The following is a 113,075-nucleotide window of genomic DNA, read 5'->3' as shown; positions in this document are numbered from 1 at the left end:
CTGGCTGGCGTGAGCGGCGGCGTGGTGGATGGCGTCTGCTTCTGTTCTTCCATGTCGATCCGTATAAAACAAAGGCGCGGCCTGCCTGGCGCAGGCCGCCGGGTGGTCAATCGGCAAATATAGCCTGCAGTTGGTGGCAGGCCCCCGGATTTTCAAGAGCGCACCGCGACAGTGCACTGAAACACAAGGTTACAAAGCGGGGTCTACGGAAATAGGGGTCATATTGCTTTGCTGCAGCGCACCCCCTAAGATGAAACCGTATAAAAATGACAAAAATAACGGGGTCGACGATGCAACTCAAGTGGGGCCACTCTCGAAAGGTTAGCCATGCATAAGCTGCCTGTTCTGACGGTCTTCCTTCTCGCCGCATTATCGGTGATGACAGTCTTCATCTGCCTCTCCGGCGCGCTCACGCCGCGAGACACCGAATACGGCAGTGGCAAGGCGGTATTCAAACACTACATCATTCCCTACGTTCGCTGACCCAGCCGGGTGAGTCCGTACTGCTTGGGCAGCCTTGCGCCTCACCCCCTGACGCCGTCGATCTGGCGGCGATCGCGCTTGGTCGGGCGTCCCTGCAGCTGCGATGCAGGTTCCACGTTAAGCCGCCGGTTCTCGGCATCCTGCCGCCGGCGCGCCTCGCTGGCCTCGGTTTCCGCATAAAGCGTCTGGGCTACCGCGGCCGGGCCGCGCAAGCCCGCAATCCCTTTCACCACGACTTCCCAGCGTTGCTGGTGCGCCTCCAGGACGACGGTGTCGCCCGGCTTGACCTCGCGCGAATTCTTGCACGCCTGGCCGTTGACCTGCACCTTGCCACGGTCCACCGCCTCGGCAGCCAGCGAGCGCGTCTTGAAGAAGCGCGCGCACCACAGCCATTTGTCGATGCGCAGGCGGGCATCGGCCTCGAAAGATACGCTCATGTCGTCACCTCCATCCGTTGGGCAGCGCCGCGCTCATGCTGCGGCGCCGCGCGTCTGCGCGTGCGTGCGGCGGGCCTCCAGCTCATGCGGATGCGGCAGCCGCAGCGGCCAGCCCTGCAAGTGCTGCAAGCCGATCTCCGCCAGCCCGGCAATCCAGCTTTCCGAATCGTTGAGGCAAGGAATGTAGTGGAACACCTTGCCGCCAGCCACGTGGAACTCGGAGCGCCCTTCCATGGCGATCTCTTCCAGCGTCTCCAGGCAATCAGCCGGAAAGCCCGGGCAGAACACGTCTACCCGGCCGGTGCCGACCTTGCCGAGCTCCCGCAGGGTGGGCGCGGTATAGGGCTGCAGCCATTCCGCCTTGCCAAAGCGCGACTGAAAGGTGACCTGGTACTGTCCGGGCTGCAAGCCCAGCGCCTCGCCCAGCAGGCGCCCGGTCTTGAGGCACTCGCAATGGTAGGGATCGCCGAGCTCCAGCGTGCGGCGCGGCACGCCATGAAACGACAGGATCAGCTTGTCGCCCCGCGCGAAATCCGGCGTGCCATGCTGCGCCCAGTATGCCCCCACCTGCTGGTGCAAGGCGGCAATATAGGCCGGATGGTCGTGGAAATGCTTGACCAGCCGCAGCTCCGGCTGGTTTCGCCACTGCTTGAGCACCCGGAACACCTCGTCGAAGCCCGTCGCCGTGGTGGTGCCGGAGTATTGCGGATACAGCGGCAGCAGCAGGATGCGTTCGGTCCCTTGGCGGCGCAGCGCTTCCAGCACCGAGCCGATCGACGGATTGCCGTACCGCATGGCGCACGCCACTGTCACCTCATGGCCTTGCTGGTTCAGCAGCAGCTGCAAGGCGTGAGCCTGGCGCTCGGTGTGCACCAGCAGCGGGGAACCCGTCATATGCGCCTCCCGCAGCCAGATCGACTCATACTTCATCGCCGAGGCGCGCGAGCGCAGTGGCACGATGATGCCGTACAGCAGCGGCAGCCACGCCGCGCGTGGAATCTCCACGACGCGCGGGTCGGACAGGAACTGCTTGAGGTAGCTGCCGACCGCCTTCGGCGTTGGCGCATCCGGGGTGCCAAGGTTGATCAGCAGGATGGCCGTGCGCGGCGCCTGGCCATGCTGGTAGGCCGGTTCAGGGGTGAACGTCATGTAATTTCCGGTGTGGCGGGGCGGTGCGGGCACAGGGCGTGCGCACCGCCAAGTCTCGCCGAGCTTACAGGATGAGGGGGAGGGACAGGCAGTTTGTGAGACCGGGCCGGGCCAACACTAGTTCTGGCTGAGCGCGCTGGACAACAGGCGCGCGGTGATGTCGACGATCGGGATCACCCGCTCGTAGGCCATGCGGGTCGGCCCGATCACCCCGAGCGTGCCGACGATCTGGCCGTCGACTTCGTAGGGCGCGGTGATGACCGCCATGTCTTCGAGCGGCACCAGCTTGCTCTCGCCGCCGATGAAGATCTGCACGCCCTGGGCGTGGCTGGAGACATCGAGCAGCTTGAGCAGGCCGGTCTTGTGCTCGAACACGTCGAACAGGCGGCGCAGCTTTTCCATGCTGGAGGACAGGTCTTCCACCTCCAGCAGCTTGCGCTCGCCCGAGATGAAGACGTGGTCGTCTTCCCCCTCGGCCATGGCATTGCTCCCCGCCTCCACTGCGGCCTGCATCAGCTGCGACATATCCATGCGCAGCGCCTGCAGCTCGCCGCGCAGGTGGTCGCGCACATTGTCAAAGCTCATGCCGGCAAAGTGCGAGTTGATGAAATTGGCGGCTTCGACCAGTTGCGACGGGGAATACGGCAGCTCGGTCTGGATGATGCGGTTCTGCACGTCGCCCTCGGGGGTAACGATAATCAGCAGGATGCGCTTGTCCGAAAGCCGCATGAATTCGACCTGGCGGAACGCCTGGGCGCGCCTGGGGGTCATCACCACGCCGGCGAACTGCGACAGGTTGGACAAGGTGTGCGCCGCCGACGTGATCATCCGCTGCGGCCCGAGCTGCTGGCCGTGCAGCTGGCCCCGGATCTTGCCGGTCAGCTCGGCCAGGTTGAGCGCGCCATCCAGGGGCTGGGCGGTCAGCATGGTGTCCACGAACAGCCGGTAGCCGCGCGGCGTGGGGATACGCCCGGCCGAGGTATGCGGGCTGGCAATGAACCCCATTTCCTCCAGGTCGGACATCACATTGCGGATGGTGGCCGGAGACAGGTCGAGACCCGAGTACTTCGACAAGGTCCGCGAGCCCACGGGCTGCCCCTCGGCGATGTAGCGCTCGATGAGGGTTTTGAGAAGCGTTTTCGCACGTTCATCCATGATGCTCCTGATTTTACGCAAGTTTTCACTATTCGGGCGGCTCATCGCCGATCCGGCCCGGCGCCGAGCGCCCTCCTGCTGACAATGGTCACGGCGGTATGGTCTAATCCCGGCATGTCTTCGCTCCCCAAGCCCGGCGCCGCGCGCGCCCCATTTCGCACCGTCGCCCTGATCGGCAGGTACGCCACAGCCGGCATCGAGGGCCCGCTGGAAGAGCTGGCCGCCTGTATCCTCAGGAACGGCCAGGATGTGGTGTTCGAGCGAGACACTGCCCTGGCCACCGGGCTGACCGACTATCCGGCGCTGGCGCCCGACGAGATCGGCAAGCATGCCGATGTGGCGGTGGTGCTCGGCGGCGACGGCACCCTGCTGGGCCTGGCGCGCCAGCTGGCCGGCTACCCGGTGCCGCTGATCGGCGTGAACCACGGGCGCCTTGGCTTCATGACCGATATCCCGTTGCAGGACGTGCATTCGGTGCTGCCCGACATGCTGGCGGGCCGCTACGAGTCCGAGACCCGCATGCTGCTGGAGTCCAAGGTGGTGCGCGACGATGGTGTGATCTTCTCCGCGCTGGCCTTTAACGACGTCGTGGTCAACCGTTCCGGCATTTCAGGCATGGTCGAGCTGGCGGTGTCGGTGGACGGCCACTTCATGTACAACCAGCGCTCCGATGGCCTGATCGTCTCCACGCCGACCGGCTCGACCGCCTATGCGCTGTCGGCAGGCGGCCCGATCCTGCACCCGACCCTGTCGGGCCTGGTGCTGGTGCCGATTGCCCCGCATGCGCTGTCCAACCGCCCGATCGTGCTGCCGCACGACGCCGAAGTGTCGATCGAGGTCGCCACGGCGCGTGACGCCAGCGTGAACTTCGACATGCAGTCGCTGACCTCGCTCCTGCCCGGCGACCGCATCGTGGTGCGGCGCTCGGCCAAGACCGTCAACCTGCTGCACCCGATCGGCTACAACTATTACGCCACGCTGCGCAAGAAGCTGCACTGGCATGAGTACCCGAGCGAAGACAACCGGCTCTGATCCGCCCCGGCCCGCACCGATCCGGACCAGATCCGTCCCCTGACATCACCCAGCCCCGACCCGTCGACCACGATGCTGCGCAGCCTGTCCATCCGCGATTTCGTCATTGTCGATACCCTCGACCTCGACTTCTCCCCGGGCTTCACCGTCTTCACCGGCGAGACCGGCGCCGGCAAGTCGATCCTGATCGATGCGCTGGCGCTGGTGCTGGGTGAGCGCGCCGACGCCGGCGTGGTCCGCGAAGGCGCCTCCCGGGCCAGCATCAGCGCCACCTTTTCCACCCCGGCCGGGCTCGACGCCTGGCTGGCCGAACACGATCTCACTGGCGACGAAGGCACGGTGCTGCTGCGCCGCACGGTCGACGCCAGCGGGCGCGGCAAGGCCTTTATCAATGGCGCCGCCGCCACGCTGGGCCAGTTGCGCGACATCGGCGACCGCCTGGTCGATATCCACGGCCAGCATGCCCATCAGCTACTGCTGCGCCCGGATGCCCAGCGCTTGCTGCTCGATGCCCATGCCGGCCTCACCGCGCAGGCCGGCGCGGTGGCCGAAGCCTGGCGCTCGTGGCGTGCGTGCGTGCGCCAGCGCGAAACCGTCGAGCACCGCTCGCGCGAGATGCAGCTGGAACGCGAGCGGCTCGAATGGCAGGTCGGCGAGCTCGAGAAGCTGGCGCCGCAACCTGGCGAATGGGAAGACATCCAGGCCGAATACAACCGGCTGTCGCATGCCGCCGGGCTGATCGAGGGCAGCCGCGCCGCGCTCGAGGCGCTGTCCGAGGCCGATGGCTCGGTGCTGTCCGGGCTGAACAGCGTGGTGCAGCGCCTGCGGCAGATGGCTGACGTCGACCCCGCGCTGGGCGACGTACTGGCGGCGCTGGACCCGGCGCTGGTCCAAGTCGAGGAGGCCGCGCACTCGCTCAACCGCTACGTCGACCGGATCGACCTGGACCCCGAACGCTTGCAGGTGGTGGAGGCGCGCATGCAGGCGCTGCACACCACCGCGCGCAAGTACCGGATGCCGCCGGAGCAGTTGCCGGACGAACTGATGGCGCGCCGCCAGCAACTGGACGATCTCCAGTCCGCCCAGGACCTGAACAAGGCGATGGCGCGCGAGGCCGCGGCCCGCGCCGCCTACCTCACCATCGCCCAGCATCTCGGCGCTGCCCGCAAGGTGGCGGCCGAGAGCCTGTCGGCCGCCGTGACGGATGCCATGCAGGGCCTGTCCATGGCGGGCGGCAGTTTCGCGGTGGCGCTGCACCCGCTGGACGAAGGGCAGAGCCACGGTCTGGAACAAGTCGAGTTCCTGGTGGCAGGCCATGCCGGCGTCAGCGCGCGCCCCTTGGCCAAAGTGGCGTCGGGCGGCGAGCTGGCCCGGATCAGCCTGGCGATTTCCGTCATTACCAGCGAGGCCGCGCCCACCCCCACCCTGATCTTCGACGAAGTCGACACCGGCATCGGCGGCGCGGTGGCCGAGGTGGTGGGCCGCCGCCTGCAGGAACTCGGCCGCGCCCGCCAGGTGTTGTGCGTGACCCACCTGCCGCAGGTGGCGGCCCAGGCCGGCGCCCACCTGCTGGTCAGCAAGGAGACCAGCCAGCGCGACGGCACAGGCTCGGTCACCCGCTCGCGCATCCGCGGCCTCGACGCCGCCGGCCGCGTGGTCGAAACCGCACGCATGCTGGGCGGGACCACCGTGACGGCGACCACGGTGCAACACGCCGAGGAGATGCTCGCGCAAGGCCTGCGCGGCACCACCGGCACGGCCCGGGAGGCGCGCCGCTCGCGGCGCAGCGCAGGCTGACAGCCTGCGCCCTCTGCCTCTGGCCCGTAACCTTTCAGGAGTTTCCCCATGTCACTCGGCAAACAGCCGCACTCCCGCTCACTGGCCCGCCCACTGCGGATTACCGCCGCCTGCGGCCTGCTGGCCTTGCTGGCGCTGACCGCCTGCCAGGCGCAACAGCGCCCGTCTGCGCCACCGCTCAACAGCATCAGCGCCGATCGCACCGTAGGCGATATCATGGTGCGGTTCTCCGCGCCGCCCGTCACCGTGTCCGAAGACGCCGATCGCTTGCTGGCGTCGATTGCCGGGCCGATCCGCTTCGTCGTCAAGCGGCCCATGTCGGGCGGCGTGTGGCTGGTCACCGCGATCTCCGCGTCGGCCGATGCCACGATCGACCAGGCGCTTGCCACGCTGCGCGGCACCCCTCGCATCGAGCTGGCCGAACCTGATCGCGTGCTCAAGCCGAACCGCACCCAGCCCGTCGGCCGCGACATGCCGGCGAGCTGAGTCCGGCGGCGGCCCGGTTCCTGTCGTCGGAATGCATGGCTTGGACGTTGAAGGTTGAAGACTGAAGATTGAATGCTGTAACCGCGGTCGGTCCGAAGCGGGCTCAACGGGAGAACGTAGACATGCAGGAACAGCTTCGATTTCGATCTGGCGAAACGCGGCGCGTGGCATCCCATGCCGCCCTGCTGCTGGCGCTTGGCGCCGCCCTCTGGCTGGGCGTGCCGGCCGCGGCCAGCGCAGCCCCCGACCCCGCCGCGCGCCCCGCGCCGCGCTACACCGGCAACTTCATCGTGCGCTGGCGCGACGGCAGCACAAGCACAATCGCCGGCACGAACGCCACCAGCGCGAGCGACAGCGCCGCTGCCAGCGGCCTGCCCGAGCGTATGCTGAGCGTGCGCCAGAGCACCGGCGTGGCGCTCTCGGTCAAGCGCCAGATGGGCGGCAGCTTGCAACTGCTGAGCGTCTCCGGCAGCGATGCCGCCGACCCGGAAGGCACCGCCGCCCGGCTGCGCCAGGATCCGCGGATCGCGGAAGTGGTGCCGGACCGCTGGCTGCGGCTGCACGACACCATCCCCAACGATCCCGAGTTCGCGCTCAACCAGCCCTACCTCGGTACCCCCGCACAGGTGGTGGGCGGCGTGAACCTGCCACCCGCATGGGACCGCACGCGCGGCAGCAGCAGCCTGGTGATCGCCGTGCTCGATACCGGCTACCTGCCGCACCCCGATCTCGCCGGCCGCATTGTGCCCGGCTATGACTTCATTACCGATCCGTCCATCGCCAACGACGGCGATGGACGGGATGCGGATGCCACCGACGCCGGCGACGGCGTGCCGGCGGGCTTCACCTGCCCGGGCACCACCACGCCGACCACGACCGCAACCAACAATAGCTGGCACGGCACCCGCGTGGCAGGCACGCTTGGCGCGCTCACCAATAACGGGGTGAACATCGCCGGTGTGGACTGGAACGCCCGCATCCAGCCGGTGCGCGTCTCCGGCCGCTGCGGCGCGCTGCTCTCGGACACCGTGGATGGCATGCGCTGGGCTGGCGGCCTCTCCGTACCCAACGCGCCGGCCAACCCCACCCCGGCGCGCGTGATCAACGTGAGCCTGGGCGGCGGGACCTGCTCCAGCATCGAGCAGCAAGCCGTGACCGACCTCGCCGCGAATGGCGTGGTGGTGGTCGCCGCCACGGGCAACAGCGCCGGCGCGGTCGAGGCGCCTGCCGACTGCGCCGGCGTGGTCGCCGTAACGGCACATGCCAACGACGGCGAGAACGCCAGCTATGCCAACGTGGGGCCACAGGTTGCGCTAAGCGCGCCGGGCGGCGGCTGCGGCAACTCCAAGGTATCGGGCGGCAAATGCTCGGTGGCGGAATCGTTCATCCGGACCCTGTCCAATGACGGCACCACCTCGCTTGGCAACTACAACGTCATCAATTCGCAAGGCACCAGCTTTGCCGCGCCGCTGGTGTCGGGCGTGGTGTCGTTGATGCTCGCCGCCAACCCGGCGCTCACGCCCGCCCAGGTGCTTGCCACCTTGAAGAGTTCGGCGCGGCCCCACCCGGCCGGCACCTATTGCACGGCCGCAGCCAATGCCGGCATCTGCGGCGCGGGCCTGCTCGATGCCAATGCTGCCGTGGCGGCCGGCACGCAGGTGGTCCAGCCGGCGCCCGCGCCCGCTGCGCCAGCCACCTCCTCGGGCGGCGGCGGCGCGATTTCCTGGCCGCTCGCGCTCGGGCTGGGCGCGCTTGGCTTGCTGCTGAACTGGGCCGGGCGCCGCCGGCGCCCGGCGCGGTCGCGCTGAAACCGCGCTGAATTCGCGGCGAACGCGGGGCACCGTCCGGCCTGCGCCGGCGGCGCCCCTTGCCAGCGCGCCTATGCCGGTGGCCCGCCCCGCCGGCGCTGCCACCACTCCTGCACCAGCCATAGCCCCAGGCCGGCCAACGCGCCGGCCGCGTGCGAGATGCGCACGACCCCGAACCCCCACTGCGCGTCGAACACCACGGGCGCGAGCCATGACTGCTCAAGCCAGGTCTTGACCAACACGCCAAGGCAGAGCGCCACGCCGAGCACGCGCGACACGCCGCCGCCATAGAGCAGCCGCAGCCCGCCCCACAGGGCCAACCCGTGCAACGCACCGGACAATCCGCCGTACCAGCCCACCGACGGCACCCGGCATAACGCCAGTTGCACCGCAACGCCGCAGGCGAACAGGACCGCCAACATCGCGCCGGCGCGCGCCTCGCGGCCAATCAGCAGGAACAGGCCCGCAGCGGCCAGCAGGTCCGCCAGCCAGTGCTGCCAGCCAAGGTGGACCCACATTGCGGTCAGCAGGCGCCACCACTGGCCCGCCACGCCGTGGCCCATGACCGCATCGCGCAGATAGAGCCCGTGCGCGCGCAGCCACGGAATGAAGGTAAAAGCGGCACCCAGGGCGGCCGTGAGCGCCAGTACGGCCAGCACGCCCGGCCATCCCGGCCGGCGCGCCGCGCCAGCCGCCTGCACGTTCATTTGCCGCCGGCGGCAACCGGCTCGCCGAACACTGCTTGCCAGAGGGTGCGCACGTGTTCCGCCTGCTGCGCCACCACGGCCGGCGCAACCCGTGCGTGGACCTGCCCGTCCAGGCGCAGCTGGTGCTGGCGGGCACGGAACAGGCGATAGGCGTCGCCCACTTCGCGCGCCAGCGTGGCATCGATCAGGCCGATTTCACCGGCCGTGCGCAGCAGCGCGATATTGCCGGCATTGCGCGTGAGCGCGGGATGATCGTGGCTGTGCAGCAGCACAAGGTATTGCACCGTGAACTCGATGTCGACCATGCCGCCGCGATCATGCTTGAGGTCGAACAACCCGCTTGGGTTGGGATGGCCCTCGGCCACCTTGTGGCGCATGACGACGATCTCGCCGCGCAGCGTGGCGGCGTCGCGTGGCTGGCGCAGGATCTCGTCGCGCAGGCTCTCGAAATGCGCGCCGATCCCGGGGTCGCCCGCGCAAAAACGCGCGCGGGTAAGGGCCTGGTGCTCCCACACCCACGCGGTGTTGTCACCCTCGCGCTGCTGGTAGCGGCGAAAGCCCTCGAAGCTGGTCACCAGCAGCCCGGCCTCGCCGTTGGGGCGCAGGCGCGTGTCGACATCGAACAGCGTGCCGGCGGCGGTATGGCTGGTCAGCCAGGTGATCAGGCGGCGCGCGTAGGCGGCATAGACATCAGGCGCGCGCTCGTGCTCGTCCTCGTAGAGGAAGATGATGTCGAGGTCGGAGGCATAGCCCAGCTCCTTGCCGCCCAGCTTGCCGTAAGCGATCACGGCAAAGCGCGGCTGCTCGGCATGCCGGGTCGCCAGCTGGCGCCAGACGGCCTGCAGGGTCACCTCGAGCATGGCGTCGGCCAGGTCCGACAGCCGGTCGGCGATCTGCTCCACGGTCAGCATGCCTTGCAGGTCCTGCAACAGGATGCGGAACGTCTCGGCGTGGTGCTCGCGGCGCAGGATGTCCATCTGCGCTTCGATCTGCCCGTCGGCCGCGTCGAGGCGCGTGGCCAGGCGGCTGCGAAAGCCGGCCCAGTCGGGCGCGCCCGCCAGGGCATCGCTATCGAGCAGTTCGTCAAGCAGTTGCGGGTGGCGGGTCAGATAGGCGGCGGCCCAGCTTGACGCGTGCAGCGTGTCGGCCACGCGCGCCATCGCCTGCGGGTACTCGGAAAGCAGCGAAAGGTAGGACGCACGGCGGCTGATGGCATCCAGGAAATCGACAAAGCGGGCGATGGTGCGGTCGGCATCTTCCTGGCGCGAGGCCAGGTCAAGCGCGCGGTTGACCAGCAGGTCAAAGCGCACCCGGCTGGGCTCGGACAGCGCGCGGTAACGCAGCGAGCCACCAATGGCGCGCAGGCGGTCGAGCAGCCCGGCGCAATCACTGAAGCCGGCTGAGGCCAAGCGTTCGCACGGCGGCTCATCCTGTTCTTCCTGGATCAACGCCGGCCACAACGCCTCGCACGGCGCGTGCGCTTCATCGGGGTCCGAGAAGGTGGCCTCGAACTGTTGCGCCACCGGATCCTGCAGCGATGCCAGCCGCTCGAGCAGGGCCGGCCAGTCGGCGCAGCCCATCATCTTCGCCACCGCCAGCTGCTCCTCTTCCGAGGTTGGCAGGTGGTGCGTCTGGGCATCGTCGCGATACTGCAGGCGATGCTCGAGCTGGCGCAGGAAGCGGTAGGCGTGCGCCAGTTGCTCGGCCTGGCCCGCGGGCAACAGCCCATGCTCCACTGCCACCGCCAACACCTCCAGGGTGGGCCGGATGCGCAGCGCCGGGTCCTGGCCGCCGCGGATCAGCTGGAAGACCTGGGCCATGAACTCGATCTCGCGGATGCCGCCGCGGCCGAGCTTGATATTGAAGGCACGCTGGTTGACGCGCTGGCCGCCGCCTGGCGCCGCCAGCCCGCCGCTGCGCTTGGCCGCCTCGGCGCGGATCTGCGCATGCAGCGAGCGGATCGCCGCAATCACGCCGTAGTCGAGGTAGCGGCGAAAGACGAAGGGCGTGGTCAGGCTGGCCAGTTGCGCGGCGGTACGCTGCGCGTGCGGGGTATCCAGCGCCGATACCACCCTGCCCTTGATCCAGGCGTAGCGCTCCCACTCGCGCCCCTGCACCATCAGGTATTGCTCCAGCATGCCGAAGCTGCAGGCCAGCGGCCCGGCGTCGCCATTGGGGCGCAGGCGCATGTCGACGCGGAACACGTAGCCGTCTGCGGTCACGTCGGCCAGCAGGTTGATCAGGCGCCGTCCCAGGCGGATGAAGTACTCGTGATTGGACAGGCTGCGTTGCCCGCCACGCGTGTCGCCGTCTTCGTCGTACAGGAAGATCAGGTCGATGTCGGACGACACATTGAGCTCGCGGCCACCCAGCTTGCCCATGCCAACCACCACCAGCTCCTGGACTTCCCCGCTGCTCTCCCCGACCGGACGGCCGTAGGTCGGGGCAAGGTCCGCTTCCAGCATGGCCAGGCCATACTGGATGCCGAGCTCGGCCAGATCCGTCATCGCGCCGGTGACTTCGCCCAGCGTCGACTGCCCGCGCAGATCGCGCTCGATCACCACGCACATCACTTCTGCGCGCAAGCGGCGCAGCGCGCGCTTGATGGCGTCGTCCACATCGGCCGACGGCTCATGCAGGACCTTGAGCCGTGCCGCCATCCAGGCGCGCGTGAGCGGCTGGTCGCGTGCTTGCGCGACGATTTCGGCCAGCTCGGGACGGGCCTGCACCATGCGGCGGGTGTAATGGGAATAGGCGGGCGAGTACAATGCCATGCCGGCGCAATCGACCGGCACGAGTTCAACGGCGGCCACCACCGCGAACGGGCCGGTGGCCATGTCGGCCACGGCCTGCCTGGCCGCGCCGGAAGTGTTGCCGGGCGCACGTTCGCCGGCAGCGCCATCGGTTGCAGCGGTCTCGGGCGCGGCTGCGGAACTCGTCGGATCAGTGGAAGTCATTCCTGTTACTTGGTAGCGCGTGAGCCGGCCCTTGGCCGGCGCGCGCGTTATGCACGGCCGGTCAGGCACCGAATTGGAGAGCGCCTAGTATTGTCGGATAATCTGCGCATGTCCAGCCGCGCCACCCCACCTGCCGATCCCTCCGCCGCCGCCGCCGGCGGCACGCCGGCACTCGAAGGGGCCGCCGGTGCAGGCTCCCCCCCATCGCTGCAAGGCAGCCTGCGCGCGCTTGCGTTTGCGCGTGCTTGCGGCCGCGCCCTGCTCGCAGGCTTGCGCCATCCCGTCTGGCGCGGCCTGGGACGGGTGCTGGTGCGCCTGGCCCTGGCGCTGGTGCTGCTGGCGCTGCTCGCCGGGCTCCTGATCCGCTTCGTGCTCTGGCCGCAGGCCTCCGCCGCGCGCACCTGGCTCGAGCAGCGCGGCTCGGTGGCGCTCGCGGCCCAACTGAGCATCGGCCAGCTGGATACCTACTGGGATGGCTGGCACCCCGCTTTCCATGCCCGTGACGTCAAGGCCGTCGATGCCGAGCAGCGCGTGCTGCTGGCCGCGGGCGAGCTTGACGGCAAGCTGTCATGGCGCTCGCTGTTCAGCATGGACGTGCTGTTCCAGCGCATCTCCGCCAGCCGGACCGACCTGCTGATCCGCCGCTCCGCCGACGGCAAGCTCAAGGTGGCCGGCATGGCCGTGGATACCACCGGCGCCCAGCCGCAGGACAACCGGCTGTTCGACTGGCTGCTGGCCCAGGGCAAGGTCGAGCTCACCGACGGCAAGCTGCGCTGGCTCGACGACAAGAACAAACTGCCGCAACTGGACGTGGGCGATATCCAGCTCAGCGTGCAGCGCCACGGCTCGCGCCACACGTTCAAGCTCGAAGCGCAGTCGGCCACGCTTGCGCCACGCCCGCTGGTGGTACAGGCGGACTTCCGCCATGAATACCTGCACCGCACCGGCGACTGGCACAACTGGTACGGGCAGGCCAGCTGGGACCTTGGCCGGCTGGAACTCCCGGTGCTGCAGCGCTATCTCGCGGTCTTCGACCGGGTCACGCGCGGCACCTTCAGCACCGACGGCACCATCGAGTTTCGCGGCGGCCAGATCACCCGCAGCCAGGCCCGGCTGCGCGCCAGCAGCGTGGACCTGAAGCTCTCCGGCGCGCCCGAAGCGCTCAAGCTCGCCAGTGCCCAGGCCTTTGTCCTGCACCGCGCGGGGCGCGACCGCGACCACATCCTCACCATCGACACCCTGCTGTGGCAGCCCGAGCCGGCCGAAGGGCCGGCCGTGCCACCGGCACGGCAAGCGCAGGCGGCTTCCGCCGCCGCGGCCTCCCCCGGCGCCGCCAGCGCGGCCGCCGGCCTGGCCAGCGGCGAAGGCGCCTGGCGCGAAGGCATGCGCAAGGTAGTGGTCGGCTGGGCCACCGACAACAAGGGCGCATTGCGCAAGTTCACGCTCAAGGCACCCACCTTCGACCTGAACACCGTGCGCGCGCTGGCCACCTCGCTGCCGCTCGACACCGCCTTGTCGCGCCAGTTGCGTGCGCTCCAGCCCTCCGGCCATGTCGACAACCTGGACGTAAACTGGACCCGGGATCGCCAGGGCATTCTGAGCCGCCGCGATGGCCAGCGCCACTTCAACGTGCAGGGCACGCTGCGCAGCGTCTCGGTGCTTGGCCAGCCCGCCAACCCGCCCGTCGGCGCGAATGGCAAGCCCCACCTGGGTGTGCCGGGCTTTTCGCGGATCTCCGGCAGCTTCAGTTTCGACGAGCGCCAGGGCAGCGCCCGTTTTGAAGGCAACAATGCCGCGCTGATGCTGCCGGGCATGTTCGAGGATCCGCGCCTGTCGTTCGACCAGATCAACGGCGAAGTGCGCTGGACCAACGACAACGGCAAGCTGGCGGTGCGCACCGACGGCGTGCAGTTCGCCAACGCGGATACCGCCGGCAGCGTACGCGGCACATGGCATGCCGGTGGCGACGGGCACGGCGGCATTGCCGACCTGACCGGCGAGCTGACCCGCGCCCAGGTCAGCCGTGTGCCGCGCTACCTGCCCATGGGCATACCCGCCTCCACGCGCCAGTACCTGGCTGGCGCCCTGGTAGGCGGCGAAGCCAGCGACGTCAGGTTCCTGCTCAAGGGCGACCTGGAGCACTTTCCCTTCCACAGCCCGTTCGAGGGCGCCGGCGATTTTCGGGTCGAAGTGCCGATCCAGCATGTCAGCTACCAGATCGCGCCCCATGTGAGCGCGCCGGCGGGCAGCGTCGCCAGCGCCAGCAATGACGGCAAGGCCTGGCCGAACTTCACCGACATCAGCGGCCACTTGCTGTTCGAGCGCGGCGGCCTGTCGTTCCTCGCGCAGCGTGCTGGCGTGCAAGGCGCCGCCGGCGTCACGCTGCAGGACGTCAATGGCCGCATCGCAGACCTCGGCGAGCATGGCCGCCTGGTGCTGGACGGCAGCGCCAACGGGTCGATGGCAGGCTTCCTGCGCTTCGTCGCCGCCAGCCCGGTGCGCGACTGGACCGGCCAGGTGCTGACGGATATGCGCGCCCAGGGCAACGGCGAGCTTAGGCTCAAGCTTGACCTGCCCCTGACCGAGGCGCATGCGACCAAGGTCGACGGCCAGTTCCGGCTGCCCGGCAACGACGTGGTGCTGATCCCGCAATTGCCCGTGCTGGCCGGCACCACCGGCGTCGTCGCATTCAATGAGCACGGCTTCCAGCTCAACGACCTGCGCGCCCGCTTCCTGGGCGGCGAGATTCGCGCCGGCGGGGGCAGCCAGCCCGACGGCACGATCCGGGTCAATGCCGGTGGCAACCTCACCGCCCAGGGCATCCGCGAGGCGCTTGGCGCCTCGCCGGCGGCCTGGCTGGTACAGAAGCTGGAAGGCAGCACCGCCTACAGCGCCGTGATCGGCGTGCGCGATCACCAGCCCCAGATCACGGTCGCATCGGAACTGGCCGGGCTGGCGGTGAACCTGCCCGCACCCATGGCCAAGAGCGCGGCGCAAGCCGTACCAATGCGCTTTGAGCTGCGCCCGGCCGCCGCCCGCGCCGGCAGCGAGGAGATGCTGGTGCAATATGGCAACGTGCTCAATGCACGCTACCTGCTGCGCCGCAATGGCGACGCGGTGGAGGTGCAGGCCGGCGGGATCGGCATCGAGCAGCCAGCGCCGCAGCCCGCCAGCGGCGTCACCGCGGCGCTCACGGCAAGCCGCTTCGACCTGGACGCGTGGCGCGCCCTGCTGGTAGAAGCCGGCAAGGCCAGTGCAGGCCATGCCGAACCGGTGTCAGCCTACCTGCCGGAACACATTGCAGCGCGCACGCGCACGCTGCACGCCTTTGGCCGCGAGTTTGACGATGTCGTGCTCGAGGCCACCCGCGAAAGCGCTGGCTGGGGCATGCAGATCGAGTCCCGCCAGGTGGCGGGGAACCTGCGCTGGCGCAGCGAGGCCGCCACCCCCGCAGGCGCGCTCACGCTGCGCCTGTCGCACCTGAGCATTCCCGACACGGGCGACGCCGCCAGCGCCGGCGATCCGCTCGACGGCAGCACCAGCGACCTGCCCGCGCTGGACCTGGTCGCCGATCGGTTCGAACTGCATGGCCGTGACTTCGGCAAGCTGGAGGTCAAGGCGCGCTCCAGCGAAGACGGCGGCGAGCCCGTATGGACGCTGGACCGCCTGGTCATCGAGCAACCGGGCGCGACATTTACCGGCAGCGGCAGCTGGCGCTTGCCGCGCCGGGTGCGCGAAGGCGCTGCCGCCGAGCGCCGCACGCTGCTCGACTTCAAGCTCGACGTGCGCAACGGCGGCCAGGTGCTCGAACGTATGGGCCTGCCCCACATGCTGGCTGATGGCCACGGCACCTTCGAAGGGCGAGTCGGATGGCGCGGCTCGCCGCTGTCGATCGACTACCCTACCTTGTCGGGCCGGATGAAGCTGCAACTGGAGAATGGCCAGATCCTCAGCGTGGACCCGGGCGCGGCCAAGCTGCTGGGCGTGCTCAGCCTGCAAGGCCTGATGCGGCTGGCCACCTTCGACTTCCGCGGCGTGGCGGGCCAGGGCATGGTGTTCGACGAGATCACCGGCATCGGCACGATCGAGAACGGCGTGGCCAGCACCAAGGACTTCGCGCTCAAGGGCGGACAGCTGCGCGCCTCGATGACTGGCAGCGCGAACATCCCGCGCGAAACGCAGGACCTGGACGTGACGGTAGTGCCCCGCATCAACGCCACTTCCGCCTCGGTGGCGGCGGCGTTCATCAATCCCGCGCTCGGCATCGGCACACTGGCGGCGCAGCTGCTGTTCGCTGACGAATTCTCCAAGGCCTTCAGCAGCCGCTTCCATATCAGCGGTGGCTGGGCGAACCCGCAGATCATCAAAGTGGGGGAGAATAAGACCGATGCGCCGCCCGTGCAGGGTTTGTTCAATCGTGTCTACCCGGCGCCATCACCGTAGCGACTGGCCCAGCCGTGCGAGCCCCGCCGCGCAGCCGCCGCAAGCCAAGGAAACCGCTTCATGACCGCAAACGCCTCCGCGTCAACACCCAGCGCGGCCCACGGCGCGCCCCCTTTTCGCGTCGCTGCCATCCAGACCGTCAGCGGTGTTTCGCCCGAGGCCAACGTGGCCCGCGCCGACGCGCTGATCGCGCAGGCCGCCAAGGGCGGCGCCGAGCTGGTGCTGCTGCCGGAGTACTTCTGCATGATGGGCCTGCGCGAAGGCGACAAGGTCGCCATCCGCGAGCGCGACGGCGACGGGCCGATCCAGTCATTCCTGGCCGATGCCGCGCGGCGCCACCGGATCTGGCTGGTCGGCGGCACCCTGCCCTTGTGGTGCGAGGACGAGGCCCGCGTCTACAACACGTCGCTCGCCTACGACCCGCGCGGCGAACGGGTGGCGCGCTACGACAAGATCCACCTGTTCGGCTTCACCCGCGGCAGCGAAAGCTACGACGAATCGCGTACCATCCTGGCCGGCCAGACTCCGGTCAGCTTCGAAGCACCCTGTGGGCGGGTCGCCATGTCGGTCTGCTACGACCTGCGCTTTCCGGAACTCTACCGACAGCTCGCGGCGGGCGGCAGCACCAGCTTGATTCTGATGCCGGCCGCCTTCACCTACACCACCGGCCAGGCGCACTGGGAGATCCTGCTGCGCGCCCGCGCCATCGAAAACCAGTGCTATGTGCTGGCCGCCGCACAGGGCGGGAAGCACGAGAACGGACGGCGCACCTGGGGCCACTCGATGCTGATCGACCCCTGGGGCGAGGTGATGGCGGTGCTGCCGGAAGGCGAAGGCGTGGTGAGCGGGCTGATCGACCCCGCGCGCCTGGACGAGGTGCGTCAGAACCTGCCTGCGCTGCGCCATCGGGTGCTGTAGCATGTACAAGCAATGACCTGGCCGATTCCCCGGAATCGCCAGCATCCCAGATTTTTACGCGGCGGCGCCATTTCGCCACCGCGGCACGACGATAAAGGACAACCATGAACGCCGGCGACCTCGGAATCCGCAACCTCGCCACCGCCCAGCAACTGCTGCTGGCGCCCTACGGCCTGGACGAAACCAACCTGCAGCGCGTGCTCGCGGACATCTTCACGCATAAGGTCGATTACGCCGACCTCTACTTCCAATACACCCGCAACGAGGCGTGGAGCCTGGAAGAAGGCATCGTCAAGTCGGGCAGCTTCAGCATCGACCAGGGCGTTGGCGTGCGCGCCGTGTCCGGCGACAAGACCGCCTTTGCCTACTCTGACGACATCAGCCTGGACGCCTTGCTCAAGGCCGGCGCCGCGACCCGCACCATCGGCCGCGCCGGCAGCGGCCGCGTCAAGGTGGCGAGCAAGATGGCCTCACAAGGCGGGCGCAACCTGTACTCGCCCAATGACCCGCTGGACTCGATGGACGCCGCCGAAAAGGTGGCGCTGCTCGAGCGCGTGGAACGCATGGCCCGCGCCAAGGACCCGCGCGTGGTGCAGGTGATGGCTGGCCTGGCCGGTGAATACGACGTGGTGCTGGTGGCGCGCAGCGACGGCGTCATCGCCGCCGACGTGCGCCCGCTGGTGCGGGTCTCCGTCACGGTGATCGCCGAGCAGAACGGGCGCCGCGAGATCGGCTCCTCCGGCGGCGGCGGGCGCTATGCCTACGGCTATTTCACCGATGAGCTGCTGCGCCAGTACGTGGACGAGGCCGTGGCCTCGGCGCTCGTCAACCTGGAGGCGCGTCCGGCCCCGGCCGGTGCCATGACCGTCGTGCTCGGCCCGGGCTGGCCCGGCGTGCTACTGCACGAGGCCATCGGCCATGGCCTGGAGGGCGACTTCAACCGCAAAGGCTCGTCGGCCTTCGCCGGCCGCATGGGCGAGCGCGTGGCGGCCAAAGGCGTGACGGTGGTGGACGACGGCACGCTGGCCAACCGCCGCGGCTCGCTCAACCTTGACGACGAGGGCAACCCGACCCAGTGCACCACACTGATCGAGGACGGCATCCTCAAGGGCTATATCCAGGACACGCTCAACGCGCGCCTGATGAAGATGCCGGTAACCGGCAACGCGCGCCGCGAGAGCTACGCCGCGCTGCCGATGCCGCGCATGACCAACACCTACATGCTCAACGGCAACCGCGACCCGCAGGAGATCATCGCCAGCGTCAAGCGCGGCCTCTACGCGGTCAACTTCGGCGGCGGCCAGGTTGACATCACCAACGGCAAGTTCGTGTTCTCCGCCAGCGAGGCCTACCTGATCGAGGACGGCAAGATCACCGCCCCGGTCAAGGGCGCCACGCTGGTCGGCAACGGGCCGGAATCGCTCAAGGACGTCACCATGATCGGCAACGACATGCGCCTGGACTCGGGCGTGGGCGTGTGCGGCAAGGAAGGCCAGAGCGTGCCGGTGGGCGTGGGCCAGCCGACCCTGCGCATCGAGAACATGACGGTGGGCGGCACGGCCTGATTGCCGTCCCGCTGGCCGGGCAGGCCGGGCGCGGTCCCTTGCCGTTCAGGGCCGCGCCTCGTAGATCAGGTTGAACGGTGTTTGCGCCGCCCGGCGAAAACGCGAAAAACCGCCTTGCTGCACCACCGAGCGCATGCGTGCCTCGCCCGACTGGGCGCCCAGGCACAGCCCCACCTCCTGCGAGCGCGACGCTGGCGTGCAGATGAAGGTCGAGGCCGAGTAAAACACCCGCCCGACCGGGTTCAGGTTGTCTTCGAGCCGGTCGTTGGCGAAAGGCTCGACGATCATCCAGGTGCCGTCCGGGCGCAAGGTCTCGCGCACATGCGCGGCGGCGCCGGCCGGATCGCCCATATCGTGCAGGCAGTCGAACACGGCCACCAGGTCGTAATCCTTGCCGCCATACTCCTTGGCTTTTGCCACCTCGAAATGCACGCGGCCCTGCACGCCGGCGCGCGCCGCCGCCTCGGTGGCAAGGCGGATCGACGGCTCGTGGTAGTCAAAGCCGTAGAACTCCGATGCCGGATACGCCTGCGCCATGATGATGGTGGAGGCGCCATGCCCGCAGCCCACGTCGGCCACGCGAGCGCCAGCCTGCAACTTGGCCTGCACATCCTCCAGCGCGGGAATCCATTCCGCCGTCAGGTGCGCCGCATAGCCCGGGCGGAAAAACCGCTCGGTGCCGTGAAACAGCGACGGATCGTGTTCATGCCAGCCCAGCCCGCGTCCGTTGCGAAAGGCATCCACGATCTTGGGAATCGCCTTGAACTGCGCGACCGCGATCTGGAAGGCGCCTGGAATAAAGGCGGGGCTGCCCTCCTGGGCCAGCGCGAAGGCCTGCTCCTCGGTCAGGCTGAACAGACCGGTGGCCGGGTCATACGCGACATAACCGCTGGCCGCCTGCGCGGACAGCCACTCGAGCAGATAGCGCTCATCGGTATGGGTTTTCTCGGCCAGCACCTGCACTGTCATCGGTTTCTCGGCCAAGGCTTTGTAAAGGCCAAGCGTATCGCCGACCACGATGGTGGCAGCATGCATCACCGCGCCCAGATCCTGGACGAACTGCCCCATGAAGGCGTTTAGCCTCCCCTCATCGATCGCCATGATGTTTCCCTCCCCCTCAGCCCCGCGTGCCTGAGCTGCCCGGCACGCCGCGTTCGCCTGTCTTCCCCCGGGCAAACCGGTGCAGGTGCCGCCGCCGCACTGCGGTACGCGCTGGCGACGCCTATACTGGCCTCATTCATGTTGGTTCACGCACGGGAAGGCGCCAATACGCAGCATTGCGTACCGGCGCGCAGCCCAAAGCCGCCGCAATGCTCACATCCAGCCGCTGCCAGGATGACCAGGCGCTCTCCATGCTCGCCAGGCTGACCGCGCGCGAGCAGCAGGTGCTGCGCTGGCTGGCGCACGGCAAGACGGACCGTGAAATCGCGGGCATGCTCGGCATCAGCGCCCGCACGGTGCAAAAACACCTCCAGCATGTGTACGTGAAGCTGGGCGTGGAGAACCGCACCGCCGCCGTGATGCGTGGCCTGGAACTGGATCCGGGACCCGCCATGGGACGGACGGAAATTGTGGCCGGGCCAATGTCGGACGCTTGCCAAGCCCCTTAAAACGCGCTATAAAGATGCTTCGTTACCCGATGGTCAACAGCCTCCGCCGGCAGAATCGGCAAGGCCAGCGCAATTTTCTGCCATCTCGTGACGCGTTGCCGCAAGTAACCGACGCCATTTGAGCCGCACCCCATCCATGTCCGCTAAGTTTTATTTTTACTTTTTTAGCGATCTCGCACCGCTGGCGGATGGAGAGGGACGATCGTAAGTGCCTCCAGAATTCAAAAAAAGCCGCCAGCGAACCTGGCGGCTTTTTTTATACCGGCCCGCACCCAGCTCTAGCCCAGACACCCCAAACACACGACCCTACAAAATCCGGAGCCATCATGCTGAAGAACACCGACGACCTGCGTATTCGCGAACTCAAGGAATTGTTGCCCCCGGCGCACCTGATCCGCGAGTTCGGCTGCTCCGAAAAGGCGTCCGACGTGATCTACGGCGCGCGCCAGTCCATGCACCGGATCCTGCACGGCATGGATGACCGCCTGATCGTGATCATCGGCCCCTGCTCCATCCACGACACCCGCGCCGCGCTCGAGTACGCCAAGCTGCTCAAGGTCCAGCGCGACCGTTTCGCCGGGGAACTGGAAGTCGTGATGCGGGTGTATTTCGAAAAGCCGCGCACCACCGTGGGCTGGAAGGGGCTGATCAACGACCCGCACATGGACGGCAGCTTCAAGATCAACGACGGCTTGCGCACCGCGCGTGAACTGCTGCTGAACATCAGCGAGCTGGGCGTGCCGACCGGCACCGAGTACCTCGACATGATCAGCCCGCAATACATCGCCGACCTGGTCAGCTGGGGCGCCATCGGCGCGCGCACCACGGAAAGCCAGGTGCACCGGGAACTCGCCTCCGGACTGTCGTGCCCGGTCGGATTCAAGAACGGCACCGATGGCAACGTCAAGATCGCTGTCGATGCGATCAAGGCCGCCTCGCAGCCTCACCATTTCCTGTCGGTGACCAAGGGCGGGCACTCCGCCATCGTGTCGACCTCGGGCAATGAGGATTGCCACATCATCCTGCGCGGCGGCAAGACGCCCAACTACGATGCCGCCAGCGTGCAGGAAGCCTGCGAAGCGATCTCCAAGGCCGGCCTGGCCGCGCGCCTGATGATCGATGCCTCCCACGCCAACAGCAGCAAGAAGCACGAGAACCAGATCCCGGTCTGCGAGGACATCGGCCGCCAGATGGCCGCGGGCGACGAGCGCATCGTCGGCGTGATGGTGGAATCCCACCTGGTGGGCGGCCGCCAGGACCACGCCCAGGGCACGCCGGTGGAAGACCTCACCTACGGCCAGTCGGTGACCGATGCCTGCATCGGATGGGACGATTCGGTAAAGGTGCTCGAAACCCTGGCCAGCGCCGTCAAGGCACGCCGCCTGGCCAAGGGCACCGGCAACTGAGCCGCCTGACGCGGCCCGTGGCGCTTGCGCACCGGGCGCGCGGGCAAAGAAAAAGCCGCTGGAACCAGCGGCTTTTTCTTGCTCCGGACCCGCACGGCGTGGGCGCCGGCGCCAGTTGGCTTACTTCTTCAGCACCAGGCCGCCCGGCAGCGACTCAATGTAGGCGGCGATATCCTTCAGCTCATCCCGGGTGAAGGGACGCGGCTTGCCATCCTTGCCCGTCACGCCGGGGTTGGCGTTGACCTGGCCAGCCATGATGGCGTTGGAGCGGCCCACCTGCGGGTTGGTGGTGATCTGGTAGGCAGCCAGCGCGTGGTACAGGTAGTCGGCATGCTGGCCGGCCAGCTTCGGGTAATCCGGGGTGATCGGGGCATTCAAGCCGGCGCCGTGGCAGGCCGCGCAGTTGCCCTTCTCCACCAGCGCCTTGCCGTGCGCGAGGTCGGCAGCCGAGGCGGTGATGGCCGAGGCGCCCAGCACGAGTGCGCCGATCGCGAGCGAAAGCGTCTTAAGCGTATTCATGGGTGGGTCCTCTTACTTCTGGGTGTTGTTTTGCGTGCTGGAAGACTGCTGCGCGTAGTAGGCAGCCACGTCGGCGATGTCCTGGTCGGTCAGGGTCGCGGCAATGCCACGCATGGTCGGGTGCTTGCGGTCGCCCTTCTGGTATTCCTTGAGCGCATTCTCGATGTACTTGGCGTTCTGGCCGCCGAGCAGGGGCACCTGGTACACCTCGGGGAAGGAGGCGCGATAGCCGGGAATCCCATGGCAACCAATACACATCGCGACCTTGTTTTTGGCGGCGTCCACATTGCCCTTGACTTCCTGGGCTTGCGCAGCCGTTGCGGCCGCGCCCAGCACCACCATCGTGAGGAGCTTTTTCATTGTCGTAGCTGATTGGAAGTGTTAAACCCTGCGTGACCTGCCCAACCGGTCGGAAATGGCTTCAGAATGCGTCCGGCCGGACCGCATCTGCCCGCGGGTAGATGCGGTGCTGCCAGCGTAGGCCGGATACCCGGGCGCCATGGTAAGCGCTGCCAGTGCATCCCGGCGTTGTCTCCGCCTCATTCTGTAACCATCTCTTGTCATCGCCGCCTCCCGGCAAGGACCGCGGGATTGACAAGGCGGACGAAGCGAGGGGGGTGGAGTCTTGGACGTGGGGGGCGCGTCAAACCGCCGCATTGTACAGCACGCTGCACGTGGCAGTCCAGCATGGCACGGCGAGCCGCACGCGAACCGAAAAGCTCTTTTATACTGGCCAATTCCGACACGCACAAACCCCTTCAGGTTGCCCCATGTCCAACACCACCAACGCCAGCCAGAACCAGCAAAACCGTTTCGAAGGCACGCAGCAATACGTCGCCACCGATGACCTCAAGCTGGCCGTCAATGCCGCCCGCGCCCTGCAGCGCCCGCTCCTGATCAAGGGCGAGCCCGGCACCGGCAAGACCATGCTGGCCGAGGAGGTGGCCGCGGCGCTCGGCATGCCCCTGCTGCAGTGGCACATCAAGTCCACCACCAAGGCGCAGCAGGGCCTGTATGAATACGACGCGGTGTCGCGCCTGCGCGATTCGCAGCTCGGCGACGACCGCGTCCACGACATCCGCAACTACATCATCAAGGGCGTGCTTTGGCAGGCCTTCGAGGCCGACCAGCAAGTGGTGCTGCTGATCGACGAGATCGACAAGGCCGACATCGAATTCCCGAACGACCTGCTGCGTGAAATCGACCGCATGGAGTTCTATGTGTACGAGACGCGCGAGCTGGTCAAGGCGCGCCACCGCCCGCTGGTGATCATCACCTCGAACAACGAGAAGGAGCTGCCCGACGCCTTCCTGCGCCGCTGCTTCTTCCACTACATCAAGTTCCCCGACGCCGAGACCATGCAGCGCATCGTCGACGTGCACTATCCCGGCATCAAGCGCGAACTGGTAGCCGCTGCGCTCGAATCGTTCTACGAGATGCGCAACCTGCCGGGCCTGAAGAAGAAGCCCTCGACGTCGGAACTGATCGACTGGCTCAAGCTGCTGATGGCCGAGGACATCCCGCCCGAAGCGCTCAAGAGCCCGGACAAGAAGGCCGCGATCCCGCCGCTGCACGGCGCGCTGCTGAAGAACGAGCAGGACGTGCACCTGTTCGAGCGCCTCGTCTTCATGAACCGCGCCAACCGCTGAGCGCCGCGCCATGGCACGCTTCATCGAACCCGTCACCCTGCGCGGCCAGCACGCCCTGCTTGAGCCGCTGCGCCCGGAGCATGAGGCCGAGGTGCAGGCCGCCGTCGCCGACGGTGAGCTGTGGAAGCTCTGGTACACCTCGGTGCCGGCGCCGGACCAGGTGCGCGCGTGGACCGACACCGCGCTGCAGATGCGCGAGCAGCAGGGCGCGATGCCGTTCGTGATCCGCGAGGTCCGCGACGGCGTGCCGGGCGCGGTGGTGGGCGCGACGCGTTACTTCAATGTCGACAGTGCCAACCGGCGCCTGGAGATCGGCCATACCTGGCATGCGCAGCGCGTGCAGCGCAGCGCCGTGAACACCGAATGCAAGCTGATGCTGCTCTCGCACGCGTTCGAGCAGCTGGCATGCATCGCCGTGGAGTTCCGCACGCACTGGATGAACCACCAGAGCCGCACCGCCATCGCCCGGCTTGGCGCCAAGCAGGACGGCGTGCTGCGCAACCACCAGCGCATGCCCGACGGTTCGCTGCGCGACACCGTGGTGTTCTCCATCATCGCCAGCGAATGGCCGACGGTGAAACGCCACTTGCAATACCGCCTGGACCTGCCGGGGCGCGCCTCGTGAACCGGCACGCAAACCGCCGCACCCGCTGCGGGAAACTCTAAGCGAGCCCACCATGCTGATCGATTTCTTCTTCTCGCTGCGCCACGCCAAGCTGCCCGTCTCGGTCAAGGAATACCTGACCATGCTGGAAGCGCTCAAGGCCGAGGTGATCACGCCGTCGATCGACGAGTTCTACTACTTGTCGCGCATGACGCTGGTCAAGGACGAGAAGCACTTCGACAAGTTCGACCAGACCTTTGCCGCCTACTTCAAGGGCATCGAAAGCCTGGTCGACTGGAAATCCGACATCCCCCTGGACTGGCTGCAAAAGACGCTGGAGCGCGAGCTCTCGGCCGAGGAAAAAGCCAAGATCGAAGCCATGGGAGGACTCGACAAGCTGATGGAGCGGCTCAAGCAGCTGCTCGACGAGCAAAAGGAAAAACACGAGGGCGGCAACAAGTGGATCGGCACCGGCGGCACCTCGCCGTTCGGGCACGGCGGCTATAACCCGGAAGGCATCCGCATCGGCGGCCCGTCCAAGGGCAACCGCACCGCCATCAAGGTGTGGGAAACCCGCGCCTACAAGGACTACGACGACCAGGTCGAGCTCGGCACGCGCAATATCAAGGTGGCGCTGCGCCGCCTGCGCCGTTTCGCGCGCGAAGGCGCGGAAACCGAGCTGGACCTGGACGACACCATCCACTCCACCGCCGCCAATGCCGGCTTGCTCGACATCAAGCTGCGCCCGGAGCGCCACAACAAGGTCAAGGTGCTGATGCTGATGGACGTCGGCGGCTCGATGGACGACCACATCAAGCGCGTGGAGGAATTGTTCTCGGCCACCAAGACCGAGTTCAAGCACCTGGAGTACTACTACTTCCATAACTGCGTGTACGACTACGTGTGGAAGAACAATCGCCGCCGCCATGCGGAGAAGATCGCCACGTGGGATCTGATCCACAAGTACACGCCGGACTACAAAGTGATCTTTGTCGGCGATGCCACCATGAGCCCGTACGAGATCCTGCAGCCCGGGGGCTCGGTGGAGTACAACAACCCGGAAGCCGGGGCGGTATGGCTCAACCGCCTGATCGAGCAGTTCCCGCGCTTCGTCTGGCTCAACCCCGAGCCCGAAGGCCTGTGGCAGTACCGGCAGTCGGTCACGGTGATCAACCAGATCATGAAGTCGCGCATGTTTCCGGTCACGCTCGGCGGACTGGAGCAGGCGATGCGCCTGCTCTCCAAGTAACGCCACCGGGCCTGGACTGCTGCCCCTGTGCTTCAGGCGCGCAGCAGTCCGCCCAGCATTCCCCCCTGCTCGCCCCCACTCCCCCGCCCGCCCCCCCGCCCGCGCCCGAACAGCGTGCGCGCCACGCGCTCGCTATCCAGCCCGAAGCTCTGTGCCGCCGCCGCGGCGATCAACCCATCCAGTTCCGTGGTCGGCGCCAGGTCGCGCCCCTGGTAAAGCGATCCCTGCGCCAGCCCCGGCCAGTCGGCCAGCACGCGCCCGCCTTTGACCCCGCCGCCCAGCAACATCGCCGCCGCGCCGGTGCCGTGATCGGTGCCGCCGGTGCCGTTGGCAGCGGCGGTGCGCCCGAACTCCGTGGCCACCAGCACGGTGGTGCGCTCCCATGACGGGCCCAGCCCGTCGCGCAGTGCTGCCAGCATGGTGTCCAGGGCCTTGAGGCGAGCCGCCAGGCGTGGCGCTTGCGCACTGTGCGTATCCCAGCCGCCGGTCTCGATCATGGCAATGCGCGGCCCGTCCGCGCGCGCCAGGAAGCCCGCGGCGAGACGGCCAAGGCTGGCCGGGTCCTGGCGCGCACCGGCGTCGCCTGCCAGCCCGCGTGCCTGCATGGCCGCGCTCCAGAGCGGATGCAACTGCGGATCCATCTCGTAGAGCTGCCCGACGCGCGCGAGCAGGTCATCAGGCGCTGACGGCAATGCCGATGGCGCATAGGAGCCGACCTCCACCGGCCCGCGCAGCGCCGCCGGCACCGTGGGCGCGAAGGCGATGGCATTCTCGGGCCGCTTGGGCAGCAGGCTCACCAGCCGGTTCATCCAGCCATCCTTCACCTGGTAAGGCGCGGCGCCGCCGGTCTCCAGCACATTCTGGCCGTCGAAGTGCGAACGCTCGCGGTAGGGCGATGCCACTGCCTGCACGAACAGCGCCTGCCCGGCGGTGTACATCCGCGCCGTTTCCGTCAGCGCGGGATGCAGCGCGAACGTGCCATCGAGCTTGGTGGCTTGCGCTATGTCGATGGCCAGCGCGCCACGCAGGCGGGCGTAACCAGGATCGGCGTAGGGAATGAGCGTGTTCAGGCCATCGGCGGCGCCGCGCTGGATGACAAAGACGAAGCGGCGATCGGAATCGACGCTGGCGAGCGTGAGGCGCGGCAACGCAAGCATGGCGGCAGCGCCGCCCGTCACGCGGAGGAAATCTCGGCGGGAAAACATGGCAATCACCTCCGTTGGAAATCGGGCGACACCAGCAGCAAGGCCAGTGCGGTCTGCGCGCTTTCGGCACGCGCGATGGCGGCAGCGGTTGGTGCCGACAACGTGCCCGCAAGCAGCTTGGGGCCGAGCTCGCGCGCGTCGATCCGGTCGCCGACGCGCGCCGCCAGCCGCTGCGCCAGCTCAACCCGGCGCACCAGCGCATCGGGCGCGGCCCAGCTTGCGGCAATGTCGTCGTAGCCCGCCGGCGAGCCCGGCCGCCAGACCGGCTGTCCGAGCTGGGTCAGCATGGGCGCGAAGTGCTGTGCGCCGGCCTCGCGCAGACCCAACCCGCGCAAGGACGAAAGGGTCCACTCCCACGGCGTCTTGAATTTTGCCGGCGCGCTGGCCCAGGCCTCGGGCGACTGCACCAGCGCGCGGTACATCTCGGGCAGCATGCCACCGCTACGCAGGTACGCCTGCGACAAGCGCGCCACCAGCGCGGGCGGCGGCGCATCGGCAACGAAGTGGCGCACCAGCTTGGTGGCCAGGTGATTGGCCGTGGCCTCGCTCTGCGCAAGATCATGCAGCACGGCCAGCGCCTGCGCCTCGCCCTGCTGCGGGTAGCTGCGGCCGAGGATAGTGCGGGTGCCAGGCTCATGCACGCGCGCGCGGAACTGGAAGCGCCCGGGCTCGCCGTCTTCGCGTGCACCCAGGCCGCCGATGCTCCAGCCGGTCAGCGCACGCGCGAACTCGGTCACGTCGGCCTGCTGGTAGCCGCTGCGCACGCCGAGCGTATGCAGTTCCATGATTTCGCGCGCGAGGTTTTCGTTCAATCCGAGCTGGCGCTCGGGTGCGCGCTGCGCGGCCACCCGCGCGGCCATGCTGTCGGGGCCGATCGAGCGGACCTGGTCCAGAAAGACCTGCATGGCGGGATGGCGCTCCACCGCGACCAGCATGTCCTCGAAGCGTCCGAGCACGTGGGGACGGATCGCCTCGGCCTCGAAGGCGCCGGCCAGCGCAGCGACGGCCGGCTTCTCCACCGACACCGCAAAGTGGTTGGACCAAAAATGCACCAGCCGCTCGACGAACGGCGCTTGCGTCACCAGCGCACTGGTCACGCGCGCGTCGACGGCATCGCGATAGGCCTCGCGCGTCTCGCGCTGCAATTGCTGGCGCGCCGCGGTCTTTGCATCGGCCTGCGCCTGGCGCACCTCGCGCTGCTGGGCGCCAAACTCGCCGGCCAGCGCGGCCGTGCCCGGCTGCGCGCTCCAGGCCGCGGGCCTGGCCTCGTAGTGCTCGAACTGGCCCAGCAGCCAGCCACGCGGATCGGCTGGCAGCGGCTCGTCCGGGCGCGCGCCCAGCCCGAACCGGTTGACCGCGACAGCCGCGGCCGTCATGGCGGTGTTTGTCATGCGTTGCTCCCCTGGGAAGTGCCTGTTGGCTTTGTCGCCATTGCCACGATAATGGCCATCGCTGTCGTGGTCGATCGCCGCATCATGGCGCCGCCTTCGCAGGCCGCGCCTGGCCGGTGCGCAGCGGGCCGCGCTGGACCAGTGCATCGGCCAGCGTCTGTCTCTGCTCGGGCGACAGCGTGGCGGCGAAATCCACCACGCTGCTTTCCAGGCGGGCACGCACCGCGGCATCGGCCTCGCGCGTGCGGGCCAATGCCGCCGCCAGCGCGTCGCGTTCGAACTGCGGCTGCCGCAGCAATTGCTCCACCTGGTGGCGCCCGTCGCGCGCAGCGTCCACGTCCGACGCTGCGGCACGGCGTGCGGCGCGCAATCCTTGCAGGAATTGCCTGCGCTGCTCGGCCTCCAGCCCATCGGCGGCGAAACGCAGGCCGCGCGGCTGCGCGGCCGCCTGGCGCTCCACGGCGTACCAGCGATAGCCGCCGCCGCCAATCGCGCCCAGCAGGAACACGTTGACCAGCACGGAAACCGCCAGCGCCACCTTGAGCCGCTTCGGCGTACGCTCGTTCATTCCTCGCTCCCGTTATGCGCCATGCCACCGAAGCCGGTCGAGGCGTAGGGCAGATCGACAGCGGCCGGCGCCGGCACCGTGGCCAGCACGGCCGAGACCAGCAACGCGCCCGCCAAGGTGCCGGCCAGGCCGACGCCGGCCAGGCCCAGCCCGGACCACCACCACGGCGCGCGCGGCGCGGGTGCGCTCGCCGCAATGCGGCGCTGCAACGCCGCGTCCGGCGCGGCCACCTGATGCGCGGCCAGCAAGCGGTCGAGCGCAGCAGCTTCGGCCAGCGCGCCAAGATGCCCGGACGCGGCAGCCATGGCCTGGCCCGCGGCGCGCTCCCCTTCCGGCCAGCGTGCCGGATCGGCACCATAGCTCTCGGTCAGTGCGCGAAATCTCTCGGGTGTCATCGCAAATCCTCATGATGGCCGTCTTGCATGAGCAAATCGCGCAGGTTGCGGCGTGCGCGAGCGAGCAAGCTTTCCAGCGCCTCGATACTGATGCCCATCAACGCGGCGGCCTCGCCATTTGGCAACTCCTGGTAATACTGCAGCACCAACGCCTCACGCTGGCGCGCGGGCAACTTCGCCAGCGCCGCGCCTACGCGCGCGCCCTGCGCCGCCGCATCCAGCGCTTCCTCGGGCCCGGCCCCGGGCGCCGCCTGCTCGGGCACCGGCTCCATGGCCTGCTCGCGCGCGCCGCGCAAGCGGTCGTAGCAAAGGTTCAGCGCCACACGATGCAGCCAGGTGTCAAAGCGCGCCCGGCCGGGTTGCCAGCGCGCGGCGTGCTTCCACAACCGCATGAAGACTTCCTGTGCCACGTCTTGCGCTTCGCCGCTGTCGCCCAGCATGCGCGTAGCCAGCGCCAGCACGCGCGGCAGCTTGCGCGCGACCATCTCGCGTACCGCGGCTGCATCATGCCTGCCGATCCGCGCCAGCAGCGCATCGTCCGGATCTGTGTCACTCAATGGGTATGGTTCCGCGTTGCCGGTTCGTCCTTCTCGCAAGCCGCGCCCCCCCTTGGAGCGGGCGCGGCTTGCCTCGTCAGTACACAAAGACCGGCGCGCGATAGTGGTAATAAGCGGGTCGGGCCGGTACGATCACACAGCCAGACAACGTGGCGGCGACAAGCGCCGCGACCAGAAGGCTTTTCATCGGTTACCCCTTGCTGTAGTGACTGCCATCGCGCTTGACGAATGCCATGCCGCTCATGGTGCCCAATGCCCTTCGACCCAGCGCCATTGCGGGCCGTGCGCCACCCAGTGCCCCGGCACCCAGCGGTAGCCCGTCCTGACCGGGCGCCAATGGCGCCGCCGTCACGGCGACGCCCAGGCGGGCAAGGCTAGATGAGAGGGGCATTGATCTGCGCATGAGAAGCTCCAGTCCACAATCCACAGCCTGACGCGGTTTGCGCGCAGGCTCGTCATGTCTGTCATGTCTCTTAAACGCAGGCGGGCGGAAAAAACCGTCGCGGAAAAGCGTAAGTTTTGATTACAGCGTCGGCGCGCGGCTCACGCCACCACATCGACGCCTTCCATCACCCACTGGCGGAAGGTCTGCAGCGCCGGCAGATGCTGTTTCTGCTCGGGATAGCAAAGGTAGTAGCCCTTCTTGCTCAGCACCCGCGCCGGATGCGCCACCACCAGCACGCCGGTGGCGAGTTCCTCCTCGATCAGGCAGCGCGGGATCAGCGCGATGCCAAGCCCCGACATCGCAGCCTGCGTCAGCAGCGAGAACTGGTCGAAGCGCGCACCGCTCCAAGCCTTGCGGTTCGCCACGCCAAGCTCGGCGAACCAGTCAGGCCAGGCTTCGGGTACGGTGGTGTGATGCAGCAGGGGAAAACGCAGCAGCGCCGAGGGCGCGCGCGCCATGCCTTCCGGCTCGCCGGCCAGCAGGGCCGGGCGGCACACGGGCAGCACTTCGCGGCCAGTCATGTAGTCGGCCAGGCTGCCAGGCCACATACCGTCGCCGAAGCGGATGGCGGCATCAAGGTCGGGCTGGGAAAAATCGTAGCCCTGCGCGTGCGGCACGAATTCAAGGCTGACGTCGGGATGCTTCTCGAAGAATTGCGGCAAGCGCGGAATCAGCCATTTGGCGCCCAGCGTGGGCATGCTGGCGATATGCAGGGTGCCGCCGCGGCCCTGCTTGGCGATCAGTTCCACCGTGGCAGCCTCGATCTCGGTCAGGCTCGGGCGGATGCGGTCCAGGTAGCGCTGGCCGGCATCGGTCAGCATCAGGCGCTGGCGCACGCGCTCGAACAGTTCCACGCCAAGGAAGGCCTCCAGGCTGCGCACCTGCTTGCTCACGGCACCCTGGGTGACGTGAAGCTCCCGCGCCGCGGTGGTGAAGCTGTTGTAGCGTGCGGCGGCCTCGAAGGCCTGCAATTCAGTCAGCGACGGACATAAGCGTCGCATAGATAACCCCTTACTTCACTACCAAACGGAATGATCGCACGATTTTATTTCGTTTGCGGTGTGCCTGCACGAACAAGCAGAATCAGGGAAGCCTTTCTTTTCCCCGCTTTCACCGCTTTCACCGCTTTCCTTCTCTCCTTCTCCCCTCCCTCCATTCAGGAACCGAACCATGCAACGCCGTAACATGCTCCGCCTCCTTGCCGCCGCCACTGGCGCCGCCGCCGCCGGCCTGTCGCTGTCGGCCGCTGCCCAGGGCACGTACCCGACCAAGCCGATCTCGCTGGTTGTGCCGTTCCCGGCAGGTGGCACCACCGACATCGTGGCGCGCATCGTGGCCGACAAGCTCGGCCAGCAACTGGGCCAGACCGTGGTGGTGGACAACCGCGGAGGCGCCGGCGGCAGCATCGGTACCGGTTACCTGGCCAAGGCCGCGCCGGACGGCTACACCCTGGGCATCGCCACCGCTTCCACGCACGGCATCAACCCGGCCGTGTACCCGCGCCTGTCGTACGACGCCACCAAGGACTTCACCACCATCACCAACCTGGCTTCGGTGCCTAACGTGATGAGCATCAACCCGGCGGTGAAGGCCAACGACATGAAGGCCTTCATCGCGCTGGCCAAGGCCCAGCCGAACAAGATGGCCTACGGCTCGGCCGGCAACGGCAGCGTCTCGCACATGATGGGCGAGCTGTTCAAGATGAGCAGCAAGACCGAGCTGCTGCACGTGCCGTACAAGGGCGTGGGCCCGGCGCTCAACGATGCGCTGGCCAACCAGGTGCAGGTGCTGTTCGACAACCTGCCGTCGTCGCTGCCGTTCATCGAAGGCGGCAAGCTGCGCGCCCTGGCTGTGGCCTCGCCCAAGCGCGTGCCGGCCCTGCCCAACGTGCCGACGTTTGCCGAACTCGGCCTGCCTGAAGTCAACGACGCCGCCTGGTTTGGCCTGATCGCGCCAGCCAACCTGCCCGCCGACGTGCAAGCCAAGCTGCACGACGCCGCCGTCAAGGTACTGGCGCTGCCCGAAGTAAAGGCTAAGCTGGAGAAGCTGGGCGCGGTGCCGGTTGGCAACACGCCGGCGCAGTTCGCCGCGCAGATCAAGTCCGAAGTGGCGAAGAACAAGCGCATCGCCGCAGCAGCCAAGATCACCCTGGATTAAACGACGCACATCATGACGGAAGCAGACCGAAAGACCGGGCTCAGCCCTTACCTCCTGCAACTGCCGCAAGGCGAGAGCAGCCCGCTCTTTCTCGATTCGCCGCATAGCGCCACCAGCTACCCGGCTGATTTCCGGCCGGCGGCCGGCTTGCCCTTGCCGCTGCTGCGCCAGGCCGAAGACACCTTCGTCGACGAGCTGTACGCCGACGCTCCCGCACGCGGCATTGCGCTGCTGTGCGCGGGCTTTCCGCGCAGCTACCTCGATGCCAACCGCGGCATCGAGGAAATCGACGAAGCCGTGCTCGACGCGCCCTGGCCCGGCCCGCGCCAGGAAACCTCCAAGACCCGTCTTGGCAAGGGCCTGGTGTGGCGCGTGCTGGATACCGGCGAGGCCATCTACGACCGCAAGCTGAGCGTGGCCGAGGTGCAGGCGCGCATTACGCAGTACTACCTGCCCTACTACGCGCAACTGCAAAAGCTGGCCGACCAGGCCATCGCCACGCACGGCAGCGCCTGGCACATCAACTGCCACTCGATGCCCAGCCAGGCGGCGCAGTACGCCACCGAGCATCCCGGGCTGCAGCATCCGGACTTCGTGGTGGGCGACCGCGACGGCACCACCTGCGACACGCGCTTCACGGACCGCGTGGAAGGCGTGCTCAAGGAGATGGGCTACGACGTCTGGCGCAACCACCCCTACAAGGGCGTGGAAATCGTGCGCGTGGTGGGCCAGCCGGCGCAAAAGCGCCACAGCCTGCAGCTTGAGATCAACCGCAAGCTGTACATGGACGAAGTCGGCCTGGTGCACAACGCGGGCTTCGGCAAGCTGAAGGCAGACCTCAACGCGCTGCTGGACGACCTCAAGACCTTCGTCAAGACAATCTGAGCGGGTTCGGCGTTTTCGCATTTGAGGGCATTGAACACCGGGAGGCCCGCCGCGCATTGCGTGGCGGGCCCAACCGGCACCCGCTCTTGCCTCACACGTATCTCACTCGTGCATCACGCTTCGCGCCGCCATCCCCGGGCGGCCCGTGCCGCCGGGCAAAACACTGCCCTGCGCTGCACTCTGCTGCACATCCCGCATGCGTTCCCTTCGGGTAGAACCCTTAAGTCAGGAGATTTCGGAACTTTGCCGCATGGGTTTCCTCTATCATGGCAGACCTTTGCCAACCCCTTACGCTCCAAAGCAAGACGATCCCGTGATCCGACGAATCTCTGACCTCCTCAGCAGCCGGCTGTGTGCGCTCGCTGCTGCAGTGGCAGGTGCGATCGCCCTGGTGGGCTGCGCCGATACCCCGCTCAATGATCGCGACGCCGTGATGTCCCCCGGCATCGCCACGCCGGCAGCCGCTGCCAGCTCCGCGCCCACCCGCCCCGCGCCGCCCCCGCCCGCCACCGCCGCGCCGCCCACCAAGACCGTGACCCTGCCCGCGCAAGGCCGCGTGAGCCTGGCCGAGTACCGTGCGCAAATGCGCGAGCAACTGATGCGGACCGAGAACGCCAGCGCGGATGTGGCCGATTGCGCCGCGCACGCCAGCTGGGTCGTGCCCCGCTCGGCCACCTACGACGCCCTGAAGATCCCCACCGGCGCGCTCGGCGCCGGCCAGGCGACCGTCGAGCCATGGGACGGCCGCTTCTCACAGGGCAAGCAAGCGGTACCGGTCAGCTCGGTGGTGACATTTTCCGCGACCGCCCACAAGCGCCACGCCGAAGCCCTGTGGGAACCGGTCAAGGTGCGCTGCGGCTATGCCGACGGCATGATGCTGGCCTATGAATTGCTCGATGGCAGCGGCACCGTCATCAGCGAGCCGGCGGCAGCGCCCGCGGTGCGCAGCAGCGGCGCCAGCAATACGCGCCAGGCCACCAGCAGCAAGGGCCACAAGGGCAGCAAGGCAAGCAAGTCCGGCTCCGGCAAGGCCACCAAGTCGACCTCCTCGTCCAAGTCGAGCAGCAGCAAATCGACGGCCAAGAGCAGCAGCGCCAAGACCAGCAAGGCCACCACCGGCAAGTCGACCACCAAGAAGCCGCACTGAGGCCCGCCCGGGCGCTTCGGCCCCGCATGGGGCCGCCCTGCACCTGGCCAGTCCAAGCGGCGGCCAGGTGCCCGGGACATCCTCAGCCCAGTTGCGCCAGCACCGCCTGCAGCATCGCAGCGCCCAGCAAGGCGCTACGCGCGCCATTCCAGCCCACCGCCGGATCGGGCTGGTCGGCATTGTCCTTGAACGGCATCTCCAGCGTCAGCGACAGGCAGCCAAAGGTATGGCCGATGTACTTCGAGGCCAGTTTGAGCGCATCCTGGTTGTACTTGCTGGCGGCGTAGCCGTGCACATCCTGGAAGTCCGGCGTGGCGCGCTTGAACGCGTCGATGAAACGCAATTGCTCAGCCTTCTGGACCTCGGTAAAGCCGGGCAGCATCTCGCTGCCCGCGACGAAGTTATAGGGCAGGCCTTCGTCGCCATGGATATCGAAGAACATGTCGCAGCCGGTGGCTTCGATGGCACGGCGCACGTAATACACCTCCGGGCTGGTCTGCTCGCTGGGGGCCATCCATTCGCGGTTGAGGTTGGCGCCAGCCGCATTGGTGCGCAGGTTGCCGCGCGCCGAGCCGTCGGGGTTCATGTTCGGCACGATATGGAACACGGCGCGCTCCAGCAGGCGGCGCGCCACCGGGTCGCCGGCCCACATGCCAGTGCCCGTCAGGCGCTGCAGCACACCCTCGCAGAACCATTCCGCCATGGATTCGCCGGGATGCTGGCGCGCGATCATCCAGATGGCCTTCTTGCCGTCGCCAGGCGTGCCGACCGTGACCGCGGTCATGTCGCGGCCGTCCACCGTGCTGCCCAGGTGCGACAGCCGCGCCAGCGGCGAACGCTGGCAAGTGGCCAGCAGGCAGAGGTGGCGGTCCTCCGAGTACGGCTCGAAGTAGGCTAGCCACACGCTGTCATGCTCGGGCGTGAAGGCCACCGTCATGGTGCTGCCGTCGAAGCTGGTCGGCACGCGGAACCAGTGCGCGCGGTCATAGGAGGCCACGGCCTGGTAGCCGCGCCAGCCGTCGGGGTAGGTGCAGTCGCCGGCATTGAGGAACTGCAGGCGGCATGCCTGGCCAGCCGCGCCCTGGAGCCGGAAATGGAACCACTGGCGGAACGCTGCATGCGAGTCGGCCCGGATGCGCAGGCGGATGTCGCTTGCCTGCGCAAGCGATTCGACTTCAATGGCGCCCGAATCGAAGCTGGCGGAAATATGCAGGGCTGAACTCATGATGTGGCGTCTCGGAGGGTTCGTGCCGGGATGCCTGCGGGCCATCCCTGGCGCTGGGTTCGGGGGCGATAGGGCGATAGGGCGTAGCCGGAGCGTGCGTCAGTCTTCCAGGCGGCGGCGGAAAACCCAGCGGGCATCGTCGGATGCTGCGGCATCAAAGGCGTAGCCATGCTCGGCGAAACGCTTGAGCTTGGCCGGCTCGGTGATGCGATGCGTCACCGCGTAGCGGGCCATGAAGCCGCGCGCCCGCTTGGCGTGGAAGGAAATGATCTTGTAGCGGCCGCCCTTCCAGTCCTCGAACACCGGCGTGACGATCCTGGCGCCGAGCACCTTGGGACGCACCACCTTGAAGTATTCCTCGGAGGCCAGGTTGACCAGGGCCGGGCTGCCTTCTGCCTTCTGCGCCTTGAAGTCATCGTTGAGCAACTGCGTGACGTCATCGCCCCAGAACGCATAGAGATCCTTGCCCGCCACGTTGTCCAGGCGCGTGCCCATCTCCAGCCGGTAGGGCTGCATCCAGTCGAGCGGGCGCAGCACGCCGTACAGGCCGGACAGGATGCGCACATGCTTCTGCGCAAAGCCAAGGTCATCGTCCGACAGGCTGGATGCGTCGAACCCCTCGTACACATCGCCGTTGAAGGCGAGCACGGCCTGCTTGCTGTTGGCCGCGGTAAATTCCGGCGACCAGTCGCCGTAGCGGGTGGCGTTGAGCACCGCGAGCTTGTCGGAGATGTCCATCAGCGCCCCGATATCCTGCGGCGCGAGCTTGCGCAGACGCTCGATCAACACCGCCGAACGGTCGATGAAACGGGGCAGCGTATGGGTCTTCAGACGCGAGGGCGTCTCGTAGTCGAGCGACTTGGCAGGGGACAAGACGATGAGCATGGCAAAATCGCGGCAAACACAAAGGCCAGATTGTAACGAATGCACCCCGACTCCACCGCAGTACCCCTCAATTCCCCGCCGTCCCCACAGGCCAACCCCATCCCCGGCGCGCTGGCACCGCGGGTGGTGCTCGACTCCAACATCTGGGTCGACCTGCTGGTCTTTGCGGATCCGCACGTCGAGCCGATCCGGGCCGCGCTGGACACCGGCGCCATTGCCGCGGTAATCCGCGCCGATTGCCGCGAGGAGTTGCGCCGAGTGCTGGCTTATCCGCAATTTGCCCATTTTGGTGTCGATATTCCCGCCGCCATGGCCACGGTCGACCGGCTGACCGCCCTCATCGCCATCCCGGAACAAGCCGACATCGCGGCGGCCCGCCTGCCGCGCTGCCGCGATACCGACGACCAGAAGTTCATCGAGCTGGCGCACTTTGCCCAGGCCGCCTGCCTGGTCTCCAAGGACAAGGCCGTGCTCAAGCTCAAAGGCCGCCTGCGCCGCCTGAGCGGCGTGGATATCCTGCTGCCCCAGGCCTTCGCCGGCTGGCTGGCCACGCGCGAGCAGACCACGGCGCAGGCGCCGGCCGATCCCCGCTAGAATGCCAGCATCGTTTTCCGCCCATCCCGACCGCCCAGCCTGACGCAGCTTCCCATGCCCACGAACCACTCCGCCCAGCCCGGCACCCTTGCTCCCCTCACGCCGCCGGCTTCGCGCCTGCCCAAGGTCGGCACCACCATCTTTACCGTGATGTCGGCGCTGGCCGCCGAGCGCAATGCCGTCAACCTCGGCCAAGGCTTCCCGGATTTCGACTGCGACCCGAAGATCGTCGATGCCGTCGCGCACGCCATGCGCTCTGGCCTGAACCAGTACCCGCCGATGGCAGGTGTGCCCAAGCTGCGCCAGGCCATCGCCGGCAAGATCGGCAAGCTGTACGGCCATGCCTACGACTGGGACAGCGAGATCACGGTCACCGCGGGCGCCACCCAGGGCATCCTGACCACCATCCTGTGCGCCGTGCATCCGGGCGATGAAGTGATCGTGCTGGAACCCTGCTACGACAGCTACATCCCCGCGATCGAAATGGCCGGTGGCAAGGTGGTGTCGGTGGCCCTTGACGCGCCGCACTTCCACATCCCCTTTGACCGCCTTGCCGCCGCTATCACGCCGCGCACGCGGATGCTGCTGATCAACACGCCGCACAACCCCACCGGCACCATCTGGCGCGCCGGCGACATGGATCGCCTGGCCGGACTGCTGGCCGGCACCGACATCCTGCTGCTGTCAGACGAGGTGTACGAGCACATGGTGTTCGACGGCCAGCCGCACCAGTCGGTATCGCGTCACCCCGAGCTGGCACGCCGCAGCTTCGTGGTGTCGAGCTTCGGCAAGACCTACCACGTGACTGGCTGGAAAGTGGGCTATGTGGCCGCGCCGGCCGCGCTCTCGGCCGAGTTCCGCAAGGTGCACCAGTTCAATGTGTTCACGGTAAACACCCCGGTGCAGCATGGCCTGGCCGACTACATGGCAGACCCGGCGCCCTACCTGGACCTGGCGGCCTTCTACCAGGCCAAGCGCGACTTCTTCCGCGCCGGGCTGGCCGCCACGCGCTTCAAGCTGCTGCCGTCGGACGGCACCTACTTCCAGTGCGTGGACTACTCCGCCATCTCGGACATGAGCGAGGCGGATTTCTCGATGTGGCTCACGCGCGAGATCGGCGTGGCGGCGATTCCGGTTTCGGCGTTTTACTCGCAGCCGCGGGAGTCTGGGGTGGTGCGCTTCTGTTTTGCCAAGAAGGAAGAGACGCTGGCGCTGGCCCTGGCGCGGTTGAAGGCGCTGTAAGCACCGCTTTGGCCAGCGAAAAGAAAAGCGCCCGCGGCATGCCGCGGGCGCTTTTCCTTGTGCAAACCCTTCGCTTACTTCCGGCCGCTCAGCATCAGCTCGGTATTCGCCTTGCGATCCTCATTCACCTTCTGCACCGTCGGGCGCTCCGACATGCGCTTGAGGTACTCCTTGACCGGCAGGTCGGCCAGCATGTCCGTGCCGTAGATGATCTTGGTGCAAGACGAGATCAGCGGAAAGTGCACCACCGCGGCGCAGTCCGCCAGCGTAAAGGTGTCGCCCGCCAGGTAGGGCGAGAACTTCGCCAGCTTGGCGAAGGCGGGGATATAGCGCTCCAGCAGCTTTTTCTGGCGTTCCTTGACGCCGTCGCTGACCTTGCCGCCGAAAAACGCTTCAGGGTAAAGCTCGCGCACGGTCAGCTCCAGGTACAGCTCCAGGAAAGTCACCAGTTCGCGCACCTTGGCCGCCTCGTAGGGGCTGGCGGGCAGCAGCGGCGCTTGCGGGTAGGTCGCCTCGATGTAGGCGTCCAGTACTTCGGACTCGCATAGCGGGCCGTGATCGGTGATCATGTAGGGCACCTTGCCCAGGGGCGTGGCGTCGAGATCGGTCTTGCCGATCCAGGCCAGCTCCTCCTCGAAGGGCAGGTTCTTTTCCAGCAAGGCCAGCTTGACCTTGTTGTAGTAGTTGCTGGCGGCAAAACCACAGAGCTTCAGCATGTCTGTCTCTCTCCTCGTTATGGCCTGATTGGCAACCCACCGGGTGGATCGCGATGAAATCGGGGGCTAAGGTACCCTGCCCACACACTGGCAAGCAGGCATTGTGTGCCATGACAGACTCTGGCGGTCCGCGTTGGCCGATCAGCGCACGCCGCCTGCATCGCCCCACTGTCGCGGATGATGCAAAAAACGTACGATCGTGCTAATTTAACCACACTTTTCTGGACGCACTATGAGCACTTTCACCATTGACTCGCTTGGCATCGTCGGCACCGGCGCCATGGGCCGGGGCATTGCCCAGATCGCCGCGCAGGCCGGGCTGACCGTCAGCCTGTACGATACCAACCCGCAAGCCGTGGCCGCCGCCCGGCAATACCTGCAGGATACCTTCGCCAAGCTCGCCGAAAAGGGCAAGATGAGCGCCGAGGACGGCGCCGCCGCGCTGGCCCGCGTGCTGCCCTGCAATGTGCTGGAAGACCTGGCCGGCTGCGACATGGTGCTCGAGGCCATCGTCGAGAAGCTCGAAGTCAAGCGTGACCTGGTCGCCAGGCTCGAAGCCGTCCTGCGTGCGGATGCCGTGATTGCCTCCAACACGTCATCGCTGTCGATCACCGCGATCGCGGTGGGCGCCAAGCAACCTGGCCGCATCGCCGGCTACCACTTCTTCAACCCGGTGCCGCTGATGAAGGTGGTCGAGGTGATCGACGGCTTGTCCGGCGACCCTGCCGTGGGAGACGCGCTGATGGCGCTGTCGCGCCGCCTGGGCCATACGCCGGTGCGCTGCAAGGACATGCCCGGCTTTATCGTCAATCATGCCGGCCGCGGCATGAATATCGAAGGCCTGAAGGTCGCGCAGGAAGGCGTGGCCGACTTCGCCGACATCGACGCCATCATGCGCGAGCAGGCGGGCTTTCGCATGGGCCCCTTCGAGCTGATGGACCTGACCGGGCTGGACGTGTCGCACCCGGTGATGGAATCCATCTACAACCAGTTCTACCAGGAGCCGCGCTACCGGCCGTCGCCCATCACGGCGATCCGCTCGGTGGGCGGCCTGATCGGCCGCAAGGCCGGTGCCGGTTTCTACCGCTATGCCGACGGCCAGAAGCAGCTGCCCGCCACCGCCGCCCTGCCAGCGGCGCGCCCCGCCAGTGTCTGGGTGAGCCGCGCCGACGAGCGCGGCCATGACATGGCCGTCAAGCTGATCCTCGCGCTAGGCATGACGCCGGAAGCCGGCAACCATCCCTCCGGCGACGCCCTGATCGTGGTCACGCCGCTGGGCCTGGACGCCACCACCTGCGCGCTGCAGGAAGGACTTGACCCGGCCCGCGTAATCGCCATCGACACCCTGCTGCCGTTCGAAGCCACCAAGCGCCGCACGCTGATGACCACGCCGGCCACGTCAGCCGCCATGCGCGAGGCCGCGCATGGCCTGTTCGGCAGCGACGGCGTGCCCGTGACCGTGATCCGCGACTCGGCCGGCTTCGTGGCCCAGCGCATCATCAGCTGCATCGTGAACATCGCCAGCGACATCGCGCAACAGCGCATTGCCACGCCGGTGGACATCGACCTCGCCGTCAACCTCGGCCTGGGCTACCCCAAGGGCCCGCTGGCGCTGGGCGACGTGATCGGCCCGCACCTGGTACTGACCGTGCTGCGCAACCTGGAACGCCTGACCGGCGACATGCGCTACCGCCCTAGCCCGTGGCTGTGGCGCCGCGCCGGCCTCAAGCTGTCGCTGCTGGCCGAAGAGCAGTAAGAACCGCGACCGCAGGCTTGTTTCCGGCCTGCGGTCGTTTCGTATCCAACACCGCATTGCATCGTTGCATTCGCTCATCCGCACAGGCCGCCATGACCGCACAGCTGCTATCCGAACGCGTCGACACCACCCTGGTGCTGACCATCTCGAACCCCGAGGCACGCAACGCGCTGCATCCGGACATCTACGCGGCCTCGCAGCAAGCGCTTGAGCTGGCCTCGCGCGACGACGAAATCCGCGCGGTGGTGATCACCGGCGCCGATGGCGTGTTCTGCGCCGGCGGCAACCTCAACCGCCTGCTTGGCAACCGCGCCAAGCCGCGCGAGGTGCAAGCCGAGAGCATCGAAGTCCTGAACCACTGGATCGAAACGCTGCACGCCTTCCCCAAGCCGATCATCGCCGCCGTGGAAGGCCCCGCGGCGGGCGCCGGCTTCTCGCTGGTGCTCGCCTGCGATTTCGTGGTGGCCGCCAGCGACGCCAAGTTCGTGATGGCCTACGTCAACGTTGGCCTGACGCCTGACGGCGGTGGCTCGTACGAGCTGGCCCGCGCCCTGCCCCGGCAGCTCGCCTCCGAACTGATCATGGAAGGCAAGCCCGTGGATGCCGCGCGCCTGGCGCATTTCGGGCTGGTCAACCGCGTGGTGCCGCCCGGCCAGGCGCTGACCGAAGCGCTGCGCCTGGGCGAATCGCTGGCCACGCGCTCGCCGCACGCCATGGGCCGCATCAAGGGCCTGATCAACCACGCCGCCACCGCCAGCCTGACCGAGCACCTGGCGCAAGAACGCGACAACTTCGTGGCCGCGCTGCATCACAAGGATGGCGGTGAAGGCATCGGCGCCTTCCTGGAAAAGCGCAAGCCGAACTACCGCTAAGCCGCCCTGCCCGCCGGGTTCGCCAACGCGCGTACCCGGCCTCGCAATGCCACGCCAATGATGCCCGCGCAGACAGGCACAGAAGCACAAGCACCGGAGACTTGCATGGAATTGCCGCCCTCGCCCCGCCGCCGCATCTACCTGATGCGCCATGGCGCGGTGACCTACTTCGACGAGACCGGGCGCCCCGCGCTGCCCGAGCTGGTGCCGCTCAACGAGACCGGGCGCGTGCAGGCCAGCGCGGCTGGCCGTGCCTTTGCCGCCGAGAACATTGGCTTTGACCGCATCATCGTCAGCGGGCTGCCGCGCACGGTGGAGACCGCCGAGCGCGTGGTGGCGGCGTTGCCCGGCATGGCCGATGCCGCGATGGAAACCTGGCCCGAGCTGCAGGAAATCCGCGGCGGCAAGCTGCAAGGCATCAGCGACGACAAGCTGCGCGATGCCTTTATCGGCGCCTTCGAAGGCGAAGTGCCCGAAGACAAGCGCTTCCTCGATGGCGAGAGCGTGGGTGAATTCCTTGACCGCGTGCTGCCTGCGCTGCGCCGCCTGCGCGACGACCCGAACTGGGACACCGCCCTGCTGGTCCTGCATGGCGGCACCAACCGCGCCATCCTCTCCCACGCCATCACCTGCGGGCGCCGCGTGTTCTACGGCAGCCTGATGCAAACCGCCGGCTGCATCAATGTGCTGGACGTGGGCGACGATCCGCTGGACTGGGTGGTGCGCATGATGAACTACTCGCCGCCCACGCCAGTGCACAGCGGTACGCGCCACACCACCATGGAAGTGTTGCTGCATCAATATCTGCGCTTTCGCGACCTGCGCGGGCCGGCCAGCTAGCCACGCCGCATAGAGATAAAGATGAAACAGACAAGACGGACAAGACAGACAAGACAGACAAGACAGACGTAATCGAATCTCGAAAAACCCGGAACATACCGAAAACACGGAGACAGCATGAGCACCAACGTTTCGAATTTCGAAGGCACCCGCGAGGTAGCCGAGCAGCAACGCTTTGACATGGCCGCGCTGGAAGCCTGGATGCGCGAGCATGTCGCCGGCTTTGCCGGCCCGCTCTCCATCGAGCAGTTCAAGGGCGGCCAGTCCAACCCCACCTTCAAGCTGATCACGCCGGGCCAGACCTACGTGATGCGCGCCAAGCCGGGCCCCAAGTCCAAGCTGCTGCCTTCGGCCCACGCCATCGAGCGCGAATACCGCGTGATGGCCGCACTGGCCGGCACCGATGTGCCAGTGGCCAGGATGTACGCGCTGTGCGAAGACGAAACCGTGATCGGCCGCGCCTTCTACATCATGGAATTCGTCGCCGGGCGCGTGCTGTGGGACCAGTCGCTGCCCGACATGACGCCGGCCGAGCGCGCCGCCATCTACGACGAGATGAACCGCGTCATCTCCGCGCTGCACACCGTCGACTACAAGGCCATCGGCCTGGGCGACTACGGCAAGCCGGGCAACTACTTCTCGCGCCAGATCGAGCGCTGGACCAAGCAGTACAAGCTGTCCGAGACCGAGAGCATCCCGGCCATGGACTCGCTGATGGCCTGGCTGCCCGAGCATATCCCGCAGGAAGACGCCGATCTTACGTCCATCGTGCATGGCGACTACCGGCTGGACAACCTCATGTTCCACCCCACCGAGCCCCGCGTGCTGGCCGTCCTCGACTGGGAACTGTCCACGCTGGGGCACCCGATGGCCGACTTCGGCTACCACTGCATGAGCTGGCACATCGCCCCGGGACAGTTCCGCGGCATCGCTGGCCTGGACCATGCCGGACTTGGCATCCCTGACGAGGCCACTTACCGCCGTACCTACGAGCAACGCACCGGCCGGCCGATCACCGGTGACTGGAATTTCTACCTGGCGTTCAGCATGTTCCGGATTGCCGGCATCCTGCAGGGGATCATGAAGCGCGTGGTGGACGGGACGGCCTCCTCCGCGCAGGCCGCGGATGCAGGAAAGCGTGCCCGGCCGATGGCGGAAATGGGCTGGGAGTACGCAAAGAAGGCAAAGCAATAACAATCCGACACTTCGCCGGAATCATCAGGAAACCTCTTCCCAAGCGCGGGGAAGAGGTTTTTTTACGGGACAAGTTATCGTATCAGATGATGTGTTGCCCTGTTTTCGGCAATCACCTCCAATCACCTCACTGCGACCCGCACCGGGTTCGCCATCCCTCACACCCAGAGCGCTGCCAGAAAATGCCCTGGACCCGCCCAGTACTTCCGGCTATGATTCAACATATACGACAACATACAACAAAGACAAAGCCGGAGACAACGCCAATGCCAAGCAGCCGCCGCACCTTCCTGACCCAACTCTCGACCCTGGGCGCAACCGCCACGCTTGGCAGCCTGGGCGCAGCCGGCACGCTGCTGTCGTCCACGGCGAAAGCCGCCGACTGGCCTACCCGCCCGATCCGGCTGGTTGTACCCTATCCCGCCGGCGGCTCATCCGACATCATTGCGCGCCTGATCAGCCGCCAGCTCGGCGAGGCGCTCGGCCAACCCATCGTGGTGGATAACCGCCCAGGCGCCAACGGCAATATCGGCGCCGCCATGGTCGCGCAGGCCGGCGCCGACAATCACACGTTGCTGCTGTGCGATGTCGGCGCGCTGGCCATCAGCCCGTCCGTCTACACCAAACTCACGTTCGATCCCGGCAAGGACCTGAGGGGCGTTTCCATGCTGGCGTATTCGCCGCATCTGCTGGTGGTCCATCCCTCGGTGCAGGTCAGTAACCTCAAGGAACTGGTGGACCTGTCCAAGCGCACCCAGCTCAACTTCGCCGTGACCGCCATCGGCAGCGCGCCGCACCTGGCGGGCGTGGCGGTGGCGCAGGCTACCGGCGCGAAGTGGCAGTACGTGCCATACAAAGGCGGTGCGCAGGCGGTGGCCGATACCGTGGGCGGCACCGCCCAGGTGCTGATGAACGGCATGCTGGCGACGCTGCCCCAGGTGCAGGCCGGCAAGCTGAAGGTGATCGCGGTGTCCAAGAAGACCCGCATGCCGCTGGTGGGGCAAGTGCCTACCATCGCCGAGCAAGGGGTGCCGGGCTTCGAGTCTGGCACCTGGCAAGGCGTGATGGCGCCCGCGGGCATGCCCGATGCGCTGGTGGCACGCATCAGCAGCGAACTGATCCGCATCATCCGCTCGCCGGAAGTGCGCGCGCAGCTCGCCGGCCAGGGGGCGGAAGTGGTGACCATGACGCCACCGGAGACAAACAAGTTCTTCGTCGCCGAGCGGGCACGCTGGGCAACCGTGGTGAAGCAGGCCGACATCCGGCTCGACTGACCCGCATGCCGGGTCTTGGCGAATTCTGACTTTTTTGCTCGCGCTTAACCCCTTGCTCCAGGCTGCCTCGTTTCACTGACAGCGCCCTGCCGCCGGCATCGCCGGCGCGGCCCTTCAGGAGAAAAGAACATGCTTAAGCGCTTGGGAGCCTTGGCCATCGCCTTTGCGGTGGCCGCTTGCGGTGGTCATTCCACCACTGCCCCTACCCCGCCGGATCTGCCCGCGCGCGCCGACAACGCGGCACCGGCCACGCAGCCGGTGGCACCACCCCCGGTTGCCCCGGCCGCTCCCGTGCAGTCCGTGCCCACCGTACCCATGGCACAGGCCCGCAATACCGCGCCTGCCGCCAGGGAGGCGATCGCCGGCGCCATGGCCGATGCCTACGCGCCTGCCATGCGCGCCATGCCTGCGCCGCCCATGACCCTGATGGCACGCCCCAAGCCCTATCCGCAGCAGCTGCCCGGGCCAGACCGTGAGCGCTATGGCGCCATCGACGAGAACGGCGTGCAGCAGGTAGCGCAAGCGCCTGTCTCGACCTTCAGCATCGACGTCGACACCGGCAGCTACAGCAATGTGCGCCGCCTGCTCAATGCCGGCCGCCTGCCGCCGGCCGACGCGGTGCGCGTGGAGGAAATGGTCAACTACTTCCCGTACGACTACGCGCAGCCGCGCGACGGCCGGCCCTTTGCCGTGCACGCTGACGCCGCGCCCGCGCCATGGCAAGCGCGCAACGTGCTGCTGCGCATCGGCATCAAGGCGGCCGACGCGGCGCGCGACAGCCTGCCGCCGGCCAACCTGGTCTTCCTGGTCGATGTGTCGGGGTCGATGTATTCGCCCGACAAGCTGCCGCTGCTGAAGTCCTCGCTCAAGCTGCTGACCAACGCGCTGCGCGCGCAGGACCGCATCACGCTGGTGACCTACGCCAGCGGCACGCGCGTGGTGCTGCCGCCAACGTCGGGCAGCGACAAGGCAACCATCTCGTCGGCCATCGACTCCCTGGCAGCGGGCGGCTCGACCGCCGGCGCGAGCGGCATCGCGCTGGCCTACCAGGCTGCGCAGCAGAGCTTTATCGCGGGCGGCATCAACCGCGTGCTGCTAGCCACCGATGGCGATTTCAACGTGGGCATCACCGACTTGCGCCAGCTCAAGGCCCTGGTCGCGGAGAAGCGCAAGTCCGGCGTGTCTCTGTCCACGCTGGGCTTTGGCACCGGCAACTACAACGACCAGATGATGGAGCAACTGGCCGACGCGGGCGATGGCGCCTACTCGTACATCGACAACCTGATGGAAGGCCAGAAGGTGCTGGTCGAAGAGTTCAGCTCCACGCTGGCGACGGTGGCGCGCGACGTCAAGATCCAGGTCGAGTTCAACCCCGCCACGGTCAAGGAATACCGCCTGATCGGCTATGAAAACCGCGCGCTCAGGCGCGAGGATTTCAACAACGACCAGGTCGACGCCGGCGACATCGGCGCCGGCCACACCGTGACAGCGCTCTATGAACTGACGCTGGCGGGCCAGCCCGGCCTGATCGAGCCGCTGCGCTACCAGCCGGCGAGCCCCGCCGCCCAGCCGGACAAGGGCACCGCTGGCGAGCTGGCCCACATCAAGCTGCGCTACAAGCTGCCGCAGGCGCAAGCCAGCGAGCTGATCGACCTGACCGTGCAGGACAGCGCGGTGCGGCCGCTGGCGCAGGCCGACGATGCCTTGCGCTTCGCCGCGGCGGTAGCCGGCTTCGGCCAGATACTGCGTGGCGGCAATCATGTCAACGGCTGGACCTATGCCGACGCGCGCACCCTGGCGCTCGGCGCGCGCGGCACCGACCGCTTTGGCTACCGCGGCGAATTCATCAAGCTGGTCGACCTGGCGCAGGCCCTGTCCACGCGCGCCCCGCTGGCGCAAAGCGGCGAGCCTGCCAGGGAGCCGCCACGCTGAGGCCGCCTCGCTCACCATCCGCCGGGTTGCCCGCGCGCAGGCACCCGGCATGCACAGCCCCTCGCAGCGGCGCGCGGGGCTGTCATATACTCCCGCGCATGCATGCCTCCCCACGTGGCGCCCCGCCCTCCCCATCCTCTGCCGGACTGTCCGCGCTGCCGGATACCGACCTGATGCTGCTGGTCGCCAACGGCCTGATCGAGCAGCCGGTGGCCGAGCTGTTCCGCCGCCACAACGCAGCGCTGTACAACTACGTGGCCTGGCTTTGCCAGGGCAACACCGGCGAGGCCGAGGACGTGACCCAGAAGACCTGGGTCAAGCTGATGACCCGCTGCGCGGACTACCAGCCCAGCGCGGCCCTGCGCACCTTCCTGTTCCAGATCGCGCGCAATACCTGGCTGGACCAGTTGCGCGGTGCCTACGAGCGCCAGCGCGACATGCTCGACGAGACGCACCTCGCCCTGCCGGCGGACGATCTCAGCCCCGAGGCCGAGGCGCAGCTGCGCCAGAACCTGCAGGGCGTGCGGCAAGCGCTGCTGGCGCTGCCGGCGGCGCAGCGCGAGGTGATCGTGCTGCGCTTCTTCAGCGAGATGAGCGTGGAGGACATCGCCCTGACGCTGGGCGAGAAGTTCGAAACCATCAAGAGCCGGCTGCGCTACGCCTTTGCGCGGCTGCGCGAGAGCCTGGCGGCCACGGTGCCGCAGGAGCCGCTGCCATGAGCGCGGACGAACGCTTCATCGCCGGCGAGGACCGGCTCGCGGCATTGCTGCGCGAGTTGCCCGCCTTTGTACCACCCGCCTCGCTGGAGGCCTCGGTGCTGGCCGCGGCGCGTGCGGAGCAGGCGGCGCGCAACGCGCCAGCGCCGCTGCCGCCTGCCTCGCTGCCGGCCAAGGTCCGGGCCTACGCCGAACAAGCCGAGGCGCCCGCCGACGATGACGAGCTGGATTTCACGCCGCCGGCGGGATTGCAGGCATCGGTCATGGCGCAAGCCGCACGGATCCAGGCGGCACAGGCCACGCGCCGCAATGCCGTGCTGGAGGAAATCCGGCGCGGCGACGTGCCGCAAAGCGTGCTCGGCGCGCCTGTCAGCGAGGCTGCGCAGGCGTGGCTGCGTGAGCAGGCGCTGTCCGCACAACCGGCCGAAGGCGAAGCGTCAACTGGCAAGCCGCCCCGTGCCCGCCCCGCACGGCGCTGGTGGCCCGCGCTGGGCGCGCTCGCCGCCACCCTCGGCGTGGGCGTCTTGTCGCTGCAGATCGTCATGCGCCAGCTTGACCTGCGCAACGGCGAAATCACGTTGCCCGCCCAAGCCCCGGCCCCCGTGGCGGACACGGCGGACAAGGCGGACAAGGCGGACAAGGCGGCGAACAAGCCCGCAAAGCAGGCGGAACCCGCCAAGCCGGTTGCACAAGCGGCGGTGCAGCCAGCGGCCCCAGCCCCAGTTCCGCAAGCGGAATCCGCGGGACAGCCGGCGTCGCCGCGCGCGGATGCGCCAGTGCCTCCGCCCGCCGCTCAAGCCACTAACGCCACTAAAGCCGCACAGCCTGCGCCTGCGCCGGCCAGCCCGCCCGCCACGGCCAACGCACAGCCCCTGCGCCCACCGCCCGCCGAGGCACCGGCCGAGGCCGCGCCGCGCGAGCCGGACCGGCTAGCGCAGCGGCGTGCACCTGAACCCAGGGAAAACGCGGCAGGCATGGCGGGCTCGCTCTCCGCCGGAGCGCCTCCCGCCGCAGCGGCCGCGCCGGCGGTACGTGTCCCGGCACCCATGGCATCCATGGCGCCGATCGCGCCGATGGCGGCCATAGCGCCGCCAGCCCCGATCGCACCCATCGCGCCACCGGCGCCAGCGCCCACCTTCGATGCACCCAGGCTGGCACTGCGTGCCAGCCCGTCGCAGCAGGCCGATGCGGCACGCGCACCCGCGCCTGCCGCACGCGTGCAAAGAGTGGGAACGTTGACGATGAGCTTGCGGGAGGAACCGCAGCTAGCGGTGGAGCGCTTGCTGTCCGCCCCGTCGGGGGCCGAGCCCGCCGCCGGGGCGCAGCTGGCGCTGCGTGTCACGGCGTCGGCGCCGGCAAGCCCCGAGGTCAGGGCGTGGGTCGAGCGGCTATGGCAGGCGGTGCCGGCGCCATACCGGCCGCCGCTGCCCTATGCGGTGCAGGCCGACAGCACGTTGCCGCCAGCCACCGTGCGCATCGAGCGCCAGGCCGACAGCGCGCCTTGGTAGGTTCAGGGACCAAAGCTCGACGCGTTCAGTCCTGCGCCACCTCGCCCACACCGCCGCCGAGCGCGTTGATCACCGCCAGCAGCTGCTCGCGCAGCCAGCGATTGGCGCCATCGTTCTCGCCGCCGGCATGCCAGTAGAGGTGCAGCTCCAACGTAGGCACCTTGAAGGGCAGCGAGAGCAGGCGATTGGCATAGGGCTCGTTGGCGATGCGCGCGTAGCGCAGCGGCAGCGTGGCCAGCAAGTCGGTGCAGCTCACCACCCTGCAGGCAGCGGCGTAATGCTGGCAGCGCAGCCGCACCCGGCGCGTCAGGCCCATGCGGTGCAGCGCCTGGTCTTCCAGTCCGGCCCCGCGCCGGCGGGACGACACATGCACATGCTCGGCGGCCAGGTAGCGCTCCAGCGTCAGCTCCTTCTTCATCAGCGGATGGTCGCGGCGGGCCAGCACCACCATCGGGTCGGCCATGAAAGGCGTGTGATGGATGGCCGGCGACACCGGCAGCAGGATATCGATGGCGGCGTCGAGCGTGCCGGCGAGCAGTTCCGACTCCATCTCGCGCCGGTCGAAGCGGATCGCCGCGATCTCCACCTGCGGCGCCATCGCGGTCACGCGCGCCATGAGCGGCGGCAGCAGGGTGGACTCCAGCGCATCGCGCATGCCAATGGTGAAGCGGCGCACCGTGGCCGCCGGATCGAAGTGCGGCGTGTCCTGCAAGGTGCGGGCAAAGGATTGCAGGGCCGTGCGCACCTCGGTGGCCAGCGAGCGCGCCAGCGGCGTGGGTGCCATGCCTTGCCCCCGCCGCTCGAATAGCGGGTCGTCGAACAAGAGGCGCATGCGCCCCAGCGCGTGGCTGACCGCGGGCTGGGTCAGGTTGAGCTGGCGGGCGGCGGCCGTGATGCTGCCTTCGCTATAAATAGCGTCGAACACCACGAAGAGATTCAGGTCGATGCGGGATAGCTGCATGTCGGGCATTCTGGCATGGAATGCACAGTATTGATACTGACAAATCCAGAAAATTCATTTTTCTAATTACCTGGATTGCGGTACAGTCCTCTCCAGTCGGCGCAAACCGCGTCCGCCGGTGCCGGAAACGGCCCGCCGCAACCCGCGGCGGCCCAACCGATACCGGCCTCATTCAGAGGTGGAGGAGACAACATGCAATTCGAGTACACCCCCAAGGTCAAGGAAATGCAGGCTCGCCTGCTGGCCTTCTTCGACAAGCACATCTATCCGAACGAGAAGCGCTTCTACGCCGAGATTCAGGCCAACCGCCAGGCCGGCAACGCCTGGGTCCCGACCAAGGTGATCGAGGAACTCAAGCCGCTGGCGCGCGAAGCCGGCCTGTGGAACCTGTTCCTGCCCCATTCCAAGCGTGCCCCGGAAGGCTTGTCCAACCTGGAATACGCACCGCTGTGCGAGATCATGGGCCGGGTGCCCTGGTCGGCCGAAGTCTTCAACTGCGCGGCGCCCGATACCGGCAACATGGAGACGCTGGAGCGCTACGCGTCGGACGAACTCAAGGACAGGTGGCTTGAGCCGCTGCTGCGCGGCGAGATCCGCTCGGCCTTCCTGATGACCGAGCCGGCCGTGGCTTCGTCGGACGCCACCAATATCTGCTGCAGCATCCGCCGCGATGGCGACGAGTACGTGATCAACGGCACCAAGTGGTGGTCGTCGGGCGCGGGCGATCCCCGTTGCGAGGTCTATATCGTGATGGGCAAGACCGACCCGGAAGCGGGCCGCCATGAGCAGCAATCGATGATCGTGGTGCCGGCCGATACCGCAGGCATCACCATCAAGCGCTTCCTGCCGGTGTTCGGCTACGACGACGCGCCGCACGGCCACATGGAGATCGAGCTGAAGGACGTGCGCGTGCCGGCGGCCAACATCCTGCTGGGCGAAGGCCGCGGCTTCGAGATCGCCCAAGGCCGCCTCGGCCCGGGCCGCATCCACCACTGCATGCGCAGCATCGGCGTGGCCGAGCGCGCACTGGAACTGCTGTGCAAGCGCGCCCTGTCGCGCGTCGCATTCGGCAAGCCGGTGGCCGCCCAGGGCGTGACGCGCGAGCGCATCGCCGAAGCCCGCTGCGAAATCGAAATGGCGCGCCTGCTGACGCTCAAGGCCGCCTACATGATGGACACCGCCGGCAACAAGGTGGCCAAGGCCGAGATCGCCATGATCAAGGTCGTCGCCCCCAACATGGCGCTGAAGGTGATCGACTGGGCCATCCAGGTGCACGGCGCCGCTGGCGTCTCGGACGAATTCCCGCTGGCCAACTGGTGGGCGCACCAGCGCACCCTGCGCCTGGCCGATGGCCCGGACGAGGTGCACCGCAACGCCATCGCCAAGCTGGAGCTGGCCAAGCACATGGGCGTGAGCTCGGACGACATCAACATGCCGGTGACACGCGGCTTCTAAGCTGCAACAAGCCGCAGCAAGCCGCAATCCGCCACGACCGGCCTCACCGCCGGCCCTGCTGGCAACATGGGAAACGCGCAGCCAGTCTGCGCGTTTTTTTCTTCTGTGCTTAAATCGCGCGGTTCGCCACGCGTGTGGTCGATGTGGCGATTCACCGTTTGCACGATCGCAGCCAGGAGCCCTTCCCGATGATCGACGTCTACAGCTGGCCCACGCCCAACGGCCACAAAATCCACATCATGCTCGAGGAGTGCGGCCTCGCGTACAAGGTCCACCCCATCAACATCGGCGCCGGCGACCAGTTCGGCGAGGACTTCCTCAAGATCAGCCCGAACAACAAGATCCCGGCCATCGTCGATCCCGACGGCCCGGACGGCAAACCCATCTCGCTGTTCGAGTCCGGCGCCATCCTGCTTTACCTCGCCGGCAAGACCGGCAAGTTCCTGCCCGAGGACGTGCGCGGCAAGTACGACGCGCTGCAATGGCTGATGTTCCAGATGGGCGGCGTCGGCCCGATGCTCGGCCAGGCGCACCATTTCCGCATGTATGCGCCACAGCAGATCGAGTACGCCATCAACCGCTACACCAACGAGGCCAAGCGCCTGTACGGCGTCATCGACAAGCAATTGTCGGAACATGCCTGGCTGGCCGGCAGCGAATACTCCGTGGCCGATATCGCGACCTTCCCGTGGCTGCGCAGCTGGCAGAACCAGGGCGTGGAGCTCGACGACTATCCGCACCTGAAGCGCTGGTTCCTTGAGATCGCCGAGCGGCCCGCCGTGCAGCGCGGCGTCGCGGTGCTGGCGCAGGAACGCAAGCCGCTGAGCGGCGACAAGGAACGGGAAATCCTGTTCGGCGCCACGCAGTACCAGCGCCGCTGAGCAGCCCGCCGGCGCGGCCATGGCGCCAGGCTGTCAATGCAGGGAAACCACCTGCATCTCGCCCGCGCCGGCCACGCGCGCCGGCGCCTGCAGGCAGCACAGCAGGCTCGCTGCGGGATGCAGCGCCTCGATCCGGTACGCCTCATCCGCATCCGGCGCGAAGACCATGCCCGGCTGCAGGTACGCCACCTGCCGCTCGACATGCGGCCATGGCGAATGCCACTGCAAGCATAGCGTGCCCGCATGGCAGGCCGCCCAGTTCAGCCCGGCCGCGCGCAAGCGCAGCGCCCATTCAGGCTCACCCTCGGCCAGACAGACAAAGGCCGCGTTGGCGCGCGGCACATCATGCTCACCGTGCTGCGCGCCATCGGCCTGCCAGAGATCCGCCTGGCCCTCGGCAAAGGCATCGTAGCTGCTGGTCACGCCCGCTCCCACCAGCCCGACGGCATTCGGGTCCAGGATCGCACGGATCAATACCGTGTCCTGCAGCGCCGCCAGATGCACGCGCTCGGCCTGGCGCAGCGCATACACGCCACCCACCGACACCAGCACCGGCTCGCCGCCCACCGGCGTCAGCTTGATCGTGCCGTGCAGGCAAGCCCACCACTCGGCGCGCGTGGTGACAATGCCGGACTGCATCGCGCCCTGCCGCAAGAAGATGTAGTCCCCGCTGCTGCCCAGGCCGGCAGCTTCCGGCACCACCCTTACCTGCAGGCCCACGCGCAACTGCGACGCGGTTCCGCCTGTCAGGATTTCGCCGCGCATCTGCGCGTCGAACAACGAAAAAATACGCATGGCACTCACTCTCCGCGTAGTGGAAAAATACAGCGCCGCGCTTCCCCGGGGATTGGAGTGCCTCTATGTCGAGGTCGTGATCTTTTTAGCCTGGTGCCTCGCCGCCTTGACAAGATGCCGAGGCGGGCCGCCTCTTTCCTTGTGGCCACGAAACCCATTAGTAACACTTGGACAAGGTTTTACCCTGCGCCGACGGGCATCATCCGCAGGTTGCCAGGTTGTCAGCAACGTGTTTGCCGCGTCTCGCCTGGCACGCAACGACGTACGGAGACGCGTGACGAGTACCGGGTACCCGATACCGAGTGCCGAGTACCGAGTGCCGGGCCAGTGACCTATAGTGCGTACTACTATAAGGCGTCGCTACAAAGAGGTCAAACCCTTAGCCTCGATCTGTTCTCAATCACGTACAGAGCCATGGTCGCCGATCCTCTCAAGCGCTTCGGGCTGCACCTTGCCGAGCTGCGCAAACAACGTGGCTGGTCACAGGAAAAGCTCGCTCTCGAAAGCGGCATGGCGCGCTCCTACCTCAGCGGCATCGAGCGCGGCGTGCGCAATGTCTCCTTGATCAATATCTGCGCGCTGGCCGGCACACTGGGCGTGGACGCCAGCGAGATGCTCAACTTCAGCGAGGCCGACAGCGGTGGCCGCGGCGGCGCACTCGTGCTGGAACAACGCTGCGCCGAGTTCAACATCACGCCGGCACAGCGCGTCACGGTGCGCCATATGGCCTTGATGACCGATGCAGAGCAGGACGTGATCGCATCGGTGGCGCGCACGATCGCCGTCAGGGCCGTGCAGGCCTGACGGCATCGGGTTCAGCTGGCGCCCGCGGGCTCGTCCACTGCCAGCAGTTCGGCGAAGCGCGCTGCGTCGAGATTGGAACCGCACACGATCAGCGCGACCTTCTTGCCCGCCAGTGTCTGGCGCAGCGGCCCCAGCAGCGCCGCGGTGGACACCGCGGTAGCCGGCTCCGTTGCCAGCTTCATGTCGCGATAGAGGATGCGCATGGCCGCGCGTATCGCCTCGTCGGAGACGCGCACCATGCCGTCGACAAACTGGCGGCACACGCCGTAGCTGTAGTCCAGCGCATAAGGCGCGCCCAGGCTGTCGGCAACCGTCGCGACGCGCTCCAGCGTTTGCGGCCGCCCGGCCTCGAAGCTGCGGTTCATGGCATCGGCGCCCTCCGGCTCGACCCCATAGACCCGGCAAGCCGGATTGATCTGCTTGACAGCCGCGGCGATGCCGCCGCACAGGCCGCCACCGCCCACCGGCACCACCACCGCATCCAGCCCAGCCACCTGGCGCATCAGCTCAAGCCCGACCGTTGCGGTGCCTTGCGCGATCAGCGGGCCGTCGTAGGGGTGCACCATGGTGCGGCCTTCGTCGGCCACCAGCTGCAGCGCGTGGGCAAAAGCGGCATGCACGTCCGGCAGCAACAGCACCTCGGCGCCCGCCTCACGGCAGGCCGCCACGCGCGCAGGGCTGGCGGTGGCCGGCATGGCCAGCTTGGCGCCCACGCCAGCCACCTTGGCCGCGTAGGCCACCGCCATGGCATGGTTGCCCGCGCTGGCTGCCACCACGCCGCGCGCCCGCGCAGATGCATCCATGTGCTCGATGCTGTTGAGCGCGCCACGCACCTTGAAAGTGCCGGTGATCTGGAACAGCTCCAGCTTGAGCCAGACCTGCGTGCCGGCATCGAGTTGCAGGGCCGCCCCGGTCTGCCAGCGCCACACGGGCGTCTCCAGCACCTTGCCTTGCAAGCGCCGCGCGGTGCTCTGGATTTCGGGCAGCGAGGGATAGCGGGCGTGCGCGCGCAGGTCGGAAAGATCGGACATCGGGTGTTCTCCATCGAATCGGTTGGTCGCGTGCAGGCCCCTGTGGCCGTGCACGGCAAGGGAGGGACCACGGGCCACCGAGCACCAGCCAAAGCCGCAGCTCAGCGACCCCGGATAATTCGAATAATGGAGAACGAGAAGGAAATCGAGGCGGAAATCGACGACGCGCCGGACGTGGAGGCAAGCCCCGCCGGCAGCTCGGCGCCCGCGCGTGCAGCAACGCCACCGGTATCGGTGGTGCGGCACAGCCAGGAAGGGGCGAGCGATGGGAACGTCATGGAGCGCAAAGTATGCCACAAGCCGCGGCGCTGCGGCGGCATGCATGGACGGCGAGGGCGTCGCGCGCCGTCCATGCCCGGTGCACGCAACGCCCGCCGCCGCCGACGGCGCGGCATGCGGCAGCCCGGCGCTACACCCCCAGCATGCCCTGGCGCTCGATGAATGCGATCACCTCAGCCAGTCCCTGCCCCGACTTCACGCTGCCCATCACGAACGGGCGGGCGCCACGCATCTTGCGCGCATCGCTTTCCATCACTTCCAGGTTGGCGCCAACATAAGGGGCCAGGTCGGTCTTGTTGATCACCAGCAGGTCCGACTTGGTGATGCCCGGTCCGCCCTTGCGCGGGATCTTCTCGCCGCCGGCCACGTCGATCACGTAGATGGTCAGGTCCGACAGCTCCGGGCTGAAGGTGGCCGCGAGGTTGTCGCCGCCGGACTCAATGAAGACAATGTCGGCATCGGGAAACTTGCCCAGCATGCGGTCGACCGCTTCGAGGTTGATCGAGGCATCCTCGCGGATCGCGGTGTGCGGGCAGCCGCCGGTTTCCACGCCCATGATGCGTTCCGCCGGCAAGGCGCCGGAGATGGTCAGCAAGCGCTGGTCTTCCTTGGTGTAGATATCGTTGGTGATGGCGACCAGGTCATAGCGCTCGCGCATGGCCTTGCACAGCATCTCCAGCAAGGTAGTCTTGCCGGAACCGACGGGGCCGCCCACGCCGACGCGCAACGGAGGATTCTTCTTGGTACGAGCCTGGGTCATGGTGGACATCTTGTCTTGGGAAATCGTTGTGTGTTTCGCGCACGGCCGCGCTCAGGAACGGAACAGCCGCGAGTACTGCGTCTCATGGCGCGCGGACAGCAGCCCCAGCATCGGGGAAAAAGTGGACAGCAGCGGCGGCTCGGCAGCGGCGCGCCGCACGGCCTCGTCGACGGTCTCCAGCACCGCGGGATGCAGCCTGCGCAGGATGTGCTGCCCGGCCACCTGCCCCAGCGGCACCGCCTTGAGCGCCGCCGACACCTGGTTCTCCGCCCAGCTGAAGCAATAGGCCGCCAGGCCGTCGCGCTCATTCACGTCCAGCGCCACGCAAGCCGCGGCAAAAGCGGTAGGCAGGCACACCGGCGACAACACCGCCAACTGCACGCGCAGCGCGGCATCGCCCCACTCCATCTGCGCCACCAGCCGCGCCAGCGACCAGCCCATCTGCTCCGTCTCCAGCCGCAACTCGGCGCTTTCGCGCGTGGCGTGGAACCAGTCGTTCCATTCGGCCAGGCGCGTTGCATCCAGCGTGCGCCAATGGCGATACAGCAGCAGCCACACGGGCGCTTCGCACTGCGCCTGCACGTCCAGCAGGTTGCTGCGCACCCACTGCTCCGCGCTGCCGGCATCGCGCACCATGCCGCACTCGATGGCAGCCTCCAGCCCTTGCGAATAGCTGAAGCCACCGATCGGCAGCGCCGGCGAGGCAAGGTGCAGCAGGGAGATGAGTTGGGAGAGCTGGGTCATGGGCGCTTGCGCATAGGGCGCCGACTTGCGTCTCCCGAGGGCTCGGAGGCCGCTGGCTTCGGCGAGCGCCCGCCCTCTCCCCCAGCCCCTCTCCCGCTCGCGGGAGAGGGGAGTGTTGGCGAAGTGGACGATATCGATCCAGCATGCTCCGATGAGCGACCGGTTTGCATCCCTCTCCCGCTCGCGGGAGAGGTGAGTGTTGGCGAGGTGGACGATATCGATCCAGCATGCTCCGATGAGCAGCCGGTTTGCTCCCCTCTCCCGCCTGCGGGAGAGGGGCTGGGGGAGAGGGCGGGCGCATCCACGTGCCCCAGCTCCAAAACTACCTCACGCACTCTTTCCAACACGGCATCCGTTTGCGCCAGCACTTCGTTATTCCAGAAACGCAGGAGCGTATAACCGCTGCGCTTGAACCATGCGTCGCGCGCGCCATCGGACGCATCGCCATGTTGCCCGCCGTCAGCCTCGATCACCAGCTTCAATTCCATGCACACAAAGTCGGCAATAAAAGGGCCGATCTGCTTCTGGCGTTTGAACTTGAGGCCCATGAAGCGATAGGCGCGCAGGCGATACCAGAGTCGCTGCTCGGCATCGGTCTGGCTGGCACGGAGCAATTTGGCGAACCGGGGTTTCGGCACGCGCTCACCCTCTTCCCCCAACCCTCCCACGCAAGCGGGAGAGGGGAGTTCGGGCATAGGAGGTTGGGTGCGCGGTGGCTTGCTCATGCGTGTGGAACCAAGCCTCAATGCTTGTGCCCGCAGTTCTCGTCATGCACATGCGCAGCGTGGTCGTGGCCATGTTTGTGGCCATGTTCATCGCCGTGGTCATGACTGTGCGCATGGCCATGATCGTGCTCGTGCCCGTGATGCTCACGGAACACGGCCTGCGCCGCGGCATAGTCCTCGGCAAACGTCGCATCGTGCCCATGCTTGTGCCCGCCGCCGTAGGCGCCGGCTTCCGGCTCGAAGGGCAGTTCCGCGCGTTCGGCCTGTACGCCGAGGCGGGCCAGCATGTCCGCGAGCACCGGGTCGAATTCCAGGCGCAGGTAGTCGCGGCCTACTTCCACCGGCGTGTGGCGATTGCCGAGGTGGTAGGCCGCGCGCATCAGTGCCTGCGGATCGCTGGCGCCGACTTGCAGCACGGATTCCGGCGCGGCCTGCACTTCGACAAAGACGCCGCCTTCGGTGACCAGCAGGTCGCCGCCGCGCAGCACGGTGCCGCGCGCAAGGAACAGCGCCACTTCTTCGCCGTTGTCGAGGGTGGCGCGCAGGCGGCTTTTGCTGCGGTCGGAAAAAGGCAGCACCAGCTTGGGCGCGCGGCGCACCAGCACGGCGGCGATGCCGTGCGGGGCGGCGAGGTGTTTGTCGATCTTTTGCAAAGCGGCCCTTCAGAAGAGGAAATAACGCTGCGCCATCGGCAGCACGGTAGCCGGCTCGCAGATCAGCAACTGGCCGTCGGCCACCACCTGGTAGGTCTCGGGATCCACCGTGACGTTCGGCTGCCAGTCATTGTGCACCATGTCGCGCTTGCCCACGGTGCGCGTGCCTTGTACCGCCGACAGCACCTTGTTCAGGCCGTAGCGCCCGCCCACATCGGCGGCCAGCGCCGCTTGCGAAACGAAGGTCAGCGATGACTTGTGCAGGGCGCGTCCGGCGGCGCCGAACATCGGGCGGTAGTGCACGGGCTGCGGCGTGGGGATCGATGCGTTGGGGTCGCCCATCGCCGCCGCGGCGATCATCCCGCCCTTCAGGATCAGGCTCGGCTTGACGCCGAAGAAGGCCGGTTTCCACAGCACCAGGTCAGCCCACTTGCCGACTTCGACCGAGCCCACCTCGTGCGCAATGCCGTGCGTGAGCGCGGGGTTGATCGTGTACTTGGCGATGTAGCGCTTGACGCGGAAATTGTCATGCCCGCCGCGCGCGTCGTTGGGGTCGCCGGGCAGCTTGCCGCGCTGCGCGGCCATCTTGTGCGCGGTCTGCCAGGTGCGGATGATGACCTCCCCGACCCGGCCCATGGCCTGCGAATCGCTGGAGATCATCGAGAACGCGCCGAGATCGTGCAGGATGTCCTCGGCGGCAATGGTCTCGCGCCGGATGCGGCTTTCGGCAAAGGCGATGTCCTCGGCGATCGACGGGTCCAGGTGGTGGCAGACCATCAGCATGTCGAGGTGTTCGTCGAGCGTATTGACGGTGTACGGCCGCGTCGGGTTGGTCGACGACGGCAGCACGTTGGGCTCGCCGCATACCTTGATGATGTCGGGTGCATGGCCGCCGCCCGCGCCTTCCGTGTGGTACGTATGGATGGTGCGGCCCTTGAACGCGGCCACGGTGGCCTCGACAAAGCCGGCCTCGTTAAGCGTATCGGTGTGGATCGCCACCTGCGTGTCGGTGGCATCCGCCACGCTCAGGCAATTGTCGATGGCCGCGGGCGTGGTGCCCCAGTCCTCGTGCAGCTTGAGCCCGATGGCGCCGGCCTCGACCTGCTCCATCAGCGGCCCGGGCAGGCTGGCGTTGCCCTTGCCAAGCAGGCCGATGTTCATCGGGTAGGCTTCCACCGCCTGCAGCATGCGCTCCATGAACCAGGGGCCAGGCGTGACGGTGGTGGCAAAGGTGCCGGTGGCCGGCCCGGTGCCGCCGCCGATCATGGTGGTGACGCCGCTCATCAGCGCCTCTTCGATCTGCTGCGGGCAGATGAAGTGGATGTGGCTGTCGATGCCGCCGGCGGTGACGATCATGCCCTCGCCCGCGATCACCTCGGTGCCCGGCCCGACGACGATGGTCACGCCCGGCTGGATGTCCGGGTTGCCGGCCTTGCCGATGGAGGCAATGCGCCCGTCCTTGAGGCCGATGTCGGCCTTGACGATGCCCCAGTGATCGACGATCAGCGCATTGGTGATGACAGTGTCGACGCAGTCCTTGGCCATGCGCTGGCTCTGCCCCATGCCGTCGCGGATCACCTTGCCGCCGCCGAATTTCACCTCCTCGCCGTAGACGGTGAAGTCCTTCTCCACCTCGATGACGAGCCCGGTGTCGGCCAGCCGCAGGCGGTCGCCGGTGGTGGGGCCGAACATCTCGGCATACGCCTGCCTGGAGATTTTCACGCTCATCACAGTGCTCCCATGATCTTGCCGTTGAAGCCGTAGACGATGCGCGCCCCGGCGAGCGCCACCAGTTCCACCGTGCGGCTCTGGCCCGGCTCGAAGCGCACGGCGGTGCCGGCGGCGATATTCAGGCGGAAGCCGCGCGTGGCCTCGCGGTCAAAATCCAGGGCGGGGTTGGTCTCGTAGAAATGGAAATGCGAGCCGACCTGGACCGGGCGGTCGCCGGTGTTGGCCACCACGACGCTGACCGTGGCACGGCCGGCGTTCAGTTCGATCTCGCCCTCAGCGGGCATCAGTTCACCGGGGATCATGATGGGTTCCTTGTCGAGGTCAGTGCGCTCAGGCAACCATCAGGCCAACGCCATACAGCGCCACGCCCGCACCGGCCAGCCGCGCCAGCCAGCCCGCGTGGCGGCGCAGCGCGCCGCCCAGGCCGATGCCGGCCGCGTGCAGCACCATCGTGGCCACGCTGAAGCCGCCCACATAGGCCGCTACCGCGGGCAAGGCGCCGGCCGTGGCCGGCAACTCGGATCCGTGCGCATAGCCGTGGAAGACGGCAAAGCCGCCCACGATGGCCATCCCCGCCCATGCCGGCAGTTTGGCGCGCAGTGCCACCAGCAAGCCGATCACCAGCAGCGACGCAGCAATCATCGGCTCCACCAGCGCAAGGCTCATGCCGGCGAGGCCGAGCACCGCGCCGGCCAGCATCAACGCCACGAAGGCAAAGGGCATGCGCAAGGCTTCGCGCGGCGAGCGCGCACCCAGCGCGCTCCACACACCCACGCCCACCATGGCGAGCAAGTGATCCATGCCAGTGAAGGGATGCAGCAAGCCGGCAAACAGGCTGGCGCCAACCGTGGTGGCGTCATGGCCCGGATGCGCGACGGCGGCGGCGCTGGCGAGCGCCAGCGAAGCACCCACGGTGGCGAGCCTCACGGCGCGCGAGCGGTTAGCGTGTTCAGCGTGGTTCATGTCTTGACCTCGTGTCTTGTTCAAACTTTTGTTCAGACTTTTTTTCAAACGATGGGATGATGCACGGTGACCAGCTTGGTGCCGTCGGGGAAAGTCGCTTCCACCTGAATATCCGGGATCATCTCGGCCACGCCATCCATCACGTCCTCGCGCGAGAGCACGGTCGTGCCCTCGTGCATCAGCTCCGCCACGGAGCGGCCGTCGCGCGCGCCTTCCATGATGGCGGCGGTGATCAAGGCCACCGCCTCGGGATAGTTGAGCTTGAGCCCGCGCGCGCGGCGGCGCTCGGCCAGCAGCGCTGCGGTGAAGATCAACAGCTTGTCCTTCTCTCGCGGAGTGAGTTCCATCTTGGTATTCCCGTTGTTTTTTGTGTTGTCCGTGCGGCGCGCGATGAACAATGCCTGCGTCAGCACCTACGTCGCCCACAGCCTCAGGGGCCTGGCCGGCACACCGTGGATCGGTTCGCGCAGCGCGCTCCACGCCGTCGCCATCAAGTGCCTGACCGCTTCCATCTGCGCACCCAGCACGCGCAGCAGCAACATCGACTGGCCGTCCTGCTCGAGCCGCGTCACGCCGGCGCGCAGGTCCGGCCGATACGGCAACTGCTCGGCCAGCGTCTCGGCGAGTTCCTGCGTGGCACCGTCACCTACCGCCCACAGCGTGCCCATGACATTGAGCCCGTCCAGCCCGGCCACCGCCTGGCGCAGCGCAGACGCCGCGTCCAGTTGCGCGCTCTCGATCCACAGCGCGCGCTTGCCGCCGCCCTGCACCCGGGTCTGCATGCCCAGCGTGCCGCGGCTCCAGGTCTCGCCGCTGGCCTGCCGGCCCAGCACGACCGCATCCCAGCCGATCGCGCTGGCACCGGGCGCCACCGTCACGGTGGTGGCAAGGCGCGCGTGCGCGTCGTCAAAAACGATGTTCTCCTGCGGCAGCCAGTCCACCCGCGCGCGGGCTTCCAGCGTCAGCGTGACGCGCTGCGCCGCCTCCCGGCCGAGCGACTTGTACCACTTGGTGGCGCCGGGCGTCGCCAGCACCGCATGGGCGCCGGCGCCCACCGTCACGTCGATGTCCAGGCTGTCGCCGCCGGCCACGCCCGCGGGCGGATGCAGGATCACCACGTGGCAGATCGATCCCTCCGGATAGAGTGGCTTTTGCACCAGCAACGGCCCCTGGTGGCGGCGCTCGACCAGCGCGCTGCGCTCGGCGCGCGCGGCAAAGCGCAGGCGCAGGCTGGCCTCCCATGCGGGTGGCGCGGCGAGGGTCGAAGGAAAGTCTGGATGACGCATGAATGTTGGAATGGCAAAGGCGTCCGGCAATGCATCGTGCGCAGGATGCGGGCATCATAGCGCGCGGCCAGGAGCACTGGAAGTGGTATTCGCGGCGGCTTCCGGGGCCGCACTCGAGACCACATCCGAGACCACTTTCGGGACGGTACTCAAGCGGCCGCCGGCAAGCGTGCGTCCTCTCCCGCACAGCGGGAGAGGGGAACACACCAGCACTACGATCATGCGGCACCGCGTGTCGCATCACACCGCGATGAGCTCCCGCACGCCCTCCTCTTCCATCTTCGCGCCCTCGCCCCTTGCCACCACTTCGCCGCGGCTCATCACCACGTAATGATCCGCCAGGTGCCGGGCGAATTCGTAATATTGCTCCACCAGCAGCACCGTCATGCCGAACTCATCCACCAGCAGGCGCAGCGCGCGCCCGATGTCCTGGATGATCGAGGGCTGGATGCCTTCGGTCGGCTCGTCCAGGATCAGCAGTTCCGGCTCGCTCATCAGCGCGCGGCCGATCGCCAGCTGTTGCTGCTGCCCCCCGGAGAGATCGCCTCCGCGGCGCTGGCGCATGCTGCGCAACACCGGGAACAACTGGTAGATACGGTCCGGCACGCCCGACGGGCTCTTCAGGCTGGCCGCGCCGATCAGCAGGTTCTCTTCCACCGTCAGGCGCGGGAAGATCTCGCGGCCCTGCGGCACGTAGGCCAGCCCCGCTGTCACGCGCTCGTACGGCGGCTTTTTCTCCAGCGCCTGCCCCGCCCAGCTGATGCTGCCGCTCTTGGTAGGCACCACGCCCATCAGGCATTTGAGCAGGGTGCTCTTGCCCACGCCGTTGCGGCCGAGCAAGGTCGTCAGCTTGCCTTGTGGCACCTCGAAGGTGACGTTGCGCAGGATGTGGCTGCCGCCGTAGAACTGGTTGAGTGCATTGACCTGCAACATAGTCTCATTCCTCTTTTCGATCTGGTCCTGCGCCTAGCGGCCGAGATAGGATTCGATCACGCGCTCCTCGCGCTTGACGGCGTCGAGCGTGCCTTCGGCCAGCACGCTGCCCTCGGCCAGCACCGTCACCTTGCCCGCATCGCCGGCCAGTGCGGCGACGAACTCCATGTCGTGCTCCACCACCATCATCGAGCAGGTGCCGCGCAGGCTGTTGAGCAGCTTGGCCAGCTGCATGGTTTCTTCATCGGTCATGCCGGCCACAGGCTCGTCCAGCAGCAGCAACTGCGGCTGCTGCATCAGCAGCATGCCGATTTCCAGCCGCTGCTTCTGCCCGTGCGACAGCAAGCCGGCCGGGCGATAAGCCTCGTCCTCCAGCCCCGTCAGCGCCAGCGTTTCCTCGATGCGGCGATGCCCCTGCGCGCCCAGGCGCGCGCGCAATGAAGTGAACCAGCGCTTGTCGCCTTTCGTCGCCAGTTCCAGGTTCTCCCACACTTCGTGCTGCTCGAACACGGTGGGCTTCTGGAACTTGCGACCAATGCCGGTCTGCGCGATCTTGGGCTCGGTCATGCGCATCAGGTCGATGCTCTGGCCGAGGAACACGCGACCGCTCACGTTGGCGTTGCGCGGCCCGGTCTTGCCGGTGATCACGTCCATCATGGTGGTCTTGCCCGCGCCATTGGGCCCGATCACGCAACGCAGCTCGCCGTGGTCGATCGACAGCGTAAGGTTGTTCAGCGCGCGGAAACCGTCGAACTGCACGGTCACGTCTTCCAGGTAAAGGATGGGGCCATGCGAGACGTCGATGACGCCCGGCTCCATGACGCGGCCAAGGCCCGTGGTGCCGCCGCTTTCCGCCTGTTGTGCTCCCAGTGCCGCGTTCATGCTTCCCCTCCGCTGCGAGTGGCGGCCGCCGGCGCAGTCGCCGCGTTGCCCGGCGCGGCCTGCGGGCTTGCGCGCATGGCACGCGCGCGCTTGAGCAGGCCGATCACGCCATCCGGCATGTACAGCGTGACCAGCACGAACATCGCGCCCAGCAGGAACAGCCAGTACTCCGCGAAGTAAGCCGTGAACATGGTTTTGGCGCCGTTGACGATAAAGGCGCCGATGATCGGGCCGATCAGCGTGCCGCGTCCGCCCACGGCCACCCATACGGCCATCTCGATGGAGTTGGCCGGTGACATCTCGCCCGGGTTGATGATGCCCACCTGCGGCACGTAGAGCGCGCCGGCGATGCCGCACAGCACGGCCGAGAAGGTCCACACGAACAGCTTGTAGCCAAGCGGGTTATAGCCCGAGAACATCACGCGCATCTCGGCATCGCGGATCGCGGTCACGACCCGGCCGAGCTTGGACGTCACGATGTAGCGGCAGGCGATGAAGCCGGCCAGCAGGGCAAGGAACGTCAGCACGAACAGCGCCGTGCGGGTCTGCGGCGCAGCCACGGCAAAACCGGCGACGCGCTTGAAATCCGTGAAACCGTTGTTGCCGCCAAAACCCGTCTCGTTACGGAAGAACAGCAGCATGGCGGCGTACGTCATGGCCTGGGTGATGATGGACAGGTACACGCCCTTGATGCGCGAGCGAAAAGCGAAGAAGCCGAACAGCCACGCCAGCACGCCAGGCACCAGCACCACCAGCAGCATCGCGTAACCGAGATGCTCGGTGCCGTGCCAGAACCACGGCATCTCCTTCCAGTCGAGGAACACCATGAAGTCCGGCAGGTCGCTCTTGTAGACGCCTTCGCGGCCAATGCTGCGCATCAGGTACATGCCCATGGCATAGCCGCCAAGCGCGAAGAACAAACCGTGGCCCAAGCTGAGAATGCCGCAGTAGCCCCACACCAGGTCCAGCGCGATGGCGGCCAGCGCGAAGCACATGATCTTGCCGATCAGCGTCAGCGCATAGGCCGACAGATGCATGGGATGGCCTTCGGGCACCAGCAGCGCGCACACCGGCACGCCGATGCCCACCACCAATGCGATCATCAGCAACGCCGTCCAGCTGCGCCCGGAGAACAGCGGCTGGCGCTCCGGCACGGCCAGCCGGAAGCCCGCCGTGGATGAATTCGGGAGTGAAGTCTTCATCATGCCTCCGCGCTGCGCCCTTTGAGCGCGAACAGTCCCTGCGGGCGCTTCTGGATGAAGAGCACGATCAGCACCAGGACAAAGATCTTGGCCAGCACCGCGCCATAGAACGGCTCGATGAACTTGTTGATCAGGCCCAGCCCGAAAGCACCGATGATGGTGCCCGCGAGCTGCCCCACGCCGCCCAGCACCACCACCATGAAGGAGTCGATGATGTAGGCTTGGCCGAGGTCGGGGCCGACATTGCCGATCTGCGACAGCGCGCAGCCGCCCAGGCCGGCAATGCCCGCGCCAAAGGCAAAGGCGTAGCTGTCCACCTTCCAGGTGCGCACGCCCACGCACGCCGCCATGGTGCGGTTCTGCGTGGTGGCGCGCACGAACAGGCCAAGGCGGGTGCGGTTGAGCACGGCCCAGGCCACCGCCACCACCGCCAGCGCAAACACGATGATGACCATGCGGTTGTACGGCAGCACCATGCCGGGCAGCCATTCGATGCCGCCGCTCATCCAGGATGGATTGGCCACTTCCACGTTCTGCGCGCCAAACAGCGTGCGCACCGCCTGCATCAGCAGCAGGCTCACGCCGAAAGTGGCCAGCAGGGTTTCCAGCGGGCGGCCGTAGAGATGGCGCAGCACCAGCCGCTCCAGCACGAAGCCGACCACGGCGGAGGCGAGGAACGACGCGGGCAGCGCGAACAGCAGGTACCAGTCGAACGCGCTGGCGAAGTGCGCGCGGAACACGCCCTGCACCATGTACGTGGCGTACGCGCCGATCATCAGGAATTCGCCGTGCGCCATGTTGATGACGCCGATCAGGCCGTAAGTGATGGCCAGCCCCAGCGCGGCGAGCAGCAGCACGCTGCCCAGGCTCAAGCCGGCAAAGAGGTTGCCGATCAGCTCGGCGCGGCGCTGGTCGCCGCGCAGGGCGTCGAGGGCCTGCTGCGCGGCGCCGCGCAGTTCGGCGTCGGGCTCGCGAAAGTTGCCGGCGGCGTCCTTTTCCAGCAGCGGCTGCAACTTCTGGCGGCTCTGCGGATTGCTGTCGCGGCCGAGGATGCGGATGGCTTCGAGACGATCGTCGCGGTTGCCATCGGCCAGCACGATATTGGCCCAGATTACATCGAGCTTGGAGCGCAGGCCGGCATCGGCCTCGGCCTTGCGCGCGGCCTCCACCACCGGGCGCGATGCGCTGCCCGGCTGGTCCAGCAGCGTATTGACGGCCTGCGTGCGCACCGCCGCATCAGGCGATTGCAGCAGCGTGCTGCTGGCGGCGCTGTCCACCATTGCGCGCAGGCTGTTGTTCAGGGTGAGCGCTTCGAGCGCATCGGGCTTGACCGTGACCGGCGTGCCGCTGATCGCGTCCACCAGCTTGTCGCCGTCCTGGCGCACCATGCCGACGCCGGGCGCGTACTGCAGCGTATCGTCCTGCAAGGCCTTGAGGATGGGGCCGGCCTGCGCCACCGGCGCTTTGATCAGCGCGGTGATCGCGGCGGTCTTGGCGTCGAAGTCGTCTTCGGCCAGCGGCTTCAGGTCGGCCTGCGTGAGCGGCGCGGCCCACAGCGGGCACGCGGCCAGCAGGAGCAGCGCGGCCAGCATGGCGCGCAACCGAGAAGCGAGAGAGAACGATAAGGGTCGGTGCATAAGGTTTGCGAGTCGCGCGCGGCGAAGCGCGCGCGTCACCTTGATCGGCGTGACGATTTGCCGCCACCGCACCGAAGCGGCGGACAGCATGCGAAGCGGCAAGGACACGGCCTGGCGCCCTCCCCTGTCTCACCGGCCACGAGGCAAGCGGGAGAGCGGGAGAGCGCCAAGCGGAAGCCCGGCTTACATCACCTTGTCCGGCTTGCCTTCGTTACCCGCGATGAACGGGCTCCACGGCTGCGCACGCACAGCCTTGGGCGTCTTCCACACCACCGTGAACTGGCCATCGCCCTTGATCTCGCCGATCATCACCGGCTTGTACAGGTGATGGTTCTCGCCCATGGTCAAGGTGAAGCCGTCCGGCGCCTTGAAGGTCTGGCCATACATCGCGGCACGCACCTTGTCGGGATCGGTCGTGCCGGCCTTCTTGACGGCTTGCGCCCACATATGGATGCCCACGTAGGTGGCTTCCATCGGATCGTTGGTCACGCGCTTGTCGCCGCCCGGCAGGTTGTTCGCCTTGACCCACGCCGCCCATTGCTTCTTGAAGGCTTCGTTTTCCGGGTTCTTGACCGACATGAAGTAGTTCCATGCGGCCAGGTGGCCCACCAGCGGCTTGGTGTCGATGCCGCGCAGTTCTTCCTCGCCCACCGAGAACGCCACCACCGGCACGTCCTTGGCCTTCAGGCCAGCGTTGCCCAGTTCCTTGTAGAAGGGCACGTTGGAGTCGCCGTTGATGGTGGAGATCACAGCGGTCTTGCCGCCTTGCGAGAACTTCTTGATATTGGCGACAATGGTCTGGTAGTCGCTGTGTCCGAACGGCGTGTAGACCTCTTCGATATCCTTGTCCGCCACGCCCTTGCTCTTCAGGAAGGCACGCAGGATCTTGTTGGTGGTGCGCGGGTAGACGTAGTCGGTGCCAAGCAGGAAGAAGCGCTTGGCGCCGCCGCCTTCCTTGCTCATCAGGTATTCCACCGCGGGAATGGCCTGCTGGTTGGGCGCCGCGCCGGTGTAGAAGACGTTCTTGGACATCTCCTCGCCTTCGTACTGCACCGGATAGAACAACAGCGAGTTCAGCTCTTCATAAACGGGCAGCACCGACTTGCGCGACACCGAGGTCCAGCAGCCGAACGTGACGGCAACCTTATCCTTGGTGATCAACTGGCGCGCCTTCTCGGCGAACAGCGGCCAGTTGGAAGCGGGATCGACCACGACCGGCTCAAGCTTGCGGCCAAGCACGCCGCCGCTCTTGTTGATCTCATCGATGGTCATCAGCGCCACGTCCTTGAGCGAAGTCTCGGAAATGGCCATGGTGCCGGACAACGAATGCAGGATACCGACCTTGATCGGTTCCTTGGACTGCGCCAATGCCAGCGGGCTCACGCCTGCCGTTGCAAACAAGGCCGCGGTGGCTACCGCCGACAGCTTCAGCATGTCACGTCTTTTCATTGCAGCTCCCAGATTGTCATGTTGGATAGAGGAACAACGCACCCCGGGTACTTCTTCTGCAACTAGCATGCCATGGCATACAAGCTTGTATACAAGGCTGTGCACACGGCCTGGCGGCCTCCGCAGGCCGCCAGGCCACCCATCGCACCACGATAGTGCGCATGCGTCACGCACCAAGCCTGTGCGACGGCGCCGGCTGATTCAGATTGGGGCACATGGCGGCACGCATGTTGCGCCGTGCCTTGCCCGAATCCGCAATCGGCTCTAAGGTGGCCTCTCGATTGCGCGCCACGGCGTTGCCGCGCGCGCCGCGACCACCAATAAAAGCACGACGGAGACAGCCCATTGAAAGCGTCAACGACGTCCGGCGCGGACCAGATCGTCATCATCGGCGCTGGCGTGGCCGGCATGTGCATGGGCATCAAGCTCAAGCAAGCCGGCATCGATGACTTTGTCGTGCTGGAGAAGGCCGCCACCGTGGGCGGCACGTGGCGGGACAACACCTACCCGGGCTGCGGCTGCGACATCCCCTCCCATCTTTATAGTTTCTCGTTCGCGCCCAAGCCGGACTGGTCCAGTGCATACTCGCCCCAGCCGGAGATCCATCGCTACCTGCAGCACTGCGCCGAGCGCTTCGGGCTGCTCGGGCATATCCGCTTCGGCACGGAGGTCACCGAGGCGCGCTACGACCAAGCCGCCTGCCTGTGGCGGGTGAGCACCAGCAACGGCGACACCATCGCCGCGCGCATCCTCGTCAGCGGCACCGGGCAACTCAACCGCCCGCTGACGCCGGATATTGCAGGACTGGATCGCTTTGCCGGCACGGCCTTCCATTCCGCGCGCTGGCGCCATGACGCCGATCTGCGCGACAAGCAGGTCGCGGTGATCGGCAATGGCGCCAGCGCGCTGCAGTTCATCCCGCGCATCGCGCCGGAAGCAGGCAAGCTGACGGTATTCCAGCGCAGCGCCAACTGGGTGCTGCCGCGCAACGGCGAGGCCTATACATCCGGACAACAGGCGCGCTTCGAACGCCACCCGTGGACGGCCCGGCTGCATCGCTGGCACCTCTACCTGCAGCGTGAACTGCGCTTCGGGCGCATGCAACGGGACAGCGGCCGCAACCGGGAATTGGAAACGCTGGCGCGCCGCTACCTCGCGCACATGATTCCCGACCCGGTGCTACGCACCAGGCTCACGCCCGACTACCCGATCGGCTGCAAGCGCATCCTGATCTCCGACGATTTCTACCAGGCGCTCAAGCGGCCGAACGTGCATGTCGAGACCGCCCGCATCGACCACGTCGAAGCCGACGCCGTGGTCACGGCCGACGGCGCCAGGCATCGGGCCGACGCCATCGTCTTCGCCACCGGCTTCGACGCCCGCTCCTTCCTCGCCCCTATCCGCATCACCGGGCGCCACGGACGCACCCTGGCCGATCAATGGCACGAGGATCCAGAGGCGTATCTCGGCATGACGGCGCCGGGATTTCCCAACCTGTTCGTGCTGTACGGCCCCAATACCAACCTGGGCCACAACTCCATCATTTTCATGCTCGAGTGCCAGGCCCGCTATGTCCTGCAGTGCATCCGGGCCTGCCGCTCGGCGCGCTTCGCCTCCATGGAGGTGCGTCCGGAGGTGGTGACGCGCTTCAACCAGGCGTTGCAGGCGGCCATCGGCCAGACCGCGTGGGCGGGCTCGTGCAGCAGTTGGTACAAGTCGGCCAGCGGCAGGGTCACCAACAACTGGTCGAGCCACGCCACCGCCTATTGGTGGAAGACGCGCAAGCCGCACTGGGGGCACTTCGTGCTGCGCCATGCCGGCGAACGGTCCTAGCATTGCCCGGCCGCCGGCGCCTGCCACATCGACGACATCGACGACATCGACGACATCGACAACATCGATTGCATTGACACCCACCGTTCGAGGACGACTTCACATGCAACGCCTGGAAATCGCGTCGGAGCCTATCCGAACCAGTTTGATCGAGGCCGGCACCGGACGGCCGACTCTTCTCGTGCACGGCACCAGTTCCAGCGCGGAAACCAACTGGGCCGCCCTGCTGCCCGGGCTAGCGCAGCGCAGGCGCTGCCTGGCGCCGGACCTTGCGGGCTCTGGTGAGACCCGTGACGACGGCGCGCCGCTGACGCTCGATGCGCTGGTCGGACAGGTGCGCGACTGCATGGCGCTGGCGGGAGACCAGCCCGTGGACCTGGTCGGTTATTCGCTAGGCGGCGTGGTGGCCGCCACCGCGGCCGCGCTGATGCCGGAACGCGTGCGGCGCCTGGTCTTGTTTGGCGCCTGGGCGCGGACCGATAGCCGCATGCGCCTGCTGTTTACGCTGTGGCAGTCGCTGGCGCGGTCGGACCGCCGTCAGCTGGCGCGCATGCTCCTGCTCAATGGCGTATCGGAGGCTTTCATCGCGCGCATGGACGACGCCACCGTCGAGGGCATGCTGCGGCGCTTCGGCGCGAGCCTAGCGCCCGGCAGCGACCGCCAGGCCGGGCTCGACGCCATCATCGACATCACGCCGCTGCTGCCCCGCATCCGCGCCGCCACGCTCGTGATCGGCATGCGCCACGACCAGATGGTGCCGCCGGCGCATTGCCGCGCGCTCGCCGAGGCAATTGGCGGCGCCAGCTACGCGGAGATCGACAGCGGGCACCTGGTGATGCTGGAACAGCCCGAGCGCCTGCTCGCACTGATCGAGCAGCACCTGGATGCAGCGGCCACCGAAACGAGCGAGCTCCAAGCCAACACGTTGAACCGATCCTGAGGCCGACCGATGAATACACTTGCGTCCTACCAGCCACGCAGCGCCTGGGCCATGGCCTCGATGCTGACCTGGCTCTCGCTGATCAATTTCCTCGACAAGATCGTGCTGGGCATGGTTGCCGTGCCGCTGATGGCAGACCTGAAGCTACCGCCGGCCGAGTTCGGCCTGATCGCCAGCAGCTTCTTCTGGCTGTTCTCGCTATCCACCGTGCTGGTCGGCTTTTTGTCCAATCGCGTGGCCGCGCGCTGGCTGCTGCTGACAATGGGCTTGTCGTGGGCCGTGCTGCAGGTCCCGCTGGCGCTGGCGGGATCGGCCATGACCATCCTGGTATGCCGCATGCTGCTTGGCGCGGCCGAAGGGCCGGCCTTCCCGATCTCCGTGCACGCGCTGTTCAAATGGTTTCCGGACCACAAGCGCAACCTGCCGGTGGCGATGATCAACCAAGGGGCCACCGTAGGCCTGCTGCTGGCGGGACTACTGATCCCACTGGTGACGATACGATGGGGCTGGCGCGCCAATTTCATGATCCTGGCCGGCATCGGCATGGCGTGGAGCGCAATGTGGCTCTGCGTGGGACGCGAGGGACCGATCACACAGGCAAGCGCACCACGCGCCGGCACCGCGGCTGCGCCCGTGCGCCTGCCCTATCTGCGCATTTTCCGCGACCCGACCGTGCTGGCCTGCCTGGCCATTGGCTTCTGCGCATATTGGGCGCTGGCGCTGGGCCTGACCTGGCTGCCTGCCTATCTGGAAAAGGGCCTGGGCTTCGACGCGGTCATCACCGGGCGCTGGTATGCGGCCATCGTCGCCTCGGCCATGCCCGTCACGCTGATCCTGAGCTGGTTGTCGCAGCGCATGCTGCGCGCAGGCGCATCGTCGCGGCTTGCACGTGGCGTAGTCATCTCGATGGCCGCGCTGGCAGGCGGCGCCGTGTACCTGGCGATCGCAGCCATCACGCTGGCGCCGGTGCCCAAGACCTTGCTGATTGCCGTGGCGGCATGCCTGCCGCCCGTGGCGTTCGCCCTGACACCGGCCATGCTCGCGCAGATCGTGCCGGAGGGCCAGCGCGGCAGCGTGTTGTCGATCCACACGGCGCTGATCACGCTGGCCGGCATCCTGGCGCCGGCGGTGGTGGGGCAACTGGTACAGCGCCATGGCATGAACGGGGGCTTTGATGTGGGCTTCACAATCAACGCCCTGCTGCTGCTGGCAAGTGGCGTGATTGGCTTATGCTGGATCCATCCCGAGCGCTCCGCAAAGGCGCTGGCGGCCTCGCCGCAAGACGTGGCGGCCGCGCGTTCGCCGGCCTGAGCTGTGCCCTGACTGGATGACCGCCACCAGGCCGCGACGGCCGCGGCGGCCTGTCAGGCTTACGAGTAGCGGCGGCTGATGGATTCCGCCACGCACACCGGGCGCTCGCTGCCTTCGCGCTCTACCGTGACTTCCCAGTTGGACTGGGCGCCGACCAGCGCGGGCGCGTTCGGCAGGGGCTCCAGGCGCTCCACCGAGAGCAGCTTCACGCGCGCGCGCAGGCGGCTGCCGACCGGCACCGGCGCGGTAAAACGCACGCGGTTCAGGCCATAGTTGACGCCCATCTTCACGCCCGGCATATCGAGCGCGTTGTGCATGAACGCCGGCAGCAGCGACAACGTCAGGAAGCCATGCGCCACCGGGCCGCCGAACGGCGATTCGCGGCGGGCACGCTCCACGTCGACGTGAATCCATTGGTGATCACCAGTGGCTTCGGCGAACTGGTTGACCTGCTGCTGGGTGATCTCGATCCAGTCGCTGATGGCCACTTCCTGGCCTTGCAGGCTTTCCAGTTCTTCGAGCGAAGCGATGGTACGCATGGTGTCTCCTTGTTGTACGTGTTGTACGTGTTGTACGTGTTGTCGTTAGTGGCCGGGATGGCCGGGATGAAGCTTGAGAAACATCAGGCGGGCCGCCGTCCGTACATGCCCATTCCCTTGACGGTGCAGACCAGTTCGCCGCGCTGGTTGGTGGCTTCCCACTGGGTGTGCACCACACCGCGGTCCGGCTTGGACGAGGAAGCGCGCGCATCCAGCACCACCAGCGACACGCTCAGCGTATCGCCCGCATAGACCGGCTTGAGCCAGCGGATTTCATCCACGCCGGGCGAGCCCATGCTGGCGGCCTTGGAGGTCATGTTGTCCACCAGCAGGCGCATCATGATCGAGCAGGTCATCCAGCCGCTGGAGATCAGGTTCTTGTAGATGCTTTTCTGCGCGGCTTCCTTGTCGATGTGGAACGGCTGGGGATCATACTGCCGGGCGAAGGTCAGGATCTCCTCTTCCGTCACCAGATGGGACCCGAGGTCGCGCTTGCTGCCGACGGCGAAATCTTCGAAATACAGGGTGGACATGAATCGCTCCGTCAACGATGAATGCGAGATACGAGATGCAAGATGCGAGGCGCGAGGCGCGAGATTCGCGGCAGAAATGCGAGATCAATTCATAACAAAAAACCGCGCCTGGGACAACCGGCGCGGTTTTTTGATTCAACCTGGATCAGGCCGTTTCCAGGAAACCCGGCTGTGTCGCAAAGCGCGACAGGTGATGATCGACATCCCCGAAGGTGGTGTTGATCAGCGTCAGGCGCTTGAACATGTGCGCCGCCGGCAGTTCGTCGGTGACGCCCATGCCGCCGTGGATCTGCACGGCCTCCTGGCCGACCGAGCGAGCCGCCTGGCCCACGCGTGCCTTGGCCGCAGAGGCAAAGCGACGGCGTTCTTCCGGGCTGGCCTCGTCGAACTTGGCGGCGGCCAGCAACGTGATGGAACGCGATTGCTCGGCGTGGATGAACATCTCCACCATGCGGTGCTGCAGTGCCTGGAAGCGCGCGATCGGCACGCCGAACTGCTGGCGGGTCTTGGCGTATTCCAACGTGGCGGCATTGAGCGTGTCAATCACGCCAACGGCCTCTGCGCACAGCAGCACGGCGGCGTAGTCGGCCACCTGCTCGATCAGCGCAAACGCCGCGCCTTCGGTGCCCAGCAGTTCGCCCTGCGCGTCCTTGAAGGTGATATCAGCGGCGCGCAGGTTGTCGATGGTGCGGTAGTCGGTAATGCTGACGCCAGCCGCCTTCGGGTCCACCAGGAACAGCGAGATGCCGCTGGTGTCAGCATCGGCGCCGCTGGTGCGGGCCGAGACGACCAGCTTGCCGGCTTGCGCGCCGTGAATGGTCACGACCTTGCGGCCATTGAGCTTGCCGCCCTTGGCCGTCACGCGCACGTCGTTGAGCGCATAGCGGGCATGCGGCTCGTTGAAGGCGGTGGCCAGCTTCAGCTCGCCGCCGGCAACCTGCTCCAGCAGCGCGTCCTGGCCGCCGGCCAGCTTGAGCGCGTAGGCGGCAACCACGGTGGCGAAGTACGGCTCGACCACCAGGCCGCGGCCCAGCTCCTGCATCACCACCATCATGTCGATGGGCGTGCCCGAGAAGCCGCCCTGCGCTTCCGGCACCGGCAGCGCGGTCAGGCCGAGTTCGACCAGCGCGCCCCAGGCGGCATCGCTATGGCCGGCCTCGGCCTTGATGCCCTTCTTGCGGGTCTCGAAATCGTAGTCTTTGTCGATGAAGCGGTGGACGGCGTCAGCCAGTTGCTTCTGTTCGTCGCTGAGATTGAAGTTCATATCGCGTGTCTCCTCACAGCCCCAGGATCATCTGGCTGATGATGTTCTTCTGAATTTCGTTGGACCCGCCATAGATGGAGGTCTTGCGATAGTTGAAGTAGTAAGCGGCCAGCGGCGCGGCGTCGTCGTAGCCGGTCACCGCGTGTTCGTGTTCGCATTCCAGGTAGGCGGTGTCGAACGGCTGGGCGTAGGGGCCGACGGCCTCCACCATCAGCTCGGTCAGCATCTGCTGGATCTCGGTGCCCTTGATCTTGAGCATCGATGCCTCGGGGCCGGGGCCCTTGCCAGCGCTCTCGCTCGACACCACGCGCAGCACGGTCAACTCCAGCGCCATCAGCTCGATTTCCAGCGCGGCAACCTTGGCGCCGAACAGCGGGTCTTCCAGCAGCGGACGGCCGTTCTTCTGCTGTTGCTTGGCCACGCGCTTGAGGAAGCCCAGCTCGCGCTTGGAGTTGCCCACGCGGGCGATGCCGGTGCGCTCATGGCCGAGCAGGTACTTGGCGTAAGTCCAGCCGCGGTTTTCCTCGCCGACGCGGTTCTCCACCGGCACCTGGACGTTGTCGAAGAACACTTCGTTCACTTCATGCTCTTCGTCGAGCATGATGATCGGGCGCACGGTGATGCCCGGGGTCTTCATGTCGATCAGCAGGAAGGAGATGCCTTCTTGCTTCTTGGCTTCGAAATCGGTGCGGACCAGGCAGAAGATCATGTCGGCGTGCTGGCCGAGCGTGGTCCAGGTCTTCTGGCCGTTGACGATGTAGTGCTTGCCGTCCGAAGTCAGCTCGGCGCGGGTCTTCAGCGACGCCAGGTCGGAACCCGAGCCCGGCTCGGAGTAACCCTGGCACCACCAGTCGGTGCAATCCAGGATGCGCGGGAGGTAGTACGACTTCTGCGCCTCGCTGCCGTACTTCATGATCACGGGCGCGACCATGGCCACGCCGAAGGGCAGCACGCCGGGCGCGCCGACGCGGGCATTTTCCTCGTCCCAGATATGACGCTGCGTTGCGTTCCAGCCCGTGCCGCCATACTGCACCGGCCAGTGCGGCGCGGACCAGCCACGGCCCGCCAGCAGCTTGTGCCAGCGCACCAGGTCGTCGCGGTTGGGGCGGCGGTGATTCAGAATCTTGCTGCTGATTTCCGCCGGCAGGTTGGCCTCCAGCCAGCCGCGCACTTCGGCGCGGAAGGCATCGTCGGACGCCGAATAGTTGAGATCCATGCCCGTCTCCAGTGATGCCGGTGTGAGACCGGCAGTTTGTTCTAGCTAGCGCGTCATGCGCCGGCAAGAACACTGCCTTGGGCACAGGACGCTATTCAGTGAGCCGTCTGCTTGAGCGCATCCGGCACCACGAGCTGGAAAGTATCGATGCCTTCTTCGGCAAGCGCCTGCACTTCGTCCGGCGACGCCGTGCCGCGGATCCCGCGTTCCGGCGCTTCGTCGTAATGCATGCGCCTGGCCTCTTCGGCAAAGCGTTCGCCCACATCTTCGGTCTGCGCCAGCACCTGCTTTACCGCCTTCAGGTAAAGCGACTGCAGTGTCGCCGGCGCCGCGGGGGCCTTCGCCCCAGCCGGCTTGCCCGCCGGCGCGGCGGCCGCACCCGAGAGATTCAGGCGCGGCGCGCTGGGCAGCCGGGTGATGGCATGGTCTTCGCAGACCGGACATTGGACGAGATTTCGCGAAATCTGCGATTGCGCGTCGTCCTCCGAAGCAAACCAGCCCTCGAAACGATGGTCTTGCGCGCAGCGCAGGTCGAGCACCTTCATGATGTTTCCAGCCCGTCGAAAGCTATAGTATCCGCGAAACGGAATTTTGTGAACGGTCGTGCTAATTTTTTTGCGGCCATTACTGATCCCCTTGGCGGGGAGCCTTGTGCAAAGGAGGATGAGGTATGGCTGCGATCACACGGCTAAAGGGGATTTTACGCCGTTGGGAGGTGGGACGCGTCAGGGCCTCAGACGCAAACACAAACGGTGCCGCCCTCCCCACAAACACCCCTTATCGCGGCAGTAGCTGCTCCCCCGCCTCCCATACCCCCGACACCACCTTCTCCAGCCAGAACGCGCCGATGATCGTCTTCACGTCGGTAATCCGCCCCGAGCGCACCCAATCGATCACCTGCCCCGCCGGCACGATAAACGTCTCGAGGAATTCGCCTTCATCGAGCTGTGCCGGCCCGGCGGTCAGGTCCCGCGCCAGGAAGATATCGATAAACTCTGTGGAATACGAAATGACGGGATGGATGCGCGTGAGGTAATCCCAACGCCGCGCGCTGTAGCCGGTTTCCTCCCGCAGCTCGCGCTCGCCGCAGCGCTGTGCGCCTTCCTGGGGATCCAGCTTGCCGGCAGGAAACTCCAGCATCACTTCGCCAACCGGGTAGCGGTATTGCCGCTCCAGCAGCACGGTGCCATCGTCGAACAGCGGGATCATCATCACCGCGCCCGGATGCAGCACGTATTCCCGCCCGGCATGCTTGCCGTCGGGCAGCTTGACGATATCTTGCTTGAGAGTGAGGAATCTGCCTGTGTGCAGCGTGGCGGACGCCACGCACACTTCCTTCAGGCCTTGATCGCTGCCAGCGGCGATTTCGCTAGCGTCCAGCGTGTCAATCTTGTCGCTCATGAAAGCTCCGGGTCCGGACGCGGCCGGCCCGGGCGCCTTCGCTACCCGGCTGTCAAGCCGCGCGATGTTTGACGAGGTACTGCCAGGTGAAGCCCGGGAAGGCAAACACCAGCATCATGCAGGCGGTAATGGCGTAGAACTGCCAGCCCTGCGGGAAGGCATTGCCCAGCCCCGCCTCCACGGCGAAGCCGGCCAGGCCTGCCGCCACATACCAGGTGATCAACTCAGCCAGCCTCATCCACAGCGGCTTCCTGGCCAAACGCAGCGGAATCAGCGCGAACAGCCGCTGGTTGATGAACGGCAGGTTGGCACAGACCAATGCCAACAAGATGACAAACCAGCCCGCCGCGGATGAACTCATATCGCTACGCCGCCGTGGTGCATCAGGACGCCAGCGTGGCGCGGATCGCCTGGTAGCACAGGTTCATCAGCGCCGCGGGGAACAGGCCCAGGGCAATGATGACCGCGCCGTTCAGCGTCAGCATCGAACGCAGGCCAAAGCTGGACTCCAGCTTGCGCTCGTCGGCCGGCGCATCGAAGTACATCAGCTTGACGATACGCAGGTAGTAGAACGCGCCGATCAGCGAGAACAGCACTGCCACCACGGCCAGCCAGGTCATGCCGCTCTTGACCACGGCTTCGAGCACCGCCAGCTTGGCGTAGAAGCCCATGGTCGGCGGAATGCCGGCCAGCGAGAACATCATCACCAGCATCAGCAGCGCGTACCAGGGGTTCTTGCGCGACAGGCCCTTGAGGTCGTCCAGGGTCTCGGCTTCGAAATCCTTGCCGGCGCGCAGCAGCACGATGCCGAAGGTGCCCAGCGTGGTCAGCACGTAGGTCACGGCATAGAACATCGACGAACCGTAGGCGCTGGCGGCGCCGTCGGCCTTGCCGTCGGCCACGCCGGACAGCAGGCCCAGCAGCAGGAAGCCCATGTGCGAGATGGTGGAGTAAGCCAGCATCCGCTTCAGGTTGGTCTGCACGATGGCGGTCAGGTTGCCGATGGCGAGCGACGCCACGGCCAGCACCATCAGCATGACTTGCCAGTCCACCGCCAGCGGCAGCAGGCCTTCCACCAGCAGGCGCAGCGCCATGGCGAACGCGGCCAGCTTGGGCGCGCCAGCGATCAGCAGCGTCACCGCGGTCGGCGAGCCCTGGTAGATGTCCGGGATCCACATGTGGAACGGTGCGGCGCCCATCTTGAACGCAATGCCGGCCACGATGAAAACCACGCCGAAGGCCAGCATGGTGGTGTTGACGCGGCCCGATTCCACCACGCGGAACACTTCGCCGAGGTTCAGCGAGCCGGTGGCGCCGTACAGCATGGACATGCCATACAGCAGGAAGCCCGAGGCCAGTGCGCCCAGCACGAAGTACTTGATGGCGGATTCGGAGGTCACGCGGTTGTCGCGGCGCAAGGCCACCAGCGCGTAGGATGCCAGCGACAGCAGTTCCAGGCCCAGGTACAGGGTCAGGAAGTTGTTGCCGGTAATCATCACGATCTGCCCGCCGAGCGTGAACAGCGCGAGCATGTAGAACTCGCCGCTGAACATGTCGCGGTCGGCCAGGTAGCTACGGGTGTAGACCAGCGTGACGAACAGCGCCGCGGAAGCGAAGGCCGACAGCAGGTTGGCCATCGGGTCCACCACCACCAGGTTGGCGAAGGCGTAATGGGTCTCGCCGGCCACGCCGTTGATGCCGAACCACGCGGTCAGCACCAGCGTGATCAGCAGCGACAGCGGATAGGCCACGCTGGTGCGGTTCTTGCCACGAGCAAGGTCGATCCAGTTGACCGCGGCGATCCCGATCGCCAGGAAAATGATTGGCGCCACAGGTGCCAATGTCGAGGACGGTTGCATGTTTGTTTCTCTCCCCGATTACAGCTTCGACTGCGCCACGTGCGACAGCAGGTTCACCACGGAAGCGTGCATCACATCGGTGAAGGGTTTCGGATACAGGCCCATATACAGGGTCATGATCGCCAGCAGGCCGAGCATCAGGAACTCGCGCTTGCTCAGGTCGACCAGCTCGGCGACGTGCTTGTGCACCACGTCGCCAAAGATCACGCGCTTGACCATCCACAGCGAATAGGCGGCGCCCAGGATTAGTGCCGTGGCTGCCAGCAGGCCGATCCAGAAATTGAACTTGACCGCGCCCAGGATGACCATGAACTCACCGACGAAACCCGAGGTAGCCGGCAGGCCGCAGTTGGCCATGGCGAAGAACACCGACAGCGCCGCGAACTTCGGCATGGTGTTCACCACACCGCCGTAATCGGCGATCTGGCGCGAGTGCACCCGGTCATACAGCACGCCGATGCAAAGGAACATGGCGCCCGAGATAAAGCCGTGGGAGATCATCTGGATGATGCCGCCCTCGATGCCGATCTCGTTGAAGATGAAGAAGCCCAGCGTGACGAAGCCCATGTGGGCGATCGACGAGTACGCCACCAGCTTCTTCATGTCGGCCTGCACCAGCGCGACCAGACCGATGTAAATGACGGCGATCAGCGAGATCGCGATGATGAACGCGGACAGGCTATGGCTGGCGTCGGGTGCGATCGGCAGCGAGAAACGCAGGAAACCGTAGGCGCCCAGCTTCAGCATGATGGCAGCCAGCACCACCGAGCCGCCGGTCGGCGCTTCCACGTGGGCGTCGGGCAGCCAGGTGTGGACGGGCCACATCGGCACCTTCACGGCGAAGGCCATGAAGAAGGCAATGAACAGCGCGATCTGCTCGTTCATCGACAGCTTGGCCTGGTGCCATTCGAGGATCTCGAACGTACCGGTCTTGCTGTACAGGTACAGCAGCGCAACCAGCGTCAGCAGCGAGCCGAGCAGCGTGTAGAGGAAGAACTTGAAGGCCGCGTAGACACGGTTCGGGCCGCCCCAGACACCGATGATGATGTACATCGGGATCAGCGTGGCTTCGAAGAACACGTAGAACAGCATGCCGTCGAGCGCGCAGAACACGCCGACCATCACGCCCGACAGGATCAGGAACGCTGCCATGTACTCGGCCACGCGCTCGGTGATCACCTCCCAGGCGGCGATCACCACGATCACCGTGATGAAGGCGGTCAGCACCACGAACCACATCGAGATGCCGTCGACACCCAGGTGGTAGTTGATGTTGAAGCGCTCGATCCAGCTCGACTTCTCGACGAACTGCATGGCCGCCGTGGAGCGGTCGAAATGAAACACCAGAGGCAGCGTGACGATGAAGCTGACGATGGAGCCGAACAGCGACATCCAGCGCACATAGCAGCGGCTGCGGTCGGAACCCGAGGCTAGTATCAGCAGGCCAAAAAAGATCGGCAGCCAGATAGCGAAAGACAGAACCATTTTCTTGTTTTCCTTACTTGGTGCCCACTGTGGCGAGTGAGGTGCCGAACACCGTCATCGTCAGCAGTACCAGCATGCCCAGGATCATGGCGAATGCGTAATGGTAGATATAGCCGGACTGCAGGTAGCGGCTCACCGAAGCGAACCAGCCGACCACACGTGCGGCACCGTTGACCACCAGGCCATCGATCAGCCCCTGGTCGCCGCCCTTCCACAGGCCGGTGCCAAGCAGACGTGCACCGCGGGCAAACACTGCCTCGTTGATGGCGTCCATGTAGTACTTGTTGTCGAGCAGCGTGTACAGGCCCGAGCAGCGTTGCTTGATCGCGGCGGGGATATCCGGGCGCTTCATGTAGAAGAACCAGGACAGCACCACACCCGAGATGGCCAGCCACAGCACCGGCGTGGTCAGCGAATGCAGGCCCATCGCCACCCAGCCGTGGAAGGCTTCGGTCAGTTCCGCCATCGCATGGTGGTTCTCGCCCACGTAGATCACGTTCTTGAAGGCCACGCCATTCTTGAAGAAGTCGCCGAACAGCATCGGGCCGATCGCGATCGCGCCGATCACCACCGACGGGATGGCCAGCAGCACCAGCGGCAGCGTGACGACCCACGGCGACTCGTGCGGCTTCTCGCCCGGGGCCAGGCCGTGATGATGGTCGGCCGTTGCCTCCTCATCGTCATGGTTGCCGGCGTGATGCGCGTGGTGGTCTTCCTTGCCGAAACGCTCTTCGCCGTGGAACACCAGGAAGTACATGCGGAACGAGTAGAACGCCGTGACGAACACCCCTGCCAGCACCGCGAAGTAAGCGAATCCCGAGCCCGGGATATGCGACTCGGCCACGGCCTCGATAATCGAGTCCTTGGAGTAGAAACCAGCAAAGAACGGCGTGCCGATCAGGGCCAGCGAGCCCACCAGCGAGGTGATCCAGGTAATCGGCATGTATTTGCGCAGGCCACCCATGTTGCGGATGTCCTGATCGTGGTGCATGCCGATGATGACCGAGCCCGCGGCAAGGAACAGCAGTGCCTTGAAGAATGCGTGGGTCATCAGGTGGAACACGGCCACCGAGTATGCCGAGGCGCCCAGGGCGACGGTCATGTAGCCCAGCTGCGACAGCGTGGAGTAAGCCACCACGCGCTTGATGTCGTTCTGGATGATGCCCAGGAAGCCCATGAACAGCGCGGTAATGGCGCCGATCACCAGCACGAACGACAGCGCGGTGTCCGACAGCTCGAACAGCGGCGACATGCGCGCGACCATGAAGATGCCGGCCGTCACCATGGTGGCGGCGTGGATCAGCGCGGAGATCGGGGTCGGGCCTTCCATCGAGTCAGGCAGCCACACGTGCAGCGGGAACTGCGCCGACTTGCCCATGGCGCCGATGAACAGGCAGATGCAGGCGACCGTGATCATCAACCAGTCGGTGCCCGGGAAGATCACCGTGGCCAGCTGGTCGCGCGCGGCGAAGACTTCGGTGTAGTTCATGCTGCCGCTGTAGGCCAGCAGCAGGCCGATGCCGAGGATGAAGCCGAAGTCACCCACGCGGTTGACCAGGAACGCCTTCAGGTTGGCGAAGATGGCGGTCGGGCGGGTGTACCAGAAGCCGATCAGCAGGTACGACACCAGGCCCACAGCTTCCCAGCCGAAGAACAGCTGCAGGAAGTTGTTGCTCATCACCAGCATCAGCATCGAGAAGGTGAACAGCGAGATGTAGGCGAAGAAGCGGTTGTAGCCGGGGTCTTCGCTCATGTAACCGACGGTGTAGATGTGCACCATCAGCGAGACGAAGGTCACCACCACCATCATCATCGCGGTCAGCGAGTCGACCAGGAAGCCCACTTCCATCTTCAGGTCGCCGATCTTCATCCACTCGTACACGGTGGCGTTGAAGCTCGCGCCGTTCATGACGTCCATCAGCACGATGATCGACAGCAGGCAGGAAATCGCCACGCCGAGAATCGTCACGGTGTGGGCCAGCGTGCGGCCGGCGCGTGTCTCCGAGGAGAATGTGCTGAAGAACTTGGTGCCGAACAGGCCGGCGATGGCTGCACCGGCGAGCGGTGCGAGCGGAATCGCCAGTAGCAGGTTGGGGTCGAGCGTGGTTGCCATAGGACGCTTAGTGGTGTGCGGTCGGAGAACGGTCTTGATTCATAACGTAGCGGCGCGGATCAACCCTTGAGGGTGTCCATGTCGTCCACGTTGATCGTGTCCAGGTTGCGGAACAGCACGACCAGGATTGCAAGGCCGATTGCCGATTCGGCCGCAGCCACCGTGAGGATAAAGAAAACGAAAACCTGTCCTGCCAGGTCGCCCAGATAGTGCGAGAAGGCGACGAAGTTCATATTGACCGCAAGCAGCATCAGCTCGATCGCCATCAGCAGCACGATCACGTTCTTGCGGTTCAGGAAAATACCAACGATGCTGATGGCGAACAGGATCGCACCGAGCACGAGGAAATGGGCGAGAGAGAGCACAGCGTTTCTCCGGGCTTTAGTTCTTGTTAGCGGCAGCCGCGGCATCCGGGCTGGCTTGGGTGCCGGCACGGGCTTCGCTGGGCATCGAGACCAGGCGCACGCGGTCCTGGCGGCGGGTACGCAACTGCTCGCCCACGTCTTGCGACTTGTTGTCCTTGCGGCGGCGCAGCGTCAGCGCGACGGCGGCGATGATCGCCACCAGCAGGATGATGCCCGCCACTTCAAAGGCGTAGATGTAGTCGGTGTAGATCAGCTTGCCGAGCGCGGCCGTGTTGGAGTAGTCCGGGCCCTGCGCCACGTTGTTCAGCGGCACCGTGGTGCCGATGAAGTTACGCACCAGCACGGTGGCCATCTCGCCGATGATCAGCGCGCCGATCACCGAAGCCAGCGGCACATAGGTCCAGAAGTCCCGCCGCAGGTGCTCGATGTCGATATCGATCATCATCACCACGAACAGGAACAGCACCATCACGGCGCCCACGTACACCAGCACCAGCAGGATGGCGAGGAATTCGGCCTTCAGCAGCATCCAGATCGCGGCTGCCGTAAAAAACGACAGCACGAGGAACAGTGCGGAGTGCACCGGGTTCTTCGCGGTGATGACTTTCAGTGCGGAGAGCACCAGCACCAGCGCAAAGACATAGAAGATGGTGGTCGTGAGTTCCATGGTCCTCGTCGAGCCTTCCGGCACAAGCCACCCCTGGTGGCCTGCCCTTGCGGCATCCTTTTCGTTAGCCCCACACGGGGCCCGATTCACAATGCATTGGCAACGCCCGCCAGGTTCGGCGGGCATGCCCTGTAATGCGCTTATCAGCGATACTTGGCGTCCGCGGCCTTGGCCGCGGCGATCTGCGGCTCGTAGCGGTCGCCCACTGCCAGCAGCATGTCCTTGGTGAAGTACAGGTCGCCGCGCTTTTCGCCGTGGTATTCGAGAATATGCGTCTCGACGATGGCGTCGACCGGGCAAGCTTCTTCGCAGAAGCCGCAGAAGATGCACTTTGTTAGGTCGATGTCATAGCGCGTGGTGCGACGCGTGCCATCGGCGCGGGCATCGGACTCGATGGAGATGGCCACAGCCGGGCAAACCGCTTCGCACAGCTTGCAGGCGATGCAGCGCTCTTCGCCGTTGGGGTAACGGCGCAGCGCGTGCAGGCCGCGAAAACGCGGCGACATCGGCGTTTTCTCTTCGGGGAACTGGACCGTAATCTTGCGGGCGAAGAGATAGCGCCCGGTCAGAGCCATGCCCTTGAAGAGTTCCTTCAGGAGCAGGCTGTTGAAGAAGTCCTTGATGGCGAGCAGCATGACGATTGCTTCCTAATGATTCCGCAGGGCGCCGCCTGTCGTGGCAGCGCCCCTGCTTTGGCCGTTCAATGCCAGATATTCCAGGGCGACCGGATCCAGATCGCGACGATGACCAGCCAGCCCACCGTCAGCGGGATGAAGATCTTCCAGCCCAGGCGCATGATCTGGTCATAGCGGTAGCGCGGGAACGAAGCACGAATCCAGATAAACACCGACAGCAGCAAAAATACCTTGATCACCAGCCAGAAGAAGCCCGGGACCGCATTGGTGATGAAGCTCTCGAACGGCGGCGCCCAGCCTCCCAGGAACATCAACGCGGTCATCGTCGAGATGACGATCATGTTGATGTACTCAGCCAGGAAGAACAGCGCGAAGCCCATGCCCGAGTATTCGATCATGTGGCCGGCAACGATTTCCGACTCGCCTTCCACCACGTCGAACGGGTGGCGGTTGGTTTCGGCCACGCCGGAGATGAAGTACACGCCGAACATGGGCAGCAGCGGCAGCCAGTTCCACGACAGTACGTTGATCCCCATGTTGGCGAAATAGCCGGTGTTCTGCGAGTTGACGATGGCCGACAGGTTCAGGCTGCCCGACACCATCAGCACCGTCACCAGGGCAAAGCCCATGGCGATTTCATACGACACCATCTGCGCCGCGGCACGCATGGCGCCGATGAAGGCGTACTTGGAGTTGGAGGCCCAACCGGCCAGGATCACGCCGTAGACGCCAACCGAGCTGATCGCCATCACGTACAGCAGGCCGGCGTTGACGTTGGCCATCACCACTTCGGCCTGGAACGGAATCACCGCCCAGATCGCCACGGCGGGCATCAGCACCATCAGCGGGGCAACCAGGTACATGCCCCGGCTGACCTGCGTGGGCATCATCACTTCCTTGAGCAGCAGCTTGAGCACGTCGGCGATCGGCTGCAGCAGGCCCAGCGGCCCGACCCGGTTCGGGCCGATACGCACGTGCATCCAGCCAATCAGCTTGCGCTCCCACAGGATCAGGTAGGCCACGCACAACAGCAGCGGCACCACAATGACCACGGCGCGAATCAGGATCCACAGCGGCGTCCAGGCGCCGCCGAAGAGATTCTGTCCTTGCGAGGTAATCCAATCGATCATGTTTCTTTCTCGCTCTTCTTATGCCGTGGCCGCCGGCTCGGCCGCGCCCTTCGCGGTGGCGGCCAGGTCGATGGCTTTCTCTACGGTGACAGTGCCAGACGGCGCACCCAGCGTGGTCGCGGCAACGGTGCCAGCGGACACGCGCACGGTGCCGGCAGGCAACATGGCTTCGAGGGCGGCCGGCAGCACCACGCTGCCCTGCCCTTGCGTCACGCGCACCGGGTCGCCAGCCTGCACACCCAGCGAGGCGAACAGGTCGGCCGACAGGCCGGCTTGCATGGCGCGGCGAGCGGCTGCGGACAGTTGCAGCGAATCGGCACGGCGCACGATCGGGTCGGCGTGGTAGATCGGCACATCGGCGATGCGTTCGATCCCACCCGCGACCTGGGCGGTAACGCGGATGGCCGCGTCGGTGCCATTGTTCAGTTGCGGTGCGACCGGCTTGGCCAGCACTTCGTCGCGCACGCTTTCGGCGGTCTCGAAGTCGAAGCCAGGCACGTCCAGCAGGTTGCCCAGCACGCGCAGCACCTTCCAGCCCGGACGCGAATCGCCCAGCGCGCGGACGACGCCGTTGAAGCTTTGCGGCAGGCCTTCGCAGTTCACGAACGTGCCGGCGGTTTCGGTGAACGGGGTCACCGGCAGGATCACGTCGGCATATTGCAGCGCGGCGTCCGAGCGGAACGCGGACAGGACCACCACGGTGCCGGCCTGGGCCAGCGCAGCCAGCGCCTGGGTCGGGTTGGCGGCATCGAACTCGGGTTCCGTGTTCAACAGCACGTAGGCACGGCGCGGCGTGTCGAACATGGCCTGCGCATTGGCGCCGCCGTTCTGCGGCAGCGCGCCGGCGATATAGCCACCGACGGTGTTCGCGGCTTCGGTCAGGAAGCCCAGCGTGGCGCCGGTTTCCGTCGCGATCCACTGTGCCAGCGCATGCAGCGCGGCGAATTGCGGGTGACGCACGGCCTCGTTACCGAGGAACACCGCGCGGCGCTCGCCCGACAACAGCGCGTCGGCAACCAGCCTGGCCTTGTCATCGCCATCGAAGCCATCGGTGCCCGCCGGAGCGGCCACGCCCTTGGCAGCGGCAACGGCACGTGCCACGCCGGCCAGGGCTGCGGTCCAGCCGGACGGCGCCACGTCAATGCGTGCGGCCAGCGGCATCAGCAGATCGTCAGCGCTGGCGCCGAGGACGGCCACGCGGGCCCCCTTCTTGCCAGCCTGGCGCAGACGCGCGGCCAGCAGCGGATGATCCTTGCGCAGGGCGGAACCGATCACCAGCACGCGTTGCAGCGCGGAGACATCGGCGATCGGCAGGCCAAGCCACGGCGCGCCCTTGATGGCGGCCGAGAAATCGGTCTGGCGCTGGCGGAAGTCGACGTTGTCGCTGCCCAGGCCACGCACCAGCTTGCCCAGCAGGTGGAGTTCTTCCAGCGTGCTGTGCGGGCTGGCCAGCGCGGCGATCTGGTCGGCGCCATGGTCGCGCTTGATGCTCGCGAGGCCGTTGGCCACGTATTCCAGCGCAGTCTGCCAGTCGGTTTCCATCCACTCGCCGCCCTGCTTGACGAGCGGCTTGGTGAGGCGGTCCGGGCTGTTGAGGCCTTCGTACGAGAAGCGGTCCTTGTCGGACAGCCAGCATTCGTTGACGGCTTCGTTGTCCAGCGGCAGCACGCGCATCACGCGCTGGTTCTTGGTCTGCACCACCAGGTTCGCGCCCAGGCCATCGTGCGGCGACACCGACTTGCGGCGTGCCAGTTCCCAGGTACGTGCCGAGTAGCGGAACGGCTTGCTGGTCAGCGCGCCGACCGGGCAAAGGTCGATCATGTTGCCGGACAGTTCCGAATCCACGGTCTGGCCAACGAAGGTCGTGATCTCGGAGTGCTCGCCACGGCCCAGCATGCCCAGCTCCATCACGCCGGCCACTTCCTGGCCAAAGCGCACGCAGCGGGTGCAGTGGATGCAGCGGCTCATCTCTTCCATGGAGATCAGCGGGCCCACGTTCTTGTGGAATACGACGCGCTTTTCTTCCTTGTAGCGCGATTCCGATGCACCGTAGCCCACCGCCAGATCCTGCAACTGGCACTCGCCGCCCTGATCGCAGATCGGGCAGTCCAGCGGGTGGTTGATCAGCAGGAATTCCATCACCGACTTCTGGGCCTTGACTGCCTTCTCCGAATTGGTGAAGACCTTCATGCCAGGGGTGACCGGCGTGGCGCAGGCGGGCAGCGCCTTGGGCGCTTTCTCAACCTCAACCAGGCACATGCGGCAGTTCGCCGCGATGGACAATTTACGGTGGTAGCAGAAGTGCGGGATGTAGGTGCCCAACTGGCGGGCGGCTTCCATCACCAGGCTGCCTTCAGCAACCTCAACCTTCTTGCCGTCGATCTCGAGTTCAACCATGTTCTGCCACGCTTAAGAGTAGGCCGGAACCATGCACTGCTTGTGTTCGACGTGATATTCGAACTCTTTCCAGTAGTGCTTGAGCATGCCGCGGACCGGCATCGCTGCCGCATCACCAAGCGCGCAGATAGTGCGGCCCATGATGTTTTCAGCGACGTTATTGAGCAGGTCCAGATCTTCCTGGCGCCCTTCTCCGTGTTCGATACGATTCACCATGCGATAGAGCCAGCCGGTGCCTTCACGGCACGGCGTGCACTGGCCGCACGATTCTTCAAAGTAGAAATACGACAGACGCAGCAGCGAGCGAACCATGCAGCGCGTCTCGTCCATCACGATCACCGCGCCCGAGCCCAGCATCGAGCCGGCCTTGGCGATCGAGTCATAGTCCATGTCGGACGCCATCATCATGTCGCCCGGCACCACCGGCGCGGACGAGCCGCCCGGGATCACTGCCTTGATGCGCTTGCCGCCGCGCATGCCGCCGGCGAGTTCCAGCAGGGTCGCGAACGGCGTGCCCAGCGGGATCTCGTAGTTGCCGGGGCGCTCGACGTCGCCGGAGATCGAGAAGATCTTGGAGCCGCCGTTGTTCGGCTTGCCCATCTTCAGGTAATTTTCCGGCCCGATCGACAACAGGAACGGCACCGCGGCAAACGTTTCCGTGTTGTTGATGGTGGTCGGCTTGCCGTACAGGCCGAAGCTGGCCGGGAACGGCGGCTTGAAGCGCGGCTGGCCTTTCTTGCCTTCCAGCGATTCGAGCAGCGCGGTTTCCTCGCCACAGATGTAGGCGCCGTAGCCGTGGTGGGCGTGCAACTGGAAGTCGAAGCCCGAGCCCAGGATGTTGTCACCCAGGAAACCGGCGGCACGCGCCTCTTCGAGGGCTTGCTCGAAGATCTTGTACTCGTTCCAGATCTCGCCGTGGATGTAGTTGTAGCCCACGGTGATGCCCATCGCGTACGCACCGATGGCCATGCCTTCGATCAGCGCATGCGGGTTGTAGCGGATGATGTCGCGGTCCTTGAAGGTACCGGGCTCGCCCTCGTCGGTGTTGCAGACCAGGTATTTCTGGCCGGGGAACTGACGCGGCATGAAGCTCCACTTCAGGCCGGTGGGAAACCCCGCGCCGCCACGGCCGCGCAGGCCGGAGGCCTTGACGTCCGCGATCACCTGTTCGGGCGTAATCTTCTCGGTCAGGATGCGCTTGAGCTGCTGGTAGCCACCGCGCTTGACGTAGTCGTCGAGGTGCCAGTTGCTGCCATCGAGGCCAGCCAGGATCAGCGGCTTGATATGACGGTCGTGCAGAGAGGTCATGTTACTTGTCCCCCTTGGCTGCAGTGCTGCCGGCGGCCTTGAGCTCGTCGACGAGCGCGTCCAGCTTGGCGTCGCTCATATGGCTGCACATGCGGGTATTGTTGACGATCATCACCGGTGCGTCGCCGCAGGCACCCATGCACTCGCCTTCCTTGAGGGTGAAGGTGCCGCACGGGGTGGTTTCGTTGTAGCCGATCCCCAGCTTCTGCTTGAGGTAGTCGCCGGCACGTTCGCCGCCGGAGAGTGCGCACGGCAGGTTGGTGCAGACGGTCAGCTTGTACTTGCCGACCGGCTTGGTGTCGTACATGTTGTAGAAGGTTGCGACCTCCTCGACCCATACCGGCGGCATGTCGAGGTAGCTGGCAACAAACTGCATGACTTCCGGGGAGACCCAGCCCACTTCGCCCTGCGCCACGGCCAACGCCGCCATCACGGCCGACTGCTTCTGGTCAGCCGGATACTTGGCGATCGCGCGATCGATTTCCTTGAGAGCTTCTGCTGATAGCATGGTCGTTGCTGTAATACGCCGTGTCATTTGCGGATCTGCGCCGCCACATGGCGCGCATCCCGCAGGTTTGCAGCCGTCGCTGCCGTTGCAGCCCGCATGTCAAAGGCATGCCGGGCTCACCGCGGGTTTCCCGTGACCGGACACGATCTTTTGTGGGTCCGTGCCAGGGGCGCCCGGATCGTCGTCCGGGGCCGGCGGCTCTTGTTAGCTCGTCAGCGGTCGATTTCGCCGAAGACGATGTCTTGCGTACCGATGATCGTTACCGCATCCGCAATCATGTGGCCCTTGGCCATTTCATCCAGTGCGGCCAGATGGGCAAAGCCCGGGGCACGGATCTTCAGGCGATACGGCTTGTTCGCACCGTCGGAGATGGCATAGATGCCGAACTCGCCCTTCGGGTGCTCCACCGCCGCATAAGTCTCGCCTTCGGGCACGTGAATGCCTTCGGTGAAGAGCTTGAAGTGGTGGATCAGCTCTTCCATGTTCGACTTCATGTCCACGCGCGACGGCGGCGCAACCTTGTGGTTGTCGCTCATCACCGGGCCCGGATTGCGGCGCAGCCAGTCGATGCACTGCTTGATGATGTTGTTGGACTGGCGCATTTCTTCCACGCGCACCAGGTAGCGGGAGTAGCAATCGCCGCCCACGCCCACCGGCACCTGGAAGTCCATGCGGTCATACACTTCGTAGGGCTGCTTCTTGCGCAGGTCCCACTCGATGCCGGAGCCGCGCAGCATCGGGCCGGTAAAGCCCATCTGCAGCGCACGCTCGGGGCTCACCACGCCGATGCCAACCAGGCGTTGCTTCCAGATCCGGTTGTCCGTCAGCAGCGTCTCGTATTCGTCGACGTACTTCGGGAAGCGGTTGGTGAAGTCCTCGATGAAGTCCAGCAGCGAGCCCGAACGCGCTTCGTTCATGGCCTTGATGGCGCGCTCGTTGTGGATCTTCGACGCCTTGTATTGCGGCATCGTGTCCGGCAGATCGCGGTAGACGCCGCCCGGACGGTAGTAGGCCGCGTGCATGCGCGCGCCCGACACCGCCTCATACATGTCGAACATGTCTTCGCGTTCGCGGAAGGCGTACAGGAACACCGCCATCGCGCCCACGTCGAGCGCGTGCGAGCCGATCCACATCAGGTGGTTCAGCAAGCGCGTGATTTCGTCGAACATCACGCGGATGTATTGCGCACGGATCGGCACCTCGAGACCCAGCATCTTCTCGATGGCCATCACGTAGGCATGCTCGTTGACCATCATCGACACGTAGTCGAGGCGGTCCATGTACGGCACGCTCTGGATCCAGGTTTTCTGCTCGGCCAGCTTTTCGGTGGCACGGTGCAGCAGGCCGATATGGGGGTCGGCGCGCTGGATGACTTCGCCGTCCAGCTCCAGCACAAGGCGCAGCACGCCGTGTGCCGCAGGGTGCTGCGGGCCGAAGTTAAGGGTGTAATTCTTGATGTCTGCCATTGCGCGTTCTCAGTGCTGCAAGCCGCCGTAGTTCTCTTCGCGGATCACGCGGGGCGTGACCTCGCGCGGCTCGATCGTGACGGGCTGATAGATCACCCGCTTTTGCTCGGGGTCGTAGCGCATCTCGACATAGCCCGAGACCGGGAAATCCTTGCGGAACGGGTGGCCGACGAAACCGTAGTCGGTCAGCAGGCGGCGCAGGTCGTTGTGGCCTTCGAACACGATGCCGTAGAAGTCGAACGCCTCGCGCTCGAACCAGTTCGCCGAGTTCCAGACGTCGGTCAGCGAAGGCACCACGGGCACGTCGTCGTCCGGCGCGAACACGCGTACGCGCAGGCGCCAGTTGTGCTTGATCGAAATCAGGTGCGTCACGGCCGCGAAACGGGAGCCGTCCCAGGCGCCGTCGCCATAGGTGGAATAGTCGACGCCGCACACATCGAGCAGTTGCTCAAAATGCAGTGAGGGATCGTCGCGCAGCATCAGCGCGCTTTCCAGGTAGTCATCGGCCTTGACGATAAGGGTAATCTCGCCTAGCGCCTCTACCAGTTTCTGGATACGCTTGCCCAGTACCTTTTCGAGCGCGGCCTTCAGAGTATCGAGGTTCGACATGTCAGCCCTTGCGCGCGATGGTGTTGGTGCGACGGATCTTGTTCTGCAGCTGGATGATGCCGTAGATCAGCGCTTCCGCCGTCGGGGGGCAGCCAGGCACATAGATATCCACCGGCACGATCCGATCGCAACCACGCACCACCGAATACGAGTAGTGATAGTAGCCACCGCCATTCGCGCAGGAACCCATCGAGATCACCCAACGCGGCTCTGCCATCTGGTCATAGACCTTGCGCAGCGCGGGGGCCATCTTGTTGCACAGCGTGCCGGCCACGATCATCACGTCCGACTGGCGCGGCGACGGGCGGAAAATCACGCCGAAGCGGTCCATGTCGTAGCGCGCGGCGCCAGCATGCATCATTTCCACAGCGCAGCACGCCAGGCCAAAGGTCATCGGCCAGAGCGACCCGGTGCGGGTCCAGTTGATCAGCTTGTCAGCGGTAGTCGTGACGAAGCCTTCATTGAGAACGCCTTCGATTGCCATATCACATCACTCCCAATCGAGCGCGCCCTTTTTCCAGATGTAGACGAAGCCCACGATGAATTCCAGCAGAAACACGCCCATGGCGAAGAAACCCGGCCAGCCGATATCCCGCAGGGCTACACCCCAGGGAAACAGGAAGGCGGTCTCGAGATCGAACAGGATAAAAAGAATAGCGATGAGGTAGTAGCGCACGTCGAACTTCATGCGCGCGTCCTCGAACGCTTCGAAGCCGCACTCGTACGGAGAGAGCTTCGCGGGATCAGGTTTGTTTGGACCGAGAATTCGGCCAATCGACATCAGTGCAATGCCGAGCACGACACCGAAGATGATGAAGATGAGGACGGGGAAGTAGGCTTCGAGATTCAAGGTACGGCCAGCCTTATCTGGAATGTTGTCAACAGCACCAGCGGTAAGCGGCGTCCTGTTGCCCACCCCAAGCGCCATTCCGTAGAAATTACGACGCCGCCTTGCGGACTGGCCGGGGCATGCATCCGGGATGGTCTCCGGATGCATGCCCCGATCAAGTTGTTTGGTGCCGACGGCGAGACTCGAACTCGCACAGCTTTCGCCACTACCCCCTCAAGATAGCGTGTCTACCAATTTCACCACGTCGGCTGGGGGAGAAACAATATTGCCTCGCGCCGGGCTTTTCAGGGCCCTGGGTTTTTACACCCTTCGGAACTCTGGCTGGGATGCTGCTTTATCCCGGCTGGAGCCCCGTCGCTGGGGGATCGTTTCAAGCCTTGTATTCTAACCTAGGATTCTTGTTTTGTTCAATGCACAACAGCAAAAATCTTCAAGAATAAGTCACAAGGCTCGTTGATTATTTCGGTACAGCAGGCGCAGAAGGATTCGAGGCCGCGGCAGCCGATGCGGCAGCAGGCGCCGAAGCTCCCGCCACGGCCGGTGCCACCGCGGGCGCGGAGCCCATCACGCCCAGCGAAGCTGCCGGCCGATAGTTGCCCATCAGCGTCAGGCTCAGCGTGCAGATGAAGAACAGCGTCGCCAGCACGGCGGTGGTACGCGACAGGAAGTTGGCCGAGCCGGTGGCGCCGAACAGGCTGCCCGAGGCCCCCGAGCCAAACGCCGCACCAACATCGGCGCCCTTGCCATGCTGCAGCAGCACCAGGCCAATCACGCCAAGCGCGGACAGTATCTGCGCCACTACCAACAAAGTTTTGAAAATTGCCATTTGGTTCGATTCGCTTGCCTGATCAGACCCTATGAGCGGCCGGCATTCAGGCGTTGCCGATCGCGAGGAAATCGTCCGACTTCAGCGAGGCGCCTCCGATAAGGCCCCCGTCGATGTCGGGCATGGAAAATAGTTCTGCCGCATTGTCCGGCTTCACGCTGCCGCCATACAACATGGCCATGCGAGCGGCCACGCCTGCGTCGCGCGCCGCCACCTGGGCGCGCAGGAAAGCGTGCACGGCCTGGGCCTGCTCGCTGCTTGCGGTCTTGCCCGTGCCGATCGCCCACACCGGCTCATAGGCCAGCACGATGCGCCCGAGCTGGTCGAGCGACAAGGCCTCGAGCACGGCGCCGAGCTGACGGCCTACCACGGCCTCGGTCTCGCCTGCCTCGCGCTGCGCCAGGCTCTCGCCCACGCACACCACCGGCACAATGCCGAACTCCAGCGCGCGCACCGCCTTGGCCGCTACCGTGGCATCCGTCTCGCCATGGTAGCTGCGCCGCTCCGAATGCCCCACCAGGGCATACGAAGCACCGAACTCAGCCAGCATGGAGGCCGCGACTTCGCCCGTGAAGGCACCGCGCGCCTCGGCGGACACGTCCTGCGCGCCCCAGGCCACCGCGGACCCGGCCAGCAACGCCTGGCACTGCGCAAGATACGGGAACGGCGCGCATACTGCCAGGCGCGCGCTTGCGGGCGCCGCCTTGATCGCTTCCAGCAAGGTCACATTGGCAGCCAGGCTGCCGTGCATCTTCCAGTTGCCGATAACGAGCTTTTGTCTCACAGGGCGCCCCTCTCAATCAAACCGGGTATTGTAGCGCGGGCCAAGGCCCTACGCCACAGAAGGGCCCGAAATCGGCCCGGGGCGCGAGGCCCCGGCCGCACCCGGCCATCAGCCAGCCAGCAGCGGCATTACCAGGTCAGGACGATCTTGCCGATATGCTCGCTGGACTCCATCAGGCGATGCGCATCGGCGGCCTGGGCGGCCGGGAAGGTCTGGTGGATCACCGGCTTGATCTTGCCCGCCGCCAGCAGCGGCCACACGTGCTGGTGCAGCGCCTGCGCGATCTCGCCCTTGAACGCCGCCGGGCGGGGACGCAGCGTGGAGCCTGTCACGGTGATACGGCGGCGCAGGATATCGCCCAGCGGGATCTCGGCCTTGGCGCCGCCCAGCAGCGCGATGATCACAATGCGGCCATCGTCGGCGACGCAGGACAGTTCGCGCGCCAGATACGGGCCAGCCACCATGTCGAGGATGACATCCGCGCCACGGCTGCCGGTCAGCGCTTTCACCTCGGCGACAAAATCTTCGGTCTTGTAGTTGATGGCACGGTCGGCGCCCAGTTCCTCGCAGGCCCGGCACTTGTCGGCGCTGCCGGCGGTAACGAAGACCTTGTGGCCCAGGGCCTTGGCGATCTGGATGGCGGTCGTGCCGATGCCGCTCGAGCCGCCCTGGATCAGCAGCGTCTCGTCCTTGCCCAGCGGGCCGCGGCCCAGGTAGCCGCGATCGAAGACGTTGCTCCACACGGTGAAGAACGTCTCCGGCAATGCGGCCGCCTCGACATCCGACAGGCACTCCGGCACCGGCAGGCATTGCGCTGCGGGGGCCACGCACAACTCGGCGTAACCGCCGCCCTGCACCAGCGCGCACACACGGTCACCCAGCTTCAGGCCGAAACGGTTGTCGGGGTGCGCCAGGTCGCCGCCGGCCACCACGCCGGCCACTTCCAGGCCCGGCAGGTCGGACGCGCCCGGTGGCACCGGGTAGTTGCCGGTACGTTGAAATACGTCGGGACGGTTGATGCCGGCCGCGGCCACGCGGATCAGGATCTCGCCGGCCTTGGGCACCGGGTCGGGGCGTTGCGCCAGTTGCAGGACTTCGGGGGCGCCGTACTCGCGGATTTCGATGGCTTGCATTGCTGCTCCTTGCGGTTAGGGACCTCGCGCATGCGGCGGGCTCGCGCACGCATGGCGGGGGGATCAATCTGGGCACCCGCCATGCGGCGCGCCGAACAGCCGGGCCGCATGGGGTGGGACTGGCGGGAGTGTAAACAAAAAAGCGGCTGGACATCGCCAGCCGCTTTTTCTGCTACGGGTACCGTCGTTCTACCGGCACCGTAAAACGCTTACTGCTGTTGCTGATCAGCCGAAGGCGTCGTCGGCGCTGCCGGTGCGGCCGGGGCGGCCGGAGCAGCCGGTGCCTCGCTGGTGTTGGCGATCGGGCTGATGCTGCCGCCCTCTTCGGCCAGCGCGGCCTTCAGGGACAGGCGCAGGCGGCCCTTCTCGTCAGCCTGGATCAGCTTGACGCGCACGTGCTGGCCTTCCTTGAGCCAGTCCTTGATGTCCTTGACGCGTTCGTTGACGATCTCGGAGATATGCAGCAGGCCATCCTTGCCCGGCAGGATGTTGACGATGGCGCCAAAGTCCAGCAGCTTGAGCACGGTGCCGGCGTAGATCTTGCCGACTTCGGCTTCCGCGGTGATGCCTTCGATGCGGCGCTTGGCTTCGGCCATGCCTTCGGTCGAGGTCGAGGCGATGGTGATGGTGCCGTCTTCCTGGATGTCGATGGTGGTGCCGGTTTCCTTGGTCAGCGCCTGGATGGTCGAGCCGCCCTTGCCGATCACTTCGCGGATCTTGTCCGGATGAATTTTCATGGTGATCATGCGCGGTGCGTGCTCCGACAGCTCGGTGCGCGCATGGCCCATCGCGTCCTGCATCTTGCCCAGGATATGCAGGCGGCCTTCCTTGGCTTGCGCCAGCGCGACCTGCATGATTTCCTTGGTGATGCCCTGGACCTTGATGTCCATCTGCAGCGCGGTGATGCCGGTGTCGGTACCCGCGACCTTGAAGTCCATGTCGCCGAGGTGGTCCTCGTCGCCCAGGATGTCGGTCAGCACGGCGAACTTGTTGCCTTCCAGGATCAGGCCCATGGCCACGCCGGCCACATGCGCCTTGATCGGAACGCCCGCGTCCATCAGCGCCAGGCAACCGCCGCACACCGATGCCATCGACGACGAGCCGTTGGATTCGGTGATTTCGGACACCAGGCGGATGGTGTAGGCGAATTCGTCATCCTTCGGCAGGACTGGGATCAGCGCGCGCTTGGCCAGGCGGCCGTGGCCGATTTCGCGGCGCTTGGGGCTGCCCACGCGGCCGGTTTCGCCGGTGGCGAACGGAGGCATGTTGTAGTGGAGCATGAAGCGGTCGCGGTATTCGCCGGCGAGCGCGTCGATGATCTGCTCATCGCCCTTGGTGCCCAGCGTGGCAACCACCAGCGCCTGGGTTTCGCCACGGGTGAAGATGGCCGAGCCGTGAGCGCGCGGCAGCACCGACGAGCGGATCTCGATCGGGCGCACGGTGCGGGTGTCGCGGCCATCGATGCGCGGCTCGCCCGACAGCACCTGGCTGCGCACGATCTTGGCTTCGATGTCGAACAGCACGTTGCCCACTTCGACCTTGTCGGCTTCCACGCCGGCTTCGGCCAGCTTGGCCGCCACGGTGGCGTAGACTTCCTTGAGCTTTTGGCTGCGCGCCGACTTCTGGCGCAGCTGGTACACGTCCTGCAGCAGCGGCAAGGCGATCTCGCCGACCTTGGCGATCAGCGCTTCGTTCTTCGGTGCCGCGGTCCAGTCCCACTCCGGCTTGCCGCCGTCGCGCACCAGATCATGGATGGCATTGATGGCCGTCTGCATTTGCTCATGGCCGTAGACTACGGCGCCCAGCATCACCTCTTCCGACAGTTGGCGGGCTTCCGACTCCACCATCAGCACGGCGCGCTCGGTACCGGCAACCACCAGGTCCAGTTCCGAAGCAGCGATCTGCGAACGGGTCGGGTTCAGCAGGTACTGGCCGTCCTTGTAGCCAACGCGCGCTGCGCCGACCGGGCCGCTGAACGGAATGCCCGACACTGCCAGGGCAGCCGAGGCGCCGATCAGGGCGGGGATGTCAGCCGGGACTTCCGGGTTCAGCGACAGCACGTGGATGACCACCTGCACTTCGTTGTAGAAGCCTTCCGGGAACAGCGGGCGCAGCGGGCGGTCGATCAGGCGCGAGGTCAGCGTCTCGTTTTCCGACGGACGGCCTTCACGCTTGAAGAAGCCACCGGGGATCTTGCCGGCAGCGTAGGTCTTTTCGATGTAGTCGACGGTCAGCGGGAAGAAATCCTGGCCAGCCTTGGGCGACTTGGCAGCGACAACGGTGGCGAGCACCACGGTGTCTTCAATGTCGACGATCACGGCACCGCCAGCCTGGCGGGCAACCTCGCCGGTTTCCAGGCGCACCTTGTGCTGACCCCACTGGAATTCCTTGACGATCTTGTTGAACATGGTCATGAACGTTCCTTTTGTTCGTGCTTGCACGCTTGTGCGACGCCCGCGTTAGCAGCCGCGGGCGAACTGCCGGATCAGCGTCGGCCTCAGTCACAGGGAAGTGCTATGCCATTCCAGCGCGATACCTGATGCTGGTAGCTGATGCGCGGCATCTGCCTGGGCAGATACCGCGCTGGAATGACACAAAGCCCCGCTTCCTTGCCCGACTCCGGTATGGATTAACAGTAAAAAAGCTGAAAAAAGCTAAAGAACAAAGTAACTTACTCCGTTGCACGTCTTGGCGCAACGTGTGCCAGCCCCAGCGGCCATGGCACCATCAAGCAGAGCAAAAATCACTTGCAGCAATGCCGGACATCGACCGGACGGCGGCCGGACCGCGACATTTCATCCGCAAAAACAAAATGCCTGCATCAGCGAGGCTGACGCAGGCATTAGTGGCTCACGCGAAGGCGTGCAGTGCATCCATTCGTGCTGCCATCCGGACGATCCTGGCTGCTTACTTACGCAGGCCGAGCTTCTCGATCAGCGAACGATAACGGTCAGCATCGTTGGCCTTGAGGTAGTCCAGCAGGCGACGACGACGGCTCACCATGCGCAGCAGACCGCGGCGGCTGTGGTGATCCTTCATGTTGGCCTTGAAGTGGGGGGTCAGTTCGTTGATGCGGGTGGTCAGCAAAGCGACCTGGACTTCGGGGCTACCCGTGTCGTTGGCGGCACGTGCGAACTGCTTGATGACTTCGGTTTTGCTGCTGATTTGGGCTTCTGCCATGGTAATTTCCTTTTCACTTGCGAACGCTACAGCACGAAATGTGCCGCATGCGTCGTGCCTTGTGCGTGTCCTACATACAGGCAACTGTCTCGCCGGACCGGTTTTTGACAACCGGCTGGCTATGACAGCGGGCGATTATAACGGAAAACGGGCCGGCGATGGCGATTGCGATTGCGATTGCGGCAATGCCGGCCTGGAACCGCTAGAACCGTTCCATCTTGCAGGTCGTGGGCAACATGGTCTGCGCCGACTTTAGCTTCCTCACCGTGCGAAAGCCATATCCCGACCCTTCATTGTCAAAGCGCACATCGCCGCCCTGCTTCTCCATCACCGACACGTAGAGCGGCTGCAGCACCTGGTGGTCGTCGGCGCGGATCGTCGCATCATGGAAGTCGTTGACATAGCGCATGCCCTCCAGCGCACGCGCCACCTTGACGGCGTCGGTCGAGCCCGCCTGCTCGATGGCCCGGGCGAGCATCTCCACCATCATCTGCATGCGCAGGTGAACGTAGTCGTCCTTGGGTTCAGGGTAACGGGCACGGAACGCCTGGTAGAACGCGTCCGAGGCCGTGCCGCCCACGTTGGGGTGCCACTCCGCCACCGCAAGCACGCGCCCTACCCCGGCGTCTCCCATGGCCGCCGGCGCGCCCAGCCCGTTGCCGTAGAAGGTATAGAACTTGGCGTTCAGCCCGCCCTCGCGCGCGGCCTTGATCATCAGGGTGAGGTCGTTGCCCCAGTTGCCCGTGATCACCGCATCCGCGCCGCTGGCCTTGATCTTGGCGATATACGGGGCGAAGTCCTTGATCTTGCCGATCGGGTGGAACTCATCGCCCACGATGCGCAACTCCGGCCGCTTGGCCGCCAGCATCTCGCGTGCCGAACGCGACACCTGATGGCCGAAACTGTAGTCCTGGTCGATCAGGTAGACGCGCCGCACACCGGCATCGGCACGGATGACCTCGGTCAGAGCCTGCATGCGCATGTCGGCGCTGGCATCGAAGCGGAAGTGCCAGAAGCTGCACCCCTCATTGGTCAGCGTGGGATCGACCGCCGAGTAATTCAGGAAGAGCACGCGGGCATCGGGCTGCCGGCTGTTGTGGCGGTTGATCGCGCTGACCAGCGCGCCAGCCACCGCCGAGCTGTTGCCTTGCAGGACAAAGGGAATTCGCTTGTCCACCAGCCCGCGCAACTGGATCAGGCTCTCGTCGACATTGCCTTTGCTATCGAAGGTAACCAGTTCAAGGGGCCGCGCGCCTTCCGCGGTCTTGACGCCACCGCGCGCATTGACGCGGTCGATGGCGATCCGCAGGTTGCGCACTACCGCGTCGCCCGCGTTGGCAAAGGGGCCAGACAAACCTTCGATCATGCCAAGACGGATCGGCTCCTGCGCACCAGCGCTCGCCGCCACCGCCAGCAAACAGCCCGCCAGCCATCGTTTAGCCCACATCGAGTCATCTCCCGCCAAAGCGCTGCATGGTATGTCAGGGACCCAGCCTAGGCAAATCGGACCGCATTCGCGGCAAAACGGGAAATTGGGCGAGGATGACACGCCATGGCGGCGCTTGCCCTCAAAAAGCCGGCGCGTGCCACATGAGGCGCACACAACGTTTGCGCGCCGCTACACTCTTAATGCATATCACCACGAATTTTAATCAGAGAACTGCCATGAAAGCCTCATCGTCGCGCCTTGCCGCCCGGTGGCTCGCGCTAGCAACAGCAGCAGCCATCCTGCCGGCCTGCTCGGTGCTGCAACCGGTCAAAGTCGGCCAGGACATGGTAGGCGCGCCGCAAGCCGCCGTACAAGCCCGCTTCGGCACGCCGACCGACACCTACCAGCTAGCCGACGGCACACAGCGCTGGATCTACTCCAAGCAACCCTTCGGGCAACAATCCTACGCGGCCGACTTCGACCGCGATGGCCACTTGAGCACCTTCCGCCAGATGCTGCAGACCAGCGAGCTCTACAAGGCGAAGGTCGATGTCTGGACCAAGCTGGACGTGGAACAGCACTTCGGCAAGCCCCGCGAGCCCAAGCAGTATTACCCGCTGATGAAGCGCGAAGTATGGTCTTACCGCTTCAGGCATGAGGACACCTGGCCGTCCATGTTCAATTTCTATTTTGACGACGCCGGCGTGCTGCGCCAGACCCAGATCACGCCAGACCCGCTCGCGGAGGGCCGCGGCCGACGCCGCTGAGAGCGGGAAAATGCAAAAAGCCCGCCAGCATCCTCATGGGAACGCGGCGGGCCGATTCAAGCCCCACGGCCGGATAGGCCGCGGGCTTACCGGTCAGATCGGGATCAGATCTGCGGGTTGATCTTCTGCACGGCCTTGTCGTGCAGCTTGTTCAGCGCGGCCAGGTAGGCCTTGGCCGAGGCGGCCACGATATCGGGATCGGTGCCCACGCCGTTGACGATGCGCCCGCCCTTGGACAAGCGAACAGTCACTTCGCCCTGGGCCTGCGTGCCGGCGGTGATGGCATTGACCGAATACAGCACCAGCTCCGCGCCGCTGGCGACCTTGCCTTCGATGGCGTGCAGCGTGGCATCGACCGGGCCATTGCCCTCGCCTTCGCCCGTCACCTCATTGCCGTCCATGTTGAACACCACGCGCGCATGCGGGCGCTCGCCGGTCTCGGAGTGCTGCGACAGCGAGATAAAGCGGAAGTGCTCATTGACGTCGTGCGCCTCGTCGGAAACGATGGCCATGATGTCTTCGTCGAAGATCTCGGACTTCTGGTCGGCCAGTTCCTTGAAGCGGGTGAACGCGGCATTGACCTCGCCCTCGCTCTCCAGCTCGATGCCGAGTTCCTGCAGGCGTTGCTTGAACGCATTGCGGCCCGAGAGCTTGCCCAGCACGATCTTGTTGGCGCTCCAGCCCACGTCTTCCGCGCGCATGATCTCGTAGGTATCGCGCGCCTTCAGCACGCCATCCTGGTGGATGCCCGAAGCATGCGCGAAAGCGTTGGCGCCCACCACGGCCTTGTTGGGCTGCACCACGAAGCCGGTGATCTGCGACACCAGCTTGGAGGCTGGCACGATCTGCGTGGTATCCACGCCGACATCCATGTCGAAGTAGTCGCGGCGCGTCTTGACCGCCATCACGACTTCTTCCAGGCTGGTATTGCCGGCACGCTCACCGAGGCCGTTGATGGTGCACTCGACCTGGCGCGCACCGCCGAGCTTGACCGCCGCCAGCGAATTGGCCACGGCCATGCCGAGGTCATTGTGGCAATGCACGGACCAGATGGCCTTGTCGGAATTGGGGATGCGCTCGCGCACCGAGCGGATCAGGCCTGCGTAGCCTTCCGGCACGGCGTAGCCCACCGTATCCGGCAGGTTGATGGTGGTAGCGCCTTCCTTGATCACGCCTTCAAGCACGCGGCACAGGAAATCCATGTCTGAACGGCTACCGTCTTCAGGCGAGAATTCGATATCGTCGGTGAACTGGCGCGCAAAGCGCACCGCCTGGATGGCTTGCTCGAAAACCTGGTCCGGCGTCATGCGCAGCTTCTTTTCCATATGCAGCGCCGAGGTGGCGATGAAGGTATGGATGCGGAAGGAGTTGGCCGGCTTGAGCGCCTCGGCGGCGCGTGCGATATCACGGTCGTTGGCGCGGGCCAGCGAGCAAATGGTCGAATCCTTGACGACCTGGGCGATGGAGCGGATCGCCTCGAAGTCGCCGTTGGAGCTAGCGGCAAAGCCCGCTTCGATCACGTCGACTTTCAGGCGCTCCAGCTGGCGCGCGATGCGGATCTTTTCCTCGCGGGTCATGGAGGCGCCGGGCGACTGTTCGCCGTCGCGCAAGGTGGTGTCGAAAATAATGAGTTTGTCGGACATGGTGGGGCTCCTGGGCTGACTTTTGTATTTGGCGAATCGGGTGGATGCCTCGGCATTCGCCGTTTCGTTTTGCTGTGCTGCTGTATTCGTGCTGAATGCAAAACGCCCCGGCGTGCAGTGATGCAGGCCGGGGCGTTTGTAAATCCTGTGTGACTTTACGCGAGGGGCTTGGCTTCCCTCAGCGCGAACGCGTCCCGACCTGACGGCCTAGTAGGCCACCTAGAATGGTGCGGGCGAGTAGGGCTTGGCGCGAAATCATGTGAGCGACTATAGCCGAGAAGCCGGGTGTGTGCAATATGGATGCGTTAATCGGGCCGACAGCCGAAAAGGCACACCAGGGGGACGCCATGCCCCCCGCTGCACGGCAGGCGTCAGGCCTTGGGCGGGATGCGCAGCTTCTGGCCGGGGTAGATCTTGTCCGGATTCGTCAACATCGGCTCGTTGGCCTCGAAAATCGCGGTGTACAGCGCGCCGTTGCCGTAGGCCGTCTGGGAGATCGCCCACAGGGTGTCGCCCTTGACCACGGTATGCCAGGTCGATTCGGTGGAGTCGACATTGACCGACATCTTGTCGTCGACCTTGTCCACGCCATGCACATTGCCGCAGCACAGGATGATCTTCTCGCGGGTGGCCTGGTCCGGCGCCACGCCGAACACCGTCACCAGCCCCTGCGAGCCGTCCACCTGCACCATCAGCCCGGTGGCGTCGAGGTTCATCTGCTTGATGTAGCCTTCGATGGCATCGCCGGCGGCACGGTTGGCCGCATCGGCATCCGCCGCCGGCGCGTCGGCGGGAGCCGCCGCGGGCGCGGCTTGCGCTGCGCTGCCGCCAAACAGTTTCTCTCCTGCTTCCTTGATGAAGTCGAGCATGCCCATGAGAACCTCCAGTGATAAGTGGACAACAAGGGGGACTACAGTACAACCGAGGCTACAGTGGACCACGGCAAACGCCACGGCAATGCGACAGCCTGGAAAACAAATGTAAAAAAAGGCGCCGTAGCGCCTTTTTACTGACCTGCGATCAGGAACGATCGTTCCCGCCGTCCCGCACCTTGCGGATTTCGGCCGGCTTGCCGTGCAGCGCATGCCAGCCCCACAGCAGGTAGCCAGAGATGGCGTAGGCGACAAACAGGCCGAACAACGCCACCGGCGGATCCGTCGAAACCACCACGAACAAGACCAGCACCAGCACCATCATGCCGAAGGGCACGCGATAGCGCACATCGAGCGCCTTGCCGCTATAGAACGGCGCGTTGGAGACCATCGACAGCCCGGCATACAGCGTGATGCCGAACGCCACCCACGGCATCCACAGATCCTTGACCGGCAGCTTGTTGTCGATCACCAGCCAGACAAAGCCGGCCACCAGCGCTGCCGCCGCCGGGCTGGGCAGCCCCTGGAAGAAGCGCTTGTCGACCACGCCGATATTGGCGTTGAAGCGTGCCAGGCGCAGCGCGGCGCAGGTGCAATACACAAAGGCGGCAATCCAGCCCCACTTGCCCAGGTCGTGCAGGATCCACTCATACATCACCAGTGCCGGCGCCACACCGAACGAGGTCATGTCCGACAACGAATCGTATTGCTCACCAAACGCACTCTGCGTGTTGGTGATGCGCGCGACGCGGCCATCCATGCCGTCCAGCACCATCGCGGCGAAGATGGCGATGGCCGCGCTGTCAAAGCGCATGTTCATGGCCTGCACGATGGCAAAGAAGCCGGCGAACAGCGCCGCGGTGGTGAACGCGTTGGGCAGCAGGTAAATGCCGCGACGGCGCGGGCGCACGTACTCGATGTCGTGATCGTCCCCGGCTTCGTCGTCGAAATTGCCGGACTCGTTGCCACGCAACTGGTTGTGGCGAAAAGGACGCAAGTTGGTCACGTTGCCATTGGTAACGCGCTTATTGCGTCGGTTGAAAGCACCCATGCCTGTTCTCCAGTGGGTCTGATCTGTTCCGGCGTCGCCGGATTAATCCAGCTCAGCCAGGATGGTCGACGAGGCCGACACCTTCTCGCCGATGGTCACGCGCGGGCGCGCATCCACCGGCAGGTAGACGTCGACACGCGAGCCAAAGCGGATGAAGCCATAGCGCTGGCCGCGCGACAGCGTCTCGCCGACGCGGGTGTAGCAGAGGATGCGGCGGGCCACCAGGCCGGCCACCTGCACCAGGGTCACCACCTTGCCGTCGGCGGCACGGCGGATGACCACGGCGTTGCGCTCGTTCTCGAGCGAAGCCTTGTCGAGGTCGGCGTTGACGAACTTGCCGGGAAAATACTCGACCTTCTCGACCTTGCCGTCCACGGACACCCGGTTGGAGTGTACGTTGAACACGTTCATGAAGACGCTGATCTTCAGCGCCTCGCGGCCCGCGTACGGGTCCATGGTTTTCTCGACCACCACGATGCGGCCATCGGCGGGCGCCAGGACAGCGTTCGGCTGGGTGGGAATGGCGCGCGGCGGATCACGGAAAAACTGCAGCACGAACAGTGTAATGATCCACAGCGGCAAGGCCCACCAGAAGCCGGCGCTGACCTGCACCAGCAGCGAGATGACAAAGGCGCCAGCCAGGAACGGCCAGCCTTCACGGGCGATCAGCGGATGAGGATAGTTCATGCAATGCTTACTTGGTGGATAAAGTCTGACAAGGATAACAAAAAGCCGTTCAGTCCCCGCCTGATTAACCCCTCGCGAGGGGGAAATGTGCGGATGACTGAACGGCTGCGGCCCGCGCCGTCAGTAGCGGCGGGCCGTCGGGCTGTATGACAGCTTAGTTCTTCGACTGGTCGACCAGCTTGTTCTTTGCGATCCAGGGCATCATCGCGCGCAGCTTGGCACCCACTTCTTCGATCTGGTGCTCAGCGGTCAGGCGGCGGCGCGAGATCAGGGTCGGGGCGCCGGCCTTGTTCTCGAGCAGGAAGCTCTTGGCGTACTCGCCAGTCTGGATGTCGGTCAGGCATTGCTTCATGGCCTTCTTGGTCTCCTCGGTCACGACGCGCGGGCCGGTGACGTATTCGCCGTATTCGGCGTTGTTGGAGATCGAGTAGTTCATGTTGGCGATGCCGCCTTCATAGATCAGGTCGACGATCAGCTTGAGTTCGTGCAGGCATTCGAAGTAAGCCATTTCCGGCGCGTAGCCAGCTTCCACCAGCGTCTCGAAGCCAGCCTTGATCAGCTCGACGGTACCGCCGCACAGCACGGCTTGCTCGCCGAACAGGTCGGTTTCGGTTTCTTCGCGGAAGTTGGTTTCGATGATGCCGGCGCGGCCGCCGCCGTTGGCGGTAGCGTACGACAGGGCGATGTCACGGGCGGCGCCGGACTTGTCCTGGTGCACGGCGATCAGGTGGGGCACGCCGCCGCCTTGGGCGTAGGTCGAGCGCACGGTGTGGCCCGGCGCCTTCGGGGCGATCATGATGACGTCGAGGTCGGCGCGCGGGATCACGGCACCGTAGTGCACGTTGAAGCCGTGGGCGAAGGCCAGTGCGGCGCCTTGCTTGATGTTGTCGTGCACTTCGTTCTTGTACACGTCGGCGATCTGCTCGTCCGGCAGCAGGATCATGACCACGTCGGCGTCCTTGACGGCGTCAGCCACTTCCTTGACCTGCAGGCCAGCGTTAACGGCCTTGTTCCACGATGCGCCGCTCTTGCGCAGGCCAACGGTGACCTTGACGCCGGAGTCGTTCAGGTTCTGCGCGTGGGCGTGGCCTTGCGAGCCGTAGCCGATGATGGTGACGTTCTTGCCCTTGATCAGGGAGAGGTCGGCGTCCTTGTCGTAAAACACTTTCATGATGGTTCCTTCAGTCTTTCGTTTTCGTGTGTCGGGTTGGCGGCCACCGCCCGGCCAGTGCCGGCGCCGGCGCCGCCCTTGGATACTGCAATCAGGCTCAGACCTTCAGGATGCGCTCGCCGCGGCCAATGCCCGAGCCGCCGGTACGGACGGTCTCGAGGATGGCGGCGCGGTCGATGGCGTCCAGGAAGGCATCCAGCTTGCCGCCGTTGCCGGTCAGCTCGATGGTGTAGGTCTTCTCGGTGACGTCGATGATGCGGCCGCGGAAGATGTCGGCGGTGCGCTTCATTTCCTCGCGCTCCTTGCCGACCGCGCGCACCTTCACGAGCATCAGCTCGCGCTCGATGTGCGCGCCCTCGGTCAGGTCCACCACCTTGACCACTTCCACCAGGCGGTTCAGGTGCTTGGTGATCTGCTCGATGATGTCATCCGAACCGCTGGTGACGATCGTCATGCGCGACAGCGAGGCGTCTTCGGTGGGGGCCACCGTCAGCGTCTCGATGTTGTAGCCGCGCGCCGAGAACAGGCCCACCACGCGCGACAGCGCGCCCGGTTCATTTTCCAGCAGGACCGAAATGATATGTCGCATTACAGGTCCTCCGCGCCGAGCAGCATCTCGGAGATGCCCTTGCCGGCCTGGACCATCGGCCACACGTTTTCGGTCGGGTCGGTCTGGAAATCAAGGAACACGGTACGGTCCTTCAGGCGGAAGGCTTCGCGCAGGGCGGGCTCGACGTCGGCCGTCTTTTCGATACGCATGCCGATATGGCCATAGGCCTCGGCCAGCTTGACGAAGTCGGGCAGCGCGTCCATGTAGGAATGCGAGTAGCGGTTGTCGTACTCGATTTCCTGCCACTGGCGCACCATGCCGAGGTAGCGGTTGTTGAGCGCGCAGATCTTCACCGGGGTGTCGTACTGCAGGCAGGTCGACAGTTCCTGGATGTTCATCTGGATCGAGCCTTCGCCGGTGATGGTCACCACTTCCTTCTCGGGGAAGGCTTTCTTGATGCCCATCGCGTACGGCAGGCCCACGCCCATCGTGCCCAGGCCACCGGAATTGATCCAGCGGCGCGGCTCGTTGAACTTGTAGAACTGCGCGGCCCACATCTGGTGCTGGCCCACGTCCGAGCAGACGAAGGCATCGCCGTGCGTCAGTTCCCAGATCTTTTCCACCACATACTGCGGCTTGATGATCTCGGAGTTGCGGTCGTACTTGAGGCAGTCCACCGAACGCCATTGCTCGATCTGTTCCCACCACTTGGCCAGGGCCTCGCGCTTGGGCTTGACGTCGCTGGCCTGCAGCTGGGAGATCAGCTCCTGCAGCACATCCTTGACGTGGCCCACGATGGGAATGTCGACCTTGACCCGCTTCGAGATGGAAGACGGATCGATATCGATATGGATGATCTTGCGCGGCTGCGAGGTGAAGTGCGCCGGATTGCCGATCACGCGATCGTCGAAACGCGCCCCGATGGCGATCAGCACGTCGCAGTTCTGCATGGCCATGTTGGCTTCATACGTGCCGTGCATGCCGAGCATGCCGACGAACTGCTTGCTGGTGCCGGGGAACGAGCCGAGGCCCATCAGCGTGTTGGTGACCGGATGGCCGGTCAGCGCGGCAAGCTGGCGCAGCTCTTCGCTGGCATTGGCCAGCACCACACCGCCACCTGCATAGATGAACGGCCGTTCGGCGCCCTGCAACAGCGCGAGCGCCTTGCGGATCTGGCCCGAATGACCCTTGTTCACCGGGTTGTACGAGCGCATGTCGATCGACTTGGGATACTCGTACTTGCAGGAATTACGCGAGACGTCCTTGGGAATATCGACGACAACGGGGCCGGGACGGCCGGTTGCGGCAATATAGAACGCCTTCTTGATGGTCGCGGCGAGATCGCGGACGTCCTTGACCAGGAAATTGTGCTTGACGATGGGGCGGGTGATGCCGACCGTGTCGCATTCCTGGAAAGCATCCTGCCCGATAGCGTGCGTCGGCACGTTACCGGTGATGATCACCATCGGGATCGAGTCCAGGTAGGCCGTGGCAATGCCCGTCACCGCATTGGTGACGCCGGGACCAGAGGTCACCAGGGCGCAGCCCACCTTGCCGGTCGCACGCGCATAGCCGTCAGCGGCATGAACCGCGGCCTGCTCGTGGCGCACCAGGATGTGCTCGATCTTCTTTTGTTTGTAAAACTCGTCGTAGATATACAGCACTGCGCCGCCGGGGTAGCCCCAGACGTACTCGACGCCTTCTTCGGCAAGTGCGTGAACGAGAATTTCCGCCCCGATCATTTCCGGTGCGGCGGATGAATTGCTGTCTGCGTGGAATTCCGCGCTGGGCATGTTCATTTTAGTCCTTTGCAATTTTCGGCAAAAAATTGTTCGGATGCTCTCTGCCGGGCTTGTGGCACGGGTTCAAGCGGTGCGCGTCTGCATGATAGACCGCCTCATAAGCGGCCGAATGAGACAACCACTGATGTCGTGTGAACCCGCGACGATACTGGATTGATCCAGGCTTGTCTACGGGGTTTTTCAATCAGGAGGGCATCCTGCCATCCTTCGGACACCCTGCCACACGCTGAGCCTGAATGACCACAAAAGAGAACAAGGATGGTCACCGGGGGGGTTATTTGCTAGCATCCCACCATTTTGGACGTGCAAGAAGCCCTACCCTGCACTTCCACCGGCCAAGGCCCCACCGTCTGTACCCCGCCTGCATGGCAACCGATCAGGAACTATCCGACTTTCTCGCCAGCGTCGAGCGGCGCGCCTTCAAACAGGCCGTGTTTGCGGTGCGCGACGACGAAGCCGCCCTGGACATCGTCCAGGACGCGATGATCAAGCTCGCCGAAAAATACGGCGACAAGAGCGCCGCCGAACTCGCGCCGCTGTTCCAGCGCATACTGCAGAACACAATTCACGACTGGTTCCGCCGGCAGAAAGTACGCAATACCTGGGTCACCCTGTTTTCCAACCTGCGCGACGACCGCGAAGGCGAGGATAATGACCTGCTCGACACTTTCGAGGCCGAGATCGGCTCCGAATCCGCGGAAAGCAGCGCCGACAAGGTGGAACGCGCCCAGACCATGCACATCATCGAACAGGAGATCCAGCGCCTGCCGACACGTCAACGCGAAGCCTTCCTGATGCGTTACTGGGAGGATATGGACGTCGCGGAAACGGCTGCCGTCATGGGATGCTCCGAAGGCAGCGTCAAGACGCACTGTTCCCGTGCCACGCACACACTGGCGCAGGCATTGCGAGCGCGGGGGGTCCGACTATGAGCACCAGAAACGAAAAAGAAATCAACGAACGCCGCCTGGCACACGATATCCGCACGGCACTCGATGCCTCTGCGAATGCGTTGCCGGACAATGTGACCGATCGGCTTGCCGCCGCGCGGCGGGTTGCGCTGTCTCGCAAGAAAGCGCAAGCCGCCGTCGCCGCGCCGCAACTGGCCTCGGCCGGAATGCCCACGCTCTCTTTCGATGAGGACGACTCGGCGCTCCATCGCGCAGGTTCCTGGCTGCGCCGCCTTGGGCTGGTATGGACGCTGGTGGCGCTGGCCGCCGGGCTGGCGGGCATCTACCACTGGCAGCAGCAAAAGCGCGTCGATGAGCTCGCGGATGTGGACGCGGCGATGCTGCTCGACGACCTCCCGCCAACGGCCTACGCGGATCAGGGCTTCCACGTATTCCTGAAGCGCGGTCAGTAGGCATGGCCGGCGCTGACTTCACCCCCGACGCACCGCGCCGGCGGCTGGCAGCCTTGCTGCTGGCCGGCCTGGCCGCCGCCGCCACGATCTGGTTCCTGGTTCCGGCCACTTGCCAGGCTCAGGGCGGCCACCCGGGCGGCGCGCCCGCGGCCAGCATCGCCAACGCGCACCCGAACTGGAACGAGCTCAACGCCGTCCAGCAGCGCGTGCTCGCGCCGCTGGCAGGCGAGTGGAACAATTTCCCTGAGCTCAACCGGCGCAAATGGCTGCAGATTGCGGAACGATACGAGAAGTTCTCGCCCGCGGAACAGGCGCGCCTGCAGACCCGCATGACCGAATGGGTCAAGATGACACCCCAGCAGCGCCGCCTGGCGCGCGAAAACTACCAGATCACACGTTCGCTGCCCGCCCAGAAGAAGGCCGAGGCCTGGAACAAGTACCAGCAACTGCCGGAGGAGCAGAAAAAGAACCTCGCGGCTGCCGAGAAAGTGCCGCGCCGCCCTGGCGCGGTCAGCGCATTGCCCTCCGGCAAGCGCCTTCCAGCCGAGACCACCCGGCAACTGCACCTGGAAAAGAAGGCACCCGCCGGCGCCACGTCGGCCGCCGTGCGCGCGCGCGCGCGCGATGCCGGCACGCTGGCGGCGGAGTCCCAGGCCGCCATGCCAGGTACCGCTGCCGGCGCACCGGTGCCGACCGTGGACACGCCGCGCGAGGCCGCCACAGACGCCACGGCCAGCAGCACCAGCGCTACCGCCAGCCCCGACGAGCCGGTGCGCCGCTGAACCGCTGCGCGGTTGTCCGGCCGGCTCGCCCTAGCGCCCTCCCACGCAAGCTACCCGCCCCACCCGCGCTTTGGCATAATGCCGCTTGCGCCGGCCTGGCCGCGCTCGCTTGCTGCCTCGCGGCCCGGCCTTCGCTGCCCGGCCTCGCCCTCCTCCGGCCTGACGGCCCCACCGCCCTATCGCCATACCCGCCATGCCTGCCGTGACCACGCCCAAACCCAACGCCAGGCCAGCCACATCGGCTGCGCCGGACAGTCCCGTGCGCCCGGCCGAGGCACCGACGATCCGCCGCCGCATCGCCTGCATGCTGTACGAAGGCGTATTGCTGTTCGGCGTGCTGAGCGCCTCGACGGGGGTCTACCTGCTGGCGCGCCCGGCGCTGCAGCAGCTTGGGCTGGACAGCCCGCTCGCGATGCAGTGCTGGAGCTTCCTGGTGCTGGGCTGCTACTTTGTCTGGTTCTGGCAGCGCAACGGGCAGACGCTCGCCATGCAGACGTGGCGCATGCGGGTCGAGACGGCTGCGGGCGCGCCCCCGCGCTGGCCGCAGGCCACGCTGCGTTACCTGCTGGCATGGCTGTGGCTGCCGCCTTCGGCGGCACTCGGGCACCTGCTCGGCCTGGTCAAGGGCCCGTTCGTCGGCGTGCTATGCGCCGGCCTGCTCGCCTGGGTCCTGCTGGCCCTGCTCGACCCCAGGCGGCAGTTCCTGCATGACCGCCTCGCCCGTACCCGCCTGACCGATCTGCGCCCGCCCAAGCCATGAGCCTGTCGGCCGCCGCCTTGCGCCGCATCGCGGTGGCATTGCAGGCCGCCGTGGCGCTAGGCTGCGCCGCTGAACTGCACGCCCTGCATGGGTGGTCCCTCGCCGCCGGCCTGCTGGCCGGCATTGGCGCGGTGCTGGCGATACTGGGGCTGTCCGTTGCCTGCGCCTTTGCCTTTACCCTGCCCGGCCTGGGCGAGCCCGAGGCGACGCGCCCCCCGATCCCTCCCGCCCTGCAAGCCATGCGGCCGGCCCGTTTGACGCCATGGCAGGCGCTGGCCTGTTACCTGCGTGAATACGCCGCCGTGTTCCGGATGTTCAACTGGCTGCAGCCCTTTTGCTCGCACCACCGCTTGCGCCCGGCCAAAGCCCCGGGCTCGCGCCCGCCGCTGCTGCTGGTGCACGGCTATGGCTGCAACCACGCCGTCTGGCTCGACATGCAGCCCGCCCTGGCGGCGGCCGGCTACCACTGCGAGGCGATCGACCTGGACCCGGTGTTTGGCGACATCGACCAATACGCCCTCGAAGTCCGTGCCGCCATCGCGCGCATCGCCGCCACCACCGGCCAGCCGCCGCTGCTGCTCTGCCACAGCATGGGCGGCCTGGCCGCGCGCGCCGCGCTAGCGGGACGCGGCAAACCCCCGCCCTGCCGCGGCATCGTCACGCTGGGCACACCGCATCACGGCTGCGTGCTGGCCCGCTACGGCAGAGGCTTCAATTCTCGCCAGATGCGCTGCGCCAGCGCCTGGCTGCGCGCGCTGGCGGCGCGCGAAACATCACGCCAGCGCGCTGCCCTGGTGTCGATTTTCAGTTGGCATGATTCGATTGCCGGGCCGGTGGGAACCTCCTGGATCGAGGGCGCGCATCATGTGGCGCTTGGCGGCATCGGGCATGTCAGCTTGCTGCGGCATCCGGTGGCCACGCAGGCCGTGTTGCTAGCGCTGGCGCAGTTGTCGGCGGTGGCGCCAGCGGCCTGATGAGACCACGGAGCCAGCAGCCGGAAGCCCCAGCCAGCCACCCCATAGCCGCTTCCACACAACAGTCATATGACGTTCATGTTTCCTTAACAGCTTCGTCACGCGCCGCTGGCCCAATGCAGCCATCGTCGCTACCGAGGCCGCCATGGTTCAAGCTCTTCGTTCTGCCCGCGGACATCTGGCCAAGGCCGCGCAACTGCTGCGCAGCCGCACCGCCGAGTCG

General features: G+C 66.1%; 109 protein-coding genes, 1 tRNA gene and 1 pseudogene (2 of these 111 cut by a window edge). 39 read left to right on the top strand and 72 right to left on the bottom strand.

Features of this window, described 5'->3' with window-relative positions:
* Positions 1-53 carry the start of a nucleotide exchange factor GrpE gene (gene grpE / locus RR42_RS05940; RefSeq protein WP_043344862.1) on the bottom strand. The gene continues 505 nt to the left of window position 1, outside the view, so the window shows 53 of its 558 coding nt (coding positions 1-53); it begins with the start codon at positions 51-53; its stop codon lies beyond the left edge, outside the window.
* Between the two features lie 274 nt (positions 54-327).
* On the opposite strand from grpE, the gene RR42_RS40690 reads away from it, so the two are divergent.
* Positions 328-483 carry a hypothetical protein gene (locus RR42_RS40690; RefSeq protein WP_043344860.1) on the top strand — a complete coding sequence of 52 codons (156 nt, stop codon included), beginning with the start codon at positions 328-330 and terminating at the stop codon, positions 481-483.
* Between the two features lie 41 nt (positions 484-524).
* Here the strand turns inward: RR42_RS40690 and RR42_RS05930 are convergent, their stop codons facing one another.
* From RR42_RS05930 to hrcA, 3 genes are all read right to left on the bottom strand, one after another.
* Positions 525-920 (bottom strand): RNA-binding S4 domain-containing protein, encoded by a 396-nt coding sequence (locus RR42_RS05930; protein WP_043344859.1) that lies wholly within the window; start codon positions 918-920, stop codon positions 525-527.
* A gap of 33 nt (positions 921-953) precedes the next feature.
* On the bottom strand, positions 954-2,069 hold the full coding sequence (gene hemH / locus RR42_RS05925; protein WP_043344858.1) for a ferrochelatase: 1,116 nt from the start codon (positions 2,067-2,069) through the stop codon (positions 954-956).
* Between the two features lie 117 nt (positions 2,070-2,186).
* Positions 2,187-3,224 (bottom strand): heat-inducible transcriptional repressor HrcA, encoded by a 1,038-nt coding sequence (gene hrcA / locus RR42_RS05920; protein ID WP_043344856.1) that lies wholly within the window; start codon positions 3,222-3,224, stop codon positions 2,187-2,189.
* A gap of 114 nt (positions 3,225-3,338) precedes the next feature.
* Here hrcA and RR42_RS05915 point away from each other — a divergent pair, with 114 nt between their 5' ends.
* From RR42_RS05915 to RR42_RS05900, 4 genes are all read left to right on the top strand, one after another.
* Positions 3,339-4,256, top strand: coding sequence for an NAD kinase (locus tag RR42_RS05915; protein ID WP_043344855.1), 918 nt, complete (start codon positions 3,339-3,341; stop codon positions 4,254-4,256).
* Positions 4,257-4,328: 72 nt separating this feature from the next.
* Positions 4,329-6,053, top strand: a complete 1,725-nt coding sequence (gene recN, locus RR42_RS05910; protein WP_043344853.1) for a DNA repair protein RecN — start codon at positions 4,329-4,331, stop codon at positions 6,051-6,053.
* A gap of 48 nt (positions 6,054-6,101) precedes the next feature.
* Positions 6,102-6,539: a hypothetical protein gene (locus RR42_RS05905; RefSeq protein WP_144409745.1), complete on the top strand. Its 438-nt coding sequence runs from the start codon at positions 6,102-6,104 to the stop codon at positions 6,537-6,539.
* 122 nt (positions 6,540-6,661) lie between these two features.
* Positions 6,662-8,347, top strand: a complete 1,686-nt coding sequence (locus tag RR42_RS05900) for a S8 family peptidase (protein ID WP_043344851.1) — start codon at positions 6,662-6,664, stop codon at positions 8,345-8,347.
* A gap of 71 nt (positions 8,348-8,418) precedes the next feature.
* Here RR42_RS05900 and rrtA read toward each other — a convergent pair whose 3' ends face one another.
* Both rrtA and glnE read right to left on the bottom strand, forming a co-directional pair.
* On the bottom strand, positions 8,419-9,054 hold the full coding sequence (gene rrtA, locus RR42_RS05895; RefSeq protein WP_043344850.1) for a rhombosortase: 636 nt from the start codon (positions 9,052-9,054) through the stop codon (positions 8,419-8,421).
* On the bottom strand, positions 9,051-11,891 hold the full coding sequence (glnE, locus tag RR42_RS05890; protein ID WP_419188879.1) for a bifunctional [glutamate--ammonia ligase]-adenylyl-L-tyrosine phosphorylase/[glutamate--ammonia-ligase] adenylyltransferase: 2,841 nt from the start codon (positions 11,889-11,891) through the stop codon (positions 9,051-9,053). The genes rrtA and glnE overlap by 4 nt, the downstream gene beginning before the upstream one ends.
* Positions 11,892-12,119: 228 nt before the next feature.
* Between glnE and RR42_RS05885 the strand changes: the two genes are divergently transcribed.
* The 3 genes from RR42_RS05885 to tldD all read left to right on the top strand — a co-directional run bounded on the left by RR42_RS05885 (position 12,120) and on the right by tldD (position 18,937).
* A complete protein-coding gene (locus RR42_RS05885) occupies positions 12,120-16,454 on the top strand; it encodes a YhdP family protein (RefSeq protein WP_082054809.1) in 4,335 nt (1,444 codons plus the stop codon).
* 60 nt (positions 16,455-16,514) lie between these two features.
* Positions 16,515-17,372, top strand: coding sequence for a carbon-nitrogen hydrolase family protein (locus RR42_RS05880; protein WP_043344845.1), 858 nt, complete (start codon positions 16,515-16,517; stop codon positions 17,370-17,372).
* Between the two features lie 104 nt (positions 17,373-17,476).
* Positions 17,477-18,937, top strand: a complete 1,461-nt coding sequence (tldD, locus tag RR42_RS05875; protein ID WP_043344843.1) for a metalloprotease TldD — start codon at positions 17,477-17,479, stop codon at positions 18,935-18,937.
* A 45-nt stretch (positions 18,938-18,982) separates the two neighbouring features.
* On the opposite strand, the gene RR42_RS05870 is transcribed toward tldD, so the two are convergent.
* The gene (locus tag RR42_RS05870; RefSeq protein ID WP_043344842.1) at positions 18,983-20,038 is read right to left on the bottom strand and encodes a class I SAM-dependent methyltransferase; all 1,056 of its coding nucleotides are present in this window, start codon (positions 20,036-20,038) and stop codon (positions 18,983-18,985) included.
* Positions 20,039-20,247: 209 nt separating this feature from the next.
* Here RR42_RS05870 and RR42_RS37590 point away from each other — a divergent pair, with 209 nt between their 5' ends.
* Together RR42_RS37590 and aroG are read left to right on the top strand one after the other, a co-directional pair.
* Positions 20,248-20,547, top strand: coding sequence for a helix-turn-helix domain-containing protein (locus tag RR42_RS37590; RefSeq protein WP_082054981.1), 300 nt, complete (start codon positions 20,248-20,250; stop codon positions 20,545-20,547).
* 326 nt (positions 20,548-20,873) lie between these two features.
* Positions 20,874-21,953, top strand: a complete 1,080-nt coding sequence (gene aroG, locus RR42_RS05860) for a 3-deoxy-7-phosphoheptulonate synthase AroG (RefSeq protein WP_043344840.1) — start codon at positions 20,874-20,876, stop codon at positions 21,951-21,953.
* A 120-nt stretch (positions 21,954-22,073) separates the two neighbouring features.
* Here the strand turns inward: aroG and RR42_RS05855 are convergent, their stop codons facing one another.
* Together RR42_RS05855 and RR42_RS05850 are read right to left on the bottom strand one after the other, a co-directional pair.
* Positions 22,074-22,472 (bottom strand): c-type cytochrome, encoded by a 399-nt coding sequence (locus RR42_RS05855; protein ID WP_006156769.1) that lies wholly within the window; start codon positions 22,470-22,472, stop codon positions 22,074-22,076.
* A gap of 12 nt (positions 22,473-22,484) precedes the next feature.
* Positions 22,485-22,832 (bottom strand): c-type cytochrome, encoded by a 348-nt coding sequence (locus RR42_RS05850; protein WP_043344837.1) that lies wholly within the window; start codon positions 22,830-22,832, stop codon positions 22,485-22,487.
* 410 nt (positions 22,833-23,242) lie between these two features.
* Here RR42_RS05850 and RR42_RS05845 point away from each other — a divergent pair, with 410 nt between their 5' ends.
* The 3 genes from RR42_RS05845 to RR42_RS05835 are packed head-to-tail and all read left to right on the top strand — an operon-like array spanning position 23,243 to position 25,974.
* Complete coding sequence (locus RR42_RS05845) at positions 23,243-24,121, top strand: AAA family ATPase (protein ID WP_043344836.1); 879 nt, start codon at positions 23,243-23,245, stop codon at positions 24,119-24,121.
* Positions 24,122-24,131: 10 nt separating this feature from the next.
* Positions 24,132-24,746 carry a GNAT family N-acetyltransferase gene (locus RR42_RS05840; protein ID WP_043344833.1) on the top strand — a complete coding sequence of 205 codons (615 nt, stop codon included), beginning with the start codon at positions 24,132-24,134 and terminating at the stop codon, positions 24,744-24,746.
* Between the two features lie 52 nt (positions 24,747-24,798).
* The gene (locus RR42_RS05835; RefSeq protein ID WP_043344830.1) at positions 24,799-25,974 is read left to right on the top strand and encodes a vWA domain-containing protein; all 1,176 of its coding nucleotides are present in this window, start codon (positions 24,799-24,801) and stop codon (positions 25,972-25,974) included.
* Between the two features lie 32 nt (positions 25,975-26,006).
* Here RR42_RS05835 and RR42_RS05830 read toward each other — a convergent pair whose 3' ends face one another.
* The 7 genes and pseudogenes from RR42_RS05830 to gcvA form a co-directional block, all read right to left on the bottom strand.
* Entirely contained in the window at positions 26,007-27,179 is a 1,173-nt protein-coding gene (locus RR42_RS05830) for a DUF1501 domain-containing protein (protein ID WP_082054980.1), read from the bottom strand.
* A 5-nt stretch (positions 27,180-27,184) separates the two neighbouring features.
* Positions 27,185-28,570, bottom strand: a complete 1,386-nt coding sequence (locus tag RR42_RS05825) for a DUF1800 domain-containing protein (RefSeq protein ID WP_043351454.1) — start codon at positions 28,568-28,570, stop codon at positions 27,185-27,187.
* Between the two features lie 82 nt (positions 28,571-28,652).
* On the bottom strand, positions 28,653-29,138 hold the full coding sequence (locus RR42_RS05820; protein ID WP_043344828.1) for a periplasmic heavy metal sensor: 486 nt from the start codon (positions 29,136-29,138) through the stop codon (positions 28,653-28,655).
* Complete coding sequence (locus tag RR42_RS05815) at positions 29,135-29,533, bottom strand: hypothetical protein (RefSeq protein WP_043344826.1); 399 nt, start codon at positions 29,531-29,533, stop codon at positions 29,135-29,137. Before RR42_RS05815 ends, RR42_RS05820 begins: the two co-directional genes overlap by 4 nt.
* Positions 29,530-30,090 carry an RNA polymerase sigma factor gene (locus RR42_RS05810; protein ID WP_043344825.1) on the bottom strand — a complete coding sequence of 187 codons (561 nt, stop codon included), beginning with the start codon at positions 30,088-30,090 and terminating at the stop codon, positions 29,530-29,532. Before RR42_RS05810 ends, RR42_RS05815 begins: the two co-directional genes overlap by 4 nt.
* A gap of 240 nt (positions 30,091-30,330) precedes the next feature.
* Positions 30,331-30,429, bottom strand: a pseudogene (locus RR42_RS38290) (hypothetical protein); the annotation flags it as partial.
* Positions 30,430-30,633: 204 nt separating this feature from the next.
* Positions 30,634-31,536 (bottom strand): transcriptional regulator GcvA, encoded by a 903-nt coding sequence (gene gcvA / locus RR42_RS05805; protein ID WP_043344822.1) that lies wholly within the window; start codon positions 31,534-31,536, stop codon positions 30,634-30,636.
* Between the two features lie 169 nt (positions 31,537-31,705).
* Here gcvA and RR42_RS05800 point away from each other — a divergent pair, with 169 nt between their 5' ends.
* The 3 genes from RR42_RS05800 to RR42_RS05790 all read left to right on the top strand — a co-directional run bounded on the left by RR42_RS05800 (position 31,706) and on the right by RR42_RS05790 (position 34,724).
* Complete coding sequence (locus tag RR42_RS05800) at positions 31,706-32,692, top strand: tripartite tricarboxylate transporter substrate binding protein BugE (RefSeq protein WP_043344819.1); 987 nt, start codon at positions 31,706-31,708, stop codon at positions 32,690-32,692.
* A 12-nt stretch (positions 32,693-32,704) separates the two neighbouring features.
* Positions 32,705-33,577: an N-formylglutamate amidohydrolase gene (locus tag RR42_RS05795; protein WP_043344817.1), complete on the top strand. Its 873-nt coding sequence runs from the start codon at positions 32,705-32,707 to the stop codon at positions 33,575-33,577.
* 313 nt (positions 33,578-33,890) lie between these two features.
* The gene (locus tag RR42_RS05790; RefSeq protein ID WP_419188872.1) at positions 33,891-34,724 is read left to right on the top strand and encodes a BspC domain-containing protein; all 834 of its coding nucleotides are present in this window, start codon (positions 33,891-33,893) and stop codon (positions 34,722-34,724) included.
* An 82-nt stretch (positions 34,725-34,806) separates the two neighbouring features.
* Here RR42_RS05790 and RR42_RS05785 read toward each other — a convergent pair whose 3' ends face one another.
* Both RR42_RS05785 and yaaA read right to left on the bottom strand, forming a co-directional pair.
* Positions 34,807-35,949, bottom strand: coding sequence for a M14 family metallopeptidase (locus RR42_RS05785; RefSeq protein ID WP_043344813.1), 1,143 nt, complete (start codon positions 35,947-35,949; stop codon positions 34,807-34,809).
* Positions 35,950-36,048: 99 nt separating this feature from the next.
* Positions 36,049-36,834 (bottom strand): peroxide stress protein YaaA, encoded by a 786-nt coding sequence (yaaA, locus tag RR42_RS05780; protein WP_043344810.1) that lies wholly within the window; start codon positions 36,832-36,834, stop codon positions 36,049-36,051.
* Between the two features lie 39 nt (positions 36,835-36,873).
* Between yaaA and RR42_RS05775 the strand changes: the two genes are divergently transcribed.
* Both RR42_RS05775 and RR42_RS05770 read left to right on the top strand, forming a co-directional pair.
* Complete coding sequence (locus RR42_RS05775; protein ID WP_052494470.1) at positions 36,874-37,428, top strand: putative toxin-antitoxin system toxin component, PIN family; 555 nt, start codon at positions 36,874-36,876, stop codon at positions 37,426-37,428.
* 54 nt (positions 37,429-37,482) lie between these two features.
* Complete coding sequence (locus tag RR42_RS05770; RefSeq protein ID WP_043344808.1) at positions 37,483-38,670, top strand: pyridoxal phosphate-dependent aminotransferase; 1,188 nt, start codon at positions 37,483-37,485, stop codon at positions 38,668-38,670.
* A gap of 74 nt (positions 38,671-38,744) precedes the next feature.
* Here the strand turns inward: RR42_RS05770 and RR42_RS05765 are convergent, their stop codons facing one another.
* Positions 38,745-39,386, bottom strand: a complete 642-nt coding sequence (locus tag RR42_RS05765) for a glutathione S-transferase (RefSeq protein ID WP_043344806.1) — start codon at positions 39,384-39,386, stop codon at positions 38,745-38,747.
* A 232-nt stretch (positions 39,387-39,618) separates the two neighbouring features.
* Between RR42_RS05765 and RR42_RS05760 the strand changes: the two genes are divergently transcribed.
* From RR42_RS05760 to RR42_RS39465, 8 genes are all read left to right on the top strand, one after another.
* Positions 39,619-41,142, top strand: a complete 1,524-nt coding sequence (locus RR42_RS05760; RefSeq protein WP_043344804.1) for a 3-hydroxyacyl-CoA dehydrogenase — start codon at positions 39,619-39,621, stop codon at positions 41,140-41,142.
* A gap of 92 nt (positions 41,143-41,234) precedes the next feature.
* Positions 41,235-42,014: an oxepin-CoA hydrolase, alternative type gene (locus RR42_RS05755; protein ID WP_043344803.1), complete on the top strand. Its 780-nt coding sequence runs from the start codon at positions 41,235-41,237 to the stop codon at positions 42,012-42,014.
* Between the two features lie 105 nt (positions 42,015-42,119).
* Entirely contained in the window at positions 42,120-42,854 is a 735-nt protein-coding gene (locus RR42_RS05750; protein ID WP_043344801.1) for a histidine phosphatase family protein, read from the top strand.
* Between the two features lie 117 nt (positions 42,855-42,971).
* The gene (locus RR42_RS05745) at positions 42,972-44,048 is read left to right on the top strand and encodes a phosphotransferase (RefSeq protein ID WP_043344798.1); all 1,077 of its coding nucleotides are present in this window, start codon (positions 42,972-42,974) and stop codon (positions 44,046-44,048) included.
* A 266-nt stretch (positions 44,049-44,314) separates the two neighbouring features.
* Complete coding sequence (locus RR42_RS05740) at positions 44,315-45,322, top strand: Bug family tripartite tricarboxylate transporter substrate binding protein (protein ID WP_043344796.1); 1,008 nt, start codon at positions 44,315-44,317, stop codon at positions 45,320-45,322.
* A gap of 129 nt (positions 45,323-45,451) precedes the next feature.
* Positions 45,452-47,254 (top strand): VWA domain-containing protein, encoded by a 1,803-nt coding sequence (locus RR42_RS05735; RefSeq protein ID WP_082054808.1) that lies wholly within the window; start codon positions 45,452-45,454, stop codon positions 47,252-47,254.
* A gap of 98 nt (positions 47,255-47,352) precedes the next feature.
* Positions 47,353-47,973 carry an RNA polymerase sigma factor gene (locus RR42_RS05730; protein ID WP_043344795.1) on the top strand — a complete coding sequence of 207 codons (621 nt, stop codon included), beginning with the start codon at positions 47,353-47,355 and terminating at the stop codon, positions 47,971-47,973.
* Positions 47,970-49,478, top strand: coding sequence for a hypothetical protein (locus tag RR42_RS39465; protein WP_043344793.1), 1,509 nt, complete (start codon positions 47,970-47,972; stop codon positions 49,476-49,478). The genes RR42_RS05730 and RR42_RS39465 overlap by 4 nt, the downstream gene beginning before the upstream one ends.
* Before the next feature lie 25 nt (positions 49,479-49,503).
* Here RR42_RS39465 and RR42_RS05720 read toward each other — a convergent pair whose 3' ends face one another.
* A complete protein-coding gene (locus tag RR42_RS05720) occupies positions 49,504-50,439 on the bottom strand; it encodes a LysR family transcriptional regulator (RefSeq protein WP_043351448.1) in 936 nt (311 codons plus the stop codon).
* A 192-nt stretch (positions 50,440-50,631) separates the two neighbouring features.
* On the opposite strand from RR42_RS05720, the gene RR42_RS05715 reads away from it, so the two are divergent.
* Complete coding sequence (locus RR42_RS05715) at positions 50,632-51,894, top strand: acyl-CoA dehydrogenase family protein (protein ID WP_043344790.1); 1,263 nt, start codon at positions 50,632-50,634, stop codon at positions 51,892-51,894.
* Positions 51,895-52,082: 188 nt separating this feature from the next.
* The gene (locus RR42_RS05710; RefSeq protein WP_043344788.1) at positions 52,083-52,775 is read left to right on the top strand and encodes a glutathione binding-like protein; all 693 of its coding nucleotides are present in this window, start codon (positions 52,083-52,085) and stop codon (positions 52,773-52,775) included.
* 33 nt (positions 52,776-52,808) lie between these two features.
* Here the strand turns inward: RR42_RS05710 and RR42_RS05705 are convergent, their stop codons facing one another.
* On the bottom strand, positions 52,809-53,570 hold the full coding sequence (locus RR42_RS05705; protein ID WP_043344786.1) for a hypothetical protein: 762 nt from the start codon (positions 53,568-53,570) through the stop codon (positions 52,809-52,811).
* Between the two features lie 414 nt (positions 53,571-53,984).
* On the opposite strand from RR42_RS05705, the gene RR42_RS05700 reads away from it, so the two are divergent.
* Positions 53,985-54,374, top strand: coding sequence for a helix-turn-helix domain-containing protein (locus RR42_RS05700; protein ID WP_043344785.1), 390 nt, complete (start codon positions 53,985-53,987; stop codon positions 54,372-54,374).
* Between the two features lie 11 nt (positions 54,375-54,385).
* On the opposite strand, the gene RR42_RS05695 is transcribed toward RR42_RS05700, so the two are convergent.
* The 16 genes from RR42_RS05695 to urtA all read right to left on the bottom strand — a co-directional run bounded on the left by RR42_RS05695 (position 54,386) and on the right by urtA (position 68,649).
* The gene (locus RR42_RS05695; RefSeq protein WP_043344784.1) at positions 54,386-55,405 is read right to left on the bottom strand and encodes a threonine ammonia-lyase; all 1,020 of its coding nucleotides are present in this window, start codon (positions 55,403-55,405) and stop codon (positions 54,386-54,388) included.
* A 101-nt stretch (positions 55,406-55,506) separates the two neighbouring features.
* Complete coding sequence (locus RR42_RS40375) at positions 55,507-55,683, bottom strand: hypothetical protein (RefSeq protein ID WP_158408262.1); 177 nt, start codon at positions 55,681-55,683, stop codon at positions 55,507-55,509.
* Between the two features lie 131 nt (positions 55,684-55,814).
* Entirely contained in the window at positions 55,815-56,444 is a 630-nt protein-coding gene (ureG, locus tag RR42_RS05690) for an urease accessory protein UreG (protein WP_043351446.1), read from the bottom strand.
* A 51-nt stretch (positions 56,445-56,495) separates the two neighbouring features.
* Positions 56,496-57,188 (bottom strand): urease accessory protein UreF, encoded by a 693-nt coding sequence (locus tag RR42_RS05685; RefSeq protein WP_043344783.1) that lies wholly within the window; start codon positions 57,186-57,188, stop codon positions 56,496-56,498.
* Complete coding sequence (locus RR42_RS38275) at positions 57,185-57,883, bottom strand: endonuclease domain-containing protein (protein WP_144409744.1); 699 nt, start codon at positions 57,881-57,883, stop codon at positions 57,185-57,187. Before RR42_RS38275 ends, RR42_RS05685 begins: the two co-directional genes overlap by 4 nt.
* A 47-nt stretch (positions 57,884-57,930) precedes the next feature.
* Complete coding sequence (gene ureE, locus RR42_RS05680) at positions 57,931-58,566, bottom strand: urease accessory protein UreE (RefSeq protein WP_043344782.1); 636 nt, start codon at positions 58,564-58,566, stop codon at positions 57,931-57,933.
* A gap of 9 nt (positions 58,567-58,575) precedes the next feature.
* Positions 58,576-60,294, bottom strand: coding sequence for an urease subunit alpha (gene ureC, locus RR42_RS05675; protein ID WP_043344781.1), 1,719 nt, complete (start codon positions 60,292-60,294; stop codon positions 58,576-58,578).
* A complete protein-coding gene (locus RR42_RS05670) occupies positions 60,294-60,599 on the bottom strand; it encodes an urease subunit beta (protein WP_043344779.1) in 306 nt (101 codons plus the stop codon). The genes ureC and RR42_RS05670 overlap by 1 nt, the downstream gene beginning before the upstream one ends.
* A gap of 28 nt (positions 60,600-60,627) precedes the next feature.
* Positions 60,628-61,260, bottom strand: a complete 633-nt coding sequence (locus tag RR42_RS05665) for a HupE/UreJ family protein (protein ID WP_043344777.1) — start codon at positions 61,258-61,260, stop codon at positions 60,628-60,630.
* Between the two features lie 44 nt (positions 61,261-61,304).
* The gene (locus RR42_RS05660; RefSeq protein WP_043351444.1) at positions 61,305-61,607 is read right to left on the bottom strand and encodes an urease subunit gamma; all 303 of its coding nucleotides are present in this window, start codon (positions 61,605-61,607) and stop codon (positions 61,305-61,307) included.
* A 66-nt stretch (positions 61,608-61,673) separates the two neighbouring features.
* Positions 61,674-62,546, bottom strand: a complete 873-nt coding sequence (locus RR42_RS05655; protein WP_043344776.1) for an urease accessory protein UreD — start codon at positions 62,544-62,546, stop codon at positions 61,674-61,676.
* A gap of 240 nt (positions 62,547-62,786) precedes the next feature.
* Positions 62,787-63,479 (bottom strand): urea ABC transporter ATP-binding subunit UrtE, encoded by a 693-nt coding sequence (urtE, locus tag RR42_RS05650; RefSeq protein WP_043344774.1) that lies wholly within the window; start codon positions 63,477-63,479, stop codon positions 62,787-62,789.
* A gap of 33 nt (positions 63,480-63,512) precedes the next feature.
* Positions 63,513-64,361, bottom strand: a complete 849-nt coding sequence (urtD, locus tag RR42_RS05645) for an urea ABC transporter ATP-binding protein UrtD (protein WP_043344773.1) — start codon at positions 64,359-64,361, stop codon at positions 63,513-63,515.
* Positions 64,358-65,563: an urea ABC transporter permease subunit UrtC gene (urtC, locus tag RR42_RS05640; RefSeq protein WP_043344771.1), complete on the bottom strand. Its 1,206-nt coding sequence runs from the start codon at positions 65,561-65,563 to the stop codon at positions 64,358-64,360. Before urtC ends, urtD begins: the two co-directional genes overlap by 4 nt.
* Positions 65,563-67,200 (bottom strand): urea ABC transporter permease subunit UrtB, encoded by a 1,638-nt coding sequence (gene urtB, locus RR42_RS05635; RefSeq protein ID WP_082054979.1) that lies wholly within the window; start codon positions 67,198-67,200, stop codon positions 65,563-65,565. Before urtB ends, urtC begins: the two co-directional genes overlap by 1 nt.
* A 183-nt stretch (positions 67,201-67,383) precedes the next feature.
* Positions 67,384-68,649, bottom strand: coding sequence for an urea ABC transporter substrate-binding protein (urtA, locus tag RR42_RS05630; RefSeq protein WP_043344769.1), 1,266 nt, complete (start codon positions 68,647-68,649; stop codon positions 67,384-67,386).
* A gap of 345 nt (positions 68,650-68,994) precedes the next feature.
* Here urtA and RR42_RS05625 point away from each other — a divergent pair, with 345 nt between their 5' ends.
* From RR42_RS05625 to RR42_RS05615, 3 genes are all read left to right on the top strand, one after another.
* Positions 68,995-70,482 (top strand): flavin-containing monooxygenase, encoded by a 1,488-nt coding sequence (locus tag RR42_RS05625; protein ID WP_043344767.1) that lies wholly within the window; start codon positions 68,995-68,997, stop codon positions 70,480-70,482.
* A gap of 103 nt (positions 70,483-70,585) precedes the next feature.
* Positions 70,586-71,422: an alpha/beta fold hydrolase gene (locus RR42_RS05620; protein ID WP_052494469.1), complete on the top strand. Its 837-nt coding sequence runs from the start codon at positions 70,586-70,588 to the stop codon at positions 71,420-71,422.
* A 9-nt stretch (positions 71,423-71,431) separates the two neighbouring features.
* On the top strand, positions 71,432-72,733 hold the full coding sequence (locus RR42_RS05615; protein ID WP_043344766.1) for an MFS transporter: 1,302 nt from the start codon (positions 71,432-71,434) through the stop codon (positions 72,731-72,733).
* A 59-nt stretch (positions 72,734-72,792) separates the two neighbouring features.
* On the opposite strand, the gene RR42_RS05610 is transcribed toward RR42_RS05615, so the two are convergent.
* The 28 genes from RR42_RS05610 to RR42_RS05475 all read right to left on the bottom strand — a co-directional run bounded on the left by RR42_RS05610 (position 72,793) and on the right by RR42_RS05475 (position 100,448).
* Entirely contained in the window at positions 72,793-73,272 is a 480-nt protein-coding gene (locus RR42_RS05610; RefSeq protein ID WP_043344765.1) for a MaoC family dehydratase, read from the bottom strand.
* A gap of 83 nt (positions 73,273-73,355) precedes the next feature.
* On the bottom strand, positions 73,356-73,805 hold the full coding sequence (locus RR42_RS05605) for a MaoC family dehydratase (RefSeq protein WP_043344764.1): 450 nt from the start codon (positions 73,803-73,805) through the stop codon (positions 73,356-73,358).
* Between the two features lie 145 nt (positions 73,806-73,950).
* Positions 73,951-75,069 carry an acyl-CoA dehydrogenase family protein gene (locus RR42_RS05600; protein ID WP_043344762.1) on the bottom strand — a complete coding sequence of 373 codons (1,119 nt, stop codon included), beginning with the start codon at positions 75,067-75,069 and terminating at the stop codon, positions 73,951-73,953.
* A gap of 13 nt (positions 75,070-75,082) precedes the next feature.
* On the bottom strand, positions 75,083-76,285 hold the full coding sequence (locus tag RR42_RS05595; protein ID WP_043344761.1) for an acyl-CoA dehydrogenase family protein: 1,203 nt from the start codon (positions 76,283-76,285) through the stop codon (positions 75,083-75,085).
* Positions 76,286-76,380: 95 nt separating this feature from the next.
* Positions 76,381-76,830 carry a DUF1178 family protein gene (locus RR42_RS05590; protein WP_043344759.1) on the bottom strand — a complete coding sequence of 150 codons (450 nt, stop codon included), beginning with the start codon at positions 76,828-76,830 and terminating at the stop codon, positions 76,381-76,383.
* Between the two features lie 232 nt (positions 76,831-77,062).
* Positions 77,063-77,686: an NUDIX domain-containing protein gene (locus tag RR42_RS05585; RefSeq protein ID WP_043344757.1), complete on the bottom strand. Its 624-nt coding sequence runs from the start codon at positions 77,684-77,686 to the stop codon at positions 77,063-77,065.
* A 52-nt stretch (positions 77,687-77,738) separates the two neighbouring features.
* Positions 77,739-78,047 (bottom strand): DUF2818 family protein, encoded by a 309-nt coding sequence (locus RR42_RS05580; RefSeq protein WP_043344755.1) that lies wholly within the window; start codon positions 78,045-78,047, stop codon positions 77,739-77,741.
* Positions 78,048-78,069: 22 nt separating this feature from the next.
* Positions 78,070-79,545 carry an NADH-quinone oxidoreductase subunit NuoN gene (gene nuoN / locus RR42_RS05575; RefSeq protein WP_043344753.1) on the bottom strand — a complete coding sequence of 492 codons (1,476 nt, stop codon included), beginning with the start codon at positions 79,543-79,545 and terminating at the stop codon, positions 78,070-78,072.
* A gap of 18 nt (positions 79,546-79,563) precedes the next feature.
* Complete coding sequence (locus tag RR42_RS05570; protein WP_043344751.1) at positions 79,564-81,030, bottom strand: NADH-quinone oxidoreductase subunit M; 1,467 nt, start codon at positions 81,028-81,030, stop codon at positions 79,564-79,566.
* Positions 81,031-81,043: 13 nt separating this feature from the next.
* Positions 81,044-83,143 carry an NADH-quinone oxidoreductase subunit L gene (nuoL, locus tag RR42_RS05565; protein WP_043344748.1) on the bottom strand — a complete coding sequence of 700 codons (2,100 nt, stop codon included), beginning with the start codon at positions 83,141-83,143 and terminating at the stop codon, positions 81,044-81,046.
* A 59-nt stretch (positions 83,144-83,202) separates the two neighbouring features.
* Positions 83,203-83,508, bottom strand: coding sequence for an NADH-quinone oxidoreductase subunit NuoK (gene nuoK / locus RR42_RS05560; RefSeq protein ID WP_006156828.1), 306 nt, complete (start codon positions 83,506-83,508; stop codon positions 83,203-83,205).
* Positions 83,509-83,524: 16 nt separating this feature from the next.
* Positions 83,525-84,175 carry an NADH-quinone oxidoreductase subunit J gene (locus RR42_RS05555; RefSeq protein ID WP_043344747.1) on the bottom strand — a complete coding sequence of 217 codons (651 nt, stop codon included), beginning with the start codon at positions 84,173-84,175 and terminating at the stop codon, positions 83,525-83,527.
* A 143-nt stretch (positions 84,176-84,318) separates the two neighbouring features.
* Entirely contained in the window at positions 84,319-84,810 is a 492-nt protein-coding gene (gene nuoI, locus RR42_RS05550) for an NADH-quinone oxidoreductase subunit NuoI (protein ID WP_006156830.1), read from the bottom strand.
* A 65-nt stretch (positions 84,811-84,875) separates the two neighbouring features.
* Positions 84,876-85,940 (bottom strand): NADH-quinone oxidoreductase subunit NuoH, encoded by a 1,065-nt coding sequence (nuoH, locus tag RR42_RS05545; RefSeq protein WP_043344744.1) that lies wholly within the window; start codon positions 85,938-85,940, stop codon positions 84,876-84,878.
* Between the two features lie 18 nt (positions 85,941-85,958).
* Entirely contained in the window at positions 85,959-88,337 is a 2,379-nt protein-coding gene (nuoG, locus tag RR42_RS05540; RefSeq protein ID WP_043344742.1) for an NADH-quinone oxidoreductase subunit NuoG, read from the bottom strand.
* A 12-nt stretch (positions 88,338-88,349) separates the two neighbouring features.
* Positions 88,350-89,645, bottom strand: coding sequence for an NADH-quinone oxidoreductase subunit NuoF (gene nuoF / locus RR42_RS05535; RefSeq protein WP_043344740.1), 1,296 nt, complete (start codon positions 89,643-89,645; stop codon positions 88,350-88,352).
* A gap of 1 nt (position 89,646) precedes the next feature.
* Positions 89,647-90,153, bottom strand: coding sequence for an NADH-quinone oxidoreductase subunit NuoE (gene nuoE / locus RR42_RS05530; RefSeq protein WP_006156834.1), 507 nt, complete (start codon positions 90,151-90,153; stop codon positions 89,647-89,649).
* A gap of 212 nt (positions 90,154-90,365) precedes the next feature.
* The gene (locus RR42_RS05525; RefSeq protein ID WP_006156835.1) at positions 90,366-91,619 is read right to left on the bottom strand and encodes an NADH-quinone oxidoreductase subunit D; all 1,254 of its coding nucleotides are present in this window, start codon (positions 91,617-91,619) and stop codon (positions 90,366-90,368) included.
* Between the two features lie 9 nt (positions 91,620-91,628).
* Positions 91,629-92,228: an NADH-quinone oxidoreductase subunit C gene (locus RR42_RS05520; protein WP_043344736.1), complete on the bottom strand. Its 600-nt coding sequence runs from the start codon at positions 92,226-92,228 to the stop codon at positions 91,629-91,631.
* A gap of 1 nt (position 92,229) precedes the next feature.
* Positions 92,230-92,712 (bottom strand): NuoB/complex I 20 kDa subunit family protein, encoded by a 483-nt coding sequence (locus RR42_RS05515; RefSeq protein WP_006156837.1) that lies wholly within the window; start codon positions 92,710-92,712, stop codon positions 92,230-92,232.
* Positions 92,713-92,718: 6 nt separating this feature from the next.
* On the bottom strand, positions 92,719-93,078 hold the full coding sequence (locus RR42_RS05510; RefSeq protein ID WP_006156838.1) for an NADH-quinone oxidoreductase subunit A: 360 nt from the start codon (positions 93,076-93,078) through the stop codon (positions 92,719-92,721).
* A 164-nt stretch (positions 93,079-93,242) separates the two neighbouring features.
* Positions 93,243-93,327 (bottom strand) — tRNA-Leu (locus RR42_RS05505).
* A 208-nt stretch (positions 93,328-93,535) separates the two neighbouring features.
* On the bottom strand, positions 93,536-93,904 hold the full coding sequence (secG, locus tag RR42_RS05500; protein WP_043344735.1) for a preprotein translocase subunit SecG: 369 nt from the start codon (positions 93,902-93,904) through the stop codon (positions 93,536-93,538).
* 46 nt (positions 93,905-93,950) lie between these two features.
* Entirely contained in the window at positions 93,951-94,688 is a 738-nt protein-coding gene (gene tpiA / locus RR42_RS05495; protein WP_043344732.1) for a triose-phosphate isomerase, read from the bottom strand.
* Between the two features lie 128 nt (positions 94,689-94,816).
* Positions 94,817-95,821 (bottom strand): NAD(P)H-quinone oxidoreductase, encoded by a 1,005-nt coding sequence (locus tag RR42_RS05490; RefSeq protein WP_043344730.1) that lies wholly within the window; start codon positions 95,819-95,821, stop codon positions 94,817-94,819.
* Between the two features lie 209 nt (positions 95,822-96,030).
* Positions 96,031-98,235 (bottom strand): polyribonucleotide nucleotidyltransferase, encoded by a 2,205-nt coding sequence (pnp, locus tag RR42_RS05485; protein ID WP_043344729.1) that lies wholly within the window; start codon positions 98,233-98,235, stop codon positions 96,031-96,033.
* A 493-nt stretch (positions 98,236-98,728) separates the two neighbouring features.
* Positions 98,729-99,001 (bottom strand): 30S ribosomal protein S15, encoded by a 273-nt coding sequence (gene rpsO / locus RR42_RS05480; protein WP_006156843.1) that lies wholly within the window; start codon positions 98,999-99,001, stop codon positions 98,729-98,731.
* A gap of 202 nt (positions 99,002-99,203) precedes the next feature.
* Complete coding sequence (locus tag RR42_RS05475; RefSeq protein ID WP_043344726.1) at positions 99,204-100,448, bottom strand: branched-chain amino acid ABC transporter substrate-binding protein; 1,245 nt, start codon at positions 100,446-100,448, stop codon at positions 99,204-99,206.
* A 218-nt stretch (positions 100,449-100,666) separates the two neighbouring features.
* On the opposite strand from RR42_RS05475, the gene RR42_RS05470 reads away from it, so the two are divergent.
* The gene (locus RR42_RS05470; protein WP_043344725.1) at positions 100,667-101,197 is read left to right on the top strand and encodes a hypothetical protein; all 531 of its coding nucleotides are present in this window, start codon (positions 100,667-100,669) and stop codon (positions 101,195-101,197) included.
* Between the two features lie 104 nt (positions 101,198-101,301).
* Here the strand turns inward: RR42_RS05470 and RR42_RS05465 are convergent, their stop codons facing one another.
* The 7 genes from RR42_RS05465 to RR42_RS05435 all read right to left on the bottom strand — a co-directional run bounded on the left by RR42_RS05465 (position 101,302) and on the right by RR42_RS05435 (position 108,970).
* Positions 101,302-102,840 (bottom strand): 2-isopropylmalate synthase, encoded by a 1,539-nt coding sequence (locus RR42_RS05465; RefSeq protein WP_043344724.1) that lies wholly within the window; start codon positions 102,838-102,840, stop codon positions 101,302-101,304.
* A gap of 371 nt (positions 102,841-103,211) precedes the next feature.
* Positions 103,212-103,715, bottom strand: a complete 504-nt coding sequence (gene lysM / locus RR42_RS05460; protein WP_043344723.1) for a peptidoglycan-binding protein LysM — start codon at positions 103,713-103,715, stop codon at positions 103,212-103,214.
* A 145-nt stretch (positions 103,716-103,860) separates the two neighbouring features.
* Positions 103,861-104,763 carry a CDP-diacylglycerol--serine O-phosphatidyltransferase gene (gene pssA, locus RR42_RS05455; RefSeq protein ID WP_043344722.1) on the bottom strand — a complete coding sequence of 301 codons (903 nt, stop codon included), beginning with the start codon at positions 104,761-104,763 and terminating at the stop codon, positions 103,861-103,863.
* Positions 104,764-104,805: 42 nt separating this feature from the next.
* On the bottom strand, positions 104,806-105,450 hold the full coding sequence (locus RR42_RS05450; RefSeq protein WP_043344721.1) for a phosphatidylserine decarboxylase: 645 nt from the start codon (positions 105,448-105,450) through the stop codon (positions 104,806-104,808).
* A gap of 154 nt (positions 105,451-105,604) precedes the next feature.
* Positions 105,605-106,621, bottom strand: coding sequence for a ketol-acid reductoisomerase (ilvC, locus tag RR42_RS05445; RefSeq protein ID WP_043344720.1), 1,017 nt, complete (start codon positions 106,619-106,621; stop codon positions 105,605-105,607).
* Positions 106,622-106,718: 97 nt separating this feature from the next.
* A complete protein-coding gene (gene ilvN / locus RR42_RS05440; protein WP_006156850.1) occupies positions 106,719-107,210 on the bottom strand; it encodes an acetolactate synthase small subunit in 492 nt (163 codons plus the stop codon).
* Positions 107,210-108,970 (bottom strand): acetolactate synthase 3 catalytic subunit, encoded by a 1,761-nt coding sequence (locus RR42_RS05435; RefSeq protein WP_043344716.1) that lies wholly within the window; start codon positions 108,968-108,970, stop codon positions 107,210-107,212. Before RR42_RS05435 ends, ilvN begins: the two co-directional genes overlap by 1 nt.
* Positions 108,971-109,338: 368 nt before the next feature.
* Here RR42_RS05435 and RR42_RS05430 point away from each other — a divergent pair, with 368 nt between their 5' ends.
* The 6 genes from RR42_RS05430 to RR42_RS05405 form a co-directional block, all read left to right on the top strand.
* Complete coding sequence (locus tag RR42_RS05430) at positions 109,339-109,905, top strand: RNA polymerase sigma factor (protein WP_006156852.1); 567 nt, start codon at positions 109,339-109,341, stop codon at positions 109,903-109,905.
* Entirely contained in the window at positions 109,902-110,336 is a 435-nt protein-coding gene (locus RR42_RS05425; protein WP_043344715.1) for a DUF3619 family protein, read from the top strand. Before RR42_RS05430 ends, RR42_RS05425 begins: the two co-directional genes overlap by 4 nt.
* A gap of 2 nt (positions 110,337-110,338) precedes the next feature.
* Positions 110,339-111,118: a DUF3106 domain-containing protein gene (locus tag RR42_RS05420; protein ID WP_043344713.1), complete on the top strand. Its 780-nt coding sequence runs from the start codon at positions 110,339-110,341 to the stop codon at positions 111,116-111,118.
* Positions 111,119-111,311: 193 nt separating this feature from the next.
* Complete coding sequence (locus tag RR42_RS05415; protein ID WP_043344711.1) at positions 111,312-111,878, top strand: RDD family protein; 567 nt, start codon at positions 111,312-111,314, stop codon at positions 111,876-111,878.
* Positions 111,875-112,852, top strand: coding sequence for an esterase/lipase family protein (locus tag RR42_RS05410; RefSeq protein ID WP_043344707.1), 978 nt, complete (start codon positions 111,875-111,877; stop codon positions 112,850-112,852). Before RR42_RS05415 ends, RR42_RS05410 begins: the two co-directional genes overlap by 4 nt.
* Before the next feature lie 145 nt (positions 112,853-112,997).
* Positions 112,998-113,075, top strand: partial view of a UDP-2,3-diacylglucosamine diphosphatase gene (locus RR42_RS05405; protein WP_043344705.1) — the start only. 939 nt of this gene lie beyond the right edge of the window; 78 of the gene's 1,017 nt are visible here — the first part of the coding sequence; it begins with the start codon at positions 112,998-113,000; the stop codon falls past the right edge of the window.

It is taken from the genome of Cupriavidus basilensis (genome assembly GCF_000832305.1).
GTDB classification, from domain to species: Bacteria; Pseudomonadota; Gammaproteobacteria; order Burkholderiales; family Burkholderiaceae; genus Cupriavidus; species Cupriavidus basilensis_F.
This window is presented reverse-complemented; position numbering and strand designations above follow the sequence as displayed.

Bases quoted from the DNA above. Each gene is read 5' to 3' on its own strand.
- ureG (WP_043351446.1), bottom strand. From the start codon at position 56,444: ATGACCCAGGCTCGTACCAAGAAGAATCCTCCGTTGCGCGTCGGCGTG.
- nuoH (WP_043344744.1), bottom strand. From the start codon at position 85,940: ATGATCGATTGGATTACCTCGCAAGGACAGAATCTCTTCGGCGGCGCC.
- rpsO (WP_006156843.1), bottom strand. From the start codon at position 99,001: ATGGCAGAAGCCCAAATCAGCAGCAAAACCGAAGTCATCAAGCAGTTC.
- yaaA (WP_043344810.1), bottom strand. From the start codon at position 36,834: ATGCTCATCGTCTTGTCCCCTGCCAAGTCGCTCGACTACGAGACGCCC.
- RR42_RS05900 (WP_043344851.1), top strand. From the start codon at position 6,662: ATGCAGGAACAGCTTCGATTTCGATCTGGCGAAACGCGGCGCGTGGCA.
- RR42_RS05595 (WP_043344761.1), bottom strand. From the start codon at position 76,285: ATGGATCTCAACTATTCGGCGTCCGACGATGCCTTCCGCGCCGAAGTG.
- ilvC (WP_043344720.1), bottom strand. From the start codon at position 106,621: ATGAAAGTGTTTTACGACAAGGACGCCGACCTCTCCCTGATCAAGGGC.
- RR42_RS05750 (WP_043344801.1), top strand. From the start codon at position 42,120: ATGGAATTGCCGCCCTCGCCCCGCCGCCGCATCTACCTGATGCGCCAT.
- RR42_RS05670 (WP_043344779.1), bottom strand. From the start codon at position 60,599: ATGATCCCCGGTGAACTGATGCCCGCTGAGGGCGAGATCGAACTGAAC.
- RR42_RS05705 (WP_043344786.1), bottom strand. From the start codon at position 53,570: ATGCGTATTTTTTCGTTGTTCGACGCGCAGATGCGCGGCGAAATCCTG.
- aroG (WP_043344840.1), top strand. From the start codon at position 20,874: ATGCTGAAGAACACCGACGACCTGCGTATTCGCGAACTCAAGGAATTG.
- RR42_RS05520 (WP_043344736.1), bottom strand. From the start codon at position 92,228: ATGTCGAACCTCGATACTCTGAAGGCCGCGCTCGAAAAGGTACTGGGC.
- RR42_RS05855 (WP_006156769.1), bottom strand. From the start codon at position 22,472: ATGAATACGCTTAAGACGCTTTCGCTCGCGATCGGCGCACTCGTGCTG.
- RR42_RS05475 (WP_043344726.1), bottom strand. From the start codon at position 100,448: ATGTGGGCTAAACGATGGCTGGCGGGCTGTTTGCTGGCGGTGGCGGCG.
- nuoI (WP_006156830.1), bottom strand. From the start codon at position 84,810: ATGCTGCTCGCCATCAAGGACTTCTTCAACAGCCTGCTCCTGAAGGAA.
- RR42_RS05870 (WP_043344842.1), bottom strand. From the start codon at position 20,038: ATGGCGATCGATGAGGGGAGGCTAAACGCCTTCATGGGGCAGTTCGTC.
- RR42_RS05830 (WP_082054980.1), bottom strand. From the start codon at position 27,179: ATGTTTTCCCGCCGAGATTTCCTCCGCGTGACGGGCGGCGCTGCCGCC.
- RR42_RS05430 (WP_006156852.1), top strand. From the start codon at position 109,339: ATGGCAACCGATCAGGAACTATCCGACTTTCTCGCCAGCGTCGAGCGG.
- ureC (WP_043344781.1), bottom strand. From the start codon at position 60,294: ATGAGCGTGAAAATCTCCAGGCAGGCGTATGCCGAGATGTTCGGCCCC.
- RR42_RS38275 (WP_144409744.1), bottom strand. From the start codon at position 57,883: ATGCCCGAACTCCCCTCTCCCGCTTGCGTGGGAGGGTTGGGGGAAGAG.
- glnE (WP_419188879.1), bottom strand. From the start codon at position 11,891: ATGGCCACCGGCCCGTTCGCGGTGGTGGCCGCCGTTGAACTCGTGCCG.
- RR42_RS05755 (WP_043344803.1), top strand. From the start codon at position 41,235: ATGACCGCACAGCTGCTATCCGAACGCGTCGACACCACCCTGGTGCTG.
- RR42_RS05835 (WP_043344830.1), top strand. From the start codon at position 24,799: ATGCTGATCGATTTCTTCTTCTCGCTGCGCCACGCCAAGCTGCCCGTC.
- urtB (WP_082054979.1), bottom strand. From the start codon at position 67,200: ATGCACCGACCCTTATCGTTCTCTCTCGCTTCTCGGTTGCGCGCCATG.
- RR42_RS05655 (WP_043344776.1), bottom strand. From the start codon at position 62,546: ATGCGTCATCCAGACTTTCCTTCGACCCTCGCCGCGCCACCCGCATGG.
- RR42_RS05850 (WP_043344837.1), bottom strand. From the start codon at position 22,832: ATGAAAAAGCTCCTCACGATGGTGGTGCTGGGCGCGGCCGCAACGGCT.
- pssA (WP_043344722.1), bottom strand. From the start codon at position 104,763: ATGGGTGCTTTCAACCGACGCAATAAGCGCGTTACCAATGGCAACGTG.
- urtC (WP_043344771.1), bottom strand. From the start codon at position 65,563: ATGAAGACTTCACTCCCGAATTCATCCACGGCGGGCTTCCGGCTGGCC.
- RR42_RS05600 (WP_043344762.1), bottom strand. From the start codon at position 75,069: ATGAACTTCAATCTCAGCGACGAACAGAAGCAACTGGCTGACGCCGTC.
- RR42_RS05585 (WP_043344757.1), bottom strand. From the start codon at position 77,686: ATGAGCGACAAGATTGACACGCTGGACGCTAGCGAAATCGCCGCTGGC.
- lysM (WP_043344723.1), bottom strand. From the start codon at position 103,715: ATGGGCATGCTCGACTTCATCAAGGAAGCAGGAGAGAAACTGTTTGGC.
- RR42_RS05710 (WP_043344788.1), top strand. From the start codon at position 52,083: ATGATCGACGTCTACAGCTGGCCCACGCCCAACGGCCACAAAATCCAC.
- hrcA (WP_043344856.1), bottom strand. From the start codon at position 3,224: ATGGATGAACGTGCGAAAACGCTTCTCAAAACCCTCATCGAGCGCTAC.
- RR42_RS05735 (WP_082054808.1), top strand. From the start codon at position 45,452: ATGCTTAAGCGCTTGGGAGCCTTGGCCATCGCCTTTGCGGTGGCCGCT.
- RR42_RS37590 (WP_082054981.1), top strand. From the start codon at position 20,248: ATGCTCACATCCAGCCGCTGCCAGGATGACCAGGCGCTCTCCATGCTC.
- RR42_RS05885 (WP_082054809.1), top strand. From the start codon at position 12,120: ATGTCCAGCCGCGCCACCCCACCTGCCGATCCCTCCGCCGCCGCCGCC.
- RR42_RS05515 (WP_006156837.1), bottom strand. From the start codon at position 92,712: ATGGCAATCGAAGGCGTTCTCAATGAAGGCTTCGTCACGACTACCGCT.
- RR42_RS05615 (WP_043344766.1), top strand. From the start codon at position 71,432: ATGAATACACTTGCGTCCTACCAGCCACGCAGCGCCTGGGCCATGGCC.
- RR42_RS05915 (WP_043344855.1), top strand. From the start codon at position 3,339: ATGTCTTCGCTCCCCAAGCCCGGCGCCGCGCGCGCCCCATTTCGCACC.
- RR42_RS05435 (WP_043344716.1), bottom strand. From the start codon at position 108,970: ATGAACATGCCCAGCGCGGAATTCCACGCAGACAGCAATTCATCCGCC.
- RR42_RS05715 (WP_043344790.1), top strand. From the start codon at position 50,632: ATGCAATTCGAGTACACCCCCAAGGTCAAGGAAATGCAGGCTCGCCTG.
- RR42_RS05425 (WP_043344715.1), top strand. From the start codon at position 109,902: ATGAGCACCAGAAACGAAAAAGAAATCAACGAACGCCGCCTGGCACAC.
- RR42_RS05930 (WP_043344859.1), bottom strand. From the start codon at position 920: ATGAGCGTATCTTTCGAGGCCGATGCCCGCCTGCGCATCGACAAATGG.
- nuoN (WP_043344753.1), bottom strand. From the start codon at position 79,545: ATGCAACCGTCCTCGACATTGGCACCTGTGGCGCCAATCATTTTCCTG.
- RR42_RS05465 (WP_043344724.1), bottom strand. From the start codon at position 102,840: ATGTCCGACAAACTCATTATTTTCGACACCACCTTGCGCGACGGCGAA.
- RR42_RS05770 (WP_043344808.1), top strand. From the start codon at position 37,483: ATGCCCACGAACCACTCCGCCCAGCCCGGCACCCTTGCTCCCCTCACG.
- nuoE (WP_006156834.1), bottom strand. From the start codon at position 90,153: ATGCTATCAGCAGAAGCTCTCAAGGAAATCGATCGCGCGATCGCCAAG.
- RR42_RS05760 (WP_043344804.1), top strand. From the start codon at position 39,619: ATGAGCACTTTCACCATTGACTCGCTTGGCATCGTCGGCACCGGCGCC.
- RR42_RS05740 (WP_043344796.1), top strand. From the start codon at position 44,315: ATGCCAAGCAGCCGCCGCACCTTCCTGACCCAACTCTCGACCCTGGGC.
- gcvA (WP_043344822.1), bottom strand. From the start codon at position 31,536: ATGCGACGCTTATGTCCGTCGCTGACTGAATTGCAGGCCTTCGAGGCC.
- RR42_RS05745 (WP_043344798.1), top strand. From the start codon at position 42,972: ATGAGCACCAACGTTTCGAATTTCGAAGGCACCCGCGAGGTAGCCGAG.
- RR42_RS05785 (WP_043344813.1), bottom strand. From the start codon at position 35,949: ATGAGTTCAGCCCTGCATATTTCCGCCAGCTTCGATTCGGGCGCCATT.
- urtD (WP_043344773.1), bottom strand. From the start codon at position 64,361: ATGAACGCGGCACTGGGAGCACAACAGGCGGAAAGCGGCGGCACCACG.
- RR42_RS05845 (WP_043344836.1), top strand. From the start codon at position 23,243: ATGTCCAACACCACCAACGCCAGCCAGAACCAGCAAAACCGTTTCGAA.
- hemH (WP_043344858.1), bottom strand. From the start codon at position 2,069: ATGACGTTCACCCCTGAACCGGCCTACCAGCATGGCCAGGCGCCGCGC.
- RR42_RS05605 (WP_043344764.1), bottom strand. From the start codon at position 73,805: ATGTCCACCCTGTATTTCGAAGATTTCGCCGTCGGCAGCAAGCGCGAC.
- rrtA (WP_043344850.1), bottom strand. From the start codon at position 9,054: ATGAACGTGCAGGCGGCTGGCGCGGCGCGCCGGCCGGGATGGCCGGGC.
- ilvN (WP_006156850.1), bottom strand. From the start codon at position 107,210: ATGCGACATATCATTTCGGTCCTGCTGGAAAATGAACCGGGCGCGCTG.
- RR42_RS05880 (WP_043344845.1), top strand. From the start codon at position 16,515: ATGACCGCAAACGCCTCCGCGTCAACACCCAGCGCGGCCCACGGCGCG.
- RR42_RS40375 (WP_158408262.1), bottom strand. From the start codon at position 55,683: ATGACGTTCCCATCGCTCGCCCCTTCCTGGCTGTGCCGCACCACCGAT.
- RR42_RS05765 (WP_043344806.1), bottom strand. From the start codon at position 39,386: ATGCTGAAGCTCTGTGGTTTTGCCGCCAGCAACTACTACAACAAGGTC.
- RR42_RS05580 (WP_043344755.1), bottom strand. From the start codon at position 78,047: ATGAGTTCATCCGCGGCGGGCTGGTTTGTCATCTTGTTGGCATTGGTC.
- RR42_RS05610 (WP_043344765.1), bottom strand. From the start codon at position 73,272: ATGCGTACCATCGCTTCGCTCGAAGAACTGGAAAGCCTGCAAGGCCAG.
- RR42_RS40690 (WP_043344860.1), top strand. From the start codon at position 328: ATGCATAAGCTGCCTGTTCTGACGGTCTTCCTTCTCGCCGCATTATCG.
- RR42_RS05570 (WP_043344751.1), bottom strand. From the start codon at position 81,030: ATGGTTCTGTCTTTCGCTATCTGGCTGCCGATCTTTTTTGGCCTGCTG.
- RR42_RS05685 (WP_043344783.1), bottom strand. From the start codon at position 57,188: ATGACCCAGCTCTCCCAACTCATCTCCCTGCTGCACCTTGCCTCGCCG.
- RR42_RS05620 (WP_052494469.1), top strand. From the start codon at position 70,586: ATGCAACGCCTGGAAATCGCGTCGGAGCCTATCCGAACCAGTTTGATC.
- RR42_RS05665 (WP_043344777.1), bottom strand. From the start codon at position 61,260: ATGAACCACGCTGAACACGCTAACCGCTCGCGCGCCGTGAGGCTCGCC.
- RR42_RS05695 (WP_043344784.1), bottom strand. From the start codon at position 55,405: ATGTCCGATCTTTCCGACCTGCGCGCGCACGCCCGCTATCCCTCGCTG.
- RR42_RS05825 (WP_043351454.1), bottom strand. From the start codon at position 28,570: ATGACAAACACCGCCATGACGGCCGCGGCTGTCGCGGTCAACCGGTTC.
- nuoF (WP_043344740.1), bottom strand. From the start codon at position 89,645: ATGACCTCTCTGCACGACCGTCATATCAAGCCGCTGATCCTGGCTGGC.
- RR42_RS05555 (WP_043344747.1), bottom strand. From the start codon at position 84,175: ATGGAACTCACGACCACCATCTTCTATGTCTTTGCGCTGGTGCTGGTG.
- RR42_RS05820 (WP_043344828.1), bottom strand. From the start codon at position 29,138: ATGAACGAGCGTACGCCGAAGCGGCTCAAGGTGGCGCTGGCGGTTTCC.
- RR42_RS05450 (WP_043344721.1), bottom strand. From the start codon at position 105,450: ATGAACTATCCTCATCCGCTGATCGCCCGTGAAGGCTGGCCGTTCCTG.
- RR42_RS05525 (WP_006156835.1), bottom strand. From the start codon at position 91,619: ATGGCAGACATCAAGAATTACACCCTTAACTTCGGCCCGCAGCACCCT.
- RR42_RS05660 (WP_043351444.1), bottom strand. From the start codon at position 61,607: ATGGAACTCACTCCGCGAGAGAAGGACAAGCTGTTGATCTTCACCGCA.
- RR42_RS05720 (WP_043351448.1), bottom strand. From the start codon at position 50,439: ATGCAGCTATCCCGCATCGACCTGAATCTCTTCGTGGTGTTCGACGCT.
- RR42_RS05490 (WP_043344730.1), bottom strand. From the start codon at position 95,821: ATGCAAGCCATCGAAATCCGCGAGTACGGCGCCCCCGAAGTCCTGCAA.
- RR42_RS05795 (WP_043344817.1), top strand. From the start codon at position 32,705: ATGACGGAAGCAGACCGAAAGACCGGGCTCAGCCCTTACCTCCTGCAA.
- RR42_RS05905 (WP_144409745.1), top strand. From the start codon at position 6,102: ATGTCACTCGGCAAACAGCCGCACTCCCGCTCACTGGCCCGCCCACTG.
- RR42_RS05815 (WP_043344826.1), bottom strand. From the start codon at position 29,533: ATGACACCCGAGAGATTTCGCGCACTGACCGAGAGCTATGGTGCCGAT.
- RR42_RS05775 (WP_052494470.1), top strand. From the start codon at position 36,874: ATGCACCCCGACTCCACCGCAGTACCCCTCAATTCCCCGCCGTCCCCA.
- urtE (WP_043344774.1), bottom strand. From the start codon at position 63,479: ATGTTGCAGGTCAATGCACTCAACCAGTTCTACGGCGGCAGCCACATC.
- recN (WP_043344853.1), top strand. From the start codon at position 4,329: ATGCTGCGCAGCCTGTCCATCCGCGATTTCGTCATTGTCGATACCCTC.
- RR42_RS05730 (WP_043344795.1), top strand. From the start codon at position 47,353: ATGCATGCCTCCCCACGTGGCGCCCCGCCCTCCCCATCCTCTGCCGGA.
- RR42_RS05415 (WP_043344711.1), top strand. From the start codon at position 111,312: ATGCCTGCCGTGACCACGCCCAAACCCAACGCCAGGCCAGCCACATCG.
- RR42_RS05590 (WP_043344759.1), bottom strand. From the start codon at position 76,830: ATGAAGGTGCTCGACCTGCGCTGCGCGCAAGACCATCGTTTCGAGGGC.
- secG (WP_043344735.1), bottom strand. From the start codon at position 93,904: ATGGCAATTTTCAAAACTTTGTTGGTAGTGGCGCAGATACTGTCCGCG.
- nuoG (WP_043344742.1), bottom strand. From the start codon at position 88,337: ATGGTTGAACTCGAGATCGACGGCAAGAAGGTTGAGGTTGCTGAAGGC.
- RR42_RS05410 (WP_043344707.1), top strand. From the start codon at position 111,875: ATGAGCCTGTCGGCCGCCGCCTTGCGCCGCATCGCGGTGGCATTGCAG.
- nuoL (WP_043344748.1), bottom strand. From the start codon at position 83,143: ATGGCAACCACGCTCGACCCCAACCTGCTACTGGCGATTCCGCTCGCA.
- RR42_RS05840 (WP_043344833.1), top strand. From the start codon at position 24,132: ATGGCACGCTTCATCGAACCCGTCACCCTGCGCGGCCAGCACGCCCTG.
- RR42_RS05420 (WP_043344713.1), top strand. From the start codon at position 110,339: ATGGCCGGCGCTGACTTCACCCCCGACGCACCGCGCCGGCGGCTGGCA.
- tldD (WP_043344843.1), top strand. From the start codon at position 17,477: ATGAACGCCGGCGACCTCGGAATCCGCAACCTCGCCACCGCCCAGCAA.
- RR42_RS39465 (WP_043344793.1), top strand. From the start codon at position 47,970: ATGAGCGCGGACGAACGCTTCATCGCCGGCGAGGACCGGCTCGCGGCA.
- RR42_RS05800 (WP_043344819.1), top strand. From the start codon at position 31,706: ATGCAACGCCGTAACATGCTCCGCCTCCTTGCCGCCGCCACTGGCGCC.
- urtA (WP_043344769.1), bottom strand. From the start codon at position 68,649: ATGAAAAGACGTGACATGCTGAAGCTGTCGGCGGTAGCCACCGCGGCC.
- RR42_RS05470 (WP_043344725.1), top strand. From the start codon at position 100,667: ATGAAAGCCTCATCGTCGCGCCTTGCCGCCCGGTGGCTCGCGCTAGCA.
- pnp (WP_043344729.1), bottom strand. From the start codon at position 98,235: ATGACCATGTTCAACAAGATCGTCAAGGAATTCCAGTGGGGTCAGCAC.
- RR42_RS05700 (WP_043344785.1), top strand. From the start codon at position 53,985: ATGGTCGCCGATCCTCTCAAGCGCTTCGGGCTGCACCTTGCCGAGCTG.